Source organism: Streptomyces sp. NPDC005955 (assembly GCF_042871255.1).
Lineage (GTDB): Bacteria > Actinomycetota > Actinomycetes > Streptomycetales > Streptomycetaceae > Streptomyces.
In genome coordinates, this window is the sequence record NZ_JBIAIF010000012.1 from 115,343 (window position 1) to 228,964 (window position 113,622).

Genomic DNA, 113,622 nt, shown 5'->3' on the forward strand with positions numbered 1-113,622 from the left:
CCCACGCCACCATCGACGTGCGTCGGCGCACCGCCATCGCCCGTGCCCACTCGGCCACCCACCTCACCCACCAGGCGCTGCGGGACGCCCTCGGCCCGACGGCCGCCCAGGCCGGTTCCGAGAACCAGCCCGGCCGCTTCCGGTTCGACTTCGGGTCCCCGGCCGCGGTGCCCGGCACCGTCCTCACGGACGTCGAACAGCGGATCAACGAGGTGCTCTCCCACGACCTCGCCGTGCACGCCGAGGTCATGAGCATCGACGAGGCCAAGAAGCAGGGCGCCATCGCCGAGTTCGGCGAGAAGTACGGCGAGCGGGTCCGGGTCGTCACCATCGGCGACTTCTCCAAGGAGCTGTGCGGCGGCACCCACGTCCACAACACCGCCCAGCTCGGGCTGGTCAAGCTGCTCGGCGAGTCGTCGATCGGCTCCGGGGTCCGCCGCATCGAAGCCCTCGTCGGCGTCGACGCGTACAACTTCCTGGCCCGTGAGCACACCGTCGTCGCCCAGCTCCAGGAGCTGGTCAAGGGCCGCGCCGAGGAACTGCCCGAGAAGATCTCCGGCATGCTCGCCAAGCTGCGGGACGCGGAGAAGGAGATCGAGCGGTTCCGCGCGGAGAAGGTGCTCCAGGCCGCCGCCGGTCTCGCCGAGTCCGCCAAGGACGTCCACGGGGTCGCCCTCGTCACCGGTCAGGTCCCGGACGGCACCACCGCCGACGACCTGCGCAAGCTGGTGCTCGACGTCCGGGGCCGGGTACAGGGCGGGCGCGCCGTCGTCGTGGCCCTGTTCACCACCTCGGGCGGCAAGCCGCTCACCGTCATCGCCACCAACGAGGCGGCCCGTGAGCGCGGTCTGAAGGCCGGCGACCTGGTCCGCACCGCCGCCAAGACCCTCGGCGGAGGTGGCGGCGGCAAGCCCGACGTCGCCCAGGGCGGCGGTCAGAACGCCGCTGCGATCGGGGACGCCGTCGGCGCCGTCGAACGGCTCGTCGCGGAAACCGCCGCCTGATGCGCCGGGGCCGCAGACTGGCGATCGACGTGGGTGACGCCCGGATCGGTGTCGCCTCCTGCGACCCCGACGGCATCCTCGCGACGCCGGTGGAGACCGTGCCGGGACGGGACGTCCCGGCCGCCCACCGGCGGCTGCGCCAGCTCGTCGACGAGTACGAGCCGATCGAGGTCGTCGTCGGACTCCCGCGTTCGTTGCGGGGCGGTGAAGGTCCGGCGGCGGCGAAGGTCCGCACCTTCGCCGGACGGCTCGCCACCACGATCGCGCCCGTCCCGGTGCGCCTGGTGGACGAGAGGATGACCACAATTACGGCCAGCCAGGGACTGCGCGCCTCGGGCGTCACGTCCCGAAAGGGTCGGTCTGTCATCGACCAGGTTGCCGCTGTGGTGATCCTCCAGAACGCTCTGGAGTCCGAACGGGCGTCAGGCGAGGCACCCGGCGAGGGCGTCGAAGTGGTCATCTGATCGCGATACGGTAACGTTCCGCGCGATGCGGTGGTGTTCGAACAGCCCCCGCACAGCAAAGAGGTGGGTGCGACGGCGCGCCGCGAGTGCTCACGTGCCCCGCCTCGCGGCTCGATGGGGACAGATGACTGATTATGGCCGGGGCCAGGGCTCCGAACCGTGGTATCCGGAGGACCCGTTGTACGGGGACGTCGGATGGGAGGGCCAGCAGCAGGGCCACCCCGGCCAGTCCCCGCAGACGGGTCACCAGCAGTACCCGCAGGGCGAGCAGTACGGTCACCAGGGCCAGCCCGGTCACTTCCCGCAGCACCAGCAGCAGCACCAGCACCAGCAGGAGTACGTCCAGCAGCAGGTTCCCCAGGGCTACGACCAGCAGGTCTCCCCGGGGTACGACCAGCAGGTCCCCCAGGGCTACGACCAGTGGGCCGCGCAGACCGCACCGGCCCAGTCGGACGGCTACGGCCAGCAGTACCAGGGGGGCTGGGAGACGGCCCAGCCCGGACAGATCCCCTACGGCACCGACCCGACCGGGACCTACCCCGGGCAGCCCGAGGCGTACGGCGTCGAGCCCCCCGACTACTACGGCACTCCCGAGGCGTACCCCCCGCCGGAGCCCCCCGCCCGACGGCGCCCCGAGCCCGAACCCGAAGAGGAACCGGCCCGGGGCGACGGTCGTCAGGACTGGGACCCGGACCGTGACGGTCCGGAGGAGGGCTTCTTCGCGGACTCCGGCCGCGGCGCCCCCGCGGCCCCCCGCGGTCCCGACGCCGACGGGTACGACGACGAGTACGACGACGAGCCGTCCGGCCGGGACGGGGACCGCCGCTCCCGGGGCGGCAAGGGAAAGCAGAAGCGCCGCAACGGCTGCGCCTGCCTGCTGGTGACCGCGGTGTTCGTGGGCGGCCTCGGCGCCGTCAGCTACTTCGGCTACCAGTTCTACCAGGACCGGTTCGGCGAGCCGGCCGACTTCGCCGGCGACGGCCTGACCACGACGGTGTCCGTCGAGATCCCCAAGGACTCGGGCGGCTACGTCATCGGTCAGAAGCTCAAGGAAGCCGGGGTCATCAAGAGCGTCGACGCGTTCGTCTCCGCGCAGCAGCAGCACCCCAAGGGCAACACCGTCCAGGACGGCGTCTACACGCTCCGCAAGGAGATGTCCGCGGCCAGCGCCCTCGAACTCATGCTCAGCCCCAAGAGCCGCAACAACCTCATCATCGCCGAGGGCCGCCGCAACATCTGGGTGTACGAGCAGATCGACAAGCGACTCGACCTGCCCGGGGGCACCACCAAGGGCGTCGCCTCCGCCCAGTGGAAGTCGCTCGGTCTGCCGGACTGGGCGATGAACGGCGCGGGCGACCGGAAGGACCCGCTGGAGGGCTTCCTCTACCCGTCCAGCTATCCCGTGGCCGAGGGCATGAAACCGGCGGACGTCCTGAAGAAGATGGTCACCCGGGCCAAGAACCAGTACGAGACCTACGACCTCCAGGCCAAGGCCCGTGAGGTGGGGCTCAAGAACCCCCTCGAAGTCATCACGGTCGCCAGCCTGGTCCAGGCCGAGGGCATGACGCACGACGACTTCAAGAAGATGGCAGCCGTCGTCTACAACCGGCTCAAGCCGGACAACACGGCCACCAACCGGAAGATCGAGTTCGACTCCAGCTACAACTACCTGAAGAACCAGAGCAAGATCGACATCTCCACCAGGGAGATCCGCAACTACGACCACCCCTACAACACGTACTTCGTCGAGGGACTGCCGCCCGGACCGATCGGCAATCCCGGCGAGGACGCCCTGCGCGCCGCCATCGAGCCGGACGGCGGCGACTGGATGTTCTTCGTCTCCATCGACGGCAAGACGACCAAGTTCACCGAGACGTTGGCCGAGCACGAGGAACTGGTGGCGGAATTCAATGAGCGGCGCAAGAACGGTGAGTGAGCCCACCGACCGGAGCCGTCGTCGGGCGGCCGTCCTCGGCTCGCCCATCGCCCACTCGCTCTCCCCGGTCCTGCACCGAGCGGCCTACGCCGAACTGGGGCTGGCCGACTGGAGCTACGAACGGTTCGAGGTGGACGAGGCGGCGCTGCCCGACTTCCTGGCGGGACTCGGCCCCGAGTGGGCGGGGCTGTCCCTGACCATGCCCCTCAAACGCGCCGTCATACCCCTGCTCGACTCGGTCAGCGAAACCGCCGCGTCGGTCGAGGCGGTCAACACGGTCGTGCTCACCGAGGACGGCCGTCGCACCGGCGACAACACCGACGTCCCCGGCATGGTCGCCGCCCTGCGCGAACACGGAGTGGAGAGCGTGGAGTCCGCTGCCGTGCTCGGTGCGGGGGCCACCGCCTCCTCCGCGCTGGCCGCGCTCGCCCGGATCTGCACCGGTGAGATCACCGCCTACGTCCGCAGCGCCGCCCGGGCCGCCGAGATGCGCCAGTGGGGCGAACGCCTCGGCGTCGAGGTCCGCACCGCGGACTGGGCCGACGCCGCCCGTGCCCTGCACGCCCCCCTCGTCATCGCCACCACCCCGGCCGGGACCACCGACGCCCTCGCCGCCGCGTTGCCGGAGCGTGTGGCGACCCTCTTCGACGTGCTGTACGAGCCGTGGCCCACGGCGCTGGCGGCCCGCTGGTCCGCCTACGGGGGCGCCGTCGTCAGCGGACTCGACCTCCTGGTCCACCAGGCCGTCATCCAGGTCGAGCAGATGACCGGGCGCACCCCGGCCCCGCTGGCCGCCATGCGGCAGGCCGGGGAACGGGCGCTGGCCGCCCGCTGAGCACCGGCCCGCGAACCGCCCCGCCGGAGCCGACCGGCGCGGCGGTTCGCGGGCCCCGGCGTCCGCTTGCTGGACCTTCGAACGGGTAACCGCCGCGGACGTGGGAAGATCGGGGGTGGCGGGGCCGGGACCGCGCACCCGGTCGTGCCGCCCAGTTGCGTGCGCGAACAGAGGAGCACCCTTGAGCAGGTTGCGCTGGCTGACGGCGGGGGAGTCCCACGGACCCGCTTTGGTGGCGACGCTGGAAGGCCTTCCCGCCGGTGTCCCGATCACCACGGAGATGGTGGCGGACCACCTAGCGCGGCGGCGCCTCGGGTACGGGCGCGGCGCCCGGATGAAGTTCGAACGCGACGAGGTCACCTTCATCGGTGGCGTCCGACACGGACTCACCCTCGGTTCCCCGGTCGCGATCATGATCGGCAACAGCGAGTGGCCCAAGTGGGAACAGATCATGGCGGCCGACCCGGTCGACCCCGCCGAACTCGCCAACCAGGCCCGCAACGCGCCCCTGACCCGTCCGCGCCCCGGCCACGCCGACCTCGCGGGCATGCAGAAGTACGGCTTCGACGAGGCCCGTCCGATCCTGGAACGCGCCTCCGCCCGGGAGACCGCGGCCCGGGTCGCGCTCGGCGCGGTCGCCCGCTCCTACCTCAAGGAGACCGCGGGCATCGAGATCGTCAGCCACGTCGTGGAACTCGCGGCGGCCAAGGCCCCGTACGGCGTCCTGCCGGTGCCCGGCGACGTCGAGAAGCTGGACGCCGACCCGGTGCGCTCCCTCGACGCCGACGCCTCGAAGGCAATGGTCGCCGAGATCGACCAGGCCCACAAGGACGGCGACACCCTCGGCGGAGTGGTCGAGGTCCTCGCCTACGGCGTGCCCGTCGGCCTCGGCTCGCACGTCCACTGGGACCGCCGGCTCGACGCCCGGCTCGCCGCCGCGCTCATGGGCATCCAGGCGATCAAGGGCGTGGAACTCGGCGACGGCTTCGACCTGGCGCGCGTCCCGGGCTCCCAGGCCCACGACGAGATCGTCAGCACCCCCGAGGGACTGCGCCGCTCCACCGGCCGCTCCGGCGGCACCGAGGGCGGCCTCACCACCGGTGAACTGCTGCGGGTGCGGGCCGCGATGAAGCCCATCGCCACCGTGCCGCGGGCCCTCGCCACCGTCGACGTGGTGACCGGCGAGGCCACCCAGGCCCACCACCAGCGCTCCGACGTCTGTGCGGTCCCGGCCGCCGGGATCGTCGCCGAGGCCATGGTGGCCCTCGTCCTCGCGGACGCGGTGGCCGAGAAGTTCGGCGGCGACAGCGTGCCCGAGACCCGCCGCAACGTCCGGTCCTACCTCGACAACCTGCACATCCGGTGACGACGGTGCCCGACACATCCGGGTCGCCCTCGACGCGGGGGGCCGCCGGCACCGGCGCGGACACGACGGGACCCACCGGTCCCGGCGGTCCGGTCGTCGTTCTGGTCGGTCCCATGGGCGTCGGCAAGTCCACCGTGGGGGCGCTGCTCGCGGAGCAGTTGCACCGCCCCTACCGGGACACCGACGACGACATCGTCACCGCCGAGGGCCGCCCCATCGCCGACCTCTTCGTGGACGAGGGCGAGCCCTACTTCCGCGCCGTCGAGAAGGCGGCCGTGCGCGAGGCCCTCGCCACCCACCACGGCGTCCTCGCCCTGGGCGGCGGGGCCGTCCTCGACCCCGACACCCGTGCGCTGCTCGCCGCCCACCCCGTCGTCTTCCTGTCGATGGACGTGGACGAGGCCGTGCGCCGCACCGGGCTCAACGTCGCCCGCCCGCTGCTCGCCGTCAACCCCCGCCGTCAGTGGCGGGAACTGATGGAGGCGCGCCTTCCGCTGTACACCGAGGTGGCCCGCGCCGTCGTCCCGACGGACGGACGCGGCCCCGAGGAGGTCGCCCGGGCGGTCCTCGACGCGCTCGGGCTGCCCACCGACCCTCCGCAGGAGAACACCCCATGACCGCGCAGGAACCCATCCGCATCGAGGTCGCCGGCACCGCCGGCACCGAACCGTACGAGGTGCTCGTCGGCCACCAGCTGCTCGGCGAGCTGGGCCCGCTGATCGGCGACCGGGTCAAGCGCGTCGCGGTGATCCACCCCGAGGCCCTGGCCGAAACCGGTGAGGCGCTGCGCGCCGACCTCGCCGGGCAGGGCTTCGAAGCGGTGGCCATCCAGGTGCCCAACGCGGAGGAGGCGAAGACCGCCGAGGTCGCCGCGTACTGCTGGAAGGCGCTGGGCCAGTCCGGGTTCACCCGCACCGACGTGATCGTCGGGGTGGGCGGCGGCGCCACCACCGACCTCGCCGGCTTCGTGGCCGCGAGCTGGCTGCGCGGGGTCCGCTGGATCGCCGTGCCCACCACCGTCCTCGGCATGGTCGACGCGGCCGTGGGCGGCAAGACCGGCATCAACACCGCCGAGGGCAAGAACCTCGTCGGCGCCTTCCACCCGCCCGCCGGGGTGCTGTGCGACCTCGCCGCACTGGAGTCGCTGCCGGTCAACGACTACGTCTCCGGACTCGCCGAGATCATCAAGGCCGGCTTCATCGCCGACCCGGCGATCCTCGACCTGATCGAGGCCGACCCCGCGGCGGCCCGGACCCCCGCAGGACCGCACACCGCGGAACTCATCGAACGGGCCATCAAGGTCAAGGCCGAGGTCGTCTCCGGTGACCTGAAGGAGTCCGGCCGCCGCGAGATCCTCAACTACGGCCACACCCTGGCGCACGCCATCGAGAAGAACGAGCGCTACCAGTGGCGGCACGGGGCCGCGGTCGCCGTCGGCATGCACTTCGCCGCCGAACTGGGACGGCTCGCCGGACGTCTGGACGACGCGACCGCCGACCGGCACCGCGCGGTCCTGGAGTCCGTCGGGCTGCCGCTCAGCTACCGCTACGACCAGTGGCCCAAGCTGCTGGAGACCATGAAGGTCGACAAGAAGTCCCGGGGCGACCTGCTGCGCTTCATCGTCCTCGACGGCCTCGCCCGGCCCACGGTCCTGGAAGGACCCGATCCGGCGGTGTTGCTCGCCGCGTACGGGGAAGTGGCCGAGTAACCCCCGGGGGAAACCTTCCCCGGCGGACCCACGGCCCGGCCCGGGCCGGGTACCGTTTCGGGGCGCTCCCCCCGTGCCGGGGGGAGCGGGGCGGGTCGCTCGGGAACTTCTCCCCGGCCGCCGCCAGTTGCCTGTACGAGACGCGTTCCTCCGTCCCGGTGAGCAGCGGGACGGACCGGCAGGAGACGGAGTGGCACCGGATGCAGCACGCAGGGGGAGCACCGCTGCCACCGAACGGGAGGTCGGGCCCCGGCTGGCCGCCCCCCGGCCCGCCGGTACCGCCCGCCGCCGCACCCCGGGGGTTCCCCCCGGCGGCACGGGGCGCCCACCCGCCCGGTCCGCCCCCCGGCCACCCGCACGGCCCGCCGCCCGCCCACCCGGCGAGTCCGCCGCCCGCCCGGCCGGCCAGTCCTGCGCGGCCCGCCGTTCCCCCCGGCCCACCGCCCGCAGGTCCGCCCCCGCCGGGTCACCTCCCGCCGCCCGGACCGGACGCCACCGGCCAGGTCCGGCTGCCCCCCGGCGGCCCGGTCGCCGTCCCGAACCCCGGGCCGGCTCCTTCGGCGGCCGACCTGACGGCGACCACCCTCGCCGTGCTGCTGATCGGCCCGGCGGGCGCCGGCAAGACCAGCGTCGCCCAGTACTGGGCGGAGCACCGACGGGTCCCCACGGCGCACATCAGCCTCGACGACGTGCGCGAATGGGTCCGCTCCGGATTCGCCGACCCGCAGGCCGGGTGGAACGACCACTCCGAGGCGCAGTACCGCCTGGCCCGCCGCACCTGCGGCTTCGCCGCGCGCAACTTCCTCGCCAACGGCATCTCCTGCATCCTCGACGACGCCGTGTTCCCCGACCGTCCGGTGGTCGGCCTCGGCGGCTGGAAACGGCACGTGGGACCGGGGCTGCTGCCCGTCGTCCTGCTGCCGGGCCTGGAGATCGTCCTGGAGCGCAACGCCAAGCGTCGGGGCAACCGCCGGCTCACCGACGAGGAGGTCGCCCGCATCCACGGCCGGATGGCCGGCTGGTACGGCTCGGGCCTGCCCATCATCGACAACTCCCAACTCGACGTCCCCGCCACCGCCCGGGTGCTCGACGAGGTCCTCACCCGATCGGTCACCAGCCCGCCCGCCTGGTGACCCCCGAAGAGCCCGTCCGGACGAGCTGACCGGGCCCTTTCGCCCCGCCGCTCGTACGCTCGGGACATGGCAGAGGTCTACGCAGCCCGCCGGGACCGTCTCCGGGAACGCACCGCGGCCGGCGGTACCGCGGCGGCACTCGTCTCCCGCCCCGCCAACGTCCGCTACCTCGCCGGAGCCGCCCCGCCCGGGGCGGTCCTGCTGCTGAAGGACGACGGTGACCTGCTGGTCCTCGCCGAGTCCCCGGACGCACGCCCCGGTGACCCGCAGCCCGACGACGGCCTCCTCACCCAGGCCCTGCCGGACCCGCGGGGCGACACCGCGGTCACCGCGGCCACCCTCGCCGCGGCCCACGGCGCCGATGCGCTCGCCGTCGAGGAGCACCATCTGACGGTCGCCCGTCACCGTGCCGTCGCCACCGCCGCCCCGGGGCTGCGGCTGGCCGACGTCGGCGGGGTGGTCGAACAGCTCCGGCTGGTCAAGGACGAGGACGAGATCGCCTGTCTGCGGATCGCCGCCGAGATCGCCGACCAGGCGCTGGGCGAACTCCTCGAATCCATCCTGGTCGGCCGCACCGAACGGCACCTCGCCCTGGAGCTCGAACGCCGGCTGGTCGACCACGGGGCCGACGGTCCCGCGTTCGCCACCTCGGTCGGGACCGGTCCGGACGCGGGCCGGGTCGGACACCGGCCCACCGACCGGAGGGTCGAGGAGGGCGACTTCCTGTCGGTCTGCCTCGGCGCCGCCTACCGTGGCTACCGGTGCGAGATCGGGCGCACCTTCGTCATCGGGACCTCGCCCGCGGACTGGCAGATCGAGCTGTACGACGCCGTCTTCGCCGCTCAGCGCGCCGGTCGGGAGGCGCTGACCCCCGGCGCCGCCTGCCGTGACGTGGACCGTGCGGCCCGCCACGTACTGGAGTCGGCGGGGCACCGGGAGGGCGTTCCCCCGCGGACGGGGCACGGTGTGGGACTCGAAAACGACGAGGACCCGCAGCTCGCCCCCTCAGCCATGGGTAAACTGGACGCTTGTGTGCCGGTCACCGTCGAGCCGGGGGTTCACCTCCCCGGCCGGGGCGGGGTCCGGATCGATGACACGCTCGTCGTCCGCTCCGACGCGGACGGCGGACCCGAGCTACTCACCATCACGACCAAGGAGCTGCTGGCGCTCTAGCCTCAGCACACGCTGAGCCGCCGGACGCGGGCCCCGTCGGTCGTCCACGTCAGTCCAGGAGATTCCGCAACCGTGGCTTCCACGAACGACCTCAAGAACGGCATGGTGCTCAAGCTCGACGGGGGCCAGCTCTGGTCCGTCGTCGAGTTCCAGCACGTCAAGCCCGGCAAGGGCCCTGCCTTCGTGCGCACCAAGCTCAAGAACGTGCTGTCCGGGAAGGTCGTCGACAAGACCTTCAACGCCGGCGTCAAGGTCGAGACGGCCACCGTCGACAAGCGCGACATGCAGTTCTCCTACATGGACGGCGACTACTTCGTCTTCATGGACATGGAGACCTACGACCAGCTCCACATCGACCGCAAGACCGTGGGCGACGCCGCGAACTTCCTCCTGGAGGGCTTCGAGGCCACCGTGGCGCAGAACGAGGGCAGCGTGCTCTTCGTGGAGCTGCCCACCGCGGTCGAGCTGGTCATCGCGGAGACCGAGCCGGGCGTCCAGGGCGACCGCTCCACGGGCGGCACCAAGCCCGCGAAGCTGGAGACCGGGTTCGAGATCCAGGTTCCGCTCTTCATCACCACCGGTGAGAAGATCAAGGTCGACACGCGTTCGGGCGACTACCTCGGCCGGGTGAACAGCTAACCGTGGCTGCCCGGAACACGGCTCGCAAGCGCGCCTTCCAGATCCTCTTCGAGGGCGACCAGCGCGGGGTCGACGTGCTGACCGTCCTCGCGGACTGGGTGCGGCACTCGCGCACCGACACCCGTCAACCGCCGGTCAGCGAATTCACCATGGAGCTGGTCGAGGGGTACGCGCAGTACGAGCAGCGCATCGACGAGCTGCTGGCGCAGTACTCCGTGGGGTGGACGCTGGACCGGATGCCCGTCGTGGACCGGAACATCCTGCGGCTCGGCGCGTACGAGCTCATCTGGGTCGACGGGACGCCCGACGCGGTGGTGATCGACGAGGCCGTCGAGCTGGCCAAGGAGTTCTCCACCGATGAGTCCCCGTCCTTCATCAACGGGCTGCTGGGGCGGCTCAAGGAGCTGAAGCCCGGCCTGCGCAGGGCCTGACGCGGTCACAGGAGCCCCTGCCGTCCCACGGTGGGGGCTTCTCCCGTCCGCGCCGCCCCCGCGCCCCCAGCGGGCCGTCAGGGCCTTGCACGGGCCGGTCGAGCCGGCTCCCGTCCCCGACCGTCGCCCGGGTCGCCGGGGAACGCCCGTGAGTGGATACCGCCGAACGGGTGATTCCGGCGATGGGGCGCGCCCCGTTCACCCGGAGCACCGTCCCGCCCACCCGGAACACGCAGAGCCGCCCGGAGCGGCACGAACCCTGCCGGGCCCGTGCCGCTCCGGGCGGCACGTTTCTGCTGAGGGGGCGGAGGTCAGTTCTCCTCGTGGGCAACGGCCCGACGGGCGTCCGCGTCCAGGACGCCCCAGCTGATCAGCTGCTCCGTGAGCACCGAGGGGGACTGGTCGTAGATGACGGCGAGGGTCCGCAGGTCGTCCTGGCGGATCGAGAGGACCTTGCCGTTGTAGTCGCCGCGCTGGGACTGGATCGTGGCGGCGTAACGCTGGAGCGGGCCCGCCTTCTCGGCCGGGACGTGGGCGAGGCGCTCCAGGTCCAGGACGAGCTTCGGCGGCGGCTCGGCGGCGCCGCCGGGCGTGGTGCCGGGCAGCAGCTCCTGGACCGGCACCCCGTAGAAATCCGCCAACTCGGCGAGGCGCTGGACGGTCACGGCGCGGTCACCGCGCTCGTAGGAACCGACCACCACTGCCTTCCAGCGGCCCTGGGACTTCTCCTCGACGCCGTGGAGTGACAGGCCCTGCTGGGTGCGGATGGCCCGGAGCTTGGCCCCGAGCTGTTTGGCGTATTCGCTGGACATAAGGCTCCCCGGACGAAGGCTGGTGACTCACTGTGAGGTTACGCAGCGTGACTTGCATGCGTCAAGCCGAACGGTCAGCACCGACTCTTCCCTGCCTTGCCGTGAGACGCACGGTGAGGGGGTGAACTGGGGGAATGCGCGGCCTGCTACCGTGGATGGCGCAATTCCGACGTCCTTTAAGGTCCGTCCCGTGAGGCGGAGAAGGAGGTCCGTTTCTTATGGACACCAGCAGCATCGAAAGCCCGGACGGCGCCGCAGCGCGGCCCGTCCTGGAAGCCCCCGACATCGCTCGGGTGCTGACCCGCATCGCCCACGAGATCGTCGAACGCGCCAAGGGCGCCGACGACGTGGTGCTCCTCGGCATCCCCACCCGGGGCGTCTTCCTCGCCCGGCGGCTCGCCGGCAAGCTCGCGGAGATCACCGGGCGTGAGGTGCCGGTCGGCTCCCTCGACATCACCATGTACCGCGACGACCTGCGGATGCACCCGCCGCGCGCCCTCGCGCGCACCGAGATCCCCGGCGAGGGGATCGACGGACGGCTGGTCGTCCTCGTCGACGACGTGCTCTTCTCCGGCCGCACCATCCGGGCCGCCCTCGACGCCCTGAACGACATCGGCCGCCCCCGCGCGGTGCAGCTCGCGGTCCTCGTGGACCGCGGCCACCGCGAACTGCCGATCCGCGCGGACTACGTCGGCAAGAACCTGCCGACCTCGCTGCGGGAGACGGTCCGGGTGCAACTCGCCGAAGAGGACGGGCGGGACACGGTCCTGCTCGGGGTGAAGTCCGGCGCTCCCGCCGGATGACCCCGCCCCCCGTGCCGCCCGGTGGGTGAACACCGGGCCGCGGCCGTCCCGTCCGGCGCCCCGCGTCCCCGACGCGGCGTCCCGGCCTGACCGCCGCCGGCCTCCCGCGCACCCGTCCGGACCGGCAGGGCCGACCCCCCCCTCGGCCCCCGCACGCCCTCCCGGACCGTCCCGCTCGATCCCCCCGAACCGCCCTACGGAGCCTGACAGATGCAGCGTCATCTCATCTCGGCCGCCGACCTCACCCGTGACGACGCCGTCCTCATCCTCGACACCGCCGAGGAGATGGCCCGGGTCGCCGACCGGCCGATCAAGAAACTGCCGACCCTGCGCGGCCGTACCGTCGTCAACCTCTTCTTCGAGGACTCGACCCGGACCCGGATCTCCTTCGAAGCCGCCGAGAAGCGGCTGTCCGCCGACGTGATCAACTTCACCGCCAAGGGCTCCTCGGTCTCCAAGGGCGAGTCCCTCAAGGACACCGCACAGACCCTGGAGGCCATGGGCGTCGACGCCGTCGTCATCCGGCACGGCGCCTCCGGCGCGCCCTACCGGCTCGCCACCTCCGGCTGGATCGACGCCCACGTCATCAACGCCGGCGACGGCACCCACCAGCACCCCACCCAGGCCCTGCTGGACGCCTTCACCATGCGCCGCCGCCTCGTCGGCCGCGACGCCGGACTCGGCCAGGACCTCGCCGGCCGCCGGATCACCATCGTCGGCGACATCCTGCACAGCCGGGTCGCCCGCTCCAACGTGGACCTGCTGCACACCCTGGGCGCCGAGGTCACGCTGGTCGCCCCGCCCACCCTGGTCCCCGTCGGGGTCTCCCAGTGGCCCTGCGAGGTGGCGTACGACCTCGACGGCGTCCTGCCCAAGTCCGACGCCGTGATGATGCTGCGCGTCCAGCGGGAGCGGATGAACGCCGCCTACTTCCCGACCGAGCGCGAGTACGCCCGCTGGTACGGCCTGGACGCCGACCGGATGGCGCGGATGCCCGAGCACGCCATCGTGATGCACCCCGGCCCGATGGTGCGCGGCATGGAGATCACCGCCGAGGTCGCCGACTCCGCCCGCTGCACCGCCATCGAACAGGTCACCAACGGCGTCTCCATCCGGATGGCCGTCCTGTACCTGCTGCTCGGTGGCAACGAGCCCGCCGTCACCCACACCCGTACCGAGGAGAAGTAACCGACATGAGCAAGATCCTGATCCGCGGTGCCCGGGTGCTCGGCGGCGAACCGCAGGACGTCCTCGTCGACGGCGAGACCATCGCCGCCCTCGGCACCGGACTGAGCGCCGAAGGCGCCACCGTGGTGGAGGCCGAGGGCCGCGTCCTGCTGCCCGGCCTGGTCGACCTGCACACCCATCTGCGCGAGCCCGGCCGCGAGGACTCCGAGACCGTCCTCACCGGCACCCGCGCCGCCGCCGTCGGCGGGTTCACCGCCGTGCACGCCATGGCCAACACCTTCCCGGTCGCCGACACCGCGGGCGTCGTCGAGCAGGTCTACCGGCTCGGCCGCGAACACGGCTACTGCGACGTGCAGCCCGTCGGCGCGGTCACCGTCGGTCTGGAGGGCAAGAAGCTCGCCGAGCTCGGCGCCATGCACGACTCCGCCGCCGGCGTCATGGTCTTCTCCGACGACGGCAAGTGCGTCGACGACGCGGTGATCATGCGGCGGGCCCTGGAGTACGTGAAGGCGTTCGGCGGGGTCGTCGCCCAGCACGCCCAGGAGCCCCGGCTCACCGAGGGCGCCCAGATGAACGAGGGCGTCGTCTCCGCCGAACTCGGACTCGGCGGCTGGCCCGCCGTCGCCGAGGAGTCGATCATCGCCCGGGACGTGCTGCTCGCCGCGCACGTCGGCTCCCGCGTCCACATCTGCCACCTGTCGACCGCCGGCTCGGTGGAGATCGTCCGCTGGGCGAAGTCCAAGGGCTGGGACGTCACCGCCGAGGTCACCCCGCACCACCTCCTGCTCACCGACGAACTGGTCCGCAGCTACGACCCCGTCTACAAGGTGAACCCGCCGCTGCGCACCGAGGCCGACGTCATGGCCCTGCGCGAGGCCCTCGCCGACGGCACCATCGACTGCGTGGCCACCGACCACGCCCCGCACCCGCACGAGGACAAGGACTGCGAGTGGGCCGCCGCCGCCATGGGCATGGTGGGCCTGGAGACCGCGCTGTCCGTCGTCCAGCACACCATGGTCGACTCCGGACTCCTCGACTGGGCGCAGGTCGCCGACCGGATGTCGGTGCGCCCCGCACAGATCGGACGCCTCGCCGGACACGGCCGTCCCGTCTCGGTGGGCGAGCCCGCCAACCTGACCCTCGTCGATCCCGCTTACCGTGGAACCGTGGACCCCGCGGGCTTCGCCTCCCGCAGCCGCAACACCCCCTACCAGGGGCGCGAGCTGCCGGGACGCGTCACCCACACCTGGCTGCGGGGCCGTGCCACGGTCGTCGACGGGAAGCTCGTGTGATGCCTCACCCCCTGCGCAGTGCCGAAGTCCTCTCCGTGCTCGCCACCGAGCGGAAATCGGCGGAAGTCACCGACTGGGCCGCCCGGATCGGCTGGCTCGTCGGCCTCGTCCTCTTCGTCGCGCTCGTGTACTGGTTGATGCGCGAGGGCTGGAAGTGGCGCGGCACCCTCCAGAACGACCTGCCCGAGCTGCCCACCGCCCCCGCCGACCCCGGCGCCCCGCAGCTCACCCTGCACGGCCGCTACCACGGCTCCACCACCGCGGGGCAGTGGCTCGACCGGATCGTGGCGCACGGCCTCGGTGCCCGGTCGAGGGTCGAGCTGACCCTCACCGCACAGGGCCTGGACGTGGTCCGTCCCGGAGCGAGCGACTTCTTCGTCCCCGCCGACCGCATCCGCGGCGCCCGCCTCGACAAGGGCATCGCCGGGAAGGTCCTCGCCGAGGGCGGGCTGCTCGTCATCACCTGGGCCCACGGCGAGCGGCTGATCGACTCGGGTTTCCGCTCCGACCACGCCGCCGAGCACACCGCCTGGGTCGAGGCGCTCGCCGCCCCGGCGGACACCCCCCCTGCACACCACCATCACGGAAGGCGCGGACCGATGAGCGCGCAGACAGCGCAGCCGACCTCCACCAGGGGAACCCGGGTTCCCGCCGTACTCGTCCTGGAGGACGGTCGCGTCTTCCGGGGCCGCGCGTACGGAGCCGTCGGCCAGACCTTCGGCGAGGCGGTGTTCTCCACCGGGATGACCGGCTACCAGGAGACCCTGACCGACCCCTCGTACCACCGGCAGGTCGTCGTGATGACGGCCCCGCACATCGGCAACACGGGAGTCAACGACGAGGACCCCGAGTCCCGCCGCATCTGGGTCTCCGGGTACGTCGTCCGCGACCCCGCCCGGGTGCCCTCCAACTGGCGCTCGCGCCGCTCCCTCGACGAGGAACTGGCCGCCCAGGGCGTCGTCGGGATCTCCGGCGTCGACACCCGCGCCCTCACCCGCCACCTGCGCGAACGCGGCGCCATGCGGGTCGGGATCTTCTCCGGCAACGCGCTCCCCGACGAGGGCACCATGCTGGCCGAGGTCCGCCAGGCCCCCGAGATGAAGGGCGCCGACCTCTCCGCCGAGGTCGCCACCCGGGAGCCGTACGTGGTCCCCGCGGTCGGCGAGAAGCGCTTCACCGTCGCCGCGATCGACCTCGGCATCAAGGGCATGACCCCGCACCGGATGGCCGAGCGCGGCATCGAGGTGCACGTCCTGCCCGCGACCGCGACCATCGAGGACGTGGCAGCGGTCGACCCCGACGGGGTGTTCTTCTCCAACGGTCCCGGCGACCCCGCCACCGCCGACCACCCGGTCGCCGTGATGCGCGCCGTCCTGGACCGCGGCACCCCGCTGTTCGGCATCTGCTTCGGCAACCAGATCCTCGGCCGGGCCCTCGGCTTCGGCACCTACAAGCTGAAGTACGGCCACCGGGGCATCAACCAGCCCGTGCAGGACCGCACGACCGGCAAGGTCGAGGTCACCGCGCACAACCACGGCTTCGCCGTCGACGCCCCCCTCGACCGGGTCAGCGACACCCCCTACGGCCGCGCCGAGGTCTCCCACGTCTGTCTGAACGACCAGGTCGTCGAGGGGCTGCGGCTCCTCGACAAGCCCGCGTTCAGTGTCCAGTACCACCCCGAAGCCGCCGCGGGTCCGCACGACGCCGCGTACCTGTTCGACCGCTTCGTCACCCTGATGGAGGGCCAGCGTGCCTAAGCGCACCGATATCCAGTCCGTCCTGGTCATCGGCTCCGGCCCGATCGTCATCGGCCAGGCCGCCGAGTTCGACTACTCCGGCACCCAGGCGTGCCGGGTCCTCAAGGCCGAGGGCCTGCGGGTCGTCCTGGTGAACTCCAACCCGGCGACGATCATGACCGACCCGGAGATCGCCGACGCCACCTACGTCGAGCCGATCACCCCGGAGTTCGTCGAGAAGATCATCGCCAAGGAGCGCCCCGACGCGCTGCTGCCCACCCTCGGTGGTCAGACCGCCCTGAACACGGCCATCTCGCTGCACGAGGCGGGCACCCTCGACAAGTACGGCGTCGAGCTGATCGGCGCCAACGTCGAGGCCATCAACAAGGGCGAGGACCGCGAGCTGTTCAAGGAGGTCGTGGAGGCCGTCCGCGCCAAGATCGGGCACGGCGAGTCCGCCCGCTCGGTGATCTGCCACACCATGGACGACGTCCTCGGGGGGGTCGAGCAGCTGGGCGGCTACCCCGTCGTCGTCCGGCCCTCGTTCACCATGGGCGGCGCCGGCTCGGGCTTCGCCCACGACGAGGAGGAACTGCGCCGCATCGCCGGACAGGGCCTCACCCTCTCGCCGACCACCGAGGTGCTCCTGGAGGAGTCCATCCTCGGCTGGAAGGAGTACGAGCTGGAGCTGATGCGCGACAAGCACGACAACGTCGTCGTCGTGTGCTCCATCGAGAACTTCGACCCCATGGGCGTGCACACCGGCGACTCGATCACCGTGGCCCCCTCGATGACCCTCACCGACCGCGAGTACCAGGTCCTGCGGGACATCGGCATCGCCGTGATCCGTGAGGTCGGCGTGGACACCGGCGGCTGCAACATCCAGTTCGCGGTGAACCCCGAGGACGGCCGGGTCATCGTCATCGAGATGAACCCCCGGGTCTCCCGCTCCTCCGCACTGGCCTCCAAGGCGACCGGCTTCCCGATCGCCAAGATCGCGGCGAAGCTCGCCGTCGGCTACACGCTGGACGAGATCCCCAACGACATCACCGAGCAGACCCCGGCCTCCTTCGAGCCGACCCTCGACTACGTCGTCGTCAAGGCCCCCCGGTTCGCCTTCGAGAAGTTCCCCTCCGCCGACTCCACCCTCACCACCACCATGAAGTCGGTGGGCGAGGCCATGGCCATCGGCCGCAACTTCACCGAGGCCCTCCAGAAGGCGCTGCGCTCGCTGGAGAAGAAGGGCAGCCAGTTCACCTTCGTCGGCGACCCCGGCGACAAGGCCGAGCTGCTGCGCGAGGCCGTCCGCCCCACCGACGGCCGGATCAACGCCGTCATGCAGGCCATCCGCGCCGGGGCCACCCCCGAGGAGGTCTTCGACGCCACGAAGATCGACCCCTGGTTCGTCGACCAGCTCTTCCTGATCAAGGAACTCGCCGACGAGCTCGCCGCCGCCGACCGACTGGAGCCCCAGCTCCTCGCCGAGGCCAAGCGGCACGGCTTCTCCGACGCCCAGATCGCCGAGATCCGCGGTCTGCGCGAGGACGTGGTCCGCGAGGTCCGGCACGCCCTCGGAGTGCGCCCGGTCTACAAGACCGTCGACACCTGCGCCGCCGAGTTCGCGGCCAGGACGCCGTACTTCTACTCGTCCTACGACGAGGAGAGCGAGGTCGCCCCGCGCGACAAGCCCGCCGTGATCATCCTCGGCTCGGGCCCCAACCGCATCGGCCAGGGCATCGAGTTCGACTACTCGTGCGTCCACGCCTCCTTCGCGCTCAGCGAGGCCGGGTACGAGACCGTGATGGTCAACTGCAACCCGGAGACGGTCTCCACCGACTACGACACCTCCGACCGGCTCTACTTCGAGCCGCTCACCCTGGAGGACGTCCTGGAGATCGTCCACGCGGAGTCCCTGGCCGGCCCGATCGCGGGCGTGGTCGTCCAGCTCGGCGGCCAGACCCCGCTGGGCCTCGCCCAGGCCCTCAAGGACAACGGCGTGCCGATCGTGGGCACCCCGCCGGAGGCCATCCACGCCGCCGAGGACCGCGGCGCCTTCGGCCGGGTCCTCGCCGAGGCCGGGCTGCCCGCCCCCAAGCACGGCACCGCCACCACCTTCGCCGAGGCCAAGGCGATCGCCGACGAGATCGGCTACCCCGTCCTCGTCCGGCCCTCCTACGTGCTCGGCGGACGCGGCATGGAGATCGTCTACGACGAGACCCGCCTGTCCTCGTACATCGCCGAGTCCACCGAGATCAGTCCGTCCCGGCCGGTGCTCGTCGACCGCTTCCTCGACGACGCCATCGAGATCGACGTCGACGCGCTCTACGACGGCGAGGAGCTGTACCTCGGCGGCGTGATGGAGCACATCGAGGAGGCCGGCATCCACTCCGGCGACTCGGCGTGCGCCCTGCCCCCGATCACCCTCGGCGGCTTCGACATCAAGCGGCTGCGCGCCTCCACCGAGGCCATCGCCCGGGGCGTCGGCGTGCGCGGACTGATCAACATCCAGTTCGCCATGGCCGGGGACATCCTCTACGTCCTCGAAGCCAACCCGCGCGCCTCCCGTACGGTCCCCTTCACCTCGAAGGCCACCGCCGTACCGCTCGCCAAGGCCGCCGCCCGGATCTCGCTGGGCGCCAGCATCACGCAGCTGCGGGCCGAGGGGCTGCTGCCGGCCCGCGGTGACGGCGGCACCCTGTCGCCCGACGCGCCGATCTCCGTCAAGGAGGCCGTGATGCCGTGGTCGCGGTTCCGCGACATCCACGGACGCGGCGTCGACACCATCCTCGGCCCGGAGATGCGCTCCACCGGCGAGGTCATGGGCATCGACTCCGTCTTCGGCACCGCGTACGCCAAGTCGCAGGCCGGGGCGTACGGGCCGCTGCCCACCAAGGGCCGCGCCTTCATCTCCGTCGCCAACCGCGACAAGCGCTCGATGATCTTCCCGGCGCGGGAACTCGTCGCCCACGGCTTCGAACTCCTCGCCACCTCCGGCACCGCCGAGGTCCTCCAGCGCAACGGCATCAACGCCACCGCGGTGCGCAAGCAGTCCGAGGGGGAGGGCCCGAACGGGGAGCGGACCATCGTCCAGCTCATCCACGACGGCGAGGTCGACCTCATCGTCAACACCCCGTACGGCACCGGGGGCCGCCTCGACGGCTACGACATCCGCACCGCCGCCGTGGCGCGGTCCGTGCCCTGTCTGACCACGGTCCAGGCGCTCGCCGCCGCCGTGCAGGGCATCGACGCCCTCAACCGCGGGGACGTCGGGGTGCGCTCGCTCCAGGAGCACGCCGAGCGGCTGATCGCGGCCCGGGACTGACCCGGGGGAACACGGGCCGGCCGCTGCGGCAAGCGGGGGCCGGCCCCTTCCCGCCCGACGGGTCGCCCCGCGCACCCACCCCACGGGGGCACCGGTGACGGTGCCCCCGTTTCCAGGCCCGAGCCCCCTGACCCGCCCCCGGCCCGAGGACACCACCACCCATGTACAAGATTCTCTTCCAGCTCCTGTTCCGCCGCATGGACCCCGAACAGGCCCACCACCTCGCCGTCGGCTGGATCCGCTGCGCCGCCAGGGTCCCCGTCCTGCGGACCCTCGTCGCCGCCGTCCTCGCCCCGCGCCACCGGGAACTGCGCACCGAGGCGCTCGGCCTGCGGCTGCACAGCCCCTTCGGGCTCGCCGCCGGCTTCGACAAGAACGCCGTCGCCGTGGACGGCCTGGCGATGCTCGGCTTCGACCACGTCGAGATCGGCACCGTCACCGGTGAACCGCAGTCCGGCAACCCCCGCACCCGGCTGTTCCGGCTGACCGCCGACCGGGCGCTGATCAACCGCATGGGCTTCAACAACGAGGGCTCCGCGGCCGTGGCCGAACGCCTCGCCGCCCGGCGCGAGGTCTTCCGGACCACCGTGGGCGTCAACATCGGCAAGACCAAGGTCGTGCCCGAGGCGGAAGCCGTCGCCGACTACGTGAAGTCCACCGAACGGCTCGCCCGCCACGCCGACTACCTGGTGGTCAACGTGTCGTCGCCGAACACCCCCGGACTGCGCGACCTCCAGGCCGTCGACCACCTGCGCCCCCTGCTCACCGCCGTGCGCGAGGCCGCCGACCGCTCGGTCACCGGCCGCCGGGTGCCCCTCCTGGTGAAGATCGCCCCCGACCTCGCCGACGACGACATCGACGCCGTGGCCGACCTCGCCGTGGAACTCGGTCTCGACGGCATCATCGCGACCAACACCACCATCGCCCGCGAGGGACTGGGCCTGCGCAGCGACCCCGCGCTGCTCGCCGAGGCGGGCGGACTGTCCGGCGCGCCCCTCAAGGAACGCTCCCTGGAGGTGCTGCGCCGGCTGTACGCGCGCGTGGGCGACCGGGTCACCCTCATCGGGGTGGGCGGCGTGGAGGACGCCGAGGACGTCTGGCAGCGCGTCCTGGCCGGAGCGACCCTCGTCCAGGGCTACAGCGCCTTCATCTACCAGGGGCCCGCCTGGGCCCGCGGCATCCACCGGGGGCTCGCCGCCCGGCTCGCCGCCTCCGAGCACCCGACCCTCGCCGAGGCCGTCGGCGCCGACACCAGGAAGTCCGCATGACCGGCAACGCCACCCCCGCCCCCGTACCCTTCGGCGCCCGGCTGCGCCGCGCCATGGACGAGCGCGGTCCGCTGTGCGTGGGGATCGACCCGCACGCCTCCCTGCTGACCTCCTGGGGGCTCGGCGACGACCTCGCGGGGCTGGAGCGCTTCAGCCGGACCGTGGTGGAGGCGCTGGCGGACCGGGTCGCGGTGCTGAAGCCGCAGAGCGCCTTCTTCGAGCGGTTCGGCTCCCGCGGCGTCGCCGTGCTGGAGACCTGCGTCGCCGAGGCGCGCCAGGCCGGGGCGCTCGTCCTGATGGACGCCAAGCGCGGCGACATCGGCTCGACGATGGCCGCGTACGCCGACACCTTCCTGCGGCCCGGTGCGCCGCTCTTCTCGGACGCCCTGACGGTCTCGCCCTTCCTGGGCTACGGCTCCCTGGCACCGGCGGTGGAGCTGGCACGGGCGAGCGGCACCGGCCTGTTCGTGCTCGCCCTCACCTCCAACCCGGAGGGCGCCGAGGTCCAGCACGCGGTGCGCGGCGACGGGCGCACCGTGGGCGCCACGATGCTCGCCCGGCTCGCCGAGGAGAACGCTCCCGAGGTGGCGGCGGCCGGCGGCGCGGGGCTCGGCTCCTTCGGCGCGGTGGTCGGCGCGACCCTCGGCGACCTGTCCTCCTACGACCTCGCGATCGGCGGCCCGCTGCTGGCACCGGGGATCGGGGCGCAGGGCGCCACGCCCGCGGACCTGCCGCGGGTCTTCGGGGCGGCCGTGCGCCAGGTGGTCCCGAACGTGAGCCGCGGGGTCCTGCGCCACGGCCCGGACCCGGTGGCCCTGCGGGCGTCGGCGGACCGCTTCGCCGACGAGGTGCGCCGCGCCGTCCACACGGCAGGCTGACCGCCTCGCCCGCCTCGTCCGACCACGCGCCCGACCACTCGTCCGGGTGATCCGTCCGGGCCCGCGGTGCGCAGGACCGAGCCCCGCGGACCGGGTGGCGCACCCGGTCCGCGGGGCGCGCCGGCCGGCCGGTGATCCCTCCCGCTTCGCCCGGTTCGGGGCCCACCGGTCGGGGCGGCTCCGGGGGCGGATCGGGAGCCGGGCGGGTGGTCGTCGAGGGCCGGTTTCGGCGCGGCGGGGGGTGGGCAGCCTTCGAATTTCGGCTTCGTGCGCGCCCTTCACGACCCGCCGAGGTGGGGTGTCCTTCTGAAAGAGTTCTCAGAAATGGGGTTTGTTTGCCCCGAAATGTCAGGCTCGATCAAGGCTGACCAGGAGTTTTCCGCTGTTCTCGCTGACTCTCGGGGTCCTGGCCGCTAGTCTCCGTCGAGAGCGGACGGGCAAGCGCGTTGCTCGTTGCTCCCCAGGTGTGGGGCGACTAGGTTCCTCACCGGACTGCTGTACCTGACAGACATCCGACAGTTCGACATCCGAGGTGACGTAGGCGTGGCTCTTCCGCCCCTTACCCCTGAACAGCGCGCAGCTGCGCTCGAAAAGGCCGCCGCGGCTCGCCGGGAGCGGGCCGAGGTCAAGAATCGACTCAAGCACTCCGGAGCCTCCCTCCACGAGGTCATCAAGCAGGGCCAGGAGAACGACGTCATCGGCAAGATGAAGGTCTCCGCTCTCCTCGAATCCCTGCCGGGCGTCGGGAAGGTCCGCGCCAAGCAGATCATGGAGCGGCTCGGCATCTCCGAGAGCCGGCGCGTCCGGGGGCTCGGCTCCAACCAGATCGCGTCGCTGGAGCGCGAGTTCGGCGGCGGCCCCGCCTGAGGTGCTCGGGCACCCCCGAGAACCTGGATAATCGCTCCATGGCTGCAACATCCCGGGGGACGTCCCCCGTACCCCCGGACGTACGTCCGCGGCTGACCGTGCTCTCCGGCCCCTCCGGGGTCGGCAAGAGCACGGTCGTCGCTCATATGCGCAAGGAACACCCCGACGTCTGGCTCTCGGTCTCGGCCACCACACGGGGCCCCCGGCCGGGCGAGCAGCACGGTGTGCAGTACTTCTTCGTCACCGACGAGGAGTTCGACAAGCTGATCGCCAACGGTGAACTGCTGGAGTGGGCCGAGTTCGCGGGCAACCGCTACGGCACCCCCCGCGGAGCCGTCCAGGAACGACTGGCCGCCGGGGAACCGGTGCTCCTGGAGATCGACCTCCAGGGCGCCCGACTGGTGCGGGAGTCCATGCCGGACGCCCAGCTGGTGTTCCTCGCACCCCCGTCGTGGGAGGAACTGGTCCGCCGCCTGACCGGCCGCGGCACGGAGCCCCCCGAGGTCATCGAGCGGCGACTCGAAGCCGCCCGGGTCGAGCTGGCCGCCGAGTCGGAGTTCGACACCACCCTGGTCAACACCTCCGTCAAGGACGTGGCGCGTGAGCTGCTAGCCTTGATGAACGTCGTGTGATCTTCACTGATCCCGTACCGTCTTTTCCCTCAGGCTTCCCGTACGCCCCGTCACCGAGGAAGACGCGGAAGCCCCCCATCGGAAGGTAGAGCGTGTCCTCTTCCATCACCGCGCCCGAGGGCATCATCAACCCGCCGATCGACGAGTTGCTTGAGGCCACCGACTCCAAGTACAGCCTCGTGATCTACGCGGCCAAGCGTGCCCGCCAGATCAACGCGTACTACTCCCAGCTCGGCGAGGGCCTGCTGGAGTACGTCGGTCCGCTCGTCGACACCCACGTCCACGAGAAGCCGCTCTCGATCGCCCTGCGCGAGATCAACGCGGGCCTGCTGACCTCCGAGGCCATCGAAGGCCCCGCGCAGTAGCTCCCACCGCTTCACCCGTCACGGGCCCGGCAGCGACGCTGTCGGGCCCGTGGTGTCTCATGGAGGCGTAAGCGCACCACCACCAGGAGCGCACGGCGGCACCGGCCGTGCGTGAGCCGAGTCGGGGAGACACATGAACAAGGCGGCCAGGCCCAGGGTCGTGCTGGGGGTCAGCGGCGGGATCGCGGCGTACAAGGCGTGCGAGCTGCTGCGCCGGCTCACCGAGTCCGGGCACGAGGTGCGGGTGGTCCCCACCGAGGCCGCACTCCACTTCGTCGGGGCCGCCACCTGGTCCGCGCTGTCCGGGCAGCCCGTCGCCACCGGGGTCTGGGACGACGTCCACGAGGTGCCGCACGTGCGCATCGGGCAGGGCGCCGACCTCGTCGTGGTGGCCCCCGCCACCACCGACCTGCTCGCCAAGGCCGCCCACGGCCTCGCCGACGACCTGCTCACCAACACCCTGCTCACCGCGCGCTGCCCGGTGGTCTTCGCGCCCGCCATGCACACCGAGATGTGGGAGCACCCCGCCACCCGGGAGAACGTGGCCACCCTGCGCCGCCGCGGAGCGCTCGTCATCGAGCCCGCCGTCGGACGGCTCACCGGCGTCGACACCGGCAAGGGGCGGCTGCCCGACCCGGGCGAGATCTACGAGGTCTGTCGTCGCGTCCTCGCCCGGGGCGTGCGCGAGCCCGACCTCACCGGACGGCACGTCGTCATCAGCGCCGGCGGGACCCGGGAGCCCCTGGACCCGGTGCGCTTCCTCGGCAATCGCTCCTCCGGCAAGCAGGGCTACGCACTCGCCCGGTCCGCCGCCGCCCGGGGCGCCCGGGTCACCCTGGTCGCCGCCAACGCGGCCCTGCCCGATCCGGCGGGCGTCGACCTGGTGCGGGTGGGCAGCACCGCCGAGCTCCGCGAGGCCGTCCTGAAGGCCGCTGCCACCGCCGACGCCGTGGTCATGGCCGCCGCGGTGGCCGATTTCCGCCCTGTCGCCTACGCCCCCGGCAAGATCAAGAAGCGGGACGGCCAGGAGCCCGACCCCGTCGCCCTGGTACGGAATCCAGACATTCTCGCGGACGTTTCCCAGCACCGGGCCCGCCCCGGCCAGGTGGTCGTGGGCTTCGCCGCCGAGACCGAGGACGTCCTCGACAACGGGCGCGCCAAGCTCCGCCGCAAGGGCTGTGACCTGCTCGTCGTCAATGAGGTCGGGGAGCGCAAGACCTTCGGGGCGGACGAGAGCGAGGCCGTGGTGCTGGGCGCCGACGGCAGCGAGACCCCCGTGCCGTTCGGGCCGAAGGAGGCCCTGGCCGACACCGTGTGGGATCTGGTGGTGGCCCGGTTCCCCGGCGCGCCCCACCAGTGACCCCGGTATCCTGCGCGACAATCGTCCGAGCTCGCCGTCCGGGCGCCCGGAACCCGCTCATCCGGGTGGAGGCGCTCTGGTGGAGAGTGACGACCGTGCACCAGAATGCCGGTGCTGCAGGTCACAGGGCTTCCATGTGGCGAGACACGTGACCCGATCGACGAGCACGACCGATAAACTGATGACGGACCGCCCCCGGGTGCAGCCTCCGGAGGGGGTCCGACCATGAACAGCCAGCAGCCGCTGCAACCACAGGGAGCGATGTGTCCCGCCGTCTCTTCACCTCGGAGTCCGTGACCGAGGGTCACCCCGACAAGATCGCCGACCAGATCAGCGACACCATTCTCGACGCGCTTCTGCGGGAGGACCCGACGTCCCGGGTCGCCGTGGAAACGCTGATCACCACCGGCCTGGTCCATGTGGCCGGCGAGGTCACGACCAAGGCGTACGCGCCCATCGCGCAGCTCGTCCGTGACACGATCCTGGGCATCGGTTACGACTCCTCGAAGAAGGGCTTCGACGGCGCGTCCTGCGGCGTCTCGGTCTCCATCGGCGCGCAGTCGCCCGACATCGCGCAGGGCGTCGACACGGCGTACGAGTCGCGGGTCGAGGCCGGTGCCGACGGCAAGGAGCTCGACGCGCTGGACCAGCAGGGCGCCGGCGACCAGGGCCTCATGTTCGGGTACGCCTGCGACGAGACCCCCGAGCTGATGCCGCTGCCCATCCACCTGGCGCACCGCCTGTCACGGCGCCTGTCCGAGGTCCGCAAGAACGGGACCATCCCGTACCTGCGCCCCGACGGCAAGACCCAGGTCACCATCGAGTACGACGGCGACAAGGCCGTCCGCCTCGACACGGTCGTCGTCTCCTCGCAGCACGCCTCCGACATCGACCTGGAGTCGCTGCTCGCGCCCGACATCCGCGAGTTCGTGGTGGAGCCCGAGCTGAAGGCGCTCCTGGACGACGGCATCAAGCTGGAGACCGAGGGCTACCGCCTGTTGGTCAACCCGACCGGGCGCTTCGAGATCGGTGGCCCCATGGGCGACGCCGGCCTCACCGGTCGCAAGATCATCATCGACACCTACGGCGGGTACGCCCGGCACGGCGGCGGCGCCTTCTCGGGCAAGGACCCGTCCAAGGTCGACCGCTCCGCCGCGTACGCGATGCGCTGGGTCGCCAAGAACGTCGTCGCGGCCGGGCTCGCCGCCCGCTGCGAGGTCCAGGTCGCCTACGCCATCGGCAAGGCCGAGCCCGTCGGACTCTTCATCGAGACCTTCGGCACCAACAAGGTCGACACGGACCGCATCGAGAACGCGATCAGCCAGGTCTTCGACCTGCGTCCGGCCGCGATCATCCGTGACCTGGACCTGCTGCGCCCGATCTACGCCCAGACCGCGGCGTACGGGCACTTCGGCCGTGAGCTGCCGGACTTCACCTGGGAGCGCACCGACCGGGTCGACGCCCTGCGCGCCGCCGCCGGGCTGTGACCGCGGGCCGACCGCTCCGCCCGCTCTGACCGTCCGACGAGGGCCGGTCGCCGTACCCGGCGGCCGGCCCTCGTCGCACGTCCCGCCCGTCCGGTCGGGGCACCGCGACGCTCCGCCCGCTGTCGGTGGCGTCTGGTAGGAATGCGGGTGTGAGCAGCGGAAACCACGGCGGGACCGAGCCCGGTGACGGCACGGGGGGGACGACCCCCGCCCCGCCGGAGCAACTCGCCCTGATCCGTGACACGGTCCGCAAGGCGAAGGTCCCCCGGGCCAAGCCGCGCACCTGGCGGGGCGCCGCCCTGGCCGGGGACCTCCCGGTGGCCCGCGTCCTGGTCGACAAGGGCGTCCTCCACCTGGACCGCTACTTCGACTACGCCGTCCCCGAGGAACTCGACGCCCAGGCCCAGCCGGGCGTCCGGGTCCGGGTCCGCTTCGGTGCCGGCCGCGGCCAGGTCCAAGGCGGCCGGCGGGAGGGCGGCGGCCTGGTCGACGGCTTCCTCATCGCCCGGGTCGCCGCGTCCGACTACGCCGGCCCGCTCGCCGCGCTCGCGCAGGTGGTGTCCCCCGAGCCGGTCCTCGGGCCGGAGCTGCTGGCCCTGTGCCGGGCCGTCGCCGACCGCTACGCGGGCAGCCTCGCGGACGTCCTGCAGTTGGCCGTCCCGCCGCGCAACGCCCGCGCCGAGAAGCGCCCCTCGCCCGAGCCGCTGCCGCCGCCCCCCGCACCCTCCCCGGGTTCCTGGGAGCGGTACGCCCAGGGCCCCGCCTATCTGCGCGCCCTCGCGGACGGCGGCGCCCCCCGGGCGGTCTGGACCGCACTGCCCGGACCCGGCTGGGCCGAGGAGATCGCCCGGGCCGTCGCCGCCGCCCTCGCCTCGGGCCGCGGCGCGCTGGTCGTCGTCCCCGACGGACGGGTCGTCGCCCGGGTGGACGCGGCGCTGACGGCCCTGCTCGGCCCCGGACGGCATGCGGTGCTCACCGCCGAGGCCGGGCCCGAGAAGCGGTACGCCCAGTGGCTCGCCGTCCGGCGCGGTGCCGTGCGGGCCGTCGTCGGGACCCGGGCGGCGATGTTCGCGCCGGTGCGTGACCTCGGGCTGGTCGTGCTCTGGGACGACGGCGACTCCAGCCACAGCGAACAGCACGCCCCGCAGCCGCACGCCCGCGAGGTGCTGCTGCTGCGGGCCGCCACCGAGGGCTGCGGGTTCCTCCTCGGGGACGTCGGCTGCACGGTCGAGGCCGCGCAACTCGTCGCGACCGGCTGGGCCCGGCCCCTGTCGGCCGACCGGGCCCGGGTGCGGGCCGCCGCGCCGCTGGTGCGCACCGTGGGGGACGCCGACCTCGCCCGCGACGAGGCCGCCCGGGCCGCCCGGCTGCCCTCGGTGGCCTGGCGGGTGGCCCGGGAGGGACTGACCCGGGGGCCGGTCCTGGTCCAGGTGCCGCGCCGCGGGTACGTGCCCCGGCTCGCCTGCGAACGGTGCCGGGAGCCCGCCCGCTGCCGCCACTGCGCGGGGCCGTTGGAGGCCCGTGAGCGCGGGTCGCTCGGCTGCGCCTGGTGCGGACGCGAGGAGTCCCGCTGGCACTGTCCCGCGTGCGGCTCGTTCCGGCTGCGGGCGCAGGTCGTGGGGGCCCGTCGGACCGCCGAGGAACTGGGACGGGCGTTCCCCGCCGTTCCGGTGCGGACCTCCGGACGGGAGCAGGTGCTCGACACCGTGCCGGACGCTCCGGCGCTGGTCGTCAGCACCCCCGGGGCCGAACCGGTCGCCGAGGGCGGGTACGCGGCGGCGCTGCTCCTCGACGGCTGGGCGATGCTCTCCCGACCCGATCTGCGGGCCGGTGAGGAGGCACTGCGGCGCTGGCTCGGTGCGAGCGCCCTGGTCCGCGAGCAGGACGCGGGCGGAACGGTCGTGGTGGTCGCCGAGCCGACGCTGCGGCCGGTGCAGGCGCTGGTGCGGTGGGATCCGGTCGGCCACGCGGTACGGGAGCTGGGGGAGCGGGCCGAGTTGGGGTTCCCCCCGGTGTCGCGGATGGCGTCCGTGGCCGGACCGGGGGGAGCCGTCGCCGGGTTCCTGGCGGCGCTGGAGCTGCCCGCCGATGCCGTGGTGCTCGGCCCCGTGCCGGCGCCCGCTCCGGGCGGTGCGCCCGGCCGTCCGGGGGGTGAACCGCCGACCGGGGAGCCGTGGGAGCGGGCCCTGCTGCGGGTGCCGCCGGGGAGCGGCGCGGCGCTCGCCGCGGCGTTGAAGTCCGCTCAGGCCGCGCGGATGGCGCGGGGCGGCGGGGGCGGGACACGGGTGCAGGTGCGCATGGACCCGCCGGACATCGGCTGAGGCGGGCCCCGTCTGCCCGGACCCGCCCCGGCCGATGTGCGTGGTGTGTCCGTCGTGGGAGTTCTCGTGGTCGCCGTACGGAGCCGGCGAGGGAGCCGTGCGGGGGAGTCGGGCGGGGGAGTCGGGCCGGGTCAGCCGTTGCGGGGACCGGGGAAGGCCGGCGGCCGGGGGTCGTCCCGCAGCGCCGGGCTCCCCCCGATCGGCTGGGTCGGCAGTGCACGGGCCGCCGGCACCGTGGGCAGCGGGCCGGCCACGTGCACGGGCCGGGCGCCCGCGGACTCCTGGCCCCGTTCGGCCTCGGCGGCGGCCTGCGCGGCGGCCCGACGCGCACCGTAGCGCCGGTGCACCGCCTGCTTGGTCACGCCCAGCGCCGAGCCCACCGCGTCCCAGGAGAAGCCGAGCGACCGGTCGAAGTCCACCGCGGCGGTGACCAGGGTTTCGACGCTGTCCCGCAGTTCCTGCGCGAGACGGACGGTGGGCGCGGGAGCGCGCCCGTAGACGACGAAGCCCGTGGACGGGCCCGAGCGGCGCGGGCGGTAGACGTTGCCCAGTTGGGCGGTGAGCGTACGCAGGGCGTCCACCTGTCGGCGGACCCGCTCGATGTCCCGCACCAGCAGGTGCAGGCTGGCCCGTGCCTGTGCGTCGTGGGTTGCGTGGTCGGCCATCAGACAAGCCTCTCGAACCGGCGGTGGGAAGGGGGTGGCCGGGCCCGTGTGGGTGGCCCGGCGGTCAACGCTGTCTTGACCAACGCGCCACGCCTGGAGTGGTCACGGTGCTGGGGCGTGCGATATGTGAGGTGGGGCGCACGGCTCGACGTACGCCCCCGGCGTGCCCCTGCCCGGCCGCCCCTACACTGGTGCGTTGCTCACCGAGCACGCGCCGTGCACGCAGAGAACCCCGCCCGAGAGGCCGAACGCCACCGATGAAGCTCGTCTTCGCAGGCACCCCCGAGGTCGCCGTCCCCGCCCTTGACGCCCTGATCGCCTCCGACCGGCACGAGGTGGCCGCCGTCGTCACCCGCCCCGACGCCCCCGCCGGACGGGGCCGCCGGCTGGTCGCGAGCCCCGTCGCCGAGCGCGCCGAGGAGGCCGGGATCGAGGTGCTGAAGCCGGTCAGGCCCCGGGACGAGGACTTCCTCGCCCGGCTACGGGAGATCGCCCCCGACTGCTGCCCGGTCGTCGCCTACGGGGCCCTGCTGCCCCGGGTGGCCCTGGACGTCCCCGCCCGCGGCTGGGTCAACCTGCACTTCTCGCTGCTGCCCGCCTGGCGCGGCGCGGCCCCCGTCCAGCACGCGGTCATGGCGGGCGACGAGATCACCGGCGCCTCGACCTTCCTCATCGAGGAGGGCCTCGACTCGGGACCCGTCTACGGCACGGTCACCGAGCGGGTGCGGCCCACCGACACCAGCGGTGACCTCCTGACCCGACTCGCCTTCGCGGGCGGCGGACTGCTCGCCGCGACCATGGACGGCATCGCCGACGGCGCCCTCCAGGCCGTCCCGCAGCCCGCCGACGGGGTCAGCCTCGCGCCGAAGATCACCGTCGAGGACGCCCGGGTCGACTGGGCGGCGCCCGCCCTGCGGGTGGACCGGGTGGTCCGCGGCTGCACCCCCGCCCCCGGGGCCTGGACCGTCTTCCGGGGCGAACGCCTCAAGCTCATCCAGGTCGCCCTCGCGCCCGACCGGGCCGACCTCGCCCCCGGGGACCTCGCCGTCGGCAAGAACAGCGTGCACGTCGGCAGCGGCTCGCACGCCGTGGAACTGCTGTGGGTCCAGGCCCAGGGCAAGAAGCCGATGCGGGCCGCCGACTGGGCCCGGGGCGCCCGGATCGCGGCGGGGGAGCGGCTCGACGCCTGACCGGCCCCACCCGGGCCCGCCACCGGGGCGGTGCGGGCCCGGTGCGCGACGTAGGCTGGACGGGGCGACCCCGTCGACGTGCACGTTCCCCGGTCGCCCCTCCTCTCCCGTTCCTCCCCTCTCGTTCGTCCCCACCCGTTCCTCCCCTTCCGTTCGTCCCCTTCTCCGGAGCACCTTTTCGTGAACGATCAGCGGCGCAGGCCGACGCAGTCCCCCTCCCAGCGCTCGGGCCGGCCCTACCGGCGACCGCAGAAGGACCCCGTGCGCATCCTCGCCTTCGACGCGCTGCGCGCCGTCGACGAGCGGGACGCCTACGCCAACCTGGTGCTGCCCCCCTTGCTGCGCAAGGCCCGGGAGCAAGGCGACTTCGACCACCGGGACGCGGCCCTCGCCACCGAGCTGGTGTACGGCACGCTGCGCCGTCAGGGCACCTACGACGCCGTGCTGGCCCAGTGCGTCGACCGGCCCCTGCGCGAGGTCGACCCGCCCGTGCTGGACGTCCTGAGCCTGGGCGCGCACCAACTCCTCGGTACCCGCATCCCCACGCACGCCGCGGTGTCGGCCTCGGTGGAGCTGGCCCGGGTCGTCCTGGGCGACGGCCGGGCGAAGTTCGTCAACGCGGTGCTGCGCAAGGTCGCCCAGCACGATCTGGACGGCTGGCTGGAGCGGGTCGCGCCGCCGTACGACGAGGACCCCGAGGACCACCTCGCCGTCGTCCACTCCCACCCGCGCTGGGTGGTGTCGGCGCTCTGGGACTCCCTGGGCGGGGGCCGGGCCGGCATCGAGGACCTGCTGGAAGCCGACAACGAACGCCCCGAGGTCACCCTCGTCGCCCGGCCCGGCCGGATCGACGTCGAGGACCTGCGCGCGGCGCTGGCCGACGAAGGGGCCGTGGCGGGCCGCTGGTCGCCGTACGCGGTACGGCTCACCGAGGGCGGGGAGCCCGGCGCGCTGGAGGCCGTCCGGGAGGGCCGGGCCGGAGTGCAGGACGAGGGCAGCCAACTCGTCGCGCTCGCCCTGGCCAACGCACCGGTTGACGGCCGGGACGAGAAGTGGCTCGACGGGTGCGCCGGACCGGGCGGCAAGGCGGCCCTGCTCGCCGGGCTCGCGGCCGAGCGGGGCGCCGTGCTCGTCGCCGCCGAGAAGCAGCCGCACCGGGCCGGTCTGGTGGCCCGCTCGCTCGCCGGCAATCCGGGTCCCTACCAGGTGATCACCGCCGACGGCACCCGGCCGCCGTGGCGACCCGGCAGCTTCGACCGGGTCCTCGTGGACGTGCCCTGCACCGGGCTCGGCGCGCTGCGCCGCCGTCCGGAGGCCCGGTGGCGTCGCCGTCCGGAGGACCTGGCCGGGTTCGCGCCCCTGCAACGCGCGCTGTTGGAACGGGCGTTGGAGTCGGTCCGGGTCGGCGGGGTCGTCGGCTACGCGACCTGTTCGCCGCACCTCGCGGAGACCCGTGCGGTGGTGGACGACGTGCTGCGCGGTGCCGGCACGGACGCCGAGCTCATCGACGCGCGCCCGCTGGTGCCCGGCGTGCCGAGCATCGGTGAGGGGCCCGACGTCCAGTTGTGGCCGCACCTGCACGGCACCGACGCCATGTACCTGGCCCTGATCCGCCGCACCGGCTGACCCCACGACGCCCCCTTCCCGAGCACTCCGCACGGGGAGGGGGCCGTCATACGCCGTCCATGCGATACGATACGTCTCGTCTTGCAGGGATGGCGTGCGGCACAGTGGAGGAACGATGAGCGAACGCTTCGTTGACGTGGCACCCGGGGTGCGGCTGTGGACGCAGCAGCGGGGGCCCGTCGACGCCCCCGCGCTGCTGCTGGTCATGGGCGCGGGGGCGTCCGGGGTGGGCTGGCCGGACGAACTGGTGGACCTGCTGGCGGCCCGGCACCGGGTGATCCGCTACGACCACCGCGACACCGGTCGCTCCACCTGGTCGTTCGACCAGGACCCCTACCCCCTCACCGCGCTGGCCGAGGACGCCGTCCGCATCCTCGACGCCCTCGGGGTCGCCCGGGCGCACGTCGTCGGCATGTCGTTGGGCGGCATGCTCACCCAACTGCTCCTCGCCGACCATCCCGACCGGCTGTTGAGCGCCACCCTGATCGGTACCGGGGCCCTCAGCGAACTGCCCTACACGCACCCCGACGGCACCCGGACGCCCCCGGAGGAGCTTCCCGCCGTCGCCCCCGAGGTGTGGGAGGTGTGGTCCCGCCCGGCGGAGCCCCGGGACCTGGAGGCGGAGCTGGACCACCGCGTCGAGCACTGGCGGCTGCTGGGCGGCGACCTCCTCCCGTTCGACCCGGAGTACACCCGCGACCTGGAACGGAGGGTCATCGCCCACACCGGGCACCACACCCCCAGCACCGCGCACGCCCGGGCAGACTACGCCGGCATGGTCCGCACCGAGCAACTCGCCCGGAACGCCGTGCCCACCCTCGCCATCGCGGCGCCGGCCGAACCGGTCTACCCGCCGCCGCACCCCCACCACCTGGGTCAGGTGATCCGGGGGACGCGCGTGGTGGAGGTCCCCGGCATGGGGCACGCCCTCCCGCGCCCGGTGCACGCTCCCCTCGCCGCGGCGGTCCTGGAGCACACCGACCGCTGAGGTGCGCGCCCCGGCGCGGTCACTCGGGCCAGGGCGAACCCTGGATGACCTCCACGAAGTCGCCGGGCGTGAAATCGGGCACGAAGTGGCGCAGCACGTCCGCCTTGACGTTGCCGAAGGTCGTCTCCGGCTTCGGGGCGATGCCCTCGGTGAACGCCCGGAGGATCTCCCGCTTGAAGCCGGGCCGCGGGTGGGCGGCGGTCACCGCCTCCCGGACCGCGGCCGGCAGGTCGTGGTAGCCGAGGCCCAGGACGTCGTACTCGACCCCGGCCGTGACCAGGGCGACCTCGGGCTCCAGGTGCTCCGGGATGCCGGGGGTGGTGTGCAGGGCGATCGCTGTCCAGACGCGGCGCACGCTGTCCTCGGGGAGCCCGTGTCCGCGCAGGAAGTCACGGGCCGCGTCGGCGCCGTCCACCTCGAAACGACGGCCGCTGGACCGGTACGCCTCGCCCAACCCGATGTCGTGGAACATCGCCGCGACGTAGAGCAGCTCCGGATCGAAGCCCAGCCCGCGGCGGGCCGCCCGGAGCGCACCGAAGAAGTACACCCGGCGCGAGTGGTGGTAGATGAGGTCGTCGGTGGTGTCCCGGACCAGTTCCGTCGCCGCCGCCGCGACCGGGGTGTCCGGAACGCGCACCCCGGCGACCTCCCCGGGCGCGTCGTGCCCGCCGTATCCGCTGTGCCCGTCGTGTTCCTGCGCGTTCGTCATCCCGTTCGCTCCCTGGGTCCGGGGTCGTGGGTCGTCGGGCCGGGCGGCCCGACGGCCGGTCCGGCGCCGGGCGGGCCGTCCCGGAACGGACCGGGGCGAACAACCGCCGCCCGGCATGGCAGTCTTGGACCATGGCCGTGCAGATCAATCCCAGTATTCTCTCCGCAGACTTCGCCCGCCTCGCCGACGAGGCCCGTGCGGTGGACGGCGCCGACTGGCTCCACGTCGACGTGATGGACAACCACTTCGTCCCCAACCTCACCTTGGGCGTTCCCGTCGTGGAATCCCTGGCACGGGCCACGGACATCCCCCTCGACTGCCACCTCATGATCGAGGACCCCGACCGCTGGGCCCCGCAGTACGTGGAGGCGGGCGCCGGGTCCGTCACCTTCCACGCGGAGGCCGCGGCGGCGCCCGTACGGCTGGCCCGTGAGATCCGCGCCAAGGGCGCCCGCGCGTCCATGGCACTCAAACCGGCCACCCCCGTCGAGCCCTACGAGGACCTCCTCCCGGAGCTCGACATGCTGCTGATCATGACCGTCGAACCCGGCTTCGGGGGGCAGTCGTTCCTCGACATCATGCTGCCCAAGATCCGGCGCACCCGGCAGCTGATCGCCAAGCACGGGCTTGAGCTGTGGCTCCAGATCGACGGTGGAGTCTCGGCCACCACCATCGAGCGCTGTGCCGAGGCCGGGGCGGACGTCTTCGTCGCCGGCTCCGCCGTCTACGGCGCCGACGACCCCGCGGACGCCGTACGCGGACTGCGCACCCTGGCGGAGTCGGCCATCGCCGGGGGCGCCCGGTCGTGCGACCACTGAGCCACCGGTACGTGAAGGGCGTTTCATCCGAGCTGATCGGTCGGGCCGCATCTGCGAGGATGAACCGCGAAACCCAGGTCGTGAGCAGAAGTGAACAGCAGTGAGGAGATCGCCTTGACTGGCTTCTCGGCGGGCCGATCGGCCATGCGGATGGGACCCGCTGAGCTGGTGCAGGCCGCCGCCATGGCGCGCCGTTTCTACCTGGAGGGCAAGTCCAAGATCCAGATCGCTGAGGAGTTCGGCGTCAGCCGCTTCAAAGTGGCGCGGGTCCTGGAGACCGCCCTCGAACGGGACCTCGTGCGGATCGAGATCCGGGTGCCCGCCGAACTGGACGCGGAGCGCTCCGACGCGCTGCGCGCCCGCTACGGCCTGCGGCACGCCGTGGTCGTCGAGTCGCCCGACGAGGCCGAGGAGTCGCCCGACCCGGAGAACCTCGGCGAGGTCGCCGCGGACCTCCTCGGCGAACTGGTGACGGAGGGGGACGTCCTCGGACTCGCCTGGGGGCGCTCGACCATCCACATGGCCGCCGCCCTCGACCGGCTGCCGCAGTGCACGGTCGTCCAGCTGACCGGTGTCTACGACGCGGGAACGGCGGAGCGCGGCTCCGTCGAGGCGGTCCGCCGGGCCGCGCAGGTCTCCGGCGGCGACGCCCACCCGATCTACGCACCGATGCTGCTGCCCGACGCTGCCACCGCCACCGCGCTGCGGAACCAGACCGGGATCGCCCGCGCGTTCGAGTACTTCGACAAGGTGACCGTCGCCTGCGTCTCCATCGGCTCCTGGGAGCCCGGGATCTCCACCGTGCACGACATGCTCACCGACGAGGAGCGCGGCCACTACGCCTCGCTCGGCGTCGCCGCGGAGATGTCCGCCCACCTGTTCGACTCGGACGGGCGGCGGGTCGGCCGCGACCTGGGGGAGCGGTGCATCACCGTCGAGGCGGACCGCCTCCGACGGATCCCCGAGGTCATAGCGATCGCCGGTGGACGGCGCAAGGCCGCCGCGATCGACGCCGTCCTGCGTTCCGGACTGGTCACCAGCCTGGTGACCGACACCGCCGCCGCCGACCTGCTGATGGCGGCGGGCGGCCCGCCGTCGCCGGCACTGGACCGTCGGGACCCCGACAGCGAGTAGCCCGGGGCACGGGCGCCCGTCGCGCACACCGCCGACGAGGGCCCGCGCCCCTTTCGGGGGCGCTCCGGTGGGTGACCCGCCGCGCGGCGTGGTGGGCTGGTCGCACCGCACCCACGGCCGGTGCATCCACGCGGGGTGCCCGGGACGAAGCCGGGGTGAGGTCGGGAGGTCACCGTGGCGGTGCGCACTCTGGTCACCGGGGCCAGCGGATACATCGGGGGACGGCTCGTGCCCGAGTTGCTCGACGCCGGGCACCGGGTGCGCTGCATGGCCCGCGACCCCGCGGTGCTGCGCGACCACCCCTGGGCGGACCGGGTGGAACCGGTCCGGGCGGACGTCACCGATCCCGACACCCTGACCGCCGCACTGCGCGACGTCGACGTCGCCTACTACCTGGTCCACACCATGGCCAGCGGCTCCCGGTTCGAACGCACCGACCGTGACGCGGCCCGCGCCTTCGGCGAACGGGCCCGCGCGGCCGGCGTCCGCCGGATCGTCTACCTCGGCGGCCTCACCCCCGCCGGGGTCCCGGACCACGCACTCTCGCCGCACCTGCGCTCCCGCGCCGAAGTCGGCCGCATCCTGCTGGACTCCGGCGTCCCCACGACGGTGCTCCGGGCCGCCGTCATCATCGGCTCCGGCTCTGCCTCCTTCGAGATGCTGCGCTACCTGACCGAACGCCTCCCGGTCATGGTCACCCCCAGCTGGGTCAGCACCCGGGTCCAGCCCATCGCCGTCCGGGACGTCCTGCGCTATCTCGTGGGCAGCGCCCGGATGCCCGACGATGTCAACCGGGCCTTCGACATCGCCGGGCCGGACATCATGACGTACCGCGAGATGATGACCCGGTACGCGGCCGTCGCCGGACTCCCGCACCGGCTGATCCTGCCGGTGCCCATGCTGTCGCCGGGACTGTCCAGCCACTGGATCGGGCTGGTCACCCCCGTCCCGCGCACCATCGCCCGGCCGCTCGCCGAGTCGCTGCGCCACGAGGTCGTCCGCCAGGACGACGACATCACCCGGTACGTGACCGACCCGCCGGGGCACCCGCTGCCCTTCGACACCGCACTCACCCTGGCGCTGCGCCGGGTCCGCGAGGCCGACGTGGTGACCCGATGGTCGTCCGCCGCGACGCCCGGCGTGCCCAGCGACCCCCTGCCCACCGACCCCGACTGGGCCGGCGGCAGCCTCTACACGGACCGGCGCGAGACCGCGGTCGACGCCTCGTCCGCCGAGCTGTGGCGGGTCGTCGAGGGCATCGGCGGGGACAACGGCTGGTACTCCTTCCCGTTGGCCTGGGCGGTGCGCGGCTGGCTGGACCGGCTGGTCGGCGGCGTCGGACTCAGCCGGGGCCGCCGGGACGCGGCCCGGCTGCGCGCCGGGGACTCCCTCGACTTCTGGCGGGTGGAGGCGATCGAGCCGGGCCGGCTGCTCCGGCTGCGCGCAGAGATGCGGCTGCCCGGGCTCGCCTGGCTGGAGATGACCGTCGACCGCACCGACGACGGGCGCACCCGCTACCGGCAGCGCGCCCTGTTCCACCCGCACGGGCTCCTCGGGCACCTGTACTGGTGGAGCGTCTCGCCGTTCCACGCCCTGGTCTTCGGCGGGATGGTCCGCAACATCGCCCGGACGGCCGAGCGCGGTCAGCTGCGCGCGGGCGTCGACGGGTAGGGCGGCCCGATGCGCCGCGCCTGTACGGGGCCCTCCGGTCGGATCCTCCCCGCGGGTCGTGGGTGGTTGCTCGCGCAGTTCCCCGCGCCCCTGAGGGGCCCACGGCTGGGCCGGGAGGACGGGGGAGCCGCAGCGGGCCGGATCGGGGGCGCGGGGAACTGCGCAACGCACCAGCGCACGCCGGCCGAACAACGCACCCGAAGGGGGGACGCGGAGTGCATCCGGCGCCCGCCCGCGCACCGAACCGGGCGTGTCCGACCAACCCCGACCGAGGAGCGGCGCCATGACCGTGTCCGTCGTCCTGTTCACCTCCGACCTGCGGGTGCACGACCACCCCCCGCTGCGCGCCGCACTCGACGCGGGCGACCAGGTCGTGCCGCTCTTCGTACGGGACCCGGGGGTGACCGGGGCCGGCTTCGCGGCGCCCAACCGGCGGGCGTTCCTCGCCGACTGCCTGGCGGACCTCGACGCCGCGCTGCGCCACCGGGGCGGACGACTGGTCGTGCGCACCGGTGACCCGGTGACCGTCGTGCGCGAGGTGATGAGCGAGACGGGCGCCCGGGAGGTCCACCTCGCGGCGGGCGTCAGCGGATACGCCGCCCGCCGGGAGCACCGGCTCGCCACGACGGTACGGGAGGCGGGCGGGCAGCTGACGGCGCACGACGCGGTCATCACCGCGCTCCCGCCGGGCGCCGTCACCCCGCAGGGCTCGGACCACTTCGCGGTCTTCACCCCGTACCACCGCCGTTGGGCCGCCGAGCAGCTGCGGCAACCGCTCGGCGCGCCCCGCAGGATCCGGGTGCCCGAGGAGGTCGGTTCGGAGCCCCTGCCCGCGCGGGCGGACGTCGAGGACGTGTCCCCCGGGCTCGCCCGGGGCGGGGAGCGCACCGGACGGGAACGGGCCACCCGCTGGCTCGGGCGGCGGCTCGCCGGCTACGAGGAGGGGCACGACGACCTGGCGGGCGACCTGACCTCCCGGCTCTCCCCGCACCTGCACTTCGGGACGCTGTCCGCCGCCGAACTGGTCCACCGGGCCCGGGCGGCCGGCGGGCCCGGCGCGGACGCCTTCGTACGGCAACTGTGCTGGCGGGACTTCCACCACCAGGTGCTCGCCGCCCGCCCGCACACCTCCACCACCGACTACCGGACCCGGCACGACCGCTGGCGGACCGGCCCGGACGCCGAGCGGGACACCGCGGCCTGGCGGGCGGGCCGCACCGGCTACCCGGTCGTCGACGCGGCGATGCGTCAGCTCCGGCACGAGGGCTGGATGCACAACCGGGGGCGGCTGCTCGCGGCGAGCTTCCTCACCAAGACCCTCTACGTCGACTGGCGGGTCGGCGCCCGGCACTTCCTGGACCTGCTCGTCGACGGGGACCTCGCCAACAACCAGCTCAACTGGCAGTGGGCCGCCGGAACCGGTACCGACACCCGTCCCGGCCGGGTGCTGAACCCGGTGCGCCAGGGCCGGCGTCTCGACCCCGACGGCAGCTACGTACGGCGTTGGGTGCCCGAACTCGCGGAGCTCACCGGCCCGAAGGTGCACGAACCGTGGAAGCTGACGGGCGCCGAGCGGGCCCGGTACGACTACCCGGAGCCGATCGTGGAACTGTCCGAGGGGCTGACCCGGTTCCGGGACGCCCGGGCCGATGTCTGACACCGGCCGGACGCCGACCCCGGGGCGCCGGGGACTCACTCCTCGCGGTCGACCTCGTCGGCGATCCGCCGCCACACCCCGGGCGGCACGGGCGTCAGCTCCGGATCGAGCGGTTCACCCGTACACAGCGCCGCCACCACCCGCCGCAGGGCGGCCAGTTCGACGCGGCACGGGGTGCAGTGCACCAGATGGGCGTGGAGGGCGGCCCGGTGGCCCGCCGGCTCCTCGGGGGCGTCCGGGGCGGGTGCCTGCCGCAGGGCCAGTTCCACCAGTTCGGCGCAGTGCGGATGCCGGGTCACCGCTCACCTCCGGGGCGGTCCGTGGGCCATCGGGGGCGCGGCCGGGACGGCCCCGTCTCACGCCGCACCCTCCGGCGGCGTGACCACGCCCGGGGCGGCGTCCCCCAGACAGCCGCGCAACCGGTGCAGTCCCCGGCGCACATGGCTCTTGACCGTGCCGAGCGGCAATCCGGTGCGCCGGGCGATCTGGGACTGGGTCAGGTCCTCGTAGAAGGCCAGGCACAGAAGGTCCCGCTGCACCGGGGTCAGTCCGCGCAGGGCCTGGGCCACCAGGACCCGGTCGAGCACGGCCTCCGGGTCGGCGCACGGCGCGGGCCGCTCGCTCGCCACGGTCGCCGCCGCGGCCACCAGGACGCCCCGACGGGTCCGCGCGGACAGGGCGTCGGCGATCTTGCGACGGGTGATGCCCACGATCCACGCGGCCAGCGGTCCGCGCGTGGGCCGGTACCCCGCCCGGCCCCGCCACACCGCCAGGAACACCTGCTGGGTGACGTCCTCGGCCTCCCGGGCGTCGCCGAGCGAGCGGTTGGCGAGGGTGTGCACCAGCGGACCCCACCGCCGGTAGGCGGCGGCCAGGGCGTCCGGATCGCCGCCGAGCAGCGCCGCCGACACCTCCTCCTCCCACCGGGTCTCCTCGGTGGGGGCGCTCAGTCCGGGCGCGGGCGGTGCAGCGGTGGTCACCACGGTGTGACTCCTCGGGCTCGCGGGGGAGGGGACGGCGGTACGGAGGACCGGCGGCACGGAACGACCGACGGACCGCCCCGGAACGGACGAACCGCCTGAACCGACCCTCCGGTCCGGCGCCCTGAGCGCGCAACACGCATCGTTCGTGCGTCGGTCTCCTAGGCTGGGCCGATGCCGTCGTCGTCCCCGCTTCCCCACCCGCGTCCGGCCCCGGAGCGTCCACCGGCCGAAGCCGCCCTCACCACCGGTGCCGTCGCCCGCAGACTCGGCGTGGCGCCCACCACCCTGCGCTCCTGGGACCGCCGCTACGGCATCGGACCTGCGCACCACCAGGGCGGTCGGCACCGCCGCTGGTCCCCCGCGGACATCGCCGTGCTGGAGACCATGTGCCGCCTCACCGCCTCGGGCGTCCCGCCCGCCGAGGCGGCCCGGGCCGCCTCCGCCGCCCCGGACCCCGTACCCGACCCCCGAGCCGCCCGCCCCGACCACCCCACCGGGCCGCGCCCCGGCGTCCGGCCCCCGCGCCCGGGCAACCACGGGGCACTGCCGCTCGGCCGGGTCCGGGCCGAGTGCCGGGGCCTCGCCCGGGCAGCCGTCCGCCTCGACTCCACCGCCGTCGACGCCGTGCTCCGCGCCGCCCTCGCCGACCACGGGCTGGTCACCGCCTGGAACGAGGTGATGATGCCCGCGCTGCGGGCCGTCGGACGCAAGTGGGAGTCCTCCGGCGAACGGTACGTCGAGGTCGAACACCTGCTGTCCTGGCACATCTCCTCGGCGCTCCGCCGGGCCCCCGCCGCCCCGCCCGGCAGCGAACGCCCCGGGCCCCCCGTGATCGTCGCCTGCGCCCCGGGCGAACTGCACACCCTGCCCCTGGAGGCGCTCACGGCGGGCCTCACCGAACGCGGCGTGCCGGTGCGGATGTTCGGCGGCGCGGTGCCCGCCGACGCCCTCGACGAGGCGGTGCGCCGCGCGGGACCCGCGGCCGTCGTCCTGTGGTCCCAGTCCCGCACCACCGCCGACCGCACGCTCGTGCGCCACCTCGGCGCGACGACCTGGGGCGTCCGGGGCGCCCGCCACGGCGCCACGGTCCTCGCGGCGGGCCCCGGTTGGGCGGGTCCCCCGCTGCCCGGCGCGGTCCGCCCCACCAGCCTCGCCGAGGCCCTGCGACTCCTCGACGGACTCTACGACCCGCCGCCCGGATAGCGGCCGGCGCCGCGCTGGTCCGGTGGTGTGGAAGCGGGCGGACACCCGGTGGTGTCCCGGCCGCGCCGGCGGCCCGGCTGGTAGGCCGGGTAACCGCCCCGGCCGCATCGAGCGGGGGCGCCCCGCATCCAAAAGCGTGCCCCGTCGCGAACCGGTTCCGGGAGTCAGCCGAGCCACGCGACGAGAGGAGGCGCGATGCGCCGCACCGCCGCCCAGGACCACCCCGGCGCAAGGCCGCCAGCGGGCCGGGCCCCGCTGCGCGAACCCCCGCCGCGCGAACCGGTCGTGCGCCGCCACCCGCCGTCCCCGTCCGACCGCGCCCGGCGGACCGACGCGGACGTGCCCGCCGAGGTCGGCCGGGTCCTCGCGACCCTGCTCGCGCAGCGGCAGCGGGAATCCGCGCTCATCGACGCCGTCTTCGCCGAGGACGTCGCCGCGCGGACCGTCCGCTTCACCCTGGACGGCGGCAAACGACTGCGGTCACAGTTCCTGTGGTGGGCCCTGCGGTCCTGCGGCGCCCTCGCCGACGCCGTCGACCCCGCCCTCCGGCTCGCCGCCGGACTCGAACTCCTCCAGACCTGCGCCCTCGTCCACGACGACCTGATGGACGGTTCCCCGCTGCGCCGGGGCCGCCCCGCCGTCCACACCGCGCTGCGCGACCGCTACGGACCCGGGGCGCGGCACGCCGGCGCCGACTTCGGGACCAGCGCCGCCGTCCTCGTCGGCGACCTCGCGCTGGCCTGGGCCGACGACGTCGTCGCCGAGACCGACCTGCCACCCGCCGTCCGGGGCCCGGTCCGCGCCCAGTGGCGTGCGCTGCGCACCGAGATGGTGGCCGGCCAGTACCTCGACCTGCACGGACAGGTCACCGGCGCCCGTTCCCGCGCCCAGGCCCTGCGGGTGGCCCGGCTGAAGAGCGCCCTGTACACGGTGGAACGGCCGCTCGCCCTCGGGGCCGCCCTCGCCGGGGCCGGCGACGAGGTCACCCGGGCCCTGTGCGCGGCGGGCCGCTGCGCCGGCATCGCCTTCCAACTCCGGGACGACCTGCTCGGCACCTTCGGCGACCCCGCCGACACCGGCAAGCCCTCCGGCGAGGACATCCGCGAGGGCAAGCTGACCTATCTGACGGCCGTCGGCCGGGCCCGCGCCGAAGCCTGCGGGGACCGGGCCGCGGTGTCCGTGCTCGACGCCGCGCTCGGCGCCCCCGACCTCAGCGCCGCCGACCTACAACGGGTCCGGACGACCCTCGTCATGACCGGCGCCCGTGACGTCGTCGAAGCGCGCATCGACCACCTCGCCGAACTGGCCCGCCGCCACCTGGCGACCGCGGAACCCGCCGGTTCCCCCGGGGCGCTCGCGCACCTGGGACGGCTGCTGACCGCCGTCGCCCGCGGTGAACGGCCCTCGACCCACCCCAGCGAAGGAGCCCCCCGATGAGAACCCTTGCAGGGCCCACCGACCACGTGGTGGTGGTCGGGGCCGGGCTCGCCGGACTCTCCGCCGCACTGCACCTGCTCGGCGCGGGCCGCCGGGTCACCCTCGTGGAGCGGGACACCGGACCGGGCGGACGGGCGGGGCTGTTGCACCGGTCCGGCTACCGGATCGACACCGGGCCGACCGTGCTCACCATGCCCGAACTGATGGCGGAACCCTTCGCCGCCGTCGGTGAGGAGCTGTCCGACCGGCTCGACCTGGTCCCGCTGCACCCCGCCTACCGGGCCCGGTTCGCCGACGGCTCCAGTCTCGACGTGCACACCCGGGCCGATGCCATGGAGGCCGAGGTCCACCGCTTCGCGGGCGCCCGCGAAGCCCTCGGGTACCGGCGGCTGCGGGCCTGGCTCACCGAGCTGTACCAGGTGCAGATGCGGCGGTTCATCGACACCGACTTCGACTCCCCGTTCGGCCTGCTGCACCCCGACCTCGCCCGCCTCGCGGCCCTCGGCGGCTTCGGCCGGCTGGACGCCCGCATCGGCCGGTTCCTCTCCGACGAACGGCTGCGGCGGGTCTTCTCCTTCCAGTCGCTGTACGCCGGGGTGCCGCCCGCCCGGGCGCTCGCCGCCTACGCCGTCATCGCCTACATGGACACCGTCGCCGGGGTGTACTTCCCGCGCGGCGGGGTGCACGCGCTGCCCCGGGCGATGGCCGACGCGGCGGCCGACGCCGGCGCCACCCTGCGCTACGGCAGTACGGTGACCCGGCTGGAGCGCCGCGGCGAACGGATCACCGCCGTGCACACCGAGGACGAGCGCATCGCCTGCGACGCGGTCGTCCTCACCCCCGACCTGCCCGTCGCCTACCGCCTGCTGGGCCGTGCCCCGCGCCGCCCCCGGCGGCTGCGCCACGCACCGTCCGCCGTGGTCCTGCACACCGGGACGGACCGCACCTGGCCGGACCTCGCCCACCACACGATCTCCTTCGGCGCCGCCTGGCGGGAGACCTTCCGCGAACTCACCACCGGGCGGCTGATGACCGACCCGTCGCTGCTCATCACCCGGCCCACCGCCACCGACCCCTCCCTCGCCCCGCCCGGCCGCCATCTGCACTACGTGCTCGCGCCCTGCCCCAACACCGACCTCGGGCCCGGGGCGCAGGAGTGGCGCACGCTCGGGCCGCGCTACCGGGACGCCCTGCTCCGGGTGCTGGAACGCCGCCACCTGCCCGGGCTCGCCGCCGCGATCGAGGAGGAGTGCCTGGTCACCCCGCTCGACTGGACGGCGGCCGGGCACGCGGCCGGCGGACCGTTCGCGGTGGCGCACACCTTCGCGCAGACCGGCCCGTTCCGCCCCCGCAACCTGGTGTCGGGCACCACCAACGCCGTACTCGCCGGCTGCGGCACCACCCCCGGCGTGGGCGTGCCGACGGTCCTCATCTCCGGCAAGCTCGCCGCCGCCCGCATCACCGGCCGGCGCACCGCCCGCCCCCGCCCCGGAAGGGTCGGCGCCCATGACGGACCGTGAACTCGACGCGGCCGGGATCAGCGACCCCGCCCTGCGCGCCGACTACGCGCACTGCCGTCGGCTCAACGCCCGGCACGGCCGCACCTACTTCCTCGCCACCCGACTGCTGCCCGCCGCCCGCCGCCCCGCCGTGCACGCCCTCTACGGCTTCGCCCGGCACGCCGACGACATCGTCGACGACCTCGGCGCGGACGCCGGCCCCGAGGACCGGGCCGCAGCGCTCGACGCACTGCACCGGCGGCTCACCGCCCAACTCCGCGGCGAACCCACCGCGGAGCCGGTGGTGCGGGCCCTCGCCGACACCGCCGCCCGGTACGCCGTCGACCCCGCCCTGTTCACCGACTTCATGGCCGCCATGCGCGACGACCTCACCGTCACCGACTACCCCCACTACGCCGAACTGCGCCGCTACATGCACGGTTCCGCCGCCGTCATCGGCCTCCAGATGCTGCCCGTCCTCGGCACCGTCGTGCCCCGCGCCGAGGCCGCCCCGTACGCGGCGGACCTCGGGGTCGCCTTCCAGCTCACCAACTTCCTGCGCGACGTCGGCGAGGACCTGGACCGGGGCCGGGTCTACCTGCCGGCGGACCTCCTCGCCGCGCACGGCGTCGACCGGGACCTGCTGGAGTGGAGCCGCCGCACCGGACGCCGCGACGCCGCGATCACCGCGGCGCTGATCGCCGCGGCCCGCCTCACCCGCGAGGTCTACGCCCGGGCCGCCCCCGGCATCGACCTCCTCGAACCCGTCTCCCGGCCCTGCGTGCGCACCGCCTTCGTGCTCTACGGGGCGATCCTCGACGCCGTCGCCGACGACGGGTACGCGGTGCTGCACCGGCGGGCCGTGGTGGGGCGCGGCCGACGGGCGGCGGTCGCCGCACGGGGGCTGACCGCCGCGGTGCTCGCCCGCCTCGCCCACCGCGACGCCTGCGGTCCACCACCGCCCGCGCCGCACCGGCCCCGTCCCTCCTCCACCGCCGGCGGTGCCCGATGACCCCCCGCCGGCCGTACGTACCGCTGCGGCTGCGGCGCGCCCCGGTGCCCTGGGAACGACAGCGGCCCACCTGGTCGGAGGCGAAGCCGGCGATCATCGCCCGCGCCCTCGCCCGCGCCCAGGAGCGCCCCACCGGGAACTGGTACGTGGTCGGGGCGAGCCGTGAGCTGACGGCGGACCGGCCGTTGGGGCGGACCGTGGCCGGGGTCGAACTGGTGCTGTGGCGGGACGCGGCCGGCGCGGTGGTGGCCGGGCCCGGCGCCTGCCCGCACCTCGGAGCCCCGTTGCGGCAGAGCCCGGTGCGGTGCGGGACGCTGGTGTGCCACTGGCACGGACTCGCCCTGGACGGACGGCCGTTCGCCGGGTGGGCGCCGTACCCGGCCCACGACGACGGAGTCCTCGTCTGGGTGCGGCTCGACCGCCCCGGGGGCGAGGAGCCCACCGCACTCCCCCCGGTGCCCCCGCGACCGGAGGCGACACGGGCGGTGGACGCGGTGTGCCTGGCGGTGGGGCGCTGCGAACCGGAGGACGTCGTCGCCAATCGCCTCGACCCCTGGCACGGGGCGTGGTTCCACCCGTACTCGTTCGTCGACCTGAGCGTGGTCAGCGCCCCCGGGGACACCGCGGGGGACGACGACGTGTTCGTGGTGGACGTGTCCTTCAAGGTCGCCGGGCGGGTCGTGGTGCCCGTGCGGGCCGAGTTCACCGCGCCCGGACCGCGGACCGTGGTGATGCGCATCGTGACCGGGGAGGGGGCGGGGTCGGTGGTGGAGACCCACGCCACACCGGTGACGACCCCCGGCGGCGCGGGGCGCGGGCCGCGGACCGCGGTCGTGGAGGCGGTGCTCGCGGCCTCCGACCGGGGCGGCTTCGCGGTGGCCCGGGGGCTGGCGCCCCTGGTGCGGCCCGTGATGCGCCGGGCTGCGGCGCGGCTGTGGCGGGACGACCTCGCCTACGCCGAACGGCGCTGGGAGCTACGGGCCGCGGGCCGGTTCCCCGGCTGACCACCGGGGCCGGCGCCGCAGGTCACGTCCCGCCGGTCACTTCCCGCGGGCCAGCGCCCGCAGCACGGCGACGCGGCCCCGCCGGGGGACCGTGCGCAGCGGATGACCGCGCACGCCCCAGCGGGTGAGGAGGGCGTTGGCCGCCTGGAAGCCGGTGGTGGCCGCACGTTCCATGAGGGCCACCGGAAGCCCGCTGCGGACGTGGTCGCCGGCCAGGACCACCGTGGGGTGCGCGGTGGTGACCGCGGGGCGTCGCGCGTAGCCGCCGACCGGGAACAGCGGGCAGTCCGCCCGCCACTCGTGGCGCTGGTCGACGACCCGGGCGCGGGCCGTCTCCGGGTACACCCGGTGGAGCTGCTGGAGCAGCCGCGCCTGCTCGGCGGCCCGGTCGGCGTCCGGGGCCAGGGCGTACGCGTGCAGTTCCACGACACCGCCCCCGTGGCGGGCCGCCCAGCGCGCGGCCTCCCCCTCCCAACGGTCCAGGACGCTGATGTTGTCCAGCGTCCCGAAGCCGCTGGTGCCCAGGAAGCCGGCCCGCTCCGGTGCGACGGGCCGGTCGAGCCAGAGGCGGGAGACCAGGAACGGCGGGGCCTCCCGCGCGGCGAGGACCCGGGCGCGCCACGGCCCGTCACCCAGCCGGGGTGAGGCCGCGACGAGCCGCCGCAGTCCGCCGGTGTCGAGCGCCAGCACCAGCGCGTCGTACCGGGTGGTCCGACCGCCGACGGTGACGGACGGCCCGTCGGCGGCGCCGGGGTCCACCTCCTCGACGCCGCACTCGGTGCGCACCTCGGCGCCGAGCCGGTCCAGCCGGGCGGCGAGCGGATCCCACAGTGCGGTGGGGAACGGCTCGGTGGGCACGTCGAAGAGCAGCCCCTCGCTGGAGCCGAGGAAGTAGATGTGGAACATCAACGCCAGCTCCGCGGCCGACAGCTGCCGCGGGTCGGCGAAGAAGCTCCGGGAGAACACCTCGAACGCCAGGTGCCGGGCCGCCGCCGGGAACCGGATCTCCTCCAGGTAGTCCCGGGCGCTGGTCCCGTCCAGCCGCCCGTACACCTCGGGCACCCGCACGTCCAGCAGCGGCAGGGCGGCCCGCGGGTCCATCCGGAGCAGGTCCCGCCAGCCGAAGGACGGGCTGAGCGCGACGAAGCCGAGGGCGCTGAACGGCGGGGTCCGCGGCACCCGGGCGAAGCCGTCGGTCAGCCCGTCGCGGTGCACCAGCGGGTAGTCGGGCAGCCCCCGCAGCCGTTCGAGTCCGGGGTCGGTGCGGCGCAGCAGGGCCCGCAGGTTGTAGTACTGGCGGAAGAAGGCGTGGAACCCGCGGCTCATGGTCACCGCCGAGCCGTCCGCCAACCGCACCGGCCAGCCCGCGAGCCGCCCGCCGAGCACCGGTTCCCGTTCGTGGAGGGTGACCCGTACGCCGCGTTCGGCGAGCGCGGTCGCCGCGGTGAGTCCGGCGATGCCCCCGCCGACGACCGCCACCGAAGGGGCGGGGTCCGCGGCCCGTGGACGTCCCGCCGGAGCGGGGAGGAGGACGGACCTGCGGTCGCGTCCGTGGCGGCCGCTCACGCCACCGCCTCCGGGGCCGCCGCGACGACGGTGTGCACCACACCGGTCTGCCAGCCGGACACCGGCAGCACCCGCACCCGGGTGAACCCGGCCCGCCGCACCCGTTCGCCGAACGCGGGCGCCGTGTCGAAGGCGGTCACGCTGCCGAGCAGGTGCCGGTACAGCGCCCGGTCCCCGCTCAGCGCACCCGCGGGGAGCACGATCCCGGCACACACCGCGTACCACACGGCGCGGTGCGCGCCCCGGCCGCTCAGCGCGTACTCGTGCACCGCGAACCGCCCGCAGGGCGCCAGGAGTTCGCGCACCGCGCCCAGCACCGGATCGGGGTCGCTGAGGTTGCGGAACAGGTACGCCGCGAACACCGCGTCGAACGGCCCCACCACCCCGTGTTCGGCCAGCGCCTCGGCGGGGGCCCGGACGAAGCTCACGTTCGACGGCCAGGACTTGGCGCGGGCCCGCGCCAGCATGCCGCCCGAGGCGTCGACCGCGGTGATCCGGGCCCGGGGCGCGGCGGCCAGCAGGGCGGCGGTGGACGCCCCGGTGCCGCAGCCCAGGTCCAGGATCCGCAGCCCGGTGCCGTCGTGCGGCAGCCCGAGCCGGTGCGCGGAGCGGCGCAGTTGGCGGTGGTAGCCGGGGTTGACGGCGGTCAACCGGTCGTACGAGCGGGACGCGTGGTCGAACGCGGCCGACAGGGCGTCGTCGCGCAGCAGGGTCATCGTGGGGGCCTTCCGTTGGTGGCGCGGCGGGGGACGAAGGGCAGTTCCAGGGCGGTGTGCAGCATCGGCCGCACGGGGGTGCGCAGCCCGATCGCGAAGTCCTCGGACGGGCGGGTGTCCCCGTCGAGGAAGCGCAGCAGCGTCGGCAGCGGCACGGTGCGGAACAGTCGGGTGAAGAAGGGCGCGCCGGCGACCCGGCCGGTGTCCAGCGCCCGCAGCAGCACGGCGTCCATGGCGCGGGCCCGCGGGCCGTGGGCCGGCGGCGGCACGGGGACGCGTCCGGCGTGCAGCAGCGCGGCGACGGCCCGGGCCTGCCGCTGCACCCCGGCGAAGGTGTACCCGGTGGAGGGACGGGTCGCCCCGCCCGCGGCGCCGATCCGGAACACCGAAGCCCCCGCCCGCACCGTCGAGCGGGTGTCGGCCATGGGGATCACTCCCTGTTCGACGGCGGTGACCTCGTACCCGTCGATGCCGAGGACCCGGTCCAGGTAGTGCCGCAGGGCCCGGTCGTAGCCCTCGCCGGTGAGGACGGTGCGGGAGAACTCGGTGTACTCGACCAGGGCGGTGCACGGGCCGGTCGGCAGGACGTACCCGAACGACAGGCCGCGCGCCGGCTGCGGGGTGCGGAAGTCCATCAGATCGGCGGTGTCCGGCGGGAACGAGGGCCGTGGCGTCCGGACGAACCACCCCCGGAAGTGCTGGAGCAGCACGGTGCGGGCCGGGGGAGTCACCCGCGGCGGCCGGGAGTCGAAGACCCAGCGGGCACGCAGCCGCAGCGGGGAACCGTCCGCACGGGTGCCGTGCACCTCGGCGCCCTCCCGGCCGACCGGGCCGTCCACGATCCCGTCGACGACGGCCGTCAGCCGCCGCACCCCCGCCGCGGCGATCCGGGTGCCCACGGCGGCGCCGAACCCGGTGGAACGGAGCATCTTGTACCGCAGCGGCGTCGTCCGTCCGGTCGTCGCCGCACCGTCCGGGCCGTGCACCCGCAGCCGGTCCCAGGACGCCGTCAGCAACGCGTCGTAGGGGCCGCCGGGCTCCTCCCAGAAGCACCAGGTGCGGTCGGGCGGGCGCAGCGGGCCCTCCGGAGCGTCGATCAGCGTCACGGACAGCGGCACGGACAGGGGTACGGACGGGGGCGTGGACAGGGGTGTGGACAGGGGTGCGGGCGGAGCCTGCTCGGTCAGCCAGTGGGCCAGCGACAGCCCGGCCGCGCCGGCGCCCACGATCACCACGTCGGTGCCGGACACCCGTCACCCTCCTTGCCACCGGGTCGGGACGGAACGGCGGGCCCGCCCGTCCACCGACCCCTTCCGGATCGGACGCGACGCCGGATGCGCCGCGGGGGACACGATTCCGCGTCCCGGGGCGAAAACGCGGTACGCACCGCCGGGCGGGGAGGAGCCGGCGGTCCCAGGGCTGGGCAGGGTGGGAGGAGCCAGGGCGGGCAGGGTGGGAGGAGCCCGAGCGGGGCAGGGTCTTGGAGGAAAGGACGAACGCCCCGTTCCGCGCCCTGGATGATCGTCCCAGGTCGGTGCGGAGCCGTCTCGTGGGACACTGAAGTACGTGCTTTTCCCCCGACTGACCTGTTCGGGGGCCACCTCTGATCGACTGGGATGAGCAGCACGTGCGTTTCCTGAATGACCTCAAGCCCCCGTACGACCTGACCTACGACGACGTCTTCATGGTCCCGCGCCGTTCGGCCGTCGGCTCCCGGCAGGGCGTGGACCTCTCGTCCCCGGACGGTTCGGGCACCACCATTCCGCTCGTCGTCGCCAACATGACCGCGATAGCCGGCCGACGGATGGCCGAGACCGTGGCCCGCCGCGGCGGGATCGTGGTGATTCCCCAGGACATCCCGATCGAGGTCGTCGCCGACGTGGTCGGCTGGGTCAAGAGCCGCCACCTCGTGCTGGACACCCCCATCGTGCTGGTCGCCCACCAGACCGTCGCGGACGCGCTGGCCCTGCTGCCCAAGCGGGCCCACCACGCCGGCGTCGTGGTCGACGAGCACCACCGGCCGATCGGTGTGGTCACCGACCAGGACCTCACCGGGGTCGACCGGTTCACCCAGCTCAACGAGGTCATGTCGCGCGACCTGCTGATCCTGGACGCGGACATCGACCCCCGCGAGGCGTTCAACCAGCTCGACTCGGCGAACCGCCGGTACGCCCCCGCGGTGGACGCCGACGGGCGGCTGGTGGGCATCCTCACCCGCCGCGGCGCCCTGCGCGCCACCCTGTACACCCCGGCCACCGACGCGCGCGGCCGGCTGCGGATCGCCGCGGCCGTGGGCATCAACGGGGACGTCGCCGGCAAGGCGAAGCAGCTCCTCGACGCGGGCGTGGACACCCTGGTGGTGGACACGGCCCACGGCCACCAGGAGTCGATGATCGCCGCGGTGCGGGCCGTCCGCGCGCTGGGTCCCGAGGTGCCGATCGTGGCGGGCAACGTGGTCGCCGCCGAAGGCGTCCGCGACCTCGTCGAGGCGGGCGCCGACATCATCAAGGTCGGCGTCGGACCGGGCGCGATGTGCACCACCCGGATGATGACCGGCGTGGGCCGCCCGCAGTTCTCCGCCGTGCTGGAGTGCGCCGCGGAGGCCCGCAAGTACGGCAAGCACGTCTGGGCCGACGGCGGGGTGCGCCACCCCCGCGACGTCGCGATGGCGCTCGCCGCCGGCGCGTCGAACGTGATGGTCGGCTCCTGGTTCGCCGGGACGTACGAGTCGCCGGGCGACCTCCAGCAGTCCGCCGAAGGCCGGCTGTACAAGGAGTCGTTCGGCATGGCGTCCGCCCGGGCCGTCCGCAACCGCACCAGCGAGGAGTCCGCGTACGACCGGGCCCGCAAGGCGCTGTTCGAGGAGGGCATCTCCACCTCGCGCATGTACCTCGACCCGGAGCGGCCCGGCGTGGAGGACCTGATCGACTCGATCATCGCGGGCGTGCGCTCCTCCTGCACCTACGCGGGTGCCGGATCGCTGGAGGAGTTCGCCGAGCGGGCGATCGTCGGGGTGCAGAGCGCCGCCGGCTACGCGGAGGGCAAGCCGCTGCACGCGAGCTGGAACTGACGGACCGGGTCGCGCCCGCCTCCGGGCGGGCCCGGTCACGGCCGTGTTCTACTGCGGGGACGGCCCACCGCCGTCCCCGCAGCAGCCGGGGCCAGTGAGAGAAGCGAACGACCCGCCGTGCGACTGAACGACCTCGACGAAGCCATCGTCCACGCCCTCGCCCAGGACGCCCGCCGTTCCTACGCCGACATCGGCCAACAGGTGGGCCTGTCCGCACCGGCCGTCAAACGCAGGGTGGACCGGCTGCGCGCGACCGGCGCGATCACCGGGTTCACGGTCCGGGTCGACCCGGCCGCCATGGGCTGGGAGACGGAGGGCTTCATCGAGCTGTACTGCCGCAGCAACACGTCGGTGGACGAGATCCACCGGGGACTCGAACCGTACGCGGAGGTCGTGGCGGCCTCCACCGTGACCGGCGCCGCCGACGCGGTGGTGCAGGTCTTCGCCACCGACATGCGGCACTTCGAGCGCGTCCTGGAACGCATCGCGGCCGAGCCCTTCGTGGAGCGCACCAAGTCGGTGCTGGTGCTGTCCCCGCTGCTGCGCCGCTTCTCGTCCGGTACGCCGGGCTGATCCCGCGACCGGCCGGGCGCGAGGCGGTCAGCCGAGGCCCGGACCCGTACGGCGGGCCAGCGTGTTGTGGTGGAGCGAGGTGTGGACGCTGAAGCCGACCGCGTCCGAGCGGTAGCGGTCCTCGGAGCACTCCACCGGTCGGCCCTCCCGGGTCGTCGTGGTCCGTCGCACCCGCAGCAGCGGGCTGGTGCGTCGCACGTCGAGGAGTTCGGCGTCCCGGGCGCCGGCCGCCACCGCGTCGATGAGGTGCTCCCCGTGGGCGAGGACCAGCCCGGTGTCCTCGAACAGCGCCTGGGTGACGGAGGGGGCGTCGGCCGGGACGCGTTCCACCGCGGGGGCGATCCAGCCCGCGTACACGGTCCGCTCCAGCAGGACCGGTTCGCCGTCCAGCCCGCGCAGCCGCAGGACGTGCAGGACGCGTGCGCCCGGCTGGAGTCGGAGCCGTAAGGCGTGTTGCGCTCCGGCCGGGCGGTACTCCGAGCTGATGACCCGACCGCTGGCCTCGCGTCCCATCGACCGGGCCCACCGGGCGAAGCTGCGCAGTTCGGCGAAGCTCTGGCCGCGGCGGCCGGCGAGCACCACCCGGCGGGCGCCCTGTCGGGACCCTATGAGCCCCTCGGCGGTCAGTGCGGTGACGGCCTGCCGGACGGTGCCCCGGGAGACGCCGTAGTGGGCGGCGAGTGCGGTTTCCGGCGGGAGTAGCGCGCCCACCGGGTACTCCTCGCTGTCGATCGCCCGGCGCAGTTCCTGAGCGATCTCCTCGTGCCGGGGCGCCATCTTCCCCGTCCTCCCCGTGTCCGTCCGTTCAGCCGGCCCCGCCCGCAGTGGTCGTGGGGCCGGTGCGTGTGCGCAGCATGTGCGGCGGTCCCCACCCTAGACGAGGTTCCGTGCGCTCCGGGAGGGGCGGTGAGTATCCAGGCAGCGAGGACGAGCCGTTCGTTGAGCCTTCATCCAATGGAGGGTCGCGTCGCGCGTGTGCGGGGCAACTTGTTCGGACAAGTCATCCCGCCCCCACGGCCCCGCCGGCCCGCCCCCCACGGCCCGGCCGGCCCGCCCCCCACGGCCCCGCCGGCCCGTCCCGCACGGACGGGCGCCCTGACCCCACCCGGACCGGCCCCGGAGCGCAACGAATCGCCGCGATGGGCTCGCAGAACGCAATGAATCGCCAGGTCACGCGCAACGGACGCGTCTTGTCCCGGTGGAACGCCGAAACGTACCGTCGAGGACGGCCCTGCGCCTCCCCCCGAGTTCCCGCCGGCCCCCGAGGTCCCGCCGCCACCGCGGCCGTAGTCCCCCGTGCAAGGAGTCCCCACCCCATGACGTCCACGGTGCCCACAGCCGTCCAGCACACCGACGCGCAGCCGCCGATCACCATGTTCGGTCCGGACTTCCCCTACGCGTACGACGACTTCCTCGGCCACCCGGCCGGGCTCGGGCAGGTTCCCGCGACGGCGCACGGCACCGAGGTCGCAGTGGTCGGCGGCGGACTGTCCGGGATCGTGGCCGCGTACGAGCTGATGAAGATGGGCCTCAAGCCGGTGGTGTACGAGGCCGACCAGATCGGCGGACGGCTGCGCACCGTCGGCTTCGACGGCTGCGACCCCTCGCTCACCGCCGAGATGGGCGCCATGCGGTTCCCGCCCTCGTCCACCGCGCTCCAGCACTACATCGACCTGGTGGGCTTGGAGACCCGGCCCTTCCCCAACCCGCTCGCCGAGACGACGCCGTCGACCGTGGTCGACCTCAAGGGCGAGTCCCACTACGCCCGCACCCTGGACGACCTGCCCGACGTGTACCGCCAGGTCGCCGAGGCGTGGAACGCCTGCCTGGAGGAGGGCGCCGACTTCTCCGACATGAACCAGGCCATGCGCGAGCGCGACGTCCCCCGCATACGGGAGATCTGGGCGCGACTCGTCGAGAAGCTGGACAACCAGACCTTCTACGGCTTCCTCTGTGACTCGGAGGCGTTCCGGTCCTTCCGGCACCGGGAGATCTTCGGCCAGGTCGGGTTCGGCACCGGTGGGTGGGACACGGACTTCCCCAACTCGATCCTGGAGATCCTCCGGGTCGTGTACACCGAGGCCGACGACCACCACCGCGGCATCGTCGGCGGCAGCCAGCAGCTTCCGCTGCGGCTGTGGGAGCGGGCGCCCGGCAAGATCGTCCACTGGGCGCCGGGCACCTCGCTGTCCTCGTTGCACGACGGAGCCCCGCGTCCCGCGGTGACCCGCCTGCACCGCACGGCGGGCAACCGGATCACGGTCACCGACGCCACGGGCGACATCCACACCTACCCCGCGGTCGTGTTCACCGCCCAGTCCTGGATGCTGCTGTCGAAGATCGACTGCGACGACGAGCTGTTCCCCATCGACCACTGGACGGCCATCGAGCGCACCCACTACATGGAGTCGAGCAAGCTGTTCGTCCCCGTCGACCGGCCGTTCTGGCTGGACAAGGACGAGGTGACCGGCCGGGACGTCATGTCGATGACCCTCACCGACCGGATGACGCGGGGCACCTACCTGCTGGACGACGGTCCGGACAAGCCCGCCGTCATCTGCCTCTCGTACACCTGGTGCGACGACAGCCTCAAGTGGCTCCCGCTCTCCGCGCACGAGCGCATGGAGGTCATGCTCAAGTCGCTCGGCGAGATCTACCCGGACGTCGACGTCCGACGGCACATCATCGGCAACCCGGTGACGGTGTCCTGGGAGAACGAGCCGTACTTCATGGGGGCCTTCAAGGCCAACCTGCCGGGTCACTACCGGTACCAGCGACGGCTGTTCACGCACTTCATGCAGGACCGGCTGCCCGAGGACAAGCGGGGCATCTTCCTCGCCGGCGACGACATCTCCTGGACCGCCGGTTGGGCCGAGGGCGCCGTCCAGACCGCGCTCAACGCCGTGTGGGGCGTGATGCGCCAACTCGGCGGGGAGACCGACGCCACGAACCCGGGCCCGGGTGACGTGTACGACGAGATCGCCCCGGTGGAACTGCCGGAGGACTGATCCGGCCGGCCCCCGGCCCGGCCCCGGCCTCCCCTGCGTTCCCCCGCGTCCCCTCCTGACGGCGTCCCCGGCTCAGCCGGTGGGCGCCGTCACCGCGTCCCAGGCGGCCAGCGCACGGTCCGCGATCCGGTCCAGCTCCGGGTGACCGGCGCCGTCCCGGGCCTGTACCGACATGCCCTGGAGGACCGCCGTGTAGAACGCGGCGACCGTCGCGGTGTCGGTGCCGGGCGTCAACTCGCCCGCGCGCACCCCCTGGTCGAGCCGGGCGCGCAGGGCGTCCACGCCCTCCCGACGGCGCTCGGCGAGGTGGTCGCGCACCCCGGAGCCGGACGGGGAGCAGTTCATCGCCGACAGCACGATCATGCAGCCCGCGGGACGACCGTCATGGGCGTAGGCACGGGCGTTCATGCGCAGGACGGCGGCCACCGCGGCGTAGGCGGTCGGCTCCTCGACCAGGGCCCGGGTCGCCGGTTCGCCCTCGGTGGCGTCGTAGAGGGCGACGGCCTCCCGGAACAGTTGCTCCTTGGAGCCGAAGGCCGCGTACAGGCTTGGTGAGCTGATGCCCATCGCCGCGGTCAGGTCGGTCACCGAGGTGGCCTCGTAGCCGTACTGCCAGAAGGTCTCCATGGCGCGGGCCAGAGCGGTGTCCCGGTCGAACGCGCGGGGGCGTCCACGGGGCGGGGTCATGGCGGTCTCCCTCCGGTCGAGCAATTCTGTAACGAGCGACAAATATATGCCTTGACGTGCCGGGGTGCGGGGGTGAAAGATTCTGTAGCGATCGACACAGAAATGGGAGGGGTGCGGGGATGAGCACATTGACCGGCAAGGTCGCCTTGGTGACGGGGGGCAGCCGGGGCATCGGGGCGGCCGTCGTGCGCAGACTCGCCCGGGACGGGGCGGCCGTGGCGTTCACCTACGTCAGTGACCTCGGTGCGCAGCGCGCCGAGGCGGTGGTGGCCGAGGTCGAAGCGCTGGGCGGCAGAGCACTGATGATCAAGGCGGACTCCGCGGATCCGGCGGCCGTCGTCGAGGCCGTCCGGCGCACGGCGGACGAACTGGGGCGACTCGACGTCCTGGTCAACAACGCGGGCATCTTCCCCTTCGGGCCGATGGAGGAGGTGACCCTCGAAGAGCTCGACCGGGCGCTCGCGGTGCACGCCCGGGCGGCGTTCCTGGCCGTGCAGGCCGCCTCGCCGCACCTGCCGGCGGGCGGGCGGATCATCAGCATCGGCAGCAACCTCGCCGAGCGGGTGCCGTTCGGCGGTGTCGCGCTGTACTCCATGAGCAAGGCGGCCCTCGGCGGGCTGACCCGGGCGCTGGCCCGGGAGTTCGGCCCGCGGGACATCACCGTGAACGTGGTGCACCCGGGGTCCACCGACACCGACATGAACCCCGGGGACGGCCAGGACGCCGACGACCAGCGGGCGTTGTCGGCGCTGGGACGCTTCCTGGCCCCCGACGACGTGGCCGCGACGGTCGCCCATCTGGCGGGACCGGGCGGCCGGCACATCACCGGAGCGGCGATCACCGTGGACGCCGGGACCAACGCGTAACCCCGGGGCGTCGCCCGGCGGCCTCAACGGGACGGGGTCAGCAGACAGCGGGACACGAGGCCGACCGCTGCGTCCAGCCGGGCGGCGGTCTCGTCACCGAGCTCCGGCAGCCGGCGCAGCGCCCACAGGCAACGGGCCGAGGACCAGGCGGCGTCCCGCGCCCGCTCCAGGCTCCACGCCCCCACCAGATGGGTCAGCGGATCCGCCAGCTCCAGCAGGTCGGGGCCCGGCATCAACTCCTCGCGCACCTGCTCCTCCAGCGCCACGAGCAACTCGCCGACCCGGTCGAACTCGTCCTCCAGATCGGCGGGTTCGCAAGCGAGCGTACGGCAGGTGTCCACCACGGCCAGCGCCAGATCGTGCCCGATGTGCGCATTGACGCCCGCCAGCGCGAACTGCACCGGACGTACCCCGGGATGCCGGCGGAACTGGAACAGCGGCTGCCAACAGGCCGGCGGACGCTCCCCCTCCTGCACCGCCCGCACCGCCACCAGGTACCGCCGGGCGAAGAGGACGGCCAGGGTGGTCGCGGCCCGTCGGTCGGGGAAGCCACCGCCGTGGACGTCCCGGCCGACCCGCTCGGTGACGGTCAGGTAGACGCGGTTGAAGACCGACACCCCGTCGCCCGGCGGCCACTGCGCACCGAGCGCGCGCAGGGCCCGGACCACCGCGTCCACCCCGTGCGTCGGTGCGGGGAACTCCGTCAACCGTGTCATGGCGGCAGCGTCCCAGCTCTAGGCTGTCCCGGGTGCCGATGGGCCGGGGCTTCCCCGGAACGGGGGAACGGTCGCACGGCACCGGGGGAGGGGAGGCGCCGTGCCCGGTGCGCACGCGAGGCGACCCGATGGGCGGACGGGTGCGACCCGTCGTCCCCGTCGCCGCTACGGACGGCACCGGACCGCGATGGTGCTGGCCGCCTCGGCCGTCGCCCTGCTCGGTACGGTCGCCGGCACGCTCGACGCACTGCGGGAGCGCGGCGGGCCGGCGCACGAGGCGCGGCCCCGGATCACCTCCAGCCCGATCGTCCCGCCACTGCCGGTCGAACCGCCACCGTCCCCCTCGCCCCGGCGCTCCGCCCCACCGGACGAGAGCGCGACCCCGGACCCCACCACCACCCCGTCGGCCCCCGCGAGCCGCACCCCGCGCCCGCCGGCCACCGGGTCCGCCCCCGCGCGCCCCACGACCCGTGCGCCCGTCACCCGGAAGGCCCCCGCGTCCGGCGGGCTCTACCGGCACCCCGAGTCCCAGGTGCTGGACTGGGTACGGGACAACCCCGGTGACCCCCGGGCCGCGACCATCCGGTCCCGGATCGCGGAGCGCCCCGCCGCCGTCTGGTTCGCGGACTACACCCCCACCAACATCACCGCCCGGGTGCGCGCCGTGACCTCGGGCGGATCGGACAGCGGACGGGTCCCGGTGGTGGTCCCGTACACCGTTCCCGACCGCGACTGCGGCGGCGCCTCCCAGGGCGGCGCCCCCGACACCGCCGCCTACGACGACTGGATCGACCGGTTCGCCGCCGGGCTCGGCGACGACGAGGTCATCGTCGTCCTCGAACCCGACGCGGTCGCCCTCGCCGACTGCCTGTCGGAAGACGCCCGCGAACGGCGCTACCGGTCCCTGGCCCGGGCCGGTCGGGTGCTGAAGGAGGCCAATCCGCGGGCCCGGGTCTACTTCGACGCCGGTCACTCCGGCTGGCACGCCCCCGAGACCATCGCGGCCCGACTGCGCGAGGCGGGGGCCGGATCGGCGGACTCCTCGGACGGGATCTTCACCAACGTCTCCAACTTCCACCGCACCGCCGACGAGAACGCGTTCGCCCGGGCCGTGCTGGACGCCCTCGGCGGGGCCCCCGGTCTCGGTGCCGTGGTCGACACCAGCCGCAACGGCAACGGCGCGCCTACCGACGGCGCCTGGTGCGATCCGGCCGGCCGTGCGCTGGGCCGGCCGCCGACCCTGACCACGGGGGAGTCCCGCGTCGACGCGTACCTGTGGGTCAAGCTGCCCGGCGAGTCGGACGGCTGCCGGGGCCGACCGGGAACGTTCACCCCGGCGTACGCCTACGAACTCGCCACCGGCGGCTAGGCCGTTGCGCCGGGCTACGTGCTGGCGATCTCCTTCTTGAGCTGGTGGGTGAAGCGACGCAGGAGGTCCAACGTCTCCTGGAACTCGGCCCTACGGTCGTCGCTGCCGTCGGTGGGCCGGGTGCTCCAGACCCGACGCGCGAGGGCGTCGGCGAGGTCGACGGTGGCGTCGGCGCAGAGCAGGTAGAGGGCCGAACGCGCCTCCTGCATCCGGTCCGCCACCTCGTTGGCCCCGGGTCCGTCGTCGCCGAGCCGGGTCTCCTTCAGGTGGTCCAGCAGTTGGACCACTGCCGTGTTGAAGCCGATTCCGGCCCGGAGCTTCTGCTCGCGGAGCCACATGCGGTCCTGCCGGCGCGCGGTGAACCACGAACCGAGCAGGACGCCCACGAGACCGATGGCGGCCCCGACGGCCACCGGCAGCACGTTCCCCACGGCCAACTCCCCCCGACGTCAGTGACGTCAGGCTACCGAGGGGGCCCAAGCCCGCGCAGGCCCGACGGCCGGGGATAGGGTTTACCCGCGCGCGGCACCGCACCCGGGCCGGGCCTCCGGTGGGCCCACCCGGGCAGCACGCATCACGGGGCACGGGGGCGAGGGGACATGGCGGACGACGGACGGGCGAACGGGCCGACGGCACCGGGGGTGAACCTCCCGCTGTGGGCCGCCACCCTGGTGGGGGCGGCGGCCATGGCCGTGGGCATCGCCGGCTTCTACCACCTGGGCGTGGAGCACGACTCACGGGGACGCGGCGTGAACATCGCCGACGGGCCCGGGAAGGGCTGGTACACCTTCGCCGCCCTGGTCGGACTGTGTTGGCTCGCGGCGATCACCCACACCGTGCTGCGGTTCCTCGAAGGCAAGCAAGCGGACCGTGACCTGCTGGTGCCACTGGTCGTCACCACCCCACTGGGAGCGGGCGTCGGCGCGGGCCTGCTGCTGTCGCTGGGACAGGAGCAGCGGCACGGGGAGGGCGCCCGCAACCTGGTGATCGGCGGGATCGCCCTGCCCCTGCTGCTGTGGTCGTGGGACCGCGCCGTGCGGCGGCGCCGGAGCCGGCGCGGGGCCTGACCGGCCGGACGGACCCCGCCCGCGCCGCTACCCCCGGCGCGGGGCGTCGCCCTCGCCGCCGTCCGACCGGCGAGGAGCCTCGTCGTACGTCGACGTCCCGGAGTCCAACAGCGGCTCCTGCGTCTTGAGGTGGGCCGGGGCCAGTGCGCGCAGTGCGTGGTAGCCGGTGATGACGACGATGGTGCCCAGGGCGATGCCGCTGAGGGAGAACGTGTCGGAGAACTCCAGCGAGACGTTGCCGACGCCGATGATGATGCCCGCGGCGGCCGGCACCAGGTTCAGCGGATTGCGCAGGTCCACCCCCGCGTTGATCCAGATCTGCGCGCCGAGCAGCCCGATCATCCCGTACAGGATGACGGTGATCCCGCCGAGCACCCCGCCGGGGATCGCCGCCACGACCGCACCGAACTTGGGGCACAGCCCGAACAGCAGGGCGAAGGCCGCCGCCGCCCAGTAGGCGGCCGTCGAGTAGACCCGGGTCGCGGCCATGACGCCGATGTTCTCCGAGTACGTGGTGTTGGGCGGGCCGCCCACGGCGGTGGACAGCATCGACGCGGCGCCGTCGGCGGAGATCGCGGTGCCCAGCTTGTCGTCCAGCGGATCACCGGTCATCTCGCCGACCGCCTTCACATGGCCCGCGTTCTCGGCGACGAGCGCGATGACCACCGGCAGCGCCACCAGCACGGCCGACCACTCGAACGACGGCCCGTGGAACGACGGCAGCCCGATCCAGTCCGCCCCGCCCACCGCCGACAGGTCGAGCCGCCAGTGGTCGACGACCTTCCCCGAGCCGTCGTTGGAGTGGATCATGCCGAAGACCCGGTCGAACAGCCAGGAGATCCCGTACCCGAAGAGCAGCCCCAGGAAGATCGCGATGCGGGACCAGAAACCCCGTAGGCAGACCACCGCGGCGCCGGTGAACAGCATCACCAGCAACGCGGTCCACTGGTCCTGCGGCCAGTAGGTGGTGGCGGTGACCGGCGCCAGGTTGAAACCGATCAGCATCACCACCGCACCCGTGACGATCGGCGGCATGGCCGCGTGGATGATCCGCGCACCGAACCGCTGCACCGCGATGCCCACCAGGAACAGCGCCACGCCGACCACGAACACCGCACCGGTCACCGTCGCGCTGGTGCCGCCCTGCGCCCGGATCACGGCCGCCACCCCGACGAAGGACAGCGAGCAGCCCAGGTAACTGGGCACCCGGCCCTTGGTCGCCAGCAGGAAGATGGCCGTCGCCACCCCGGACATCATGATCGCGAGGTTCGGGTCGAGACCCATCAGGACGGGGGCGACGAAAGAGGCGCCGAACATGGCCACCACGTGCTGCGCACCCAGGCCGAAGGTCCGTGGCCAGGAAAGCCGTTCGTCCGGCCGGACGACGGCGCCCGGGGCGGGGGTCCGCCCGTCGCCGTGCAGCTTCCAGCGCACACCGAGGTCCATGGGGAGGTCACTTTCTGTCCGTACGCCGGGATGATCGGGGACATGCTAAAGGTCCCGGGATCGCCCGGTCCCGGCGGCATGGCACCGGGACGGCCCCGCACCCGGCTGCCCGGCATCCGGGCGCCCTCCCGCCCCCGACCAGCGGCGCGGGAGCAGGAAGGCGCGGGTGCGGCCCCTCGGTCAGGGCTTCGGCGTCGGAGCTGCGGGGCTGGGCGAGTCGACCCGGGGGCGGGTGGTGCGCTCGGCCGTCCGGAGCACGCCCGCGAGGGCGATCAGCCCGAAGGCCAGCGCCGTGACCAGCCCGAACGACACCACCAGGCTGGTCAGATCGGCGAGCGCCCCGACGGCGGACGGTGCCAGCAGGCTCGACGAGTAGGTGACGGTGGCGACGCCCGCGATGGCCATGCTGGCGTTCGGCCCGCTGCGTCCGGCGGCGGCGAACGCCAGCGGCACGACCACGGCGACCCCCAGCCCGAGCAGGGCGAACCCGCCCATGGCCACCGCCGGATGGTTCGAGGTCACGACCATCAGCCCGCCGACCGCGGCGAGGGCGCCGCCCACCCGCACGGTCCGCACCGCGCCGAAGCGGTCGACGATCCGGTCGCCCGCCAGTCGGGCCACCGCCATGGTCAGCGTGAAACCGGTGGTGCAAGCGGCCGCCAGTCCCGGCGAGGCGTCCAGGACGTCCCGCAGGTAGACGGCCGACCAGTCGAGGCTCGCGCCCTCCACGAAGACCGCACAGAAGCCGACGGTGCCGATGAGCAGGGCCGAACGGGGCGGCAGCGCGAACCGGGGCGGCGGCTCCTCGTCCACCGTGGGCCGCACGTCCAGTACCCCGCGGCAGGCGGCGAGGCCCAGCAGGGTGAGCACGGCCGCGGTCAGGACGTGGTGCACGCGTGCGTCGGTCCCCAGGTGTGCGGCGAGGGTGCCGCCGACCGAGCCGATCAGGGCGCCCACGCTCCACATCCCGTGCAACCCGGACAGGATGGACCGGCCGAGCCGGGACTCCAGGTCGACGCCGAGCGCGTTCATCGTCACGTCCGACATCCCGGAGGTGGCCCCGTAGACGAAGAGCGCCACGCACAGGGTCGCCAGGTTCGGCGCGAGCGCGGGCAGGGCCAGCGACAGCGTCCACAGGGCCAGCAGTCCGCGCAGTGCGGTGCGCGCGCCGAACCGGTGGCCGATCCGGCCGGCCAGGGGCATCGCGAGGGCCGCGCCGATCGCGGGGAAGGCGAGCGCGAGCCCCAACTGGCCGGCGCTCACCCCCGCGTGGTCCTGGATCCACGGCACCCGGGTCGCGAACGATCCGGTGACCGCGCCGTGCACGCAGAACACGGCGGCCACCGCGTACCTGGCGCGTCGAACCGCCGTCGTGACCTGGGCCGTCGGGGCCCCCTTGCTCGCCATTCGGTGTTGCCTCCCGCTGTGCCCGGCCCACGGGCCGGCCCCATGGTCGACGGCCGGTCGACCGTCGTGGCCGTCCGTTCGGAGCGGCCGGGGCGTAAACTATCAGGAACCTTGCCTGATAAATAGATGGTGTCGTCAAACGGCTGTCGTCCACAGCTACGGGGCCGGCGACGGAACGGCAGGGCAGGACGGCCGGCGACCCGCCGGTCGGCGTCTGGAAGGATCGACCGCATGCCCGCATCACCGAGCACGGCCCGCGCCATCAACGACCGGCTCGCGCTGAGCCTCCTGCAGAGCGAGGGCCCCCTGACGGCCGGGCAGCTCAAGCAGCTCACCGGCCTGTCCCGGCCCAGCGTCGCCGACCTGGTCGAGCGGCTCCAGCACGGCGGCCTGGTCACCGTCGTCGGCGAGTCCGGCGCCCAACGGCGCGGCCCGAACGCCCGGCTGTACGGGATCGTCGCCGACTACGCGCACCTGGCCGCGCTCGACGTCCGCAAGCAGAGCGTCTCCGTGATCGTCTCGGACCTCGTCGGCCAGGTGGTGGCCGAGGCGTCGGCCCCCGTCACCGGCGACCCCGGGACGGCCGCCGCCCAGGCCGTCGCCCTCGTGGAGCGGACCGCCGAGCGGGCCGGGGCCACCGCGCTGCACAGCGTGGGGGTCGGCGCGCCGGGCCTCGTCGACCCGTCCACCGGCGAACTGCGCAACGGCAGCGGCCTGCCCACCTGGCACCACGGTCTGATGACGGCCCTTCAAGAACGCCTCCGGGCCCGGGTGATCGTCGAGAACGAGACCAACCTCGCCGCCCTGGCCGAACAGCGGGAGGGCGCCGCGCGGGACCGCGACACCTTCGTCCTGCTCTGGCTCAGCCACGGAGTGGGCGCCGCGATCGTCCTGGACGGCGCCCTGCGCCGGGGGGCCTCCGGCGGTGCCGGCGAGATCGGGTTCCTCCCCGTGCCCGGCACCGACGGCCTGCCGTCCGTCCACTCCTGCGGCGGCGGCTTCCATGACCTCGCCGGGTCCGCCGCCGTCGTCGACCTCGCGACCCGGTACGGAATGACGGCCACCGCCGTCGCCCACGAGCCGCCCGCCGCCGCCGTGGTCCGGGCGGCGGTCGCCGGGGCGCCGCCGGCCGGACCCGCCGCGCTGCCCGGCGGCGCCGACGCCTTCCTCGACGCGCTGGCCGACCGGATCGCCGTGGGCACGGCGGCGGTCACCGCCGTGCTCGACCCCGGCTGCGTCGTGCTCGGCGGCGAGGTGGGCCGCGCCGGGGGAGCGGACCTCGCCGCCCGGGTCGGCGCCCGCATCGCCGCGCTGACCCCGCTGCGCACCGAGGTCCGTCCCGGTGAACTGGGCGGCGCGGCGGTCCTGCGCGGCGCCCTGTTCACCGCCCGGGACGCCGCACAGGACGAACTGTTCTCCCCTCAGCCCGTCTTCGACGGTGCGAGGACCTTGGTGAGGAACGCCGCGAACGTCTCCCGCCCCACCGCCCGGTCCGGGGTCAGATGACCACCCGCGCGTAGCGCCCGGGCCACCTTCCCGGGCAGCGGCACCCGCACGATCCGCCGGCGCCGCCCGCTCGCCGCCAGGTACGCCGCCGCCAACTCGCCGAGGTCCAGCACCTGCGGTCCGCCCAGTTCGGGCACCCGACCGGCCGGTGCCCCGTCCGCCAGTTCCGCCAACCGGTCCGCGACCTCACCGGACCCGATCGGCTGGTCGGCCACCCCGGCCGGGACGAGCATCACCGGCGGCTTGGCCAACCCGGTCAGCAGGGTGAGCACCAGATCGTGGAACTGCGTCGTCCGCAGGATCGTCCAGCCGGTGCCGGACGCCTCGACCAGCCGCTCCACGGCCCACTTCGTCCGGTAGTACCCGAGCGGCACCCGGTCGACCCCGACGATCGAGATGTAGACGAGGTGCCCCACCCCCGCCCGCCGGACGGCCTCGACCAGGCGGCGGGCGGCGACCTCGTCCCCGCGCTGCCCGCTCGCGCAGTGCACGACCACGTCCGCCCCGCGCAACGCCTCGTCCAGCGGACCGGTCCCCTTGACCAGGTCCACGGCGTACGGCTGGGAGCGCCGGCTCACCACCCGCACCTCGTGTCCCGCCGCCCGCAGCCGGTCCACCACCTGCCTGCCGAGCGTTCCCGTACCGCCGGTCACCACCGTCGTGGTCATCACGCACCCGCCTTCCGCTGCCGTGGACGTCCCGAACGGAACGCCCTCACCAGTCACGACGGACCCGGGGCCGCACCTGTGACATCCACGCCGGCGCGCCCCCCGATCGGCGGACCCGGCGGCGCAGGGCGGCACGGTGCAGCGGGGACATGTGCGCGCGGAGGTGTGCGGGGGCGTCGCGGCTCGACGGAGGCAGGGCCGCCATGGACCCGGCGGCGGGCAAGGGCCGTAGACTCCGCCGCCGGGCGCTCCGTCGAACGCTGGCCGCGTCCGAGGGCAGGGCTCCTCCTTGGGGGTGACGCAGAGAGTAGGGAGCCCTCCACAGCTCCGTCAATAGCCGGGCGCATCGCCCAAGTCGACTGTCCGGAAATTGAGTTGCCGCCGGGGGCGGACACCGCGAACCCACGGGCGCCCCCTTGTGAGCCAGTCCACAACCACTCGCCCGCATGGCCCGCCGGCGAGCGTGGCAGACTGGTTGCGTACCAGCAGCAGCGCACTCCGGGGTCGGTGAAAGTCCGAGCCGGCGGTTAAAGTCCGCGACCCGGTCACCTCCAGTGACCGGTTGACCAGGTGAAATTCCTGGACCGACGGTGAAAGTCCGGATGGGAGGCAGTGCGCGCGGGCGAACACGTCAGGTGTGCGCCGAGGTCCGGTGCCGTCCTTTCCACGGACGGTCACGACCCCGTGCCCCGGGTGTGCCACGTCCGTCTTCTGTCGTCCTCGACAGCCCCGGAGTCCGTGCCCGAAGAGGCAGGAGGACCCGGTGGCCACCGCAGCCGAAGCAGCCGCCATGCGGCGCGCCGTCGCGCTCGCCGCGCACGGACTCGGCCACACCAGCCCCAACCCCGTCGTCGGATGCGTCCTCATCGACGCCCGCGGCGAACCGGTCGGCGAAGGCCACCACCAGCGCGCCGGAGGCCCGCACGCCGAGGTGCACGCCCTGCGCGCGGCCGGCGACCGGGCCCGCGGCGCCACCGCCGTGGTCACCCTCGAACCCTGCGACCACACCGGCCGCACCGGCCCCTGCTCCCGGGCCCTGCTGGCCGCCGGAGTGACCCGGGTCGTCTACGCCGTGGCCGACCCCACCCCCGATGCGACCGGCGGCGCGGACACCCTGCGCGCGGCCGGCGTCGACGTGGAAGGGGGACTCCTCGCCGCCGAGGCCGAGACGGTGAACGCCGCCTGGCTGACCTCCGTGCGGCGCGGCCGCCCCCACGTCACCTGGAAGTACGCCGCCACCCTCGACGGCCGGACCGCGGCCGCCGACGGCACCAGCCGGTGGATCAGCTCGCCGCAGGCCCGGGCCGACGTGCACCGGTTGCGCGCCGAGTCCGACGCCGTCGTCGTCGGCGCGGGCACCGCCCGGGCCGACGACCCCCATCTCGCCGTCCGCGGGATCGAGGGCGCCCGCCAGCCGCTGCGGGTCGTCCTCGACACCTCCGGCACCGCGGTGCGCCCCGGCGCCCGGGTCCTGGACGCCACGGCACCCACCCTGATCGCCGTGGCCGAGGACCTCACCGCGACGCCGTTCAGCAGCGGGGGCGGTGCGCAGCCGGCGGTCGTCCGGCTCCCGCGCGCCGACGGGGGCCTGTCCGTCCCCGCCCTGCTCGCCGACCTGCACGCCCGGGGCGTGCGGTCCGTGCTGCTGGAGGGCGGTGCGCGGCTCGCCGGAGCGTTCGTCGCCGCCGGCGCCGTGGACCGGGTGATCGGTTATCTCGCCCCGGTCCTGCTCGGAGCCGGGCCGGCCGTCCTGAACGGCGCAGGAATCACCACCCTCGTCGAAGCGTTGCGCCTCGACATGAACGAGACCGTCCCGGTGGGAGCCGACCTCCGGATCACCGCGACGCCCGTGTCCGCCGCCCGCTCCGGGCCCGCCACAGCCGCCGTTCCTCCCGCGCACACGAAGGAGCACTGACCGTGTTCACCGGAATTGTCGAAGAACTCGGCGAGATCACCGCGGTCCAGGACCTCGGCGACGCCTCCCGCTTCCGTCTGCGCGGTGCCGTCGTCACCCAGGACGCGGGGCACGGCGACTCGATCGCGGTCAACGGCGTCTGCCTGACCGTCGTGGAGCTGGCCGGCGACGAGTTCACCGCCGACGTCATGGCCGAGACCCTGAAGCGGTCGAGCCTCGGCGCCCTCGCCGTGGGCTCCCGGGTCAATCTGGAACGGCCCACCGCGGTCGGCGCCCGACTCGGCGGCCACATCGTGCAGGGCCACGTCGACGGCACCGGGACGGTCCTGGCGCGGGAGCCCTCCGAACACTGGGAGGTCGTCCGGATCTCGCTGCCCCGGGAGCTGGCCCGCTACGTGGTGGAGAAGGGCTCCATCACCGTCGACGGGGTCAGCCTCACCGTCGTGGAAGCGGGCGACGAGCACTTCACCGTCAGCCTCATCCCGACCACCCTCGACCTGACCACGCTCGGCATCAAGCGCCCCGGCGACCCGGTCAACCTGGAGGTCGACGTGATCGCCAAGTACGTCGAGCGGCTGCTCGGGGCCCGCGGAGAACGACGATGAGCGGGCTGGGCTGGCTTGAGTCGCCCGCCTTCACCGCCTTCGACCAGCAGGTCATCTGGTCGGACCTGATCGGCAACTCCGTCGGACTGGTCGCCCTGGCGCTCGGCTGGCGCCGTTCGCTGTGGACCTGGCCCGTGCAGCTGCTCTCCGGTGTCATCCTAGTCGCCGCGTACGCCCACGCCGAACTCGCCGGTGGCGTCGGCAAGCAGCTCCTCGTCATCGGGGTCGCCCTGTGGGGCTGGCGCCAGTGGACGCACGGCAGGCAGCAGAGCGGTGACGGCTCCCTCGCCGTCCGCTTCGCCACCTGGAAGGAACGGGGGCTGCTGCTGGGCGGCACCGCGCTCGGCACCCTCGCCGTCGGCCTGCTCTTCACCGCCGTGCCCGAACTGTCGTGGAACCCGTGGCCCGACGCGTACATCTTCGTCGGCACCCTGGCCGCGATGGTCGCCCAGGCCCGGGGCCTGGTGGAGTTCTGGTTCGCCTGGATCCTCGTCGACGTCGTCGGCGTCCCCCTCGCCTTCTCCAGCGGGCTCGCCTTCTCGGGCCTGGTCTACGTCGTCTACTTCGCCCTCGCCCTGTGGGGCATGCGCGACTGGTGGCTGCGGTCCCGAGCGGCTGCGCAGCCCCCACTGAAAGGAGTCCCCGCATGAACGGCCACCCGGCATCCGGCACCGTCCTCCCCGGACGACACCTCCCGCCCGTCCGGCCCGCCGGTGCCACCGGGGGGAGCGACAGCGCGCAGGGCACCGACGACGAGCGGTTGACCCTCGATCCGGTGGAGCGGGCGATCGCGGACATCGCCGCGGGCCGCCCCGTGGTGGTGGTGGACGACGAGGACCGCGAGAACGAGGGCGACCTCGTGCTGGCCGCCGAGAAGGCCACCCCCGAGATCGTCGCCTTCATGATGAGCGAGTGCCGGGGCCTGATCTGCGCCCCGATGGAGGGCGTCGAACTGGACCGCCTCCAACTGCCGCAGATGGTCGACGAGAACACCGAGTCCATGCGGACCGCGTTCACCGTCTCCGTCGACGCCGGCGCCGCGCACGGCGTCACCACCGGGATCTCCGCCGCCGACCGCGCCACCACCCTGCGGCTCCTCGCCGACGGGACCTCCGCGCCCGGCGAGTTCGTCCGGCCCGGCCACGTCTTCCCGCTGCGCGCCCGCCCCGGCGGCGTGCTCGCCCGGGACGGTCACACCGAGGCCGCCGTCGACCTGGCCCGGCTGGCCGGACTGCGGCCCGCCGGGGCCATCGTGGAGATCGCCGGCGAGGACGGCCGGATGCTGCGGCTGCCCGAACTCGTCCCGTTCGCCCGCAAGCACGGCCTGTCGATCATCTCCATCGCCGATCTGATCGCCTACCGCCGGACCACCGAAGCACCCGCCGTGCGCCGCGAGGCCGCGGTGCGACTGCCCACCGCGCACGGGGACTTCACGGCGTACGGGTACCGCGCGACCGCCGACGGGGTCGAGCACCTCGCCCTGGTGTACGGGGAGGTCGGCGACGGCGAGGACGTCCTCGTACGGGTCCACTCCGAGTGCCTCACCGGAGACGTCTTCCAGTCCCTGCGCTGCGACTGCGGACCGCAGTTCCAGGCGTCGATGGAACGGGTCGCCGCCGAGGGCCGCGGCGTCGTCGTCTACCTGCGCGGTCACGAGGGCCGCGGCATCGGCCTGATGTCCAAGCTGCGCGCCTACGAACTCCAGGAGCGCGGCCACGACACCCTCGACGCCAACCTCGAACTGGGGCTGCCCGCCGACGCCCGCGACTACGGCGCCGGCGCCCGCATCCTCAAGGACCTCGGCGTGCGCAGCCTGCGGTTGCTCACCAACAACCCGGAGAAGACCGACGCCCTGGTGCGGCACGGTCTCGCCGTCAACGGACGCGAACCCGTGCCCGTGCAGGCCGGTGAACACAATCTGCGCTACCTGCGCACCAAGCGGGACCGCATGGGGCACGACCTGCCCTGGCTGGACGCCCCCGTCACCCGGGCCTGCGCCAACCAGTGACATCCGGGGCACGCCCCGACACCCTGAAGGACCCGCAGCACCCGCACCACCCGCACGACGTCAGAGCAGTACGAGCCCCACGAGAACCAGGAGCAGCGCGTGAGCGGCAAAGGCGCACCCGAACTGAGCGTGAAGAACTGCGGCGACCTGCGGGTCGCCGTCATCGCGGCCCAGTGGCACGAGACGGTGATGGACGGACTGGTCGAGGGCGCCCTACGGGCCCTGCGGGAACTGGGCATCGACGAGCCCACCCTGCTGCGCGTTCCGGGCAGCTTCGAACTGCCCGTGGTCGCCAAGGTGCTCGCCGGCCGCGGGTACGACGCGATCGTGGCCCTCGGCGTGGTCATCCGCGGTGGCACCCCGCACTTCGACTACGTGTGCCAGGGCGTCACCCAGGGCCTCACACAGGTCGCGGTGGACTCCGGGGTCCCGATCGGGTTCGGGGTCCTGACCTGCGACACCGAGGAGCAGGCACTCGACCGGGCGGGGATCGAGGGCTCCCGCGAGGACAAGGGCCACGAGGCCGTCACCGCCGCCGTCGCGACCGCGGCGACCCTGCGCACGGTCGCCGAGCCCTGGCGCTGACCCCGGTGTCCACGGGCCGTTAGGGGGAGCCCGCGCGGGTCCCGTAGAGTGGTCCGCACCATGTCCAAGAAGACGTTCGAGGAGCTGTTCACGGAGCTCCAACACAAGGCCGCCCACGGTGATCCGTCCACCTCACGCACCGCCGAGCTCGTCGACAAGGGTGTCCACGCCATCGGCAAGAAGGTCGTCGAGGAGGCCGCCGAGGTCTGGATGGCCGCCGAGTACGAGGGCAAGGAAGCCGCCGCCGAGGAGATCTCGCAGCTGCTCTACCACGTCCAGGTGATGATGGTCGCGCGCGGGATCTCCCTCGACGACGTGTACGCCCATCTGTAGAGCGCGCGCCGCCCGGCGCGCGCTCGGCCACCGCCCCGCGCGCGGGCGACGGAGCCCCGCCGGCCCGTCGCCGTCCTCGCGCCCGACGCACACCCCGCACCGCTGACGCACACCCCACCGCTGCCACACGTAAAGGAACTGGCCTCATGCTGCGCATCGCCGTCCCCAACAAGGGTTCACTGTCCGGACCTGCGTCGGCGATGCTCCATGAGGCCGGCTACCAGCAGCGACGGGAGTCGAAGGAACTCGTCATCGTCGACCCGGACAACGAGGTCGAGTTCTTCTACCTGCGCCCCCGCGACATCGCGATCTACGTCTCCTCCGGCCGTCTCGACATCGGCATCACCGGCCGCGACCTGCTGGTGGACTCCGGCGCCAACGCCGAGGAGATCCTGCCGCTCGGCTTCGCCCGCTCCACCTTCCGGTTCGCGACCCGCCCGGGCACGGCCGCCGGCGTCACCGACCTCGGCGGGCTGACCGTCGCCACCTCCTACGAGGGCATCGTCGCCAAGCACCTCGCCGACAACGGCATCGACGCCTCGGTGGTGCACCTCGACGGTGCCGTGGAGACCGCGATCGAGCTCGGAGTGGCCCAGGTCATCGCCGACGTCGTGGAGACGGGCACCTCGCTGCGCAACGCCGGCCTCGAAGTGATCGGCGACCCGATCATGACCTCCGAGGCCATCGTCATCCGTCGCACCGGGGCCACCACCGAAGAGCCCAAGGCACAGCAGTTCCTCCGCCGGCTCCAGGGCGTCCTGGTCGCCCGGAGCTACGTGATGATGGACTACGACTGCCGCGCCGAGCACCTGGAGGAGGCCGTCGCCCTCACTCCGGGTCTGGAGTCCCCGACCGTCTCACCGCTGCACAACGAGGGCTGGGTCGCTGTCCGCGCCATGGTGCCCGCCAAGGAAGCCCAGCGGATCATGGACGACCTGTACGAGCTCGGTGCGCGGGCCATCCTCACCACCGCCATCCACGCCTGCCGCCTCTGAAGAAGACCGAGACCATGCCCGACACCCCCGCACCGGCCCCCGGCACCCCTTCCCCGGCGAACCAGGACGGGCCCCCGGCCACCGCGGTCACCGCTCCGGTCCTGCCGGCCCTCCCGGTCACCTTCCGCCCGTCCCTGATCCGGGTGATCCTGCTCGGCTCGGGCGTCGCGATCCTCGTCGTCCTCACGGTGATCGCGTTCATCCTGCCGCAGCTCAGCCCGGGGGAGCGCACCAGCTTCGTCTTCACCGGGGTCCTCTGCCTCGGTGTGCTCGCCCTGCTCGGCCGCCCCAAGATCGTCGCCGACGAGCAGGGGCTGACGGTCGTCAACGTCGCCTCGTCGCGACGGTTGGAGTGGGCCCAGGTCGTCCAGGTGAACCTGCGCCCCGGTGACCCCTGGGTCTTCCTCGACCTCAGCGACGGCACCAGCCTCCCCGCCATGGGCATCCAGCCCGGCATGGCCCGCGAACGCGCCATCGGCGACGCCCGCACCCTGCGGGCCCTCGTCCAGGACCGGGCCACGGGCCACCGCGCCTGATCCGTCCGGCCGTTGTGCCGGCCGGGGTCAGGCGCCGGCCAGCGGCTTGCCGGGCCCCCGTCCCGACAGGACCTCCCCGTACGCCTGCATCAGATCGGGCAGCCGCAGGGTCGCCAGGTCGTCCCGGCTCGGCGTGCACGTGTAGCCGGACAACCTGAGGTCCCGGTACGCGCAGCTCTTCTCGTACAGCGTGCGCAGGAAGCGGCCGTTGCCCAACTCGTCGATCCAGCCCTGGTCCACCACGTGACCACTGATGGAACGCAGTTCGTCCACCGCTTCCTCGTCCCAGGCGTCACCGTTCTCGGCCGCGAGCACCTGACCGATCGCGGTCAGTTCCAGGGGACGGTACGAGGGGAAGTCCACCCGCGTGGTGAAACGTGACGACAGCCCCGGGTTGGCGGCGAGCAGCCGGTCCATGCCCTCCGGATAGCCCGCGAGGATCACCACCAGGTGGTCGCGGTTGTCCTCGGCCCGCTTGAGCAGGACCTGGAGCGCCTCGTCCCCGTACGCGTCCCCCTTGCCGTACCCGGAGTTGGACAGCGCGTACGCCTCGTCCAGGAAGAGCACCCCGCCGATCGCGGAGTCGATCAGCTCGTTCGCCTTCACCGCCGTCTGTCCCAGGTACTCGCCGACCAGGTCGGCGCGCTGCGCCTCCACCAGGTGGTCCCCGCCGAGCAGCCCGAGGGCGTAGAAGACGCGGCCCAGTATTCGGGCCACCGTGGTCTTGCCGGTGCCGGAGGGGCCGGAGAACACGAAGTGCCGTTTCGGCGGCTGCACCGGAAGCCCCTGGCCGGCCCGTAGCCGGGCCATGTTCAGCTGCGCGGACAACGCCTTGACCTGGCGCTTCACCGGATCGAGGCCCACCATGCGCTCCAGTTCGGCGAGCGCGTCCGCGAGCAGCGTGGGATCGGCCGCCGGGGTCGAAGGGCGGTGCGGGGAGGGCCCCGCGGCCTTCTCCCGGACGGGGTCCCCGAGCCCCGGCGCCCCACCGACGGCGGGGTCCGGGGGCGGTTCGCCCACCTTCACGTCCCGGCCTTCGGCGTCGAACAGGGGGTCGGGCCCCACGGCGTTCTCCGGAGCGGGCACCGGCAGCGAGAAGGGCGCGAGGTCGAGGACGTCGTCGAAGCCCTCCCCCTCCGCGATCGCCGCGAGCCGGGCGGAAGTGTCCATGAACGCCGGGTCCACCCGGTGCACGGCCCGGTACAGCGGGAGCGCCGCCGCGCTGCGACCGGTGCCCTCCCGGGCCCTGGCCAGCCAGTACCGCAGTTCCTTGCGCTGCGGCTGCTCGCTGCGGCACCGCATCAGGGCCGCCGACAGCAGCGGCTCGGCCTGGCCGAACATCTCCAGCCGCACCCGGGCCATCCCGCCGAACAGTCCCGCCTCGATCCCGAGCAGCGGATCGTCGAGGAGCGGGTCGGTGTGGCGCACCAGCCGCTCCCAGTCCTTGACCAGGTAGGAGCGGCAGGCGTGCAGGAACCGCACCTGCGGATCGGCGTCGACCGGCGGCAGTCCGGCCAGGGCCCGGTCCAACTCGGGCACATGGCGCCCGTCGAGCCAGTGCGAGGCGTGCGCGAGCAGCAGGTCCCGCGGCCGTTCGAGCACCGGTTGCACCCACCAGCCCAACCAGTACCAGGAGTTCAGGGTGCGCCGGTGCCGGGCACGCTGCTCGCCGAAGCGCTCGCGGTGCTGGTACATGCGCAGCAGCGCCGTGGTGGTGTCCACCCGCAGGGCGTGCAGCCCCAGCCATCCGTCGGCCAGCCCGGGGTCCATCCGTACGGCCGTCCTGAATTCTTCTTCCGCCTGTGGATACGCCCCCATGGTGTAGGCGTCCACACCGCGCAGCCACGCTAGTTCCGCCGGGGCCGGAGCGCCCTGGGTGCCGAAGTCCATCACGTCCCCCACAAGCCGTGCCCCCGATGATGTGCCGTCTCTTGCGGTGCCGGTCGGTACCGGCCATTGACAGTTGAAGTTCCCCCGCCGACCCGTGTGGAACCGCTGTGCCGCGGACGGAAGTTGAGCCGGTGCGTGAGCCGCCGTCCGTCGGTCGTACCGCACGCATCGTACCCGCGCGGCGCGGCTGGATCTAAGGGTGCCCGCAATGCCGGTTCCGTGCAGGGGGCGTGCAGGGGGCGCACGCGATGGTGACCGACGGTGAGCGTCCGGCATCGTTCCGCGCCCGGAAACATGGGAACGAAGGGGGCGTTGCCGGGCAGAACGAAGCCCCCGATCACGGGGGAACGATCGGGGGCTTCGCGACCACGGGCGACCCGAAGGCCGCACAGGGAGAACGTAAGACCTGTACGGCCCCCGGTCAAGCGCAGCGGAAGCCCTGACGAAAACCGCTTTCCGGGCATCCCCGAACACTCCTATTGAGCCTCACGCTCAGTGACGGATTGATGCGGTCTTGACGTCCCGACTGCCCCGGTGGGCCCACCAGTTGACGCCGGCCCCGCACTCACCTCGTACCCCAGTGCTCCCTGGCGCACCACGAGATCGGCGAACGGCAGCGTCGGATCCCCCGCGAAGTGCTCCTGCTCGGCGGCGACCCAGCGCTCCCAGAAGGAGTGCTGGGCGGGCCCGTCCCGCCGTCGGCCCCGCTGCCACGCGGCCCCGCGCTCGTACTCCATCCACACCACGCGGGCCAGCTCCGGGCGGAGGTCCCGTCGTCCGGCTCCCACCCCCTCCAGCAGCACCACCGGCGCCGGTGCGAGGCTCCGGGGCGCGCCGAACGCGCGGGCGTTCCAGTCGTAGGGCGCGTACCGGGCGGGCTCCCCCCGCCCCAGCGGCGCCGTCACCTGCCGCCGCAACCGGTCCGTCCAGGCGAAGAGTTCGGTGTGCGTGGCGAAGTCGTCCAGGTGCAGCACGGGGGCGCCGCCGAGGGCCGCGGCGAGCACGGCGGCGAAGGTCGTCTTGCCCGATCCCGCGTGCCCGTCGACCGCGATCAGCCGGACCGGGCCGCAGGACGGCGCCAGCAGCGCCAGGTCCGCGGCGAGCCGGCGCACCGCGGCCGAGGCGGCACCGGGGGCGGGTGTGGGCACGGTCATCGCCTCCAGCGTACGACGGTGCCGCACTGCTCCGGTCGGGCACGCTGGCCCTGTCGGCCCTGTCGGCCCTGTCGGCCCTGTCGGCCCTGTCGGCCCCGTCGTCGCTGGTCAGGACCGGGTGCCCGGGCGATAGTGGTCGGACGGCGGTCCGGACCGGGCCGCCGTCCGACGTCACCAGGCAGCGACCGGGGGTCCCCTCTTCCATGACCGCGCCCGAAGGAACCTCCCGCCGTACGGTGCTGACCGCCGCCTGCGCCGCCGTCACGGCCACCACGGCCGCCGCCGATCCCCGACCGGCGCCCCGGGCCGCAGCCCCCGCACGGCCCGTGGCCCACCACGGCTGGACCTCGTGCGCCGACTGGGCGCGGGGCACCGCCCGGGGCACCCGCGTCGTGGACGCCGCCCACCCCCACCTGGCGATCGACGCGCCCACCGGCGTCACCGAGCGCACCGACCCCCGCACGGGCCGGTCCACGACCTGGGAGCACGCGGTGTGGACCGGCCCCGAGCAGGTCCTGGCCGTGGCGGCGAGCGAGGTGATCCCCTCCTGGAACGCGCACACCCCGCCCGGGACGTGGCTCCGGGTGGAACTGCGCGGCACCTACGCCGACGGCTCCCCGACCCCGTGGTACCTGATGGGCGACTGGGCCGCCGGCGACCGGGACGTCACGCGCACCTCGAAGGACGGCCAGGGCGACGGCCGCAGCGCGGTGCGCACCGACACCCTCGCCGTCACCGACCCCGGCACCCGGCTGGTGGCCTGCCGGGCGAGGCTCACCCTGTACCGCACCCCGGGGAGCCGACGGAGCCCGCTCGTGCGGCGCCTCGGGTTGACGGTCAGCGACCTGCCCGACCGGTCCACCGTGGCGCCGGCGCCGCCCGCGCACCCCGGAGTCCACCGGGAACTGCGCGTTCCCCGCTACGCGCAGACCGTGCACGCCGGCCGCTATCCGGAGTACGACAACGGGGGCGAGGCGTGGTGTTCGCCGGCCTCCTCCCAGATGGTGCTGGAGTACTGGGGGCGCCGCCCGACGGCCCGCGACCTCGCCTGGGTCGACCCGGCCTACGACGACCCGCAGGTCTGCCACGCGGCGCGCGCCACCTACGACCACGCGTACGGGGGCTGCGGGAACTGGTCCTTCAACGCGGCCTACGCAGCCTCCTACCGGCAGATGACGGCCGTGGTGACCCGGCTCACCTCGCTGGGCGAACTGGAGGGCCTGATCGCCGCGGGCATCCCGGTGATCACTTCGCTGTCCTTCCGGGCCGAGGAACTGACCGGCGCGGGGTACGGCACCCCCGGGCACCTGATGGTCGTCGTGGGGTTCACCGCCGGGGGCGAGGTGATCGCCCACGACCCCTCGTCCCCCTCGAACGCCGAGGTCCGGCGGGTCTACCGGCGACGCGAGTGGGAGAACGCCTGGCTGCGCACCCGGCGGTACGGCAGCACCGGCAAGGAACTCGACGGAGCGGGCGGGGCCGCCTACCTGTTCGTCCCGGCGGGCGACGGTCAGCGGCGCCGGGCCCTGGCCGCCCTGGGGATCCGCTGACCCGGCGCCCGTGCGGGATCAGCGGGTGCCCGTGGGATCAGCGGGTGACCACCCAGTCCGGGTGTCCCGGCATCGCCGGCGTCCGACCGCCGTACAGCCACGGCCGCAGGAACGCCCCCATGTCCTCGTCCGTGACCTCGGAGGCCAGAGCGATGAACTCCCGGGTCCCGGCGATCTCGCCCCGGTACCGCTGCGCCCACTCCCGCTCGATCGTCCGGAACGCGGCGTCGCCCACCTGCCGGCGCAGTGCGTACAGCACCAGCGCGGAGCCGTCGTAGCGCATCCGCTTGAACAGGTTCGGCTCGGTCGGTTCGGCGGGTGCCCCGAAGTCCCTGCGCCACTGGTCGTGTTGTGCGTACGCCGTCTTCATCGCGGTCTCCAGGGCGGTGCCGCCGTGGTCCTGCGAGTAGAGCCGTTCGTAGAAGCGCGCGTGCCCCTCGCTGAGCCAGAGGTCGGACCAGGTGCGGATGCCGTTGCTGTTGCCGAACCACTGGTGGGCCAGCTCGTGCACCAGGGTGCGTTCCGCGGCGACCCGGTCGCCCAGCAGGTCGGCCTTGGGCACCAGCGACAGCGTCTGGGTCTCCAGGGCCACCCCGAGGTCGGTGTCCCCGACGAGGACCCCGTACCGCTCGAAGGGGTAGGGGCCGAGCCGTTCCTCCAGCCAGTCCAGATGGGTGGCGGTCAAGGACCGGTAGCGCTCGGTGGACTCCACCAGGGCGTCTGGGACGGCGTCCCGGATCGGCAGCCCCCGCGGGCCCTCGTCCTCGACGAACGTGAACTGTCCGACGGCGAGTTGGACGAGTTGCACGGCGAGCGGCTGCGGGGAGTCGTACGTCCAGCGGACCCGCCCGTCGGCCTGCTCGGTGCGCCCGGTCAGCCGCCCGTTCGCGACGGCTTCGACCCCGGGCGGGGTGGTGATCCGGAAGGTCAGCCGGGCCCGCCGGCTCGGATGGTCGTCGGCGGGGAAGAGCATCCGGCCGCCGCCTGGCTGCGGGTACACGACCGTGCCGTCCGGGGTGGGGATCCACCCGTAGTCCTCGATGGCGTCGGTGCGGTGCCGGGTCTGCGTCGGATCGGCGGTGTAGCGCACCACGACGGTGAAGGCGCTGTCCTCGGCGAGCGGACGCGACGGGGTGACGACGAGTTCGTCGCCGTCCCGCTCGGTGCGGGCGGGGGAGCCGTCGACGGTGACGGACCGCAGGGTGTTGCCCGCGAAGTCGAGGTGGAAGCGGGACAGGTCCTGGGTGGTGCGCGCGGTGATCGTCGCGGTGGCCGGGAACGCGGTGCGCGGGGCCTTCCAGTCCAGCTCGACGAGGTAGTGGCTCACCCGGTAGCCGCCGTTGCCGTCCAGCGGGAAGAGCGGGTCGCCCGCCCCCGGCGCCCCCGGAGTGGCGGCCCGGGCCCGGGGGCCGGACGTCGTGGCCAGGGAGGTCGGGCCGGCCAGGGTCGCCAGGGTCGCCAGGGCGGTCAGGGCGGCGAGGGCGGTCGGCCGCCCGGGGCGGCGCCGTGTCCGGGGTGCGTGCTGCGCTGCGATCGGTGTCACCGGGAACCCTCCGTCGGTCGGTGCCTCGGACGAGCGGCGCCGCCCGGAGGTCAGTCGGGCGGCGCGGTCCGCTCGCACGGTAGACACGTGCCGGGGCGACGGCGTTGCACGGCGGGCCCGCCCGTGGGAGCACGGTCGGTCGGCGCACTCCGGTCACCCGCCCCGTGCGCCTCCCACACACCACGCGCGCCCCCCGCTCGCCTGTCCGCGGGGGCGTGACCGACGTCTCTACCGCACGGACGGTCGTGGATGGCACAGTGAAGGGGACCCGTCCGGGCGCTTCCCCCGCGCACGACGCCGCACGACGACAGCGAGACGCCATGACCGCGACCTCCGCCACGGCCAGCACCGCCGCCACCCGCACGGGCGGCCCCCGGACCGACGGCCCCGCCGTCCTCGAACACGTCCTCGGCTGGACCCTGGTCGTCGTGATCGCGCTCCTGGTCACCCGCCTCGGCCTCTTCTGAGGGCGGGCGCCGCACGCGTCCGGTAGCGGGGTGATCCGTGCCCCCGCCGCAGGGGCGCCGAGGAGCCTGCCAAGGCGCCCCGAGGGGTGGACACCGGTTCTGCCATACTGCCGAGTGTTCCGTCGCCAGCCGGGAGGCACAGGCCGCCTTTGGATACCAGCCAGCAGCAGCGACCCGGCGGTCCACGCGTCGCCGACACCGGACGGCCCCGGACCCGTGGCAGCGACCGCTCCCTCACCCGACGGGCCGAACTCATCGCGATCGGCCGGAAGTTGTTCGCCGACACGTCCTACGACGCGTTGTCGATGGACGACATCGCCCGACAGGCGCACGTCGCGAAGGGCCTGATCTACTACTACTTCGACTCCAAGCGCGGCTACTACCTCGCGATCATCGAGGACGCCGTCGCCGGTCTGGTCGCCCGCGCCGGCAGCGACACCGACCTCCCGGGACGCACCAGGCTCGAACGGACCATCGACGGCTACCTGCGCTACGCCGAGCACAACCAGGCCGCCTACCGCACGATCATCAGCGGCGGCGTCGGGTTCGACTCCGAGGTGCACGCCCTGCTCGGCGGGGTGCGGGAGGCGATCGTCGACACCATCGCCGAGGGCGCGTACGGGCGTCGTGACATTCCGCGGGTGGCCCGGCTGGCGCTCCTCGGCTGGCAGTGGAGCGTCGAGGGCGTCACCCTCGACTGGATCGACCGCGCCGACCCGTCCCGGGACGAGGTCCGCGAACTGCTGGTCCGGCTGCTCGGCAGCACCCTGCGCACCATCGAGGAACTCGAACCCTCCTGTCCGGCCCCGCCGCCCCCCGTGACGGACGGACCCGCCCCTCCCGTCCCCGGGGCGCGGGTCGGCTGACGGACACCACGAAGGGGCGGGACCCGCGACCGGGTCCCGCCCCTTCGTGGTTGCCGCGGTGGCTAGTTGAGCGCCTTGATCAGCTCACCGTTGGCGGTGTCACCGCTCAGCTCCCAGATGAACGTACCGGCGAGGTTCTGCTGGTTCTTGTACGTCATCTTCGTGGCGAGCGTGGCGGGGGTGTCGTAACTCCACCACTCGTTACCGCACTTGGCGTAGGCGGTGCCACCGACCGTGCCGGTCGTCGGGCACTTGGCCTTGAGCACCTTGTAGTCGTCGATGCCCTGCTCGTAGGTGCCCTGGGCCGGGCCGGTGGCGCTTCCGCCGGGCGTCGACTGGGTGACGCCGGTCCAACCGCGGCCGTAGAAGCCGACGCCGAGCAGCAGCTTGGACGACGGGATGCCGAGGCCCTTCAGCTTGGTGATCGTGGCGTCCGAGTAGTAGTGGGGCTTCGGAATGCCGGGGTAGCTGGTGAGCGGCGAGTGCGGCGCGGTGGGGCCGGTCCGCGACCAGGCGCCGAAGAAGTCGTACGTCATCGGGTTGTACCAGTCGACGTACTGCGCGGCGCCCGCGTAGTCGGCGGCGTCGATCTTGCCGCCCGGTGAGGCGTCGGCCGGGATCGCGGACGTCACCAGCTGGGAACCGAACTTGGCGCGCACGGCACGCATCAGGTCGGTGTACGCGGTCCGACCGCTGGTGTCGCACCCGGCGCCACAGGCGTTCGGGTACTCCCAGTCGATGTCGATGCCGTCGAACACCCCGGCCCAGCGCGGGTCGTTGACCAACTTGAAGCAGGACTCGGCGAAGGCGGTGGGGTTCTTCGCGGCCTGGGCGAAGCCGTTGGACCAGGTCCACCCGCCGAACGACCACAGCACCTTGATGTGCGGGTTCTTCGCCTTGAGTTCCTTGATCTGGTTGAAGTTGCCGCGCAGCGGCTGGTCCCAGGTGTCGGCGACGCCGTCCACGGACTGGGCGGCCGGGTAGGTCTTCTCCAGGGCCGCGTACGAGTCGCCCATGCCGCACTGGCCGTTCTGGACGTTGCCGAAGCCGTAGTTGATGTGCGTCAGCTTCGCGGCGGAACCGGAGGTCTGGATGTTGTTGATGTGGTAGTTCCGGCCGTACACGCCCCATTCGGAGAAGTATCCGACGACCTTGGAGGCCCGCGGCGACAGGGGCTGTGCGTCCGAAGCGGCCTCGCCCGCGGCAGCCGTGCCGGCTCCGACGAGCAGGCCCGCGCCGAGGACGGCGCAACAGGCGGCGGACAGGAGCGCCCGGAAACGGGCACGGGGACGGTGCGAATGTGACATCGACTCACCTCGTGGGGGAGAGGGAAGGGTGGGGGGAAGTGCTGCTGACGTACCGAGTCGGGCGTACGGGTGCCGGTCCCTGGACGCTGGGGGGCGTCGGGTACGCACCGGCTGGGCGCGAACACGTGGGGTGTTCGGGGGGAACAGTAGGAGGACTAGACCAGTTGGGTCAATGGTGCGTACCAACTTCCACCAGGCTGTTCGAAGATCAGCACCAGTGACGAACTGCCTCCGATCGGGCATACTCGACGCGCCACAGCCACCGGTCGGTTCCGCTCCGCGAACCGGAGCGCCACCATCGGCTGGGCAGTGCCGAAACTCCGGGGACCGGGGCTGCGCCACCGGCGTGGAACCCGTGCCGCGGATCTGCCGGAGACGTTCGCCGCACCCGGGCGGGCGTCCCCGAACTGCCCGACAGGGAGGACCGCACATGCCCGACCACGTCCCACCACCCGTGGACCGGATCGCCCCCACGGACGAGGCCCGGGACCTGTTCTCGCTCGTACGGGAACTGGCCCGCCGGGAGATCGCCCCGACGGCCGCCGAGGAGGAGGAAGCGGGCCGCTTCCCCCGCGAGCTCTTCACCCTGCTCTCCGGGTCCGGACTGCTCGCCCTGCCCTACGACTCGGCCCACGGCGGCGGGGACCAGCCGTACGAGGTGTACCTCCAGGTGCTGGAGGAACTCGCCGCGGCCCGGCTCACCGTCGGGCTCGGGGTCAGCGTCCACACCCTGGCCTGTCACGCCCTCGCCGGTTTCGGCACGGAGGAGCAACGGGCCGAACACCTGCCCGCGATGCTCGGTGAGGGGCTGCTGGGCGCGTACTGCCTGTCCGAGCCCGCGTCCGGCTCCGACGCCGCCTCGCTGCGGACCAGGGCCGTCCGGGACGGCGACGACTGGGTGCTCACCGGGACCAAGGCGTGGATCACCCACGGCGGGATCGCCGACTTCTACACCGTCCTGGCCCGCTCGGGCGGCCCCGGCGCGCGCGGCATCACGGCGTACCTGGTGCCGGGTGACGCCCCCGGGCTGAGCGCCGCCGCCCCCGAGCGGAAGATGGGCATGAAGGGCTCGCCCACCGCGCAACTCCACTTCGACGGGGTCCGGGTGTCCGACGCGCGGCGCATCGGCGCGGAGGGCCAGGGCTTCGCCATCGCCCTGTCGGCGCTCGACTCCGGCCGGCTGGGCATCGCCGCCTGCGCGATCGGGGTGGCCCAGGCCGCGCTGGACGCCGCGGTCGGGTACGCCGTCGAGCGGCGCCAGTTCGGCCGTCCCGTCGCCGACTTCCAAGGGGTGCGCTTCCTGCTGGCCGACATGGCCACCCAGGTGGCCGCGGGACGTGCGCTCTACCTCGCGGCGGCCCGGCTGCGGGACGCGGGCCGCCCGTTCGGCAAGGAGGCGGCCATGGCCAAACTCCTGTGCAGCGACGCGGCGATGAAGGTGACCACCGACGCGGTGCAGGTCCTGGGCGGGTACGGCTACACCGCGGACTTCCCGGTGGAGCGTTACCTGCGGGAGGCCAAGGTCCTCCAGATCGTCGAGGGCACCAACCAGATCCAGCGCATGGTCATCGCCCGTCACGTGGCCGGCCCGGAGTCCTCCTGACCCCGCGGCGCCGCCCGCACGCCTAGCGCAGCGGCCCCGCGGCCGTTCCGCCGAACTGTCCCGGGCGCACCAGGGGCGCGGTGAGCCGTTCCCACTCCGGGTCGGGGGACCCGGGCGGCACCCGGCCCCCCGTGGCCCACCGGGCCACCAGCGCCCGGTAGATGGGCGGATCGACGTCCGGCACCGCCGGTGGCGCCCCGGCCGTGGGACGCCCCGGCAGCGGCCGGGGCACCGGGCGTCGCTGCGGGAGCGGTCGTTCGGCGCGACGTGCCGGGAGCAACGGCCGCGGAATCGATTCTTCAGGTGGGGCGACGAGAACGCGGCGCATCCTGCCCGAACTCGGAAGGGTCGAGGTCATACCGTGGCCAACGCCCGGCCGAACGCGGCGGTCACCCCCGACGACGGTCGTGCATGCGTACGACGGTGTCCACGGAAGGGGGACCCGTCGTCACGCCCGCGGACCGCTCCGGGTGGCGGGGCGCCGGACGGCCCCGCTCGGTGGGTCCTGGTCAGGGACACGGTCCCGGCCCGGCGGTCCGCAAGGCCGCAGCGTCGGGAGAGGTCGTCGCGCCCGTGGGCCCGGACGGCTGTGCCGGGCCGGCGCCCGGACAGGGGACGCCGGAGGAACGGTGCGTGGGTGGAGTGGGGGTGCGTCGGCGCGGGGCGCTCAGGCCGCGTCGCGCCGCATCTGCGGGACCCGGATGGGACGCGAGCCCGGCCCGCCGACGTGGGAGAACGGCTGGGTGCGCCAGTTGAGCCCCTGGGGGAGTGCCAGCAGCACGGCGGTGTCGCCGTCGGACTCCCGGGTCGCCTCCTGTTCGCCGGCGGGACGGGCCGCGGTGGCGGGGCGCCCCGTGCCGGCGCAGACCTGGAGGCCGAACGGGTTCCAGGGGGTGGGGCACGTCGCGTGCTCCGGGAGGACGTCCTCGTCGTCCAGCAGGGCGATGGGCCGGGCGCAGTCCGGGCAGATCACCCGGAAGATCTCGATGGTGTCGTACGCGTCGAACTCGTCGTCGCCGGGTTCGACGCCCTCCGGCTCGGGCTCGACGACCGGCTGCTGCTTCAGCCGGGACAGACGACCGGGGCGCTTCAGACTCTGCATGTGGGAACTCTCCCCCTCGATGGGCGGGCCGGGCGCTCGGCTTCGGCCACAGCAAGCATTTCCCGTCCGGCCGTGGCGATAATCGCGTCGGATGTCCGGACACCACCAACGGGTTGTGGTGTTCGTCACACAAGCGGGGGAACGGGGGGTGGAGCGGCGGCCGAACGGGCAACCGAACGGCCCGTCGCGTCACCGATTGGTCTCGGAACGGAGCCGAACGCCCTTACGGTATCCCTGGCGATCATCAGAGCTGTAGGTTTCCGCCATGGAGGAGCTGGATCGTCAGATCGTCGAGTTGCTCGTCAAGGACGGGCGGATGAGCTACACCGACCTCGGCAAGGCCACCGGCCTGTCCACGTCCGCGGTGCACCAACGGGTGCGGCGGCTGGAGCAGCGCGGGGTGATCCGCGGGTACGCCGCGGTCGTCGACCCGGAGGCCGTCGGCCTGCCGCTCACCGCGTTCATCTCGGTGAAACCGTTCGATCCCAGTGCCCCCGACGACATCGCCGAACGCCTGGCCGGCGTACCGGAGATCGAGGCGTGCCACAGCGTGGCCGGGGACGAGAACTACATCCTCAAGGTGCGGGTCGCGACTCCGCGCGCGCTGGAGCACCTGCTGAGTCGGCTGCGCAGCCTCGCCGGGGTGTCCACCCGCACGACCGTGGTTTTGTCGACCCCCTACGAGGCGAGGCCGCCCAAGATCTGAGCCGGCCACCGCTCGGATCCTGGGCGGCCCCGCCCCGCGCCCGGACCGTGTCACGACGGACCCGGCGCCGCACCGCGACGGGCCTGCCAGGACACTGGTCGCATGAGCCAGCGCACAACCACCCCGGACCGGGCGCCCGACCCGAGCACCGTCCTGCTCCGCGGGGGCGAGATCCACTCACCCGCCGACCCCTTCGCCACCGCAATGGTGGTGTCCCGGGGGCAGGTGGCCTGGGTGGGGTCCGAGGGAGCGGCCGACGCCTTCGCCGCGACCGCCGACACGACCGTCGACCTGGAGGGCGCGCTCGTCACCCCCGCCTTCACCGACGCCCACGTCCACACCACCTCCACCGGCCTCGCCCTCACCGGCCTCGACCTGACCGAGGCCGCCACCCGCGACGCCGCCCTGGAACGCGTCCGGGCCCACGCCGGCGCCCGCCCCGACGACCGGGTGCTCCTCGGCCACGGCTGGGACGCCGCGCGCTGGCCGGACACCCGCCCCCCGAGCCGTGCGGAACTGGACGCCGCCACCGGGGGCCGCCCCCTCTACCTCTCACGCGTCGACGTCCACTCGGCCGTGGTCAGCACCGCCCTCCTCGACCTGGTCCCCGGCATCACCGGCAAGGACGGGTACGCCGCCGACGAGCCCCTCACCCGGGACGCCCACCACGCGGTGCGCGCCGCCGCGTTCGCCGCCGTCACCCCCGCCCAGCGCACCGCGGCCCAGCGCGCTGCGCTGCGCCACGCCGCCTCGCTCGGCATCGGCTCGGTGCACGAGTGCGGCGGGCCCGAGATCTCCAGCGAGGACGACCTGACCGGGCTGCTCCGGCTGGCCGACGAGGAGCCCGGGCCCCGCGTCATCGGCTACTGGGGCGAGCGGGTCACGGGCGCCGCGGACGCCGAACGGATCCGCTCCCTCGGCGTGGTGGGCGCCGCCGGCGACCTCTTCGTTGACGGTTCCCTCGGCTCCCACACCGCCTGTCTGCACGAGCCGTACGCCGACGCCCCGCACCGCGGCGTGTCCTACCTCGACGCCGCCGATGTGACCGCCCACGTCGTCGCCTGCACCGGGGCGGGCCTCCAGGCGGGGTTCCACGTGATCGGCGACGCCGCGGTCAGCACCGTCGTGGAGGGCTTCCGCGCCGCGGCCGAAAAGGTCGGGCTCGCCCGTGTCCGGGCCGCCCGCCACCGGGTGGAGCACGCGGAGATGCTCACCCCCGAAACGATCGCGGCCTTCGCCGAACTGGGGCTGACCGCCTCCGTCCAGCCCGCGTTCGACGCCCGGTGGGGCGGGGACGAGGGCATGTACGTCGAACGGCTCGGCGCCGAACGCGCCCGGTCCCTCAACCCCTTCGCCGCGCTGCTGCGCGCCGGGGTCGCCCTGGCCTTCGGCTCCGACAGCCCCGTGACCCCGCTCGACCCCTGGAACACCGTCCGGGCGGCGGCCCACCACCGCACCCCGGAGCACCGGGTGTCCGTGCGGGCCGCCTTCGCCGCCCACACCCGCGGCGGCTGGCGGGCCACCGGACGCGACGACGGGGGCGTGCTGGTGCCCGGAGCCACGGCCGACTACGCCGTGTGGCGCACCGGGCCGCTGTTGGTCCAGGCCCCCGACGACCGGGTGGCCCGCTGGTCCACCGACCCGCGCTCCGGCACCCCCGGTCTGCCCGACCTGTCTCCGGGCTCCGAGCCGCCCCTGTGCCTGCGCACGGTGGTCGCCGGACGGACGGTGTACGTACGGCCGGGTGAGTGATTGGCGGGGTGGCGCGCATCCGGACGGGGGTGCCGTGCCGCACCGCGCGACCTGCGGGTCCTCGGCGCTGACCTGCGGGTTCCCTGGATCGATGCAGGTCGCGGAGGTATTGACAGGGAACCGCCGGCGCCGGGTAGGTTCGGCCGGGTCCACCACTGGACGTCCGACCGGCGAACGTCCGCGCAGTCGTCGAACGCCGCTGGGTCAGGGGTGGGGCACCGTGCCCGGTGTCCCACCGCTGGGAGCCAGGCCCAGTTCCCGCGCCTCGGGGGCGGGGGAACGTTCCGCCGGTCGGGGGTCCCCCCGGCTCCCCGAGGAGCCCGGGGCCGCGTGGGACTGATGGGGCCCGGCCGCTCAGTAGACAACGGACCCGGTCGATCCGCAGCCAGCGGGTCCCGGGCCGGACCGAAGGGCTGCCGGGCCCCGATCCGTGCCCCGCGGCGCGACAGCCGGGCGAAGTCCGACCCTGCGTGCCGGTTGCGGCACAGGTGTACGGGTCGCGCCCACTATGGTGGACACCTGCGTACGACATGCACGAAGGGGCTCCTGTGAACGACGGCGACGCGATCTCCTCGGCCGGTGCCGAAGAGCGGCGGTTCGGCCCACTGGGTACGGCCTTGGTCATCATCCCGACCTACAACGAGGCCGAGAACATCGAGTCGATCGTCGGTCGCGTCAGGGAATCGGTTCCCGACGCGCACGTCCTCGTCGCCGATGACAACAGCCCGGACGGCACGGGCGGGCTCGCCGACGGCCTCGCCGCCGCGGACGAGCACGTCCACGTGCTGCACCGCAAGGGCAAGGAGGGGCTGGGCGCCGCCTACCTCGCCGGCTTCCGGTGGGGCCTCGCCGAGGGGTACGGCGTCATCATCGAGATGGACGCCGACGGCTCCCACCAGCCCGAGGAACTGCCCCGACTGCTCACCGCGCTCAAGGGGGCCGACCTCGTCCTCGGGTCCCGCTGGGTCCCGGGCGGCCGGGTCGTGAACTGGCCCAAGTCCCGCGAGTTCATCTCCCGCGGCGGCAGCACGTACTCGCGGCTGCTCCTGGACGTGCCGCTCCGCGACGTGACCGGGGGCTACCGCGCCTTCCGCCGGGAGACCCTCGAAGGGCTCGGCCTGACCGAGGTCGCCTCCCAGGGCTACTGCTTCCAGGTCGATCTGGCACGCCGCGCCGTCAAGGCCGGGTTCCACGTCGTCGAGGTGCCCATCACCTTCGTGGAGCGGGTGCACGGCGATTCCAAGATGAGCCGGGACATCCTGGTCGAGGCCCTGTGGCGGGTGACCTCCTGGGGCGTCACGGAACGCCTCGGCAAGTTGAGGTCGCACGGCTCCGCGGCCACGCCGAAGGGCGCCGAACCGGCCCCCGTGGAACGCAGCGGCGCCGGGGCCCCGGGCAACGAGAACCGCTGACCCGCGGCGGACGGGACCCTGAGCGGGGCCCGCGCAGGATTGTTGACCGTCCTGCTTTATGCCGGGCGCACGCCGGGCCAGGCACACTGGATGCATGACGACCGGTGTACCGACCCCGCCACGCCCCTCCCGTTCCCGGCCCGGCAAGCTCCGGAGGATCATCCCGCTGGCCCTGGTGGCCTGGTTCGTGCTGGAGATCTGGCTGCTCACGCTGGTCGCCGGTGCGGCCGGCGGGTTCACCGTCCTGCTGCTGCTCGTGGCCGGCGCGGTGCTGGGCGGCGTCGTGATCAAGGCCGCCGGTCGGCGCGCCTTCAAGAACCTCAGCGAGGCCGTCCAGCAGGCCCAGGACGGGGTGCTGCCGCAAAGCCCCCGGCCGGGGGAGGGCAGCGGTCTCGTGATGCTCGCGGGGCTGTTCCTGATCGTCCCCGGGATGATCTCCGACGCGGTCGGACTGCTGCTGTTGCTCCCCCCGGTCCGGGGGTTCATCGGGCGGCGTACGGAACGCGCTCTGGAGCGCCGGATGGCGGCGACGCCACCGGGTTCCCTCGGGGACGCCTTCCAGCAGGCCCGGATGCGGCGCCCGGACGGGAAGGTCGTCCAGGGCGAGGTGATCCGGGACCGGGAACCCGCCCCCGAGCAGGACGGGCCGCGCCCGCCCCTCACCCCCTGACAGGGAAAGCCCTGACGGGAAACGCTTGACGGGAAAAGCCGCGGGCGGGTGCCCTACCTGAAGGGGCACCCGCCCGGAGGCGATCGAGCTGTTCTGTTTTCCCACCTGCACCCCGGACGGGGTCAGGCGGACTTGCGGCTGTCCCGCGGATGAACGGCGATGTTCATCGCGCCGCTGCGGAGTACGGCAAGCCGCTCCTCAAGGACCTCTTCGAGCTCCTCGCGGGTGCGCCGCTCCATCAGCATGTCCCAATGCGTTCGAGCGGGCTTCGCCTTCTTCTCCTCTGGGCCTTCGCCGTCCACGAGGAGTGCTTGGGCCCCGCAGACCTTGCACTCCCACTCCGGCGGGATCTCCGCCTCCACAGAGAAGGGCATCTCGAATCGATGCCCCTTCTCGCATGCGTACTCCACGGCCTGGCGCGGGGCCAGGTCGATGCCGCGGTCCGTCTCGTAGCTGGTCACCACGAGGCGCGTGCCGCGAAGAGCTCGCTCACTCATGAATCGTGCCTCCCGGGCTTGTCGCCCACAGGACAGGTGTCGCTGTCGTCGTCATCCGGTCAACGTCCGGTCGGCGGTAAAGATTCCCGTTCCGGGCTCCTGCGTCGCCGTCGTAGCCGCAGCCTTGTTGACCAATGCAGTACCCACCCGCGCCCGGTTTGTCACATCTGATAGGAGATGTAACCCAACGTTTCGGCTGGTTTAGCGCGCAGTAACGGTACGCCTGGCAGGCCAAAGGCGTACACTACCGCCCTTTGCCCCCATGCGCTAAATCCGTTCCGGCACCGGATTGCCCGCGTCGCGCACCGCCCGGCGTACCGGAACCCGCGCGAGCAGGAAGAACCCGAGCACGAAGAAGGCGACCAGGGACAGGATCGCGTCCCGATAGCTTCCGGTCACCTGGTACGTCAGGCCGAAGAGCAGCGGACCGAGCCAGGACATCCCCCGATCGCTCATCTCGTACGCGGAGAAGTACTCCGCCTCCTTGCCCGGCGGCACCAGGTGGGAGAACAGCGAGCGCGACAGGGCCTGCGTACCGCCCAGCACCAGACCGATCCCGGCGGCCAGCAGGAAGAAGAAGACGGGCGCCCCGGCCGGGAGGAAGTACCCCGCCCCGAGGATCAGCGTCCAGGCGACCAGCGAGGCGAGGATCGTGCGCTGCGCCCCGTAGGTCCGGGCCAGCCGCCCCATGCCGAGGGCGCCCGCGATCGCGAGGAGCTGGACCAGCAGGACCGCCACGATCAGGGTCGACTGGTCGAGCCCCAGTTCTTCGGAGCCGTACAGCGACGCCTGGGAGATCACGGTCTGCACCCCGTCGTTGTAGACGAGGTACGCGAGCAGGAACGCGAGGGTCAGCGGCTGCCGGCGCATCTCGCGGAAGGTGGCCGCCAACTGCCGCCAGCCGCCGGCGGCGCCCCCGGTGCCCGCCGTCTTCTCCGTGCGGCGGTCACGCAGACGGCGCAGCGGGATCACCGTGAAGGCGCCCCACCACACGCCCGCCGACGCCAGGCAGATCCGCACCGCGGTGCCCTCGGAGACCCCGAAGTCGTCGTGCCGCAGGAACAGGACGAGGTTGGCGACGAGCACCAGCGCGCCCGAGGTGTAGCCGAAGGCCCAGCCGCGCGAGGACACCGCGTCCCGCTCCTCGGGGCGGGCGATCAGCGGCAGGAACGAGTTGTACAGGACCATCGACACCGCGAGCGAGGCATTGGCGACGACGAGCAGGAGGCCGCCGAGCAGATAGCGGTCGCCGCCCAACAGGAACATGCCGGCCGTGGCCGAGGCTCCGGTGTAGGCCGCGGCGGCCAGCAGCGGCTTGCGGCGACCGGTGCGGTCGGCGACGGCCCCCGCGATCGGCATGACGACGATCGCGACGATCACCGACAGGGACACCGAGTACGCGAAGAAGGAGCCCGCCCGCACCGGGACGCCGAGCGGGTGCACGTAGCCGTCGGCGTCGGCCGCCGCCTTGGCGACGCCGGTCAGGTAGGGGCCGAGGAAGACCGTGAGGACCGTCGTCGAGTACACCGAGCAGGCCCAGTCGTAGAAGTACCACCCGTGCTGTTCGCGCCGCCGCTGCCCGGCGTCGTCATCGGGATCCGTCCGCACGGCCCTGGCCCCCACCGGCCCCCTCGCTTCCCCGTCGTGCTCCCCGGCGCGGGAGGCCCGTGCGGGGGTGCGCTCAGACCCACGCGCCCCGGTCCGTGAGGACCGACCGCAGGGTGTCGATGTGATCGGTCATGATGCCATCCACGCCCAGGTCCAGGAGCGCGTGCATGCGTGCGGGGTCGTTCACCGTCCACACGTGCACCGGGAGTCCGCGGGCGTGCGCGGCCCGGACGAAGCGGCGGTCCACCACCCGTACCCCCGTCTGCACCTCGGGGACCTGGACGCACACCGCCGAACCGCGCACCGGGGCCGGCAATCCGTACGAGCGCAGCCGCAGCCCCAGGACGCCCCGTACGCCCAGCGAGGTGGCGAGCCGGGGGCCGCCCAGGCGTCGCGCCCGCGCCACCCGGGCCTCCGCGAACGAGCTCACGCAGACCCGGTCCCAGGCGCCGGTGCGCCGTATCAGCTCCAGCAGCGGGACCACGGCGGAGTCGGACTTGGCGTCGACGTTCCAGCGCGCCTCGGGGAACCGGGTCAACAACTCCTCGAAGAGGGGGACCGGCTCGGTGCCGCCCACCCGCGCCCGGCTCACCACGGACCAGGGCAGTGCGGTGATCGCCCCGGAGCCGTCGGAGACCCGGTCCAGGGTCGCGTCGTGGAAGGCGACGAGCTCGCCGTCGGCGGTGGCGTGGACGTCGGTCTCCAAGTAGCGGTACCCCAGCTCCACGGCCCGCCGGAAGGCGGTCACGGTGTTCTCCAGGCCGTCCGCGGCGCCCCCGCGGTGGGCGAACGCGAGCGGAGCGGGGTGGTCCAGATAGGGGTGGTGGGGCTGAGGGGTCACCTGCGCAGTATCGCCCGGCCCCCTCCGGCGACGGGAACCCGGGACGCGGCCGGGGCGGTGAAGAGCCGCAGGAAGAACTGGGCCAGCGGACCGATCGCCAGTGCGTACACGACCGTGCCCGCGCCGACCGTGCCGCCCAGCAGGAACCCGGTGGTGACGACGGCGACCTCCAGGCAGGTGCGGACCAGTCGGATCGACCGCCCGGTGCGCCGGTGCAGCCCCGTCATCAGGCCGTCGCGCGGGCCGGGGCCGAAGCGCGCGGCGATGTACAGCCCGGTGGCCACGCCGTTCAGCGCCACCGCCGCGACCATCAGCGGGACGCGGACGGCCAGGGCCCGGGCGTCCGGCACCAGGAACAGGGTCGCGTCCATCACCAGGCCGATCACGACGACGTTCGACACGGTGCCGAGCCCCGGTCGCTGGCGCAGGGGTATCCACAGCAGCAGCACCAGCGCGCCCACGACGATCGTGACCGCACCGATGGTCAGGCCCGTCAGCCCCGCGAGCCCCTGGTGCAGCACCCCCCACGGTTCGAGCCCGAGTCCGGCCTCCACGAGCAGGGCGCAGCTCACCCCGTACAGCGCGAGCCCGCCGTACAGGCGCAGCAGCCGGCGCGGGAGCGGGTCGGGGGGAACCGCCTCGGGGGCGGGGGCGTTCCGCACGGCGCCGGTCGTCCCGGACGGAGGAGTGGGAGGTGAAGTCGACACGAACACGCGGCGCCCCTGAGTGGTGGTAGTGGCCTGGCTCGTGTCACTCTGTGGCGGGGACATCGCTTCGTTCCATGGCCAATTCGAGGAAGGTGGACTGAAGAGCATGGCTCAGTGGACCTCAACGGTGGGTTCGGCGCAGCTCGCCCGTCTGCTCACCTCGCAGCAGACCCGGCCGGCCGGCCCCGGCAGCCGTCGACCGCCCGCGTACCGGGCGCTCGCCGACGGAGTCCGCCTGCTGGTGCTGGAGGGCAGGGTTCCGGTGGGCGCCCGGCTCCCCGCCGAGCGCGAGCTCGCCCTCGCGCTGTCGGTGAGCCGCACCACGGTGGCCGCCGCGTACGAGGAACTGCGCAACGAGGGCTTCCTGGAGTCCCGTCGGGGCGCCGGGAGCTGGACCTCGGTACCGGCCGGCAACCCCTTCCCCGCACGCGGCCTCGAACCACTGCCCCCGGAGGCCCTGGGGTCCATGATCGACTTGGGCTGCGCCGCGCTGCCGGCCCCCGAGCCCTGGCTCACCCGGGCGGTGCACGGCGCCCTGGAGGAACTGCCGCCGTACGCCCACACCCACGGCGACTACCCGGCCGGGCTGCCCGCGCTACGGGAGATGATCGCCGCCCGCTACACCGCACGCGGCATCCCCACCATGCCGGAACAGATCATGGTCACCACCGGGGCGATGGGAGCCACCGACGCGATCTGTCACCTCTTCGCCGGCCGCGGCGAACGGATCGCCGTGGAGTCGCCCAGCTACGCCAACATCCTCCAGCTCATGCGGGAGGCCGGCGCCCGGCTGGTCCCGGTCGCGATGGCCGAACGCCTCGGCGGTTGGGACCTGGACCGCTGGCGCCAGGTGCTCCGGGACGCGGCGCCCCGGCTCGCGTACGTCGTCGCCGACTTCCACAACCCGACCGGGGCCCTCATCGGCGAGGACCAGCGGCGCGCCCTGGTGGAGGCCGCCCGCGCCGCGGGAACGGTGCTCATCGTGGACGAGACGATGAGCGAAGTGGCCCTGGAGCCGGACCTGACGATGCCCCGCCCCGTCTGCGGGTTCGACCCCGCGGGCTCCACGGTGATCACGGTCGGCTCCGCCAGCAAGGCGTTCTGGGCGGGCATGCGGATCGGTTGGGTCCGGGCCGCCCCCGACGTGATCCGCAGCCTCGTCGCGGCCCGCGCCTTCGCCGACCTCGGCACCCCCGTCCTCGAACAGCTCGCCGTCAACTGGCTGTTGCGCGGCGGCGGCTGGGAGGAGGCCGTCGCGCTGCGCCGCGCCCAGGCCCGGGAGAACCGCGACGCCCTGGTGGCGGCGGTGCGACGGGAGCTGCCCGACTGGGAGTTCGAGGTGCCGGACGGCGGTCTGACGCTGTGGGTGCGCACCGGCGGGCTCTCCGGCTCCCGGCTGGCGGAGGTGGGGGAACGGGTCGGCATCCGGGTCCCGTCCGGACCCCGGTTCGGGGTGGACGGGGCGTTCGAGGGGTACGTCCGGCTGCCGTTCACGGTCGGCGGCGCGGTCGCGGACGAGGCGGCGGCCCGGCTCGCGGCGGCGGCGCGACTGGTCCGCAGCGGTGCGGCCGGAGCGAACGGGGCCGAGCCCACCCGCACGTTCGTGGCCTGACCGGGCCGCCCGGACGGTCCGACCACCCGCGGCCCGACCGGGGCGGGTCAGCCTTCCAACGCCGCGGCCGCCCGGCGTGCGCGCGCGTCCCGGATGGGCGCGTCCGTCGCGTCACCGTCCTCGACCGGCGCAACGACCTCGACCGGCGAGGGGGGCTCGACCGACGCAGACGTCCCGGCGGGTGACGGCTCCTCGGCCGGGGGAGGGGTCGCCGCGGTGCGCTCCGGCAGCAGCGCCAGCACGGCCTGCCGGTGCGCCTCGCTGGTCGCCCCGTCGTACGGATCGGGCGTCGCGGGCACCTGCAACCGCAACACGGGTCCGTCACCGAGGCGGGCGTACCCCCGGCCCGGCGGCACCTCCTTGACGGGCGTGGTGTGCGGTGCCGCGCCCAGGACCCCTTCGGTGCCCTCGACCACCGGCCCCAGGGTGACCCGCGCCCGGGTGTGCCGCAGGACCGCGTCGCCGAGTGCGTCGAGCGCGTCGTACTGTTCCGCGACCACCACCGTCACGCCCGCCGCCCGACCGTGCCGCAGCGCCGTCTGGAGCAGGGCCTGCGGATCGCGGGTGCCGTCCGTCGCGGCCAGGTGTCCGAGTACCGACGGCCGGTCCACCAGGAGGTACAGCGGGCGCCGGACGTCCTCCGGCGGCGGACCGCCCGCCCGACGGGCCTCGTGGGCGTCGGTGAGTCGTCGTTCCGTCTCGTGCGCCGCCCACCCCAGCGCCGCGAGCGCGCCGGAGAGCCCGGTCTCGACGGCGAGGACGCCGGTACGGCCGATCAGACACGCGAACTCGCCCGTCCCCGCACCGTCCACCACCAGGACGTCGCCGTGGGGGAGCGCCTGGAGGGCGAGGGAGCGCAACAGGCTGGTCGTGCCGCTGCCCGGCCGTCCGACGGCGAGCAGATGCGGTTCGGTGGACCGGTGGCCGGTGCGCCAGACGACGGGCGGTTCGTCGCGGACGCCGTCGCCGTGGACGACCGGGAGGGTGCGCGGCACACCGGTGGGGTCGGTGAGGCCGAGCACGAGTTCGCCGGGGGCCGTGACGAACCGCTGCGCGACGATGTCGGTGGGCAGCGGGGACAGTGCGGTGACCGTCAGCTCGTTCCCCTCCTCGTCCCAGTCGAAGCGGTACTCGCGCCCGCGCCCCGACTTGGCGTGCAGCACCTGTTCGATACGGGCGCGCGCGGCCGGCTCGCCGTCGGTGAAGTACGCCGGGTAGCGCACCAGGAGGCGCGAGAGGCGGCCGTCGTCGAACTCGAAGGCGCCGAACGCCTGCTCCCAGTCCCCGCCGTGCGCGTACAGCGGGGTGGGGTCCTCGGGGACGGAGAAGTACGGCACCAGCGCCTCGTACAGCGAGGTGAGGCGGTGGACCTGGGACTCGTCGGGACCGGCGGGGGCCGCGGGGGTCCGGTCCCGACCGGACCAGGCCGCCGCCGCCATCAGGGTGACCACGGCGAAGGCCGGTCCGTACGGGACCAGCGCCACCACCAGGACCAGGGCGGCGGCGACGAACAGCAGCCCGCCGCGCCCGTCCTTGGGCGTGGCCGCCCACTTGCGCCGCCCGGCCGCGGCCAGCCGGCGCAGGCCCCGCACGATCGTGATCAGCGGATGGAGGACATCGGTGGCGCTGTCGGCCGCCGACCTGGCCAGCTCCCGGCTCCGGGCGATCGGTGCGCTGCCGTCGCGCAGCAGACGGGGGAGGGGGCGCCGGACCACGTCGGTCTCCTGGGGTGCGTGCGGGGGGTGGGTACGGAGGGGGGGGACAGGTGCGGCGGACCGTCAGAACTTGATCCCGCCGAGGAGGCTGGCGAGGCTCGCCCCGCCCGCCTTGATGCTGGGGGCGATCGCCGTGCTCGCCAGATAGAAGCCGAACAGGGCGCAGACCACGGCGTGCGAACCCTTGAGGCCGTCCTTGCGGAAGAACAGGAACACGATGATTCCGAGCAGCACGACGCCTGAGATGGAGAGGATCATGGGGTTTCTCCTGGTCGGTGGGGACAGTCACCATGAGCTGTTCCAGGCTCACAGCAGGTATCCGTACGATAAAAGGTGCAATGGGGTGAATTGCTCGATGTTTCGCCTGAGTGGCGTACGTCTGTTCACCCGTCCGGCAGGGGCACCCCCGCCCGCCGTCCACGGGCCCGGCGCCCCGGACCGGCGCGCCCGTGACCCGAACGGGCACGCGCCCGGAGCCGCCGGGACCGCCGAACGGGGAGCCGGCGTCACCCCCGGGCGCCGCCGCTCACGCACCCGCGCGGGCAGTACCCTGTCGATTCACCTGTCCGGGGGACCTCCGGGTCTTCGGGTCTTCGGCTCTTCGACACCGTCCGAGGGCCCACCGGCACCCGTAGGACCTGCACCGACCGAGAGAGAGGCACCGTCCGATGAGCGAAGCCCCCGAGCCCGGGGCCACCCCCGACGCCGACGTCGTGGAACTCGCGACGAAGCTCTTCGAGCTGGCCCGCACGGGGGACGCCGACCGGCTCGCCGCCTACGTCGACGCCGGCGTCCCGGTGAACCTCACCAACGACCACGGCCACACCCTCGTCATGCTGGCTGCCTACCACGGTCACGTCGACGTGGTGCGGGCCCTCCTGGAGCGCGGCGCCGACCCGAACCGGCCCAATGACCGGGGACAGACCCCCCTCGCGGGAGCCGTCTTCAAGGGCGAGGACGAGGTCGTGCGGGTCCTGTTCGAGGGCGGCGCGGACCCGGGGGCCGGCAGCCCGTCCGCCACGGACACCGCCCGGATGTTCGGCAAGACCCAGCTCCTGGAACTCTTCGGCGCCGGCTAGAGCACCCGCCCCTGACCAGGCGGAACGCCGGTCCGGGAAATCGGTCGCGGCATTGTGAACGCCTGGGTCATCATGACCACGTGATTCATGGACGCGACGGATGGGCAGGTGTTGCCGCACCGCGCGGGCCCTGAACGGCCCGGCACGGGCCACCGACGAGAGGCAGAGGAAGATGGTCTACAGCAAGCAAGAGACGACGGGCGCCCCGACGTGTTGTCGCGTGACCTGGTAAATGCGAATCCCCGGTCGCGTCGACGCTTGATGTGAGGCTGTTTCCCATGTTCGATTCGGGTATAGCGCCCAGTGGCACGTTGCTAGGTCTCCTCCAGAGAGGCCGTGGCGACGGCACGCTCCACGCGCTCACCGCTCCGCGGGCCGACGCGCTCGCGGCACTGAACCAGTGCGTTCTCCACGACCCCCGCCACGACTGGCAGATCGAGAACCGCTCCCTGTACTACGCGCGGCTCTACCTCGACCTGCACGGCGAGCTGGACGCCGTCGAGGCGCACCTCTTCCACCCGGAGGACGTCCTCGACACCCGCGACTCCCGCACCGGGCTCGCGCTCGCCGTCCTCGGCCACCTCGCCTCCTACGGGCGCCGGGACGCCCTGGACCTGCTGCGGCGGTACGCCACGCACGGCACCAACTGGGCCTGGGCCCTCGACGAACTGGCGCTGCGCGACGACGACGCCGGGCTGCGCGCCCTCGCCGTGCCCGTCCTCGCCCGGTTCGCCCGCGATACCGAGGGCGAGGCCGCGCTCGCCGCCGCAGTCCGCGACGCCTACGAACCACGACCCTGGCGCCTGTGGGCCGACGACCCCCGCGAGGCGGTGGCCGGCCGGGTCCGGGCCGCCGGCGAACAGGGCTCCTTCGACCGCTGGCAGCGCCAACTCGACTCCACCGGGCCGCGCCCCGGCTGGAGCGTGCGCGCGGTCCTCGACTGGGCCGACCAGGGCGCCGAACGCGGCACCCCCCTGCACGCGCCCGCCGCCCGCTGCCTCACGGCCGTCGCCGGGCCGCAGGACCGCCCCGAGATCACCCAAGCCGCGCTGAGCGGCACCGACGGCGCCCGCTCGGCCGCCCTGCGCTACCTCGCCGACGCCCACGACCCCCTCGCCCTCGACCTGATCGAAGCGGCCGTCGCCTCCCCCTCGGTGACCGTCGTGGAGGCCGCCGTCGAGTCGTTCGAACGCATGCGCAGCGTCGCCGCCGTGGACCGCGCCCGGGCCTGGGTCCAACGGCCCGACGCCCTCGGAGCCGCCGCCGGACGCGTGCTCGCCTGCCGGGGCGGCGCCCGTGACGCGACCCTGGTCCTCGGCGCGCTCCGGGAAGCGGTGCGCTCCGAAGGCCCGGACGCCGCGACCCTGTGGACCCTCGTGGACGGCGCGGGCCGACTCGCCATCGTCTGCGCGGCCCCGGTGCTGCGCCACGTCTACCGCGAGACCGCCTCCTCCCATCTGCGGGGGCGCGCGGCCCGCGCCCTCGCCGCGACCGACGGGTCCTTCCCGGCCGGGTTCGCCGTCGAATGCCTGTGGGACTGCGAGGAGAGCACCCGGGAGATCGCCGCGCGGCACGCGGAGACCGGCGACGCGCGTGTCGTGGAGCGGCTGCGCAGGCTCGCCGCGGACCCCGCGGAGGAGGACGAGGTCCAAACGGCCGTCCGCAGCCGCATCGGCCCGGACGCCCCGGCCGTCTGAACCCCTCCGGGAACGGGGCGTCCGCGCCCCGTTCCCGGGCCGACCGCACCGCCGGCCCGAGGCGCCGGACGCGGTCGGTCAGCCGTGCCCGCGGCGGCGCGCCGCCGGCGCCACCACGAAGCGCACGGGCGTGCCCGGCGCCGCCTGTGCGACGGCCGGCAGATCGGCTTCCCGGACGACGGCGACCACCGGATAGCCGCCCGTCGTCGGATGGTCCGCGAGGAACACCACCGGACGTCCGTCCGGCGGCACCTGCACGGCGCCCAGCACCAGGCCCTCACTGGGCAGTTCGCCCCCGACGGCGCGTTGCAGCGCCGGCCCCTCGGTGCGCAGCCCCACCCGGTTGCTGGCCGGGGACACCCGGTACGCGCACGTGGTCAGCACGTGCAGGGCCGCGGCGGTGAACCAGTCGGCGCGCGGCCCGAACCGCACCCCCAGCACGAGGTCCCGGTGGGCACCGGGCGGACCCGGCTGGGGCGCGGTGTCCACCCGGGCGACGGGCGGGCGTCCGGGGCCCAGCGGAAGCACGTCCCCCGCGCCGAGCGGCGGTCGCCCGAGCCCGGACAGGAGGTCCGTCGAGCGGCTCCCCAGCACCGGGTCCACGGCCACGCCACCGCCGAGCGCCAGGTAACTGCGCACCCCGGCGGTGGCCGGCCCGAGGTCCAGGACCGCCCCGGCGGGCACCCACCGGGCACTGCCCCACCCGCCGGGGCGGCCGTCCACGGTGACCCGACAGGGGGCCCCGGTCACCGCCGCCAGGACGCCGTGCCGGGGCCGCACCGCACAGCCGGTGACGGTGGTCTCCAGCACGGCGCACTCCTCCGGGTTGCCGACCAGCCGGTTGGCGAGCGCGGCGGCCGGCGGGTCGAGGGCGCCCGAGCGGGGCACCCCGAGGTGGGCGTACCCGGGGCGCCCCCGGTCCTGCACGGTGGTCAGCGCGCCCGGCCGTACGACGACGACGGCGCGATCGGTCACCAGGACCCCTCCACCCGGGCCGTCGAATCCACCGGGGCCGTCGGGGCCGTCGAACCGCTCACCGGCTCTCCCCTCTCACGAACCGGACGCGGACACCGGGGGAGAGCAGCGCGGCGGGCACCCGCCCCGGGTCCCACAGCGTCACCTCGGTCGTGCCGATGAGCTGCCAGCCACCGGGCGACGCCCGCGGGTACACCCCCGTGTACGGTCCGGCCAGCGCCACCGACCCCGCGGGCACCGTCGTACGCGGAGTGGCCCGGCGCGGCACGTCGTAGCGGTCCGGCAGACCCGTCAGATAGCCGAAGCCGGGCGCGAAGCCGCAGAAGTCGACCCGGAACGCGGTACCGGAGTGGATCGCCGGCACCTCGTCGACGGACACCCCCCACCGCGCGGCGACCTCCGCCAGGTCCGGGCCGTCGTAGCGCACCGGGATCTCGACGGTGTCCGCCGGGTGCGCCCGGGGCGGCGGCACCGCCCAGGTCGGCAACTGCGCCGCGAGCCCCCGGGGGTCGTCCAGACCGTCGAGGAGGACGGTGCGCGCCGCGGGCACGATCTCGCGCACCCGCAGCGTCCCGGCGGCCCGGCGGCGCACCAGCTCGGCGTGCAGCGCCTGCGCCGCCGCACCGCTGTCCACCTCCACCAGCAGGGCGCGTTCCCCCACCTCCAGCGGCCTCATGCGAACGCCTCCACCCGCACCCCGGCCCGCTCCAACCCCGCCCGCACCCGACGGGCGAGCTCCACCGCCCCCGGGGTGTCCCCGTGCAGGCACAGCGAGCGCGCCGCCACGGAGATCTCCCGCCCGCCGTGGGCGCGGACCGAGCCGGTGCGGGCGAGCCCCACCGAACGCGACACGACCTCGTCCGGGTCGCTGACCACCGCGCCGTCCGTGCCGCGCGGCACCAGCGTGCCCCCGTCGGTGTAGGCGCGGTCGCCGAACGCCTCCGTGACGACCGGGAGGCCGGCCGCCCCGGCGGCTGCGAGGAACCGCGAGCCGGGCAGCCCCAGCACGGGCAGGGCGCGGCCGGCGAGGAGCACGCCCTCCACCACGGCGGCGGCCTGTTCCCCGTCGTGGACCACCCGGTTGTAGAGCGCGCCGTGGGGCTTCACGTACGCCACCGCCGCGCCCGCCGCCCGGGCGAACACCTCCAGCGCCCCTATCTGGTACGCGACTTCGGCCGCCAACTCCTGCGGCGGGACGTCCATGGCACGCCGTCCGAAGCCCGCCAGGTCCCGGTACGAGACCTGCGCCCCGATCCGTACGCCGAGCTCCGCCGCCCGTGCGCACACCCGCCGCATGGTCAGTGCGTCCCCGGCGTGGAACCCGCAGGCCACATTGGCGCTGGTGACGACGGACAGCAGCCGTTCGTCGTCGGTGAGCGTCCAGCGGCCGAAGCCCTCGCCCAGGTCGGCGTTGAGGTCGATGGTGACCACGTGCCCTCCCTATCCTCTTCAGCAAGGTAGGGGATCGTTCAACGATCCCTCAATACCCGTGGGGCCTCGTTCTCGCCGGGGGCCCTCGTCCCGCGGTTGTCCCCTTTCCGGGGGCTGCGATTGAATCCCCGGCATGGCAGAACAGACCGGCCTGGCCGGTGACCGGGTGCTCCTCGGCCGGACCAGCACCGCCGAACGGGTCGCGGACGTCCTCCGTGAACGCATCGCCGACGGGTGCTTCCCGCCCGGCACCCGGCTCTCCGAGGACGCCATCGGCGGTGCGCTCGGCGTCTCCCGGAACACCCTGCGGGAGTCCTTCCGGCTGCTCACCCACGAACGCCTGCTGGAACACCGGCTCAACCGCGGCGTCTTCGTCCGCATGCTGACCATCCAGGACGTGGAGGACATCTACCGCACGCGCCGACTCGTCGAATGCGCGGTCGTCCGGGGCCTGGGCAATCCGCCGCACGCCGTGGAGCAGATCGCCGCGGCCGTCGCCGAAGGCCGCGCCGCAGCCCTCGCCCGGGACTGGAAGGGCGTCTCCACCGCCAACCTCCACTTCCACCGCGCGCTCGTCGCCCTCGCCGGCAGCGAACGCACCGACGAACTCATGCGCAGCGTCTTCGCCGAACTGCGCCTCGCGTTCCACCTGGTGGACGACCTCCGAGGGCTCCACGAACCCTTCCTCGCCCGCAACGAGCACGTCCTGAAGGCCCTGGAGAGCGGCGAGACCGCCACCGCGGAACACCTCCTCGCCGCCTACCTGGACGACTCCCGCCGCCGGCTGGTCGAGGCGTACGGGGAGCGGACGGCCGCCGGGCCCGACCCCGGCTGACGTGCCGAGGCCCCGGAGCACCCCCCCGGCTCCCCGGGGCCCGGGGCACCCGCCGGCCCCCGGGGACCCGGGACACCCGACCGCCGCGCCCGGGGGCATCTGCGTCGTTTCGGTTGATGTCAGATCGAGGACCTAGGCTGTGCCCCGTGACTTCGCCTGTCTCGACGGAACCCGTTCCGCCCCAGCTCAGCGCGGGGCCGCGCCCCGCCCCGGGCCCGGCCGCCGACGAGGGCCTGGCGCGGCGCCTGCGCGCGCTCGCGTGCACCGCCCCGCTCCACGACCTCGACGCCCGCAAGGCGAACCTCGCCGGGGAGTACTCGGTCTACGGCATGGCCGAGGTCGCGCTGTCGGCCATCGACCTCGTCACGCTGAACATGGACTTCGACACGGGCGCCGACCACGACCAGATAGTGGCCCGGCTCGTGCCCCGCATCGCCGCACAGGCGCCCCGGCGCCCCGCCGGGGAACACGAGCGGGTCGCCCGCTGGGTCCTGGAGAACCTGATCAACGTCGGCAGCGTCGACCGCGGCTTCCGCGCCGTGTACGGCACCTTCGCGACGGACGGCACCTACGTACGGCGCGACTACGACTTCAAACTCATCGAGGAGGTCTCCGGCTACGGCGGCGGGGTCTACCTCCGGACCACCGACGAAGCCGTCAACGTCCTCGTCGGCGCCCTCGACACCGATGTCACCAGCGCGCAGATCGCCGCCGAGGTCAAGCTGGAGGTCCTGATCCGCCGGGGCCGCCTCGCCGATGCGCAACTCGCCGCCGAACAGGCCCGCTACCGCACGGTGCAGTACTCCGAGACGCTGCGCCGCGCCCTCGACGCCACCCGGCGCAACGTGCGCGCCGTCGACTGGCTCCACGGCGTCCCCGACATGATCGACGAAGCGCTCGACCACGTCGCCGACCGCTACCGCCACGAGAACGCGATCCTCACCAACATCCGCAAGGCCCGCGACGAGTCCGAGGACCCCGAGCAGAAGCGCCGCGCCGCGGAACTCGTCGACATCGTCAAGGACTGCATCCGCCGTCACACCCAGCTCCAGTCCCGGCTGCTCGAAGCGGGTCCCCTGTTCCGCGCCGAACAGGACCGTCAGGCGTTCGCCCCGCCCACCGCGAGCGCGGGCCTCGACCTGTACGGCCAACTCGTCGCCCCCACCCTGCCGCTCCCCCTCACCCACGCCATCCGGGTCACCGACGCGTTCTTCGCCCACGGCACCGGCCTGCGCACCCCCGTGTCGGTGCGCGTGGCCGACCTGGTCGACATCCTGCTCACCCCGCCCCTGGAGCGGGAGCACCTGGGCGCGGAGATGCCCGAGCCCGACCTGATCGCCACCCCCGACGACAGCCGCTTCAGCGACGAACAGCTCGCCCAGGCGATGCGGCTGCTCGACCTGCCCCCGGACGCCCCCCGGCGGCTGTCCGGACTGCTCGCCGAGGCCCGCCGCGGCGGCGACCACGACCTGCCCTACCTGCTCGCCCTGCTCGCCGTGCACGCGGCGAGCCCGGCGGTGGGCACCGCCTACCGCCAGGGCGAGGAGAATCTGCTCTTCGCCGTCGACGACGGCACCGAGCTGGCGGACCCCGAGTTCGGCGGCGCCGACCTCATCGTCGGCACCGCCCTCCTGGACGCCCTGGGCATGGCCGCCGACCGGGCGGAGGCCGTGTGAGACCCGCCCCCGCGCCCCGGGCGGCGGACCGCGACCGCACCCCCCGTCGGCCCCGCACGCCCCGAGCCTCCCTCCGTTCCACCTGCTCCACCCGCCCCACCGGCACCACGAACCACCCGATCGAGGAGTACCAGCCGTGAGCGACCACCACGCAGACACCGCCGCGTGGAGCGAGCCGGAGGACCGGCAGCAAGCCGCGGCCCCCGCCCCCGTCACCCCCGCGGACACCGCCGACGCCGCCCGGCTCGTCGCCTTCGGACTCCAGCCCAAACTCCAGCCCGCCCGCGACCAGGAGTACGCCGAACTGCTGCGCCGCTACCGCGAGGACCCCGCGTTCGCCCGGCTCGCGGACGCCGTCGCCACCGGCCTCGGCCTGGTCGTCCTGGAGGTGTCGCCCCGCGCGGGCATGGCCGTCACCGCCGCCGAGGACTCCGTCTTCGCGGTCCGGATGGGCGACTACGCCCGCCGCACCGCTGCCGACTCCACCGACCGCTTCCTGCACGGCCTCGCCCACCTCGCCGTCGCCGCGCTGGCCTTCCCCCGCCCCGAGGACCTCGTCGACGACGGATACATCGGCCGGGTCACCGTCAACGGCGTCGACGCCTTCGTCCGGCAGGCGTGCCGACGGCTGGAGGAACGCGCGGCGGAGCAGGGCGAGAACACCGACCCCGCGTCCGGTGAGCCCGGCCTGGAGGCCGCCTGGCGGACCTGGGCGCGCCGCAGCTCCACCGGCGCCACCAAGGACGCCCGCAGACTCGCCGGTTCCACCACCGGGATCGTCGCCAAGGCGGTCGCCTTCCTCACCGACTCGGGTTTCCTCCAGCGCACCGGGGACGACGCCGGCGGCACCTTCCGCACCACCGCCCGCTACCAGCTCCAGGTCCGTGACCTGGCGGGCGGCGCCGCGATGGCCGAACTGCTCGACCTCGGCGTGGTCCCCGTCACCGACGGCACCGCCACCCTGCTGCCCGCCGACCAGGCCGACGACCTGGAACTCGTCGCCGACGCCGGCCTCCCGTTCCACTCCTGACCTGACCTGACCTGACCTGACCTGATCGGACGGCAGCCCGTCGTCCCCACGGCAGGTCCGCCACGATCGCCCCCCACGTCCACGTTCTCGACGAGAGTCCGCCGCCATGTACGAGCTGTCCCGGGTCCGCCTCTACTCGATCGGGCCGGCCGGTGCGCGCTACGCCGACACCGTGCTCGACCTGCGCGGAGTCGGCGCCCCCGTGCCCGACCCCGCCCCCACCCAGGCGGAGTTCTTCGAGGAGGAGCCGGTCGGGCCGCCGCGCCGCCCCGCGCCCGCGGGCGTGCTGTTCCTGGAGAACGGCGGCGGCAAGTCCGTCCTCCTCAAACTGATCTTCTCGGTGATGCTCCCGGGCCACCGCAACACCCTCGGCGGAGCCAGCTCCGGAGTGCTGCGCAAGTTCCTGCTCGCCGACGACTGCGGGCACGTCGCCCTGGAGTGGCAGCACACCCTGACCGGCGAGTGCGTGGTCGTCGGCAAGGTCAGCGAATGGCGCGGCCGGCAGGTCTCCAACGACCCGCGCAAGTTCGCCGAGGCGTGGTACTCGCTGCGCCCCGGCCCCGGCCTCAGCCTGGACAACCTGCCCGTCGCCGAGTCGACCGCCGTCCGCCCGCCCGTAGAAGGGGCCTCCGGAGCCCGGGGCCGCCGCCGCACCATGAAGGGGTTCCGGGACGCCCTCACCGAGGCGGGCAAGGCGTACCCGCACCTCGACGTGCACTGGGAGGAGACCCACGAACGCTGGACGGAACACCTCGGCGAGCTGGGCCTCGACCCCGAACTCTTCCGCTACCAGCGCGAGATGAACGCCGACGAGGGCGAAGCCGCCGGACTGTTCGCCGTCAAGAAGGACTCCGACTTCACCGACCTGCTGCTGCGCGCGGTCACCGACACCCGGGACACCGACGGACTCGCCGACCTCGTCAGCGGCTTCGGCAACAAACTCGGCCGTCGCGCCGAACTCATCGCCGAACGCGACTTCACCGCGGGCTCCGTCGACCTCCTCGGCAAGATCGTGGACGCCGCGGAGACCCGCGCCCGGGCCCGTGACGTCCACGGCGCCGCCGAACGACGCACCCGCACCCTGCTCCGCGGCCTCTCGGTGCGCGCCGCCGCCGAACGGCTGCGCACCGCCGACCTCGCCCAGCAGGTCACCGCCGCCGAGCACACCGTCGGCGAAGCCGAAGGGGGCCGCGCCCGCATCGACCTGATCGCCGCCGAACTCGCCTTCCGGCACGCCTCCCTGGCACTGGTCCGGGCCGAGAAGGCCGCGGCGGCGCAGAAGCGCGAGGTCGCCGACGCCCGCACCCTGCACGCCGCCTGGCAGGGCGCGGAAGCCGTGCTGCGGCACCGCGCCGCCGCCGACCGCTCCGCCAGGGTCGCCGCCGCGATCCTGGAAGCCGAACGGGACGCCGCCCCCGCGCTGGCCGCCCGGGCCCGGGCCGCCGCCGACCTCGTCCGGGTGCTGCACACCGCCGCCGAGGAGGCCGAGGCCCTGGCCAACGAGGGCGAGGAACGGTCCACCGCACTCCAGGAAGCGGGCGAGGTCGCCCACCGGGACGCCACGGCCGCCGCCACCGAAGCCCAGCGCGCCCGCAGCGAGGTGGGCCATCTGCGCCAGCGCCTCGCCGAGGTGGAGCAGGAGACCGCCGAAGCCGTGCGCGCCGGCTGGCTGGACGACACCGCCCCGGACGCCGACCCGGCGCGGGCCGCACTCGCCGCCAGCGACGCGGAGAAGTCCGCCGTCGCCGCCTGGGACACCGCACGGGAGTCCGCCCGCCGGGCCGCCGAACGCGCCCGCGAGGCCGCCGCCGTGGAGTCCCGCGCCGAACTCACCGCCGCCCGCGCCGCCGACGCCGCGCAGGCCGCCCGGCGCGAGCACGAGGCCGAGCGGCTGACCGTCGAAGCGCTCGCCGCCGAGGAACGCCTCACCGAACTCCTCGGCCTGCCCGGCGCCCCGCCCCGCCCCGGGGACGCCCCGGGCGTGCCGCAGCCGCGCCGGGCGCCCTCGGCGCCGGCGGGACCGGCCGGCAGCGAGGCCACCCGCCGTCCCGTGGGCGGTGCCGCCGCCCCGGACCCGGACGAGGACACCGCCGGCGCGGCGGGCCCGCTCACGGTGGAGCAACTCGACCACGTCGCCGACGACCTGCGCGGCCTCCTGGACGAGGGCGTGACCGCGGCCGAGCGGCACCTCTTCGACCTGCGGACCGCCGCCGCCGACGACTCCCGCATCCTCGGCGCCCTCGGTGACGGCGGACTGCTGCCGCCCGGCCCCGATGTCCTCGCCACCGTCGAGTTCCTCGGCGAACAGGGCATCCCCGCCCTCCCCGGCTGGCGCTACCTCGCCCAGGCCGTCGACCCCGCCGACCACGCCCGGGTGCTCGCCGCCCGCCCGGAGCTCGTCGACGGGGTCGTCATCACCGACCCCGACACCCACGCCCGCGCCCGCGAGGCGCTCACCGGCGCCGCCCTGCTGCCGCGCTCCACGGTCGCCGTGGGCACCGCCGCGGCCCTGCTCGCCCCCACCCCGCCGGCCGGCGCCGCCGAGGACGCCGCCGACACCGCGGTGTTCCTGGTCCCGCCGAACCCGGCCATGCACGACGAGCACGCCGCCGACGAGGAACGCCGGGCCCTGCGCACCCGTGCCACCCGGCGGGACGAGGAGATCAGGGCCCTCTCCGCGCGCCTGGGCAAGGACCGCGAACTCGCCTCCCGCCTCGCGTCCTGGCGCACCGGTTGCCCCGCCGGCCGCCTCACCGAACTCGCCGACGCCGCCCAGCAGGCCCGGACCTTCGCCGAGGAGGCCGAAGCCGAACTGGCCGAGGCCCGCACCGAGCGCGCGGAGGCCGAGGAGAGCGCCGCCGAGGCCGCCCGGGTCCGCGAGGAACGCCAGGAGACGGCCCAGCGCGCCCGCCGCGCGGCCGACGCCCTCGCCGGCCTGGCGTTCCGACTGCGGGAACGTGCGGCCTGGCAGGTGAAGGTGCGCGAACTCTCCGACGAGGCCGTCGAGTCGGAGGCCCGGGCCCGGTACTGCCTCGACCGCGCCCGCGCCGCCGACGAGGACCGCCGCGCCGCCCAGCGGGCCGCCGACGACGCCCGCCGCACCGCCCGCGCCCTACGGGCCGAACGCACCGACATCGCCGGCGCCCCCGAGGACCACCAGGAGCAGGACGACACCGCCCCGGCCGCACCGAAGGCGTCGCTGCCCGCGCTCAGGGAGGCGTACCGCGCCGCTTCCCAGGTGTACGAGAAGGTCGGCGTCGGCGCCGACCTGCGGGCCGAACAGGCCCGGGCCGAGAGCGACGAGAGCGCCGCCCTCACCGAACTCGACCGCCTCAGCAACAAGGTCCGCGCCCGGGCCGAACAACTCCTCCAGTCCCCGGACGGCGCCGACGGCCCCTCCCGGCAGGCCGCCGCCGCCCGCGCCGAGGAACTGGTGCACCTGCTGGAGAACCGGGTCTCCGCGGCCAGCGAGCGACTCGGGCGGCTGCGCGGCGACGCGGAACGCCTCGCGCCCGAGGACGCCGAGGCCCACACCGAGCTGCCCGACGACAAGACCCCCACCAGCGTCGACCACGCCCAGATCCTGCTGCGCGCCGCGACCGCCGACCTCGCCGCCCGCACGGAGGCACTGAACCGGGCCCGCGCCGCGCACGGCGAACTGCTCCAGGCCCACCGCACGGCCCAGGACGCCGCCGGGGGCTTCGACGAGACCGCGGCGCTCCTGCGCGACCTGCTGCGCGACCACCACGACGACGAGTCCGCCGCCGAGGAGGCCGAGCCCTACCCGGGCAGCCTGGACCAGGCCCGCGCCGCCGCCGCCGAGACCCGCCGCTCGCTGCGCGGCTGCGCCACCGACCTCTCGGCCGCCGACGGGGCCGTGCGCGAGGCCAGCGACGTCCTCGTGCGGCACGCCAACTCCACCCGGTACGAGCAGGTCCGCACCCCGGCCCGCCAGCAGATCCGCGAACTGCCCGCCTCCGCGCTGCCCGAGCACGCCCAGAAGTGGGCCGACGCCTTCGCGCCCCGGTTGCGGGTGCTCACCGACGAACTCGCCCAACTGGAGCGCAACCGCGACTCGATCGTGGACCGGCTGCGCGGGCTCGTGGAGTCGGCCCTGGCGACCCTGCGCTCGGCGCAGCGCCTGTCCCGGCTGCCCGAGGGACTCGGCGAGTGGTCGGGGCAGGAGTTCCTGCGCATCCGCTTCGAGGAGCCCGACCAGGCCACCCTGGTCGAACGGTTGGGCGAGGTGATCGACGAGGCGACCCGGGCCGCCGTCCGCAAGAACGCGGACCTCCGGCGCGACGGGATGTCCCTGCTGCTGCGCGGGGTGGGAGCCGCCCTGGAGCCCCGGGGCATCTCGGTGGAGATCCTCAAGCCGGACGCCGTCCTGCGCGCGGAGCGGGTGCCGGTCGGACAGATGGGCGACGTGTTCTCCGGCGGCCAGCTGTTGACGGCGGCGATCGCCCTCTACTGCACGATGGCCGCGCTGCGCTCCAACGACCGGGGCCACGACAAGCACCGCCACGCCGGCACCCTGTTCCTCGACAACCCCATCGGCCGGGCCAACGCCACGTACCTGCTGGAGCTCCAGCGCGCGGTGTCGGACGCGCTCGGGGTCCAACTCCTCTACACCACGGGACTCTTCGACACCACGGCCCTCGCGGAGTTCCCGTTGGTCATCAGGCTGCGCAACGACGCCGACCTGCGGGCCGGGTTGAAGTACATCAGCGTCGAGGAGCACCTGCGTCCCGGACTGCCCCGGGCCAGCGCATCGGACGAGGGCGTGCACGGGGAGATCACCGCGACCCGGATGTACAAGCGCCCGGCCCCCACGGCCTGACGCCTCGTGCCCGCCGCGGCCTGACGCCCGGTGCCCGCGCCGCGCAGGGCGGCGCGGGCACCAGGCCCCTCATCAGGGCTACGAGTGGGACAGCTGCTCCGGCCGGCCCCCGCGCCGCTCCTGGCGCGTACGGGCCCGCTCGGCCCGCCGCTCCTGCTTCAGCGCCCGACGGCGCTCGCGCCGCAGGGCCCGCGCCGTGCTGCTGGGCGTGGAGACCACGCCGTGGCGCTGCTTCCAGACCTGGCGCGTCACCCAGACGTCGAGCACGCTCCAGGTGGCGACCACCGTGCTGAGGATGCTGCTCAGCACCATCGGGAACGCCAGCCACGACTCGGCGAGCGTGCAGAAGAACGCCACCATGGCCTGGATCAGGGTGACCGACACGATCAGCACGGCCCGCACGGCCGCCGTGCGCACCGGATCGGCCATCCGGTACCGGAGTGCGGGTTCCTCGACCCACAAGGGTTTGGGGCGGGGCGCCGAGACCCCCGCCGAGCCGTCCACCCGGTGGACCCGGGCGGTCGCCCCGACTCCGCCGTCCGCGTCCGGACGCTCCACCGGGGTCTTCCGCCTGGTCGGCGTCCGCCGCTCTGCCGTCTTCATGACCTCGTCACTCCCCACCGTCCACGGGTCCGTCCGCCGGTGCCGCAGCCGTCGACAACCATGTCGTGCCCGTCTTGCTCTGTTTTATGCCGCCCGACGGCGGCGCGGGGCCGTTGTGACCACACGGTGATCCGGCGACCCGCTCGTACCCTGCTCATGAACGCCGGTTCCCCTTCGCACCGGCCACTTCGAAGGCGTCACCCCGTGCCCCGCCTCCGTAAGGAAGACGCACGAGTGCACGTGAAGATTCCCGCATACCGCACGTTTCCAGCCAACTGATCTCGCTGGGTGGGGGGATCGGAGGCGGAGGCGTGTGCGCCGGTCTGGGCGGCAATCTCCCCTCATAGGTGGACAACTGATGATGTCTCGTGGGTCCCGTCGGGAACAATTATCCGGACACGTCTTCGAGAAGTGGCTACGTCAGTAGTAGGCTCACGCCGTTTCTTGACGCGCCTGTTTACCTCCGGCACGGGGGTTCGAAGTAGGGGGAGGCCATGCGCTTTCGCGGGAGATCGATCCGCCGGAAGATCGTGGCATTGCTGCTGGTGCCGCTGGTCTCGCTCACCGCGCTGTGGAGCTTCTCCACCGTGATCACGAGCCGTGAGGCGGCCCAGCTGCTGACGGTCGCCGAGGTGGTCGACAAGATCGGTTATCCGATCGAGGACATGGTCCAGGCCATCCAGGAGGAGCGCCGCCAGTCCATGGTCTACCTCGCGGACTCCAGCTCCAGCGACGCCCTGACCGATCTGCACCGCGTCCGGGAACGTACGGACGAACTCGTCGCGAAGGTCCGCAAGAACACCCGGGCCTCCGGTGTCGCCGACGACCTCGACGCCGAGTCCCGCGGTCGGCTCACCGCCCTCCTCGAAGCCCTCGACGGCATCGACTCGGTGCGGCACGCCGTGGAGGAGGGCACGGTCAGCCGGACCACCGCCCTCGACCTCTACAACCTGCTGATCGACCCCAGCTACGCGCTCGTGATGACCGTGCACGGCCTGGACGACCCGGAGATGGACAAGCAGGGCCGCGCCCTCGTCGGCATCGCCCGCGCCCGTGAACTCCTCTCCCGGGAGGACGCCCTCCTCGGCTCCGCGCTCGTCGCCCGCAGCCTCACCCGCCACGAGATCCGCACCATCTCCGACCTCGTCGCCCAGCGGGAACTGCTGTACGAGGTGAACCTGACCCTGCTCCCGTCCTCCGAACGCGAGCGCTACGAGAACTACTGGCACGACGACGAGACCGCAGCGCTCAGGGTCGCCGAACAGTCCGTCGGCGCCGCCGCCCCCGGCGTGCCCACGATGATCTCCGCAGGCGAATGGAACGACGCCACCGAGGGAGTCCTCGACAACCTCGCCGACCGCAACGCCGCCGCCAACGACCGCTACCAGGACCGGGTCCACCCCATCGCCGTCGGGGTCATCGCCCGGGCCGTCATCGCGGGCGTCCTCGGCCTGATCGCCCTGCTGTTCTCGGTGTTCCTCTCCGTGCGCATCGGCCGCGGACTCATCCGTGACCTGCGCCAGCTGCGGCTGGAGGCCACCGAGGCGTCCGGCGTCCGGCTCCCGGGCGTCATGCGGCGCCTCGCCTCCGGCGAGAAGATCGACGTCAACACCGAAGCCCCGCGCCTCGACTACGGCAAGGACGAGATCGGCCAGGTCGGACTCGCCCTGAACATCCTCCAGCGGGCCGCCGTCGAAGCCGCGGTGAAACAGGCCGAACTGCGCCACGGCGTCTCCGAGGTCTTCGTCAACCTCGCCCGCCGCAGCCAGGTCCTGCTCCACAAGCAGCTCACGCTGCTGGACGCCATGGAACGTCGCACCGAGGACACCGACGAACTCGCCGACCTCTTCCGCATCGACCACCTCACCACCCGCATGCGCCGCCACGCGGAGGGCCTGGTGATCCTCTCCGGCGCCGCTCCCTCCCGCCAGTGGCGCAAGCCCGTGCAGCTGATGGACGTCGTCCGCGCCTCCGTCGCCGAAGTCGAGGACTACGAGCGCATCGCCGTCCGCCGACTGCCCAGGATCGCCGTCATCGGCCCCGCCGTCGCCGACGTCACCCACCTCGTCGCCGAACTCCTGGAGAACGCCACGGTGTTCTCCCCGCCGCACACCACGGTCCAGGTGCACGGCGAGTACGTGGCCAACGGCTTCACCCTGGAGATCCACGACCGGGGACTGGGCATGACCTCCGAGGCCCTGCTCGACGCCAACCTCCGGCTCGCCGAGACCCCCGAGTTCGAACTGTCCGACACGGACCGCCTCGGACTGTTCGTCATCAGCCGCCTCGCCCAGCGCCAGAACGTCCGCGTCGCGCTCCAACCGTCGCCGTACGGCGGCACGACCGCCGTCGTCTTCCTGCCCGAGACCCTGCTCACCGACGCGGCGCCGGACGGCGACACCGACGGGGTCGGGGTGCGTGCCGGACGCGTCCTCGCCGAGGCCAGGACCGGCGGCCGCGCCGCGACCCCGGCCCAGGGCACCGGAACGCTCCCCGGACTGCCCGCCTCCGTCCTGGACGGACCCGCCGAAGTGGCGGCGCCCATCGGCTCCGCCGACGACATCGAGGTCTTCACCGGCCGCCTCGGCACCCCGGACGACCACGCGCCCCCGCCCGGACGGCACCGCGCGCCGGACGAGTACCGCGAAGCCGAACCGGACCTCCAGCGCCGTCGCGCCCCCAAGCTCGTCAGCTCCCACGGCCGTCCGGTCGTCGAAGCCGCAGCCCGCACCCCCGAACCCGGCGCGGAGCGCACCACCGCGCGCACCGGCCCCGGCACCCCGCCGGACCTGCCGCGCAGACGCCGCTTCCCGGAGGCCACCACGAGCACCCCCGCGCCCGGCGGTGACGCCGTACGGAGCATCCAACCCCCGGGCGGCGACGCCACCGCACGCGGCGGAGCCACCCTGCCCCGACGGGACCGCACCCCCACGGACCGACGGCGCCCCGGCCCGGACGGTCCCCCCGCGGAACCCCCGACCGGCGGCCTCCCGCGCCGGGTCCGCCAGGCCAATCTCGCGCCCCAGCTCAGACAGGGACCGGACCTGCGCAGCGATCGCGCCCGACCGGCGCCCGAAGAGCGGGACGCCGACGAAGTACGCAGCCGCATGGCCTCGCTCCAACGAGGGTGGGCCCGCGGCCGCGAAGAGAACGCCGAGGGCGACACCGCCCGGGGCGGCACAGCACACGGAACCACATCTGAGGGGGACGGTCGATGACCGCACCACGGGCCAACGGCCACATCGCGACCGGGGAGAACTCCGACCTGAACTGGCTGCTCGACGAACTCGTCCAGCGGGTCGCCAGCATCCGGAAGGCGCTCGTCCTGTCCGGTGACGGCCTGCCGACCGGTGTGTCGCAGGGACTGACCCGGGAGGACAGCGAGCACCTCGCCGCGGTGGCCTCCGGTTTCCACAGCCTGGCCAAGGGCGTGGGCCGCCACTTCGACGCGGGCGGCGTCCGCCAGACCGTCGTGGAGCTCGACGAGGCGTTCCTCTTCGTCACCGCCGCCGGAGACGGCAGCTGCCTCGCCGTCCTGTCCGACGCGGACTCCGACGTGGGTCAGGTCGCCTACGAGATGACCCTGCTCGTGAAGCGGGTCGGCGCGCACTTGGGGGCCGCTCCGCGCACCGAACCGTCCCCTGGCGGGTAGTGGGACTGCATGAGCGCAGACGGTCAGGGAACCCCCCACTGGTTCGATGACGACGCCGGCCCCGTGGTACGTCCGTACGCGATGACCCGGGGCCGCACCACCAGCGCCAACCAACACCGCCTCGATCTGATCGCGGTGGTGCTCACCGAGTCCCACGTAGCCAACCCGGAGGCCGACCAGTCACTCTCCCCGGAACACGTCGACATCATCGAACTGTGCCGCGACACGCCGCAGTCCGTCGCCGAACTCGCGGCGGAACTGGACCTGCCGATCGGCGTGGTCCGCGTCCTGATCGGTGACCTCGTCGAAGACGAACTCGTGCACGTGACACGCCCCGTGCCACCTGCCGAGCTGCCGGACGCGAGTATCCTGCGCGACGTGATCAGCGGCCTGAGGGCCCTCTGAGCAGCACGGCAGCGGGGAGAACGACGTGACGGGCTGGCAGTTCTGGGTCGACCGCGGTGGCACCTTCACCGATGTCGTCGCACGCAGGCCCGACGGGAGCCTCGTCACCCGCAAGGTCCTCTCCGCACGGCCCCGCGAC

General features: G+C 73.9%; 101 protein-coding genes, 1 pseudogene and 1 riboswitch (2 of these 103 only partly in view). Of the genes and pseudogenes, 71 read left to right on the forward strand and 31 right to left on the reverse strand.

The features are described 5' to 3' along the window. The 11 genes from alaS to nusB all read left to right on the forward strand — a co-directional run. Positions 1 to 1,004, forward strand: partial view of an alanine--tRNA ligase gene (alaS, locus tag ACFYOU_RS25520; RefSeq protein WP_391308784.1) — the end only. 1,669 nt of this gene lie to the left of the window's left edge; 1,004 of the gene's 2,673 nt are visible here — the last part of the coding sequence; the start codon falls outside the window, past its left edge; its stop codon occupies positions 1,002 to 1,004. After that, entirely contained in the window at positions 1,004 to 1,468 is a 465-nt protein-coding gene (ruvX, locus tag ACFYOU_RS25525) for a Holliday junction resolvase RuvX (RefSeq protein ID WP_385756503.1), read from the forward strand. Before alaS ends, ruvX begins: the two co-directional genes overlap by 1 nt. Before the next feature lie 124 nt (positions 1,469 to 1,592). After that, positions 1,593 to 3,404 carry an endolytic transglycosylase MltG gene (gene mltG, locus ACFYOU_RS25530; protein ID WP_391308786.1) on the forward strand — a complete coding sequence of 604 codons (1,812 nt, stop codon included), beginning with the start codon at positions 1,593 to 1,595 and terminating at the stop codon, positions 3,402 to 3,404. Next, positions 3,397 to 4,239: a shikimate dehydrogenase gene (locus tag ACFYOU_RS25535; RefSeq protein WP_389774309.1), complete on the forward strand. Its 843-nt coding sequence runs from the start codon at positions 3,397 to 3,399 to the stop codon at positions 4,237 to 4,239. Before mltG ends, ACFYOU_RS25535 begins: the two co-directional genes overlap by 8 nt. Positions 4,240 to 4,420: 181 nt before the next feature. Then, entirely contained in the window at positions 4,421 to 5,605 is a 1,185-nt protein-coding gene (aroC, locus tag ACFYOU_RS25540; RefSeq protein ID WP_389769218.1) for a chorismate synthase, read from the forward strand. Positions 5,606 to 5,718: 113 nt separating this feature from the next. Next, positions 5,719 to 6,222 (forward strand): shikimate kinase, encoded by a 504-nt coding sequence (locus ACFYOU_RS25545; protein WP_387001040.1) that lies wholly within the window; start codon positions 5,719 to 5,721, stop codon positions 6,220 to 6,222. Further along, complete coding sequence (aroB, locus tag ACFYOU_RS25550; protein ID WP_391308790.1) at positions 6,219 to 7,313, forward strand: 3-dehydroquinate synthase; 1,095 nt, start codon at positions 6,219 to 6,221, stop codon at positions 7,311 to 7,313. Before ACFYOU_RS25545 ends, aroB begins: the two co-directional genes overlap by 4 nt. Positions 7,314 to 7,513: 200 nt before the next feature. Further along, a complete protein-coding gene (locus ACFYOU_RS25555) occupies positions 7,514 to 8,446 on the forward strand; it encodes an AAA family ATPase (RefSeq protein WP_391308899.1) in 933 nt (310 codons plus the stop codon). A gap of 66 nt (positions 8,447 to 8,512) precedes the next feature. Continuing rightward, positions 8,513 to 9,619 (forward strand): M24 family metallopeptidase, encoded by a 1,107-nt coding sequence (locus ACFYOU_RS25560; RefSeq protein WP_391308791.1) that lies wholly within the window; start codon positions 8,513 to 8,515, stop codon positions 9,617 to 9,619. 72 nt (positions 9,620 to 9,691) lie between these two features. Further along, on the forward strand, positions 9,692 to 10,258 hold the full coding sequence (gene efp, locus ACFYOU_RS25565; RefSeq protein WP_385494181.1) for an elongation factor P: 567 nt from the start codon (positions 9,692 to 9,694) through the stop codon (positions 10,256 to 10,258). Between the two features lie 2 nt (positions 10,259 to 10,260). Further along, positions 10,261 to 10,689: a transcription antitermination factor NusB gene (gene nusB, locus ACFYOU_RS25570; protein WP_389769208.1), complete on the forward strand. Its 429-nt coding sequence runs from the start codon at positions 10,261 to 10,263 to the stop codon at positions 10,687 to 10,689. 311 nt (positions 10,690 to 11,000) lie between these two features. On the opposite strand, the gene bldD is transcribed toward nusB, so the two are convergent. Next, positions 11,001 to 11,501 carry a transcriptional regulator BldD gene (gene bldD, locus ACFYOU_RS25575; protein ID WP_189976704.1) on the reverse strand — a complete coding sequence of 167 codons (501 nt, stop codon included), beginning with the start codon at positions 11,499 to 11,501 and terminating at the stop codon, positions 11,001 to 11,003. A 218-nt stretch (positions 11,502 to 11,719) separates the two neighbouring features. On the opposite strand from bldD, the gene pyrR reads away from it, so the two are divergent. From pyrR to ACFYOU_RS25645, 14 genes and pseudogenes are all read left to right on the forward strand, one after another. Then, a complete protein-coding gene (gene pyrR, locus ACFYOU_RS25580; RefSeq protein ID WP_385494179.1) occupies positions 11,720 to 12,304 on the forward strand; it encodes a bifunctional pyr operon transcriptional regulator/uracil phosphoribosyltransferase PyrR in 585 nt (194 codons plus the stop codon). 210 nt (positions 12,305 to 12,514) lie between these two features. Continuing rightward, complete coding sequence (locus ACFYOU_RS25585) at positions 12,515 to 13,492, forward strand: aspartate carbamoyltransferase catalytic subunit (protein ID WP_385494178.1); 978 nt, start codon at positions 12,515 to 12,517, stop codon at positions 13,490 to 13,492. Positions 13,493 to 13,497: 5 nt separating this feature from the next. After that, a complete protein-coding gene (locus ACFYOU_RS25590) occupies positions 13,498 to 14,784 on the forward strand; it encodes a dihydroorotase (protein ID WP_389769205.1) in 1,287 nt (428 codons plus the stop codon). After that, positions 14,784 to 15,329 (forward strand): annotated as a pseudogene (locus ACFYOU_RS25595) (hypothetical protein); the annotation flags it as partial. The gene ACFYOU_RS25590 and the pseudogene ACFYOU_RS25595, both read left to right, overlap by 1 nt. Before the next feature lie 54 nt (positions 15,330 to 15,383). Then, positions 15,384 to 16,541, forward strand: coding sequence for a glutamine-hydrolyzing carbamoyl-phosphate synthase small subunit (gene carA, locus ACFYOU_RS25600; protein ID WP_387000942.1), 1,158 nt, complete (start codon positions 15,384 to 15,386; stop codon positions 16,539 to 16,541). Then, complete coding sequence (gene carB, locus ACFYOU_RS25605; RefSeq protein WP_391308795.1) at positions 16,534 to 19,842, forward strand: carbamoyl-phosphate synthase large subunit; 3,309 nt, start codon at positions 16,534 to 16,536, stop codon at positions 19,840 to 19,842. Before carA ends, carB begins: the two co-directional genes overlap by 8 nt. Before the next feature lie 161 nt (positions 19,843 to 20,003). Beyond that, positions 20,004 to 21,110 carry a quinone-dependent dihydroorotate dehydrogenase gene (locus tag ACFYOU_RS25610; RefSeq protein ID WP_391308797.1) on the forward strand — a complete coding sequence of 369 codons (1,107 nt, stop codon included), beginning with the start codon at positions 20,004 to 20,006 and terminating at the stop codon, positions 21,108 to 21,110. Continuing rightward, positions 21,107 to 21,988: an orotidine-5'-phosphate decarboxylase gene (gene pyrF / locus ACFYOU_RS25615; protein WP_391308798.1), complete on the forward strand. Its 882-nt coding sequence runs from the start codon at positions 21,107 to 21,109 to the stop codon at positions 21,986 to 21,988. The genes ACFYOU_RS25610 and pyrF overlap by 4 nt, the downstream gene beginning before the upstream one ends. 543 nt (positions 21,989 to 22,531) lie before the next feature. Further along, positions 22,532 to 22,855, forward strand: coding sequence for an integration host factor (locus ACFYOU_RS25620; RefSeq protein WP_003956414.1), 324 nt, complete (start codon positions 22,532 to 22,534; stop codon positions 22,853 to 22,855). Positions 22,856 to 22,893: 38 nt separating this feature from the next. Further along, positions 22,894 to 23,487 carry a guanylate kinase gene (gene gmk / locus ACFYOU_RS25625; protein ID WP_389769191.1) on the forward strand — a complete coding sequence of 198 codons (594 nt, stop codon included), beginning with the start codon at positions 22,894 to 22,896 and terminating at the stop codon, positions 23,485 to 23,487. 92 nt (positions 23,488 to 23,579) lie between these two features. Next, complete coding sequence (gene rpoZ, locus ACFYOU_RS25630; RefSeq protein WP_005319902.1) at positions 23,580 to 23,852, forward strand: DNA-directed RNA polymerase subunit omega; 273 nt, start codon at positions 23,580 to 23,582, stop codon at positions 23,850 to 23,852. Between the two features lie 133 nt (positions 23,853 to 23,985). Then, positions 23,986 to 25,212, forward strand: coding sequence for a bifunctional phosphopantothenoylcysteine decarboxylase/phosphopantothenate--cysteine ligase CoaBC (gene coaBC / locus ACFYOU_RS25635; RefSeq protein WP_391308800.1), 1,227 nt, complete (start codon positions 23,986 to 23,988; stop codon positions 25,210 to 25,212). Positions 25,213 to 25,475: 263 nt separating this feature from the next. Further along, positions 25,476 to 26,699, forward strand: a complete 1,224-nt coding sequence (metK, locus tag ACFYOU_RS25640) for a methionine adenosyltransferase (protein ID WP_387000930.1) — start codon at positions 25,476 to 25,478, stop codon at positions 26,697 to 26,699. Between the two features lie 149 nt (positions 26,700 to 26,848). After that, positions 26,849 to 29,020 carry a primosomal protein N' gene (locus ACFYOU_RS25645; protein WP_391308802.1) on the forward strand — a complete coding sequence of 724 codons (2,172 nt, stop codon included), beginning with the start codon at positions 26,849 to 26,851 and terminating at the stop codon, positions 29,018 to 29,020. Positions 29,021 to 29,151: 131 nt separating this feature from the next. Here ACFYOU_RS25645 and ACFYOU_RS25650 read toward each other — a convergent pair whose 3' ends face one another. Continuing rightward, on the reverse strand, positions 29,152 to 29,685 hold the full coding sequence (locus tag ACFYOU_RS25650) for a hypothetical protein (protein WP_385494167.1): 534 nt from the start codon (positions 29,683 to 29,685) through the stop codon (positions 29,152 to 29,154). A gap of 257 nt (positions 29,686 to 29,942) precedes the next feature. On the opposite strand from ACFYOU_RS25650, the gene fmt reads away from it, so the two are divergent. The 3 genes from fmt to ACFYOU_RS25665 all read left to right on the forward strand — a co-directional run bounded on the left by fmt (position 29,943) and on the right by ACFYOU_RS25665 (position 33,489). After that, positions 29,943 to 30,875, forward strand: coding sequence for a methionyl-tRNA formyltransferase (gene fmt / locus ACFYOU_RS25655; protein WP_389769181.1), 933 nt, complete (start codon positions 29,943 to 29,945; stop codon positions 30,873 to 30,875). 180 nt (positions 30,876 to 31,055) lie between these two features. Then, positions 31,056 to 32,501 (forward strand): transcription antitermination factor NusB, encoded by a 1,446-nt coding sequence (locus ACFYOU_RS25660; RefSeq protein WP_391308804.1) that lies wholly within the window; start codon positions 31,056 to 31,058, stop codon positions 32,499 to 32,501. A 115-nt stretch (positions 32,502 to 32,616) separates the two neighbouring features. Further along, positions 32,617 to 33,489, forward strand: coding sequence for an alpha/beta fold hydrolase (locus tag ACFYOU_RS25665; protein WP_391308806.1), 873 nt, complete (start codon positions 32,617 to 32,619; stop codon positions 33,487 to 33,489). Positions 33,490 to 33,508: 19 nt separating this feature from the next. On the opposite strand, the gene ACFYOU_RS25670 is transcribed toward ACFYOU_RS25665, so the two are convergent. After that, on the reverse strand, positions 33,509 to 34,198 hold the full coding sequence (locus tag ACFYOU_RS25670) for an HD domain-containing protein (RefSeq protein WP_391308807.1): 690 nt from the start codon (positions 34,196 to 34,198) through the stop codon (positions 33,509 to 33,511). Between the two features lie 131 nt (positions 34,199 to 34,329). On the opposite strand from ACFYOU_RS25670, the gene rpe reads away from it, so the two are divergent. The 4 genes from rpe to ACFYOU_RS25690 all read left to right on the forward strand — a co-directional run bounded on the left by rpe (position 34,330) and on the right by ACFYOU_RS25690 (position 39,478). Continuing rightward, positions 34,330 to 35,016: a ribulose-phosphate 3-epimerase gene (gene rpe, locus ACFYOU_RS25675; RefSeq protein ID WP_387000916.1), complete on the forward strand. Its 687-nt coding sequence runs from the start codon at positions 34,330 to 34,332 to the stop codon at positions 35,014 to 35,016. Between the two features lie 90 nt (positions 35,017 to 35,106). Continuing rightward, a complete protein-coding gene (locus tag ACFYOU_RS25680) occupies positions 35,107 to 36,150 on the forward strand; it encodes a sugar-binding transcriptional regulator (RefSeq protein WP_389769170.1) in 1,044 nt (347 codons plus the stop codon). Positions 36,151 to 36,330: 180 nt separating this feature from the next. Then, positions 36,331 to 37,821, forward strand: coding sequence for a DUF2867 domain-containing protein (locus tag ACFYOU_RS25685; RefSeq protein ID WP_391308901.1), 1,491 nt, complete (start codon positions 36,331 to 36,333; stop codon positions 37,819 to 37,821). Between the two features lie 283 nt (positions 37,822 to 38,104). Further along, positions 38,105 to 39,478 (forward strand): FAD-binding domain-containing protein, encoded by a 1,374-nt coding sequence (locus tag ACFYOU_RS25690; protein WP_391308809.1) that lies wholly within the window; start codon positions 38,105 to 38,107, stop codon positions 39,476 to 39,478. 35 nt (positions 39,479 to 39,513) lie between these two features. Here ACFYOU_RS25690 and ACFYOU_RS25695 read toward each other — a convergent pair whose 3' ends face one another. Together ACFYOU_RS25695 and ACFYOU_RS25700 are read right to left on the reverse strand one after the other, a co-directional pair. After that, positions 39,514 to 39,777 carry a hypothetical protein gene (locus ACFYOU_RS25695; RefSeq protein ID WP_391308810.1) on the reverse strand — a complete coding sequence of 88 codons (264 nt, stop codon included), beginning with the start codon at positions 39,775 to 39,777 and terminating at the stop codon, positions 39,514 to 39,516. A gap of 57 nt (positions 39,778 to 39,834) precedes the next feature. Continuing rightward, positions 39,835 to 40,458 (reverse strand): sigma-70 family RNA polymerase sigma factor, encoded by a 624-nt coding sequence (locus tag ACFYOU_RS25700; protein WP_389769226.1) that lies wholly within the window; start codon positions 40,456 to 40,458, stop codon positions 39,835 to 39,837. A 174-nt stretch (positions 40,459 to 40,632) separates the two neighbouring features. On the opposite strand from ACFYOU_RS25700, the gene ACFYOU_RS25705 reads away from it, so the two are divergent. The 5 genes from ACFYOU_RS25705 to ACFYOU_RS25725 all read left to right on the forward strand — a co-directional run bounded on the left by ACFYOU_RS25705 (position 40,633) and on the right by ACFYOU_RS25725 (position 46,616). Continuing rightward, a complete protein-coding gene (locus tag ACFYOU_RS25705; protein WP_391308811.1) occupies positions 40,633 to 41,664 on the forward strand; it encodes a MerR family transcriptional regulator in 1,032 nt (343 codons plus the stop codon). Positions 41,665 to 41,859: 195 nt separating this feature from the next. Beyond that, a complete protein-coding gene (locus tag ACFYOU_RS25710; RefSeq protein WP_391308813.1) occupies positions 41,860 to 43,101 on the forward strand; it encodes a polyprenyl synthetase family protein in 1,242 nt (413 codons plus the stop codon). Further along, positions 43,098 to 44,621, forward strand: a complete 1,524-nt coding sequence (gene crtI, locus ACFYOU_RS25715; protein WP_391308814.1) for a phytoene desaturase family protein — start codon at positions 43,098 to 43,100, stop codon at positions 44,619 to 44,621. Before ACFYOU_RS25710 ends, crtI begins: the two co-directional genes overlap by 4 nt. After that, positions 44,608 to 45,612, forward strand: coding sequence for a squalene/phytoene synthase family protein (locus ACFYOU_RS25720; protein ID WP_391308815.1), 1,005 nt, complete (start codon positions 44,608 to 44,610; stop codon positions 45,610 to 45,612). The genes crtI and ACFYOU_RS25720 overlap by 14 nt, the downstream gene beginning before the upstream one ends. After that, on the forward strand, positions 45,609 to 46,616 hold the full coding sequence (locus ACFYOU_RS25725) for a DUF5914 domain-containing protein (protein WP_391308817.1): 1,008 nt from the start codon (positions 45,609 to 45,611) through the stop codon (positions 46,614 to 46,616). The genes ACFYOU_RS25720 and ACFYOU_RS25725 overlap by 4 nt, the downstream gene beginning before the upstream one ends. A 36-nt stretch (positions 46,617 to 46,652) precedes the next feature. Here the strand turns inward: ACFYOU_RS25725 and ACFYOU_RS25730 are convergent, their stop codons facing one another. Genes ACFYOU_RS25730 through ACFYOU_RS25740 form a run of 3 tightly spaced genes read right to left on the reverse strand, consistent with a single transcriptional unit; the run spans position 46,653 to position 50,148 of the window. Further along, positions 46,653 to 48,182, reverse strand: coding sequence for an FAD-dependent oxidoreductase (locus ACFYOU_RS25730; RefSeq protein ID WP_391308819.1), 1,530 nt, complete (start codon positions 48,180 to 48,182; stop codon positions 46,653 to 46,655). After that, positions 48,179 to 48,898: a class I SAM-dependent methyltransferase gene (locus tag ACFYOU_RS25735; RefSeq protein WP_391308821.1), complete on the reverse strand. Its 720-nt coding sequence runs from the start codon at positions 48,896 to 48,898 to the stop codon at positions 48,179 to 48,181. The genes ACFYOU_RS25730 and ACFYOU_RS25735 overlap by 4 nt, the downstream gene beginning before the upstream one ends. Further along, on the reverse strand, positions 48,895 to 50,148 hold the full coding sequence (locus ACFYOU_RS25740; protein ID WP_391308823.1) for a lycopene cyclase family protein: 1,254 nt from the start codon (positions 50,146 to 50,148) through the stop codon (positions 48,895 to 48,897). The genes ACFYOU_RS25735 and ACFYOU_RS25740 overlap by 4 nt, the downstream gene beginning before the upstream one ends. A 377-nt stretch (positions 50,149 to 50,525) precedes the next feature. Between ACFYOU_RS25740 and ACFYOU_RS25745 the strand changes: the two genes are divergently transcribed. Further along, the gene (locus tag ACFYOU_RS25745; RefSeq protein WP_389769144.1) at positions 50,526 to 51,968 is read left to right on the forward strand and encodes a GuaB1 family IMP dehydrogenase-related protein; all 1,443 of its coding nucleotides are present in this window, start codon (positions 50,526 to 50,528) and stop codon (positions 51,966 to 51,968) included. A gap of 117 nt (positions 51,969 to 52,085) precedes the next feature. After that, on the forward strand, positions 52,086 to 52,541 hold the full coding sequence (locus tag ACFYOU_RS25750) for an Lrp/AsnC family transcriptional regulator (protein ID WP_387000888.1): 456 nt from the start codon (positions 52,086 to 52,088) through the stop codon (positions 52,539 to 52,541). 27 nt (positions 52,542 to 52,568) lie between these two features. Here the strand turns inward: ACFYOU_RS25750 and ACFYOU_RS25755 are convergent, their stop codons facing one another. Beyond that, entirely contained in the window at positions 52,569 to 53,318 is a 750-nt protein-coding gene (locus tag ACFYOU_RS25755) for a UTRA domain-containing protein (RefSeq protein WP_391308825.1), read from the reverse strand. Between the two features lie 539 nt (positions 53,319 to 53,857). Between ACFYOU_RS25755 and ACFYOU_RS25760 the strand changes: the two genes are divergently transcribed. Next, entirely contained in the window at positions 53,858 to 55,549 is a 1,692-nt protein-coding gene (locus ACFYOU_RS25760) for a flavin monoamine oxidase family protein (RefSeq protein ID WP_389769137.1), read from the forward strand. Between the two features lie 72 nt (positions 55,550 to 55,621). Here ACFYOU_RS25760 and ACFYOU_RS25765 read toward each other — a convergent pair whose 3' ends face one another. After that, positions 55,622 to 56,236 (reverse strand): TetR family transcriptional regulator, encoded by a 615-nt coding sequence (locus tag ACFYOU_RS25765; protein ID WP_391308828.1) that lies wholly within the window; start codon positions 56,234 to 56,236, stop codon positions 55,622 to 55,624. 119 nt (positions 56,237 to 56,355) lie between these two features. On the opposite strand from ACFYOU_RS25765, the gene ACFYOU_RS25770 reads away from it, so the two are divergent. Further along, complete coding sequence (locus ACFYOU_RS25770) at positions 56,356 to 57,102, forward strand: SDR family oxidoreductase (protein ID WP_391308829.1); 747 nt, start codon at positions 56,356 to 56,358, stop codon at positions 57,100 to 57,102. A gap of 23 nt (positions 57,103 to 57,125) precedes the next feature. Here ACFYOU_RS25770 and ACFYOU_RS25775 read toward each other — a convergent pair whose 3' ends face one another. Continuing rightward, positions 57,126 to 57,818 (reverse strand): DUF5995 family protein, encoded by a 693-nt coding sequence (locus tag ACFYOU_RS25775; protein ID WP_391308831.1) that lies wholly within the window; start codon positions 57,816 to 57,818, stop codon positions 57,126 to 57,128. Between the two features lie 187 nt (positions 57,819 to 58,005). Between ACFYOU_RS25775 and ACFYOU_RS25780 the strand changes: the two genes are divergently transcribed. Beyond that, positions 58,006 to 59,187: a glycoside hydrolase family 6 protein gene (locus ACFYOU_RS25780; protein WP_391308832.1), complete on the forward strand. Its 1,182-nt coding sequence runs from the start codon at positions 58,006 to 58,008 to the stop codon at positions 59,185 to 59,187. A 14-nt stretch (positions 59,188 to 59,201) separates the two neighbouring features. On the opposite strand, the gene ACFYOU_RS25785 is transcribed toward ACFYOU_RS25780, so the two are convergent. Further along, the gene (locus tag ACFYOU_RS25785) at positions 59,202 to 59,618 is read right to left on the reverse strand and encodes a hypothetical protein (RefSeq protein ID WP_391308833.1); all 417 of its coding nucleotides are present in this window, start codon (positions 59,616 to 59,618) and stop codon (positions 59,202 to 59,204) included. Between the two features lie 168 nt (positions 59,619 to 59,786). Here ACFYOU_RS25785 and ACFYOU_RS25790 point away from each other — a divergent pair, with 168 nt between their 5' ends. Next, complete coding sequence (locus ACFYOU_RS25790) at positions 59,787 to 60,254, forward strand: hypothetical protein (RefSeq protein ID WP_391308835.1); 468 nt, start codon at positions 59,787 to 59,789, stop codon at positions 60,252 to 60,254. Positions 60,255 to 60,281: 27 nt separating this feature from the next. Here ACFYOU_RS25790 and ACFYOU_RS25795 read toward each other — a convergent pair whose 3' ends face one another. Then, positions 60,282 to 61,700, reverse strand: a complete 1,419-nt coding sequence (locus ACFYOU_RS25795; RefSeq protein WP_389769119.1) for a uracil-xanthine permease family protein — start codon at positions 61,698 to 61,700, stop codon at positions 60,282 to 60,284. A 180-nt stretch (positions 61,701 to 61,880) separates the two neighbouring features. Then, a complete protein-coding gene (locus ACFYOU_RS25800; RefSeq protein WP_391308837.1) occupies positions 61,881 to 63,107 on the reverse strand; it encodes an MFS transporter in 1,227 nt (408 codons plus the stop codon). Between the two features lie 231 nt (positions 63,108 to 63,338). On the opposite strand from ACFYOU_RS25800, the gene ACFYOU_RS25805 reads away from it, so the two are divergent. After that, positions 63,339 to 64,613 carry an ROK family protein gene (locus ACFYOU_RS25805; RefSeq protein ID WP_391308839.1) on the forward strand — a complete coding sequence of 425 codons (1,275 nt, stop codon included), beginning with the start codon at positions 63,339 to 63,341 and terminating at the stop codon, positions 64,611 to 64,613. Here ACFYOU_RS25805 and ACFYOU_RS25810 read toward each other — a convergent pair. Continuing rightward, entirely contained in the window at positions 64,529 to 65,281 is a 753-nt protein-coding gene (locus ACFYOU_RS25810; RefSeq protein WP_391308840.1) for an NAD(P)H-binding protein, read from the reverse strand. The two genes, ACFYOU_RS25805 and ACFYOU_RS25810, sit on opposite strands and share 85 nt — an antisense overlap. A 489-nt stretch (positions 65,282 to 65,770) precedes the next feature. Then, positions 65,771 to 65,901, forward strand: a riboswitch (FMN riboswitch). A 143-nt stretch (positions 65,902 to 66,044) separates the two neighbouring features. On the opposite strand from ACFYOU_RS25810, the gene ribD reads away from it, so the two are divergent. From ribD to ACFYOU_RS25850, 8 genes are all read left to right on the forward strand, one after another. Next, positions 66,045 to 67,196 (forward strand): bifunctional diaminohydroxyphosphoribosylaminopyrimidine deaminase/5-amino-6-(5-phosphoribosylamino)uracil reductase RibD, encoded by a 1,152-nt coding sequence (ribD, locus tag ACFYOU_RS25815; RefSeq protein ID WP_391308841.1) that lies wholly within the window; start codon positions 66,045 to 66,047, stop codon positions 67,194 to 67,196. A 2-nt stretch (positions 67,197 to 67,198) separates the two neighbouring features. Beyond that, on the forward strand, positions 67,199 to 67,801 hold the full coding sequence (locus tag ACFYOU_RS25820) for a riboflavin synthase (RefSeq protein ID WP_391308843.1): 603 nt from the start codon (positions 67,199 to 67,201) through the stop codon (positions 67,799 to 67,801). Further along, a complete protein-coding gene (locus ACFYOU_RS25825; RefSeq protein ID WP_391308845.1) occupies positions 67,798 to 68,451 on the forward strand; it encodes a nicotinamide mononucleotide transporter in 654 nt (217 codons plus the stop codon). Before ACFYOU_RS25820 ends, ACFYOU_RS25825 begins: the two co-directional genes overlap by 4 nt. Further along, positions 68,448 to 69,809 carry a bifunctional 3,4-dihydroxy-2-butanone-4-phosphate synthase/GTP cyclohydrolase II gene (locus tag ACFYOU_RS25830; RefSeq protein ID WP_389769101.1) on the forward strand — a complete coding sequence of 454 codons (1,362 nt, stop codon included), beginning with the start codon at positions 68,448 to 68,450 and terminating at the stop codon, positions 69,807 to 69,809. Before ACFYOU_RS25825 ends, ACFYOU_RS25830 begins: the two co-directional genes overlap by 4 nt. A 99-nt stretch (positions 69,810 to 69,908) precedes the next feature. Then, positions 69,909 to 70,394, forward strand: a complete 486-nt coding sequence (gene ribH / locus ACFYOU_RS25835; RefSeq protein ID WP_387000855.1) for a 6,7-dimethyl-8-ribityllumazine synthase — start codon at positions 69,909 to 69,911, stop codon at positions 70,392 to 70,394. Between the two features lie 60 nt (positions 70,395 to 70,454). Next, positions 70,455 to 70,727, forward strand: a complete 273-nt coding sequence (locus ACFYOU_RS25840; RefSeq protein ID WP_389769098.1) for a phosphoribosyl-ATP diphosphatase — start codon at positions 70,455 to 70,457, stop codon at positions 70,725 to 70,727. A 146-nt stretch (positions 70,728 to 70,873) separates the two neighbouring features. Next, positions 70,874 to 71,722 (forward strand): ATP phosphoribosyltransferase, encoded by an 849-nt coding sequence (gene hisG, locus ACFYOU_RS25845; RefSeq protein ID WP_385494125.1) that lies wholly within the window; start codon positions 70,874 to 70,876, stop codon positions 71,720 to 71,722. A gap of 14 nt (positions 71,723 to 71,736) precedes the next feature. Then, a complete protein-coding gene (locus tag ACFYOU_RS25850) occupies positions 71,737 to 72,258 on the forward strand; it encodes a PH domain-containing protein (RefSeq protein ID WP_391308849.1) in 522 nt (173 codons plus the stop codon). Positions 72,259 to 72,285: 27 nt separating this feature from the next. On the opposite strand, the gene ACFYOU_RS25855 is transcribed toward ACFYOU_RS25850, so the two are convergent. Further along, positions 72,286 to 74,148: an AAA family ATPase gene (locus ACFYOU_RS25855; RefSeq protein ID WP_389769092.1), complete on the reverse strand. Its 1,863-nt coding sequence runs from the start codon at positions 74,146 to 74,148 to the stop codon at positions 72,286 to 72,288. 476 nt (positions 74,149 to 74,624) lie between these two features. Then, positions 74,625 to 75,302 (reverse strand): uridine kinase, encoded by a 678-nt coding sequence (locus ACFYOU_RS25860; RefSeq protein ID WP_391308850.1) that lies wholly within the window; start codon positions 75,300 to 75,302, stop codon positions 74,625 to 74,627. Positions 75,303 to 75,505: 203 nt separating this feature from the next. On the opposite strand from ACFYOU_RS25860, the gene ACFYOU_RS25865 reads away from it, so the two are divergent. Next, positions 75,506 to 76,852 carry a C39 family peptidase gene (locus ACFYOU_RS25865; RefSeq protein ID WP_391308851.1) on the forward strand — a complete coding sequence of 449 codons (1,347 nt, stop codon included), beginning with the start codon at positions 75,506 to 75,508 and terminating at the stop codon, positions 76,850 to 76,852. A 37-nt stretch (positions 76,853 to 76,889) separates the two neighbouring features. Here the strand turns inward: ACFYOU_RS25865 and ACFYOU_RS25870 are convergent, their stop codons facing one another. After that, the gene (locus ACFYOU_RS25870) at positions 76,890 to 78,395 is read right to left on the reverse strand and encodes a M1 family aminopeptidase (RefSeq protein WP_391308853.1); all 1,506 of its coding nucleotides are present in this window, start codon (positions 78,393 to 78,395) and stop codon (positions 76,890 to 76,892) included. Between the two features lie 320 nt (positions 78,396 to 78,715). On the opposite strand from ACFYOU_RS25870, the gene ACFYOU_RS25875 reads away from it, so the two are divergent. After that, the gene (locus ACFYOU_RS25875) at positions 78,716 to 78,862 is read left to right on the forward strand and encodes an SCO1431 family membrane protein (protein ID WP_389769084.1); all 147 of its coding nucleotides are present in this window, start codon (positions 78,716 to 78,718) and stop codon (positions 78,860 to 78,862) included. Between the two features lie 149 nt (positions 78,863 to 79,011). Further along, positions 79,012 to 79,728, forward strand: coding sequence for a TetR family transcriptional regulator (locus tag ACFYOU_RS25880; protein ID WP_391308854.1), 717 nt, complete (start codon positions 79,012 to 79,014; stop codon positions 79,726 to 79,728). 62 nt (positions 79,729 to 79,790) lie between these two features. Here the strand turns inward: ACFYOU_RS25880 and ACFYOU_RS25885 are convergent, their stop codons facing one another. Next, positions 79,791 to 81,035 (reverse strand): glycosyl hydrolase family 18 protein, encoded by a 1,245-nt coding sequence (locus ACFYOU_RS25885; protein WP_391308855.1) that lies wholly within the window; start codon positions 81,033 to 81,035, stop codon positions 79,791 to 79,793. Positions 81,036 to 81,465: 430 nt separating this feature from the next. On the opposite strand from ACFYOU_RS25885, the gene ACFYOU_RS25890 reads away from it, so the two are divergent. Beyond that, complete coding sequence (locus ACFYOU_RS25890; RefSeq protein ID WP_391308856.1) at positions 81,466 to 82,638, forward strand: acyl-CoA dehydrogenase family protein; 1,173 nt, start codon at positions 81,466 to 81,468, stop codon at positions 82,636 to 82,638. A 22-nt stretch (positions 82,639 to 82,660) separates the two neighbouring features. Here ACFYOU_RS25890 and ACFYOU_RS25895 read toward each other — a convergent pair whose 3' ends face one another. Both ACFYOU_RS25895 and ACFYOU_RS25900 read right to left on the reverse strand, forming a co-directional pair. Then, positions 82,661 to 82,870 carry a hypothetical protein gene (locus tag ACFYOU_RS25895; protein WP_391308858.1) on the reverse strand — a complete coding sequence of 70 codons (210 nt, stop codon included), beginning with the start codon at positions 82,868 to 82,870 and terminating at the stop codon, positions 82,661 to 82,663. A gap of 435 nt (positions 82,871 to 83,305) precedes the next feature. Beyond that, a complete protein-coding gene (locus tag ACFYOU_RS25900; protein ID WP_391308860.1) occupies positions 83,306 to 83,740 on the reverse strand; it encodes a hypothetical protein in 435 nt (144 codons plus the stop codon). Positions 83,741 to 84,005: 265 nt separating this feature from the next. Here ACFYOU_RS25900 and ACFYOU_RS25905 point away from each other — a divergent pair, with 265 nt between their 5' ends. From ACFYOU_RS25905 to fxsA, 4 genes are all read left to right on the forward strand, one after another. Next, a complete protein-coding gene (locus ACFYOU_RS25905; protein ID WP_385494112.1) occupies positions 84,006 to 84,446 on the forward strand; it encodes an Lrp/AsnC family transcriptional regulator in 441 nt (146 codons plus the stop codon). Between the two features lie 102 nt (positions 84,447 to 84,548). Further along, positions 84,549 to 86,198 carry an amidohydrolase family protein gene (locus tag ACFYOU_RS25910; RefSeq protein ID WP_391308862.1) on the forward strand — a complete coding sequence of 550 codons (1,650 nt, stop codon included), beginning with the start codon at positions 84,549 to 84,551 and terminating at the stop codon, positions 86,196 to 86,198. 548 nt (positions 86,199 to 86,746) lie between these two features. Further along, positions 86,747 to 87,610, forward strand: coding sequence for a glycosyltransferase (locus ACFYOU_RS25915; RefSeq protein WP_391308864.1), 864 nt, complete (start codon positions 86,747 to 86,749; stop codon positions 87,608 to 87,610). A 94-nt stretch (positions 87,611 to 87,704) separates the two neighbouring features. Next, positions 87,705 to 88,280 (forward strand): FxsA family membrane protein, encoded by a 576-nt coding sequence (gene fxsA, locus ACFYOU_RS25920; protein WP_391308865.1) that lies wholly within the window; start codon positions 87,705 to 87,707, stop codon positions 88,278 to 88,280. A gap of 122 nt (positions 88,281 to 88,402) precedes the next feature. Here the strand turns inward: fxsA and ACFYOU_RS25925 are convergent, their stop codons facing one another. From ACFYOU_RS25925 to ACFYOU_RS25940, 4 genes are all read right to left on the reverse strand, one after another. After that, positions 88,403 to 88,777, reverse strand: coding sequence for an RNA polymerase-binding protein RbpA (locus ACFYOU_RS25925; RefSeq protein WP_099500427.1), 375 nt, complete (start codon positions 88,775 to 88,777; stop codon positions 88,403 to 88,405). Between the two features lie 267 nt (positions 88,778 to 89,044). Further along, complete coding sequence (locus ACFYOU_RS25930) at positions 89,045 to 90,400, reverse strand: MFS transporter (protein ID WP_391308867.1); 1,356 nt, start codon at positions 90,398 to 90,400, stop codon at positions 89,045 to 89,047. Positions 90,401 to 90,458: 58 nt separating this feature from the next. Continuing rightward, positions 90,459 to 91,226, reverse strand: coding sequence for a glycerophosphodiester phosphodiesterase family protein (locus ACFYOU_RS25935; RefSeq protein WP_391308869.1), 768 nt, complete (start codon positions 91,224 to 91,226; stop codon positions 90,459 to 90,461). Further along, entirely contained in the window at positions 91,223 to 91,996 is a 774-nt protein-coding gene (locus ACFYOU_RS25940; protein ID WP_391308870.1) for a YitT family protein, read from the reverse strand. The genes ACFYOU_RS25935 and ACFYOU_RS25940 overlap by 4 nt, the downstream gene beginning before the upstream one ends. Before the next feature lie 43 nt (positions 91,997 to 92,039). Here ACFYOU_RS25940 and ACFYOU_RS25945 point away from each other — a divergent pair, with 43 nt between their 5' ends. Further along, positions 92,040 to 93,545, forward strand: a complete 1,506-nt coding sequence (locus tag ACFYOU_RS25945) for an aminotransferase class I/II-fold pyridoxal phosphate-dependent enzyme (RefSeq protein ID WP_391308871.1) — start codon at positions 92,040 to 92,042, stop codon at positions 93,543 to 93,545. Positions 93,546 to 93,592: 47 nt separating this feature from the next. Here ACFYOU_RS25945 and ACFYOU_RS25950 read toward each other — a convergent pair whose 3' ends face one another. Together ACFYOU_RS25950 and ACFYOU_RS25955 are read right to left on the reverse strand one after the other, a co-directional pair. Further along, positions 93,593 to 95,260 carry a hypothetical protein gene (locus ACFYOU_RS25950; RefSeq protein WP_391308873.1) on the reverse strand — a complete coding sequence of 556 codons (1,668 nt, stop codon included), beginning with the start codon at positions 95,258 to 95,260 and terminating at the stop codon, positions 93,593 to 93,595. A gap of 63 nt (positions 95,261 to 95,323) precedes the next feature. Next, positions 95,324 to 95,518, reverse strand: coding sequence for a hypothetical protein (locus ACFYOU_RS25955; RefSeq protein ID WP_073791794.1), 195 nt, complete (start codon positions 95,516 to 95,518; stop codon positions 95,324 to 95,326). 410 nt (positions 95,519 to 95,928) lie between these two features. Between ACFYOU_RS25955 and ACFYOU_RS25960 the strand changes: the two genes are divergently transcribed. Both ACFYOU_RS25960 and ACFYOU_RS25965 read left to right on the forward strand, forming a co-directional pair. Then, on the forward strand, positions 95,929 to 96,339 hold the full coding sequence (locus ACFYOU_RS25960; protein ID WP_389769041.1) for an ankyrin repeat domain-containing protein: 411 nt from the start codon (positions 95,929 to 95,931) through the stop codon (positions 96,337 to 96,339). Between the two features lie 278 nt (positions 96,340 to 96,617). Next, positions 96,618 to 98,036, forward strand: a complete 1,419-nt coding sequence (locus ACFYOU_RS25965) for a HEAT repeat domain-containing protein (protein ID WP_391308876.1) — start codon at positions 96,618 to 96,620, stop codon at positions 98,034 to 98,036. 78 nt (positions 98,037 to 98,114) lie between these two features. Here the strand turns inward: ACFYOU_RS25965 and ACFYOU_RS25970 are convergent, their stop codons facing one another. The 3 genes from ACFYOU_RS25970 to ACFYOU_RS25980 are packed head-to-tail and all read right to left on the reverse strand — an operon-like array spanning position 98,115 to position 100,442. After that, positions 98,115 to 99,011 carry a 5-oxoprolinase/urea amidolyase family protein gene (locus ACFYOU_RS25970; RefSeq protein ID WP_391308877.1) on the reverse strand — a complete coding sequence of 299 codons (897 nt, stop codon included), beginning with the start codon at positions 99,009 to 99,011 and terminating at the stop codon, positions 98,115 to 98,117. A 58-nt stretch (positions 99,012 to 99,069) separates the two neighbouring features. Then, on the reverse strand, positions 99,070 to 99,687 hold the full coding sequence (locus ACFYOU_RS25975) for a carboxyltransferase domain-containing protein (RefSeq protein WP_391308879.1): 618 nt from the start codon (positions 99,685 to 99,687) through the stop codon (positions 99,070 to 99,072). Then, positions 99,684 to 100,442 (reverse strand): 5-oxoprolinase subunit PxpA, encoded by a 759-nt coding sequence (locus ACFYOU_RS25980; protein ID WP_391308881.1) that lies wholly within the window; start codon positions 100,440 to 100,442, stop codon positions 99,684 to 99,686. The genes ACFYOU_RS25975 and ACFYOU_RS25980 overlap by 4 nt, the downstream gene beginning before the upstream one ends. 133 nt (positions 100,443 to 100,575) lie before the next feature. Here ACFYOU_RS25980 and ACFYOU_RS25985 point away from each other — a divergent pair, with 133 nt between their 5' ends. From ACFYOU_RS25985 to ACFYOU_RS26000, 4 genes are all read left to right on the forward strand, one after another. Then, entirely contained in the window at positions 100,576 to 101,277 is a 702-nt protein-coding gene (locus ACFYOU_RS25985) for a GntR family transcriptional regulator (protein ID WP_391308882.1), read from the forward strand. Between the two features lie 146 nt (positions 101,278 to 101,423). Further along, complete coding sequence (locus ACFYOU_RS25990; protein ID WP_391308884.1) at positions 101,424 to 102,953, forward strand: hypothetical protein; 1,530 nt, start codon at positions 101,424 to 101,426, stop codon at positions 102,951 to 102,953. A 136-nt stretch (positions 102,954 to 103,089) separates the two neighbouring features. Beyond that, positions 103,090 to 103,983 carry a hypothetical protein gene (locus tag ACFYOU_RS25995; RefSeq protein ID WP_385758438.1) on the forward strand — a complete coding sequence of 298 codons (894 nt, stop codon included), beginning with the start codon at positions 103,090 to 103,092 and terminating at the stop codon, positions 103,981 to 103,983. Between the two features lie 106 nt (positions 103,984 to 104,089). Beyond that, positions 104,090 to 108,823 (forward strand): hypothetical protein, encoded by a 4,734-nt coding sequence (locus ACFYOU_RS26000; RefSeq protein WP_391308886.1) that lies wholly within the window; start codon positions 104,090 to 104,092, stop codon positions 108,821 to 108,823. Between the two features lie 78 nt (positions 108,824 to 108,901). On the opposite strand, the gene ACFYOU_RS26005 is transcribed toward ACFYOU_RS26000, so the two are convergent. Then, a complete protein-coding gene (locus tag ACFYOU_RS26005; protein WP_391308887.1) occupies positions 108,902 to 109,426 on the reverse strand; it encodes a hypothetical protein in 525 nt (174 codons plus the stop codon). A gap of 494 nt (positions 109,427 to 109,920) precedes the next feature. Here ACFYOU_RS26005 and ACFYOU_RS26010 point away from each other — a divergent pair, with 494 nt between their 5' ends. The 4 genes in view from ACFYOU_RS26010 to ACFYOU_RS26025 are tightly spaced (at most 25 nt apart) and all read left to right on the forward strand, a layout consistent with a single transcriptional unit that may run on beyond the window. Further along, positions 109,921 to 112,644, forward strand: a complete 2,724-nt coding sequence (locus ACFYOU_RS26010) for a nitrate- and nitrite sensing domain-containing protein (protein WP_389769022.1) — start codon at positions 109,921 to 109,923, stop codon at positions 112,642 to 112,644. Beyond that, positions 112,641 to 113,078: a roadblock/LC7 domain-containing protein gene (locus ACFYOU_RS26015; protein ID WP_389769020.1), complete on the forward strand. Its 438-nt coding sequence runs from the start codon at positions 112,641 to 112,643 to the stop codon at positions 113,076 to 113,078. The genes ACFYOU_RS26010 and ACFYOU_RS26015 overlap by 4 nt, the downstream gene beginning before the upstream one ends. 9 nt (positions 113,079 to 113,087) lie before the next feature. Continuing rightward, positions 113,088 to 113,483, forward strand: coding sequence for a DUF742 domain-containing protein (locus tag ACFYOU_RS26020; RefSeq protein ID WP_385494087.1), 396 nt, complete (start codon positions 113,088 to 113,090; stop codon positions 113,481 to 113,483). Positions 113,484 to 113,508: 25 nt separating this feature from the next. Beyond that, on the forward strand, positions 113,509 to 113,622 hold the 5' end (the start) of the coding sequence (locus ACFYOU_RS26025; RefSeq protein WP_391308891.1) for a hydantoinase B/oxoprolinase family protein. Its footprint extends 3,618 nt past the window's final position; 114 of the gene's 3,732 nt are visible here — the first part of the coding sequence; the start codon lies at positions 113,509 to 113,511; its stop codon lies off the right edge, out of view.

What these genes read in the sequence shown, in the direction of transcription:
- ruvX (WP_385756503.1), top strand. Translation starts at nt 1,004, where the DNA reads ATGCGCCGGGGCCGCAGACTGGCGATCGACGTGGGTGACGCCCGGATC.
- mltG (WP_391308786.1), top strand. Translation starts at nt 1,593, where the DNA reads ATGACTGATTATGGCCGGGGCCAGGGCTCCGAACCGTGGTATCCGGAG.
- ACFYOU_RS25545 (WP_387001040.1), top strand. Translation starts at nt 5,719, where the DNA reads ATGGGCGTCGGCAAGTCCACCGTGGGGGCGCTGCTCGCGGAGCAGTTG.
- aroB (WP_391308790.1), top strand. Translation starts at nt 6,219, where the DNA reads ATGACCGCGCAGGAACCCATCCGCATCGAGGTCGCCGGCACCGCCGGC.
- ACFYOU_RS25555 (WP_391308899.1), top strand. Translation starts at nt 7,514, where the DNA reads ATGCAGCACGCAGGGGGAGCACCGCTGCCACCGAACGGGAGGTCGGGC.
- ACFYOU_RS25560 (WP_391308791.1), top strand. Translation starts at nt 8,513, where the DNA reads ATGGCAGAGGTCTACGCAGCCCGCCGGGACCGTCTCCGGGAACGCACC.
- bldD (WP_189976704.1), bottom strand. Translation starts at nt 11,501, where the DNA reads ATGTCCAGCGAATACGCCAAACAGCTCGGGGCCAAGCTCCGGGCCATC.
- pyrR (WP_385494179.1), top strand. Translation starts at nt 11,720, where the DNA reads ATGGACACCAGCAGCATCGAAAGCCCGGACGGCGCCGCAGCGCGGCCC.
- ACFYOU_RS25585 (WP_385494178.1), top strand. Translation starts at nt 12,515, where the DNA reads ATGCAGCGTCATCTCATCTCGGCCGCCGACCTCACCCGTGACGACGCC.
- ACFYOU_RS25590 (WP_389769205.1), top strand. Translation starts at nt 13,498, where the DNA reads ATGAGCAAGATCCTGATCCGCGGTGCCCGGGTGCTCGGCGGCGAACCG.
- carA (WP_387000942.1), top strand. Translation starts at nt 15,384, where the DNA reads ATGAGCGCGCAGACAGCGCAGCCGACCTCCACCAGGGGAACCCGGGTT.
- ACFYOU_RS25610 (WP_391308797.1), top strand. Translation starts at nt 20,004, where the DNA reads ATGTACAAGATTCTCTTCCAGCTCCTGTTCCGCCGCATGGACCCCGAA.
- pyrF (WP_391308798.1), top strand. Translation starts at nt 21,107, where the DNA reads ATGACCGGCAACGCCACCCCCGCCCCCGTACCCTTCGGCGCCCGGCTG.
- gmk (WP_389769191.1), top strand. Translation starts at nt 22,894, where the DNA reads ATGGCTGCAACATCCCGGGGGACGTCCCCCGTACCCCCGGACGTACGT.
- coaBC (WP_391308800.1), top strand. Translation starts at nt 23,986, where the DNA reads ATGAACAAGGCGGCCAGGCCCAGGGTCGTGCTGGGGGTCAGCGGCGGG.
- ACFYOU_RS25650 (WP_385494167.1), bottom strand. Translation starts at nt 29,685, where the DNA reads ATGGCCGACCACGCAACCCACGACGCACAGGCACGGGCCAGCCTGCAC.
- fmt (WP_389769181.1), top strand. Translation starts at nt 29,943, where the DNA reads ATGAAGCTCGTCTTCGCAGGCACCCCCGAGGTCGCCGTCCCCGCCCTT.
- ACFYOU_RS25665 (WP_391308806.1), top strand. Translation starts at nt 32,617, where the DNA reads ATGAGCGAACGCTTCGTTGACGTGGCACCCGGGGTGCGGCTGTGGACG.
- ACFYOU_RS25670 (WP_391308807.1), bottom strand. Translation starts at nt 34,198, where the DNA reads ATGACGAACGCGCAGGAACACGACGGGCACAGCGGATACGGCGGGCAC.
- rpe (WP_387000916.1), top strand. Translation starts at nt 34,330, where the DNA reads ATGGCCGTGCAGATCAATCCCAGTATTCTCTCCGCAGACTTCGCCCGC.
- ACFYOU_RS25690 (WP_391308809.1), top strand. Translation starts at nt 38,105, where the DNA reads ATGACCGTGTCCGTCGTCCTGTTCACCTCCGACCTGCGGGTGCACGAC.
- ACFYOU_RS25705 (WP_391308811.1), top strand. Translation starts at nt 40,633, where the DNA reads ATGCCGTCGTCGTCCCCGCTTCCCCACCCGCGTCCGGCCCCGGAGCGT.
- ACFYOU_RS25710 (WP_391308813.1), top strand. Translation starts at nt 41,860, where the DNA reads ATGCGCCGCACCGCCGCCCAGGACCACCCCGGCGCAAGGCCGCCAGCG.
- crtI (WP_391308814.1), top strand. Translation starts at nt 43,098, where the DNA reads ATGAGAACCCTTGCAGGGCCCACCGACCACGTGGTGGTGGTCGGGGCC.
- ACFYOU_RS25720 (WP_391308815.1), top strand. Translation starts at nt 44,608, where the DNA reads ATGACGGACCGTGAACTCGACGCGGCCGGGATCAGCGACCCCGCCCTG.
- ACFYOU_RS25725 (WP_391308817.1), top strand. Translation starts at nt 45,609, where the DNA reads ATGACCCCCCGCCGGCCGTACGTACCGCTGCGGCTGCGGCGCGCCCCG.
- ACFYOU_RS25735 (WP_391308821.1), bottom strand. Translation starts at nt 48,898, where the DNA reads ATGACCCTGCTGCGCGACGACGCCCTGTCGGCCGCGTTCGACCACGCG.
- ACFYOU_RS25755 (WP_391308825.1), bottom strand. Translation starts at nt 53,318, where the DNA reads ATGGCGCCCCGGCACGAGGAGATCGCTCAGGAACTGCGCCGGGCGATC.
- ACFYOU_RS25760 (WP_389769137.1), top strand. Translation starts at nt 53,858, where the DNA reads ATGACGTCCACGGTGCCCACAGCCGTCCAGCACACCGACGCGCAGCCG.
- ACFYOU_RS25765 (WP_391308828.1), bottom strand. Translation starts at nt 56,236, where the DNA reads ATGACCCCGCCCCGTGGACGCCCCCGCGCGTTCGACCGGGACACCGCT.
- ACFYOU_RS25770 (WP_391308829.1), top strand. Translation starts at nt 56,356, where the DNA reads ATGAGCACATTGACCGGCAAGGTCGCCTTGGTGACGGGGGGCAGCCGG.
- ACFYOU_RS25775 (WP_391308831.1), bottom strand. Translation starts at nt 57,818, where the DNA reads ATGACACGGTTGACGGAGTTCCCCGCACCGACGCACGGGGTGGACGCG.
- ACFYOU_RS25780 (WP_391308832.1), top strand. Translation starts at nt 58,006, where the DNA reads ATGGTGCTGGCCGCCTCGGCCGTCGCCCTGCTCGGTACGGTCGCCGGC.
- ACFYOU_RS25790 (WP_391308835.1), top strand. Translation starts at nt 59,787, where the DNA reads ATGGCGGACGACGGACGGGCGAACGGGCCGACGGCACCGGGGGTGAAC.
- ACFYOU_RS25795 (WP_389769119.1), bottom strand. Translation starts at nt 61,700, where the DNA reads ATGGACCTCGGTGTGCGCTGGAAGCTGCACGGCGACGGGCGGACCCCC.
- ACFYOU_RS25800 (WP_391308837.1), bottom strand. Translation starts at nt 63,107, where the DNA reads ATGGCGAGCAAGGGGGCCCCGACGGCCCAGGTCACGACGGCGGTTCGA.
- ACFYOU_RS25805 (WP_391308839.1), top strand. Translation starts at nt 63,339, where the DNA reads ATGCCCGCATCACCGAGCACGGCCCGCGCCATCAACGACCGGCTCGCG.
- ACFYOU_RS25810 (WP_391308840.1), bottom strand. Translation starts at nt 65,281, where the DNA reads ATGACCACGACGGTGGTGACCGGCGGTACGGGAACGCTCGGCAGGCAG.
- ACFYOU_RS25825 (WP_391308845.1), top strand. Translation starts at nt 67,798, where the DNA reads ATGAGCGGGCTGGGCTGGCTTGAGTCGCCCGCCTTCACCGCCTTCGAC.
- ACFYOU_RS25830 (WP_389769101.1), top strand. Translation starts at nt 68,448, where the DNA reads ATGAACGGCCACCCGGCATCCGGCACCGTCCTCCCCGGACGACACCTC.
- ACFYOU_RS25840 (WP_389769098.1), top strand. Translation starts at nt 70,455, where the DNA reads ATGTCCAAGAAGACGTTCGAGGAGCTGTTCACGGAGCTCCAACACAAG.
- hisG (WP_385494125.1), top strand. Translation starts at nt 70,874, where the DNA reads ATGCTGCGCATCGCCGTCCCCAACAAGGGTTCACTGTCCGGACCTGCG.
- ACFYOU_RS25850 (WP_391308849.1), top strand. Translation starts at nt 71,737, where the DNA reads ATGCCCGACACCCCCGCACCGGCCCCCGGCACCCCTTCCCCGGCGAAC.
- ACFYOU_RS25855 (WP_389769092.1), bottom strand. Translation starts at nt 74,148, where the DNA reads ATGGACTTCGGCACCCAGGGCGCTCCGGCCCCGGCGGAACTAGCGTGG.
- ACFYOU_RS25860 (WP_391308850.1), bottom strand. Translation starts at nt 75,302, where the DNA reads ATGACCGTGCCCACACCCGCCCCCGGTGCCGCCTCGGCCGCGGTGCGC.
- ACFYOU_RS25865 (WP_391308851.1), top strand. Translation starts at nt 75,506, where the DNA reads ATGACCGCGCCCGAAGGAACCTCCCGCCGTACGGTGCTGACCGCCGCC.
- ACFYOU_RS25875 (WP_389769084.1), top strand. Translation starts at nt 78,716, where the DNA reads ATGACCGCGACCTCCGCCACGGCCAGCACCGCCGCCACCCGCACGGGC.
- ACFYOU_RS25885 (WP_391308855.1), bottom strand. Translation starts at nt 81,035, where the DNA reads ATGTCACATTCGCACCGTCCCCGTGCCCGTTTCCGGGCGCTCCTGTCC.
- ACFYOU_RS25890 (WP_391308856.1), top strand. Translation starts at nt 81,466, where the DNA reads ATGCCCGACCACGTCCCACCACCCGTGGACCGGATCGCCCCCACGGAC.
- ACFYOU_RS25900 (WP_391308860.1), bottom strand. Translation starts at nt 83,740, where the DNA reads ATGCAGAGTCTGAAGCGCCCCGGTCGTCTGTCCCGGCTGAAGCAGCAG.
- ACFYOU_RS25905 (WP_385494112.1), top strand. Translation starts at nt 84,006, where the DNA reads ATGGAGGAGCTGGATCGTCAGATCGTCGAGTTGCTCGTCAAGGACGGG.
- ACFYOU_RS25910 (WP_391308862.1), top strand. Translation starts at nt 84,549, where the DNA reads ATGAGCCAGCGCACAACCACCCCGGACCGGGCGCCCGACCCGAGCACC.
- fxsA (WP_391308865.1), top strand. Translation starts at nt 87,705, where the DNA reads ATGACGACCGGTGTACCGACCCCGCCACGCCCCTCCCGTTCCCGGCCC.
- ACFYOU_RS25925 (WP_099500427.1), bottom strand. Translation starts at nt 88,777, where the DNA reads ATGAGTGAGCGAGCTCTTCGCGGCACGCGCCTCGTGGTGACCAGCTAC.
- ACFYOU_RS25940 (WP_391308870.1), bottom strand. Translation starts at nt 91,996, where the DNA reads ATGTCCCCGCCACAGAGTGACACGAGCCAGGCCACTACCACCACTCAG.
- ACFYOU_RS25945 (WP_391308871.1), top strand. Translation starts at nt 92,040, where the DNA reads ATGGCTCAGTGGACCTCAACGGTGGGTTCGGCGCAGCTCGCCCGTCTG.
- ACFYOU_RS25955 (WP_073791794.1), bottom strand. Translation starts at nt 95,518, where the DNA reads ATGATCCTCTCCATCTCAGGCGTCGTGCTGCTCGGAATCATCGTGTTC.
- ACFYOU_RS25960 (WP_389769041.1), top strand. Translation starts at nt 95,929, where the DNA reads ATGAGCGAAGCCCCCGAGCCCGGGGCCACCCCCGACGCCGACGTCGTG.
- ACFYOU_RS25965 (WP_391308876.1), top strand. Translation starts at nt 96,618, where the DNA reads ATGTTCGATTCGGGTATAGCGCCCAGTGGCACGTTGCTAGGTCTCCTC.
- ACFYOU_RS25975 (WP_391308879.1), bottom strand. Translation starts at nt 99,687, where the DNA reads ATGAGGCCGCTGGAGGTGGGGGAACGCGCCCTGCTGGTGGAGGTGGAC.
- ACFYOU_RS25985 (WP_391308882.1), top strand. Translation starts at nt 100,576, where the DNA reads ATGGCAGAACAGACCGGCCTGGCCGGTGACCGGGTGCTCCTCGGCCGG.
- ACFYOU_RS26000 (WP_391308886.1), top strand. Translation starts at nt 104,090, where the DNA reads ATGTACGAGCTGTCCCGGGTCCGCCTCTACTCGATCGGGCCGGCCGGT.
- ACFYOU_RS26005 (WP_391308887.1), bottom strand. Translation starts at nt 109,426, where the DNA reads ATGAAGACGGCAGAGCGGCGGACGCCGACCAGGCGGAAGACCCCGGTG.
- ACFYOU_RS26010 (WP_389769022.1), top strand. Translation starts at nt 109,921, where the DNA reads ATGCGCTTTCGCGGGAGATCGATCCGCCGGAAGATCGTGGCATTGCTG.
- ACFYOU_RS26015 (WP_389769020.1), top strand. Translation starts at nt 112,641, where the DNA reads ATGACCGCACCACGGGCCAACGGCCACATCGCGACCGGGGAGAACTCC.
- ACFYOU_RS26020 (WP_385494087.1), top strand. Translation starts at nt 113,088, where the DNA reads ATGAGCGCAGACGGTCAGGGAACCCCCCACTGGTTCGATGACGACGCC.